Here is a 101,032-nt window from a genome sequence, read left to right as displayed (position 1 = left end):
AGGAGATCCCTCATTGCATTCGGGATGACGATGAAATTTCGTCATCCTGAACGTAGTGAAGGATCTCCCATTACAGGCACTGCACCACGTTCAGGAAATCCCTCATTGCATTAGGGATTACGATTAAATTTCGTCATCCTGAACGTAGTGAAGGATCTCCCAATGCAGGCACCGCACCACGTTCAGGAAATCCCTCATTGCATTCGGGATGACGATTAAATTTCGTCATCCTGAACGTAGTGAAGGATCTCCCATTACAGGCACCGCACCACGTTCAGGAGATCCCTCATTGCATTCGGGATGACGATGAAATTTCGTCATCCTGAACGGAGTGAAGGATCTCCCATTACAGGCACCGCACCAAATTCAGGAGATCCCTCATTGCATTCGGGATGACGATGAAATTTCGTCATCCTGAACGTAGTGAAGGATCTCCCATTACAGGCACCGCACCACGTTCAGGAGAGCCCTCATTGCATTGGGGATGACGATTAAATTTCGTCATCCTGAACGTAGTGAAGGATCTCCCAATGCTGGCACCGCACCACGTTCAGGAAATCCCTCATTGCATTCGGGATTACGATTAAATTTCGTCATCCTGAACGTAGTGAAGGATCTCCCAATGCAGGCACCGCACCAAATTCAGGAGATCCCTTATTGCATTCGGGATGAGGATTAAATTTCGTCATCCTGAACGCAGCAAAGAATCTCCACATGAAAGCACCCCACTGCTTTCAGGAGATCCCTCACCTGGCTCTATCTCTTGGTCTCATCTCTGCCTATGCCCCGCGGATTTTCCACGGGGCGCCAGAGCGCTTATCGGCTCTAGGTTTTAGAAGATGTGTAGAAGATTCAACGACTGGTTCGAGCGAACAACTCCCGAACGTAAAGATTAATTAGAAGACACCTTCACGATGATCATGGCTGTCAAAATGCAACTTGCCATCTTTTACTCTAAGAGTCACATGTCCACCATGCATCAATTTACCAAATAAAAGTTCATCGGCTAAAGGTTTTTTCACATTTTCCTGTATCAAACGAGCCATGGGGCGAGCACCCATCGCTTTATCATAACCGTGCTCAATTAACCATTCACGAGCTGATTTATCTACAGTAAAAGTAACTCCTTTATGACTTAGTTGCTCATCCAGTTCCATTATAAATTTATCAACTACCAAACCTATAGTTTGAGAATCCAATGGAGCAAAATTGATTATCGCATCCAGTCGGTTTCTAAATTCAGGACTAAATTGCTTCTTGATTACTTCCAATCCATCGTTGGTATTATCCTGTCTGGAAAATCCTATTGAGTTACGCACAATCTCACTAGCTCCAGCATTACTCGTCATCACTAGAATAATATGTCTGAAATCAGCTTGTCTTCCGTTAGTATCAGTCAAAGTACCGTGATCCATAATCTGTAATAACAGATTAAAGACATCAGGATGCGCTTTTTCAATTTCATCAAGTAATAAAACAGCATGTGGATTTTTTGTCACAGCTTCAGTCAAAAGCCCACCTTGATCATAACCAACATATCCAGGAGGTGCTCCAATTAAGCGGGACACCGTATGCTTTTCCATATACTCGGACATATCAAATCGCAATAACTCAATTCCCAGAACATTAGCCAATTGTCGTGTGACCTCTGTTTTACCAACCCCGGTAGGACCAGCAAACAGGAAACAGCCAACAGGTTTTTGAGGTTCTCTGAGTCCTGAACGACCTAATTTAATTGCTGATGCAAGCGCAGTGATCGCCTGATCTTGTCCATAAACCAATAATTTCAGATCACGCTCGAGATTACGCAGTGTATCTTTATCACGAGCAGAGACTTTCTTAATGGGTATGCGGGCAATTTTAGCAACAACACTTTCAATTTCTGTCACACTAATAATCTTTTTACGCTTATTAGCAGTTAACAGATTTTGATAGGCACCGGCTTCATCCACCACATCAATCGCTTTATCCGGCAAAAAACGATCATTAATGTATTTCGCTGATAATTCGGCAGCTGCTTTTAATGAAGGGATAGAGAATTTAACACCATGGTGATCTTCCAGACGGCCTTTTAACCCTTTCAGTATTTCAAAGGTTTCATCAACTGTCGGTTCGGAAATGTCTATTTTTTGAAAACGTCTGGCCAAAGCTCTGTCTTTTTCAAAAATACCACGGTATTCCTGATAAGTTGTGGATCCTATGCATTTTAATTCTCCATTGGCCAATAAGGGCTTAATAAGGTTGGAGGCATCCATAACACCACCTGAGGCAGCACCTGCACCGATAATGGTATGAATTTCATCTATAAATAAAACAGCGCCTTCTTGTTGCCCCAATTGTTTTAAAACAGCTTTCAGACGTTTCTCAAAATCACCTCGATATTTGGTTCCGGCTAATAGAGCGCCCAAATCGAGTGAATAAACAACGCAGCCACGAATGGCATCGGGTATCTCGCCATCCACGATTCGACGTGCTAATCCTTCTGCAATGGCGGTTTTACCTACACCTGCTTCACCAACGAGCAATGGATTATTTTTTCGTCGTCTGCATAAGACCTGGATTGTACGTTGTATTTCTTCATGTCGGCCAATTAATGGATCAATTTTACCTTGTTTGGCTCGTCGGTTAAGATTCATACAATAACTGTCCAGAGGCGATTCATTGCCCTCTGGTGACATCATATCCTCATCCATAGAGGAGTTCATATTTTCGTGCATGTCATTATTTTGATATTTTGAAACACCATGAGAAATATAATTAATGACATCAAGCCTGGTAATATTTTCTCTTCTTAGAAAATACACTGCCTGACTTTCCTGTTCACTGAAAATAGCAGCCAGCACATTGGCGCCGGTTACTTCTGTTTTTCCTGCAGACTGCACATGAAAAACGGCGCGTTGTAATACTCGCTGAAAACCTAATGTTGGTTGAGTTTCCCTATCTAATTCATCTTCAGGGATTCTGGGTGTTGTTTCATCAATAAATTCAACTAAATCGCGGCGAAGAGCCTCGATGTTAGCGTCACATGCCTGCAACACATTACCTGCTGCTGGGTTATCAAGCAAGGACAACAGCAAATGTTCAACAGTCATAAATTCATGACGCTTTTCTTTTGCTTCCTTGAAGGCTAGATTCAAGGTGAATTCTAGTTCTTTATTTAACATTGTCGTTGCTCCTTTCCAGCCCACCACCAGTCATTCGGGTTCCATGCTAGATAGCAATGGATGTTGATTCATTCTGGCGTATTCATTTACTAGGGCGACTTTCGTTTCTGCTATATCTCTTGTAAACACGCCACATACGCCCTTCCCTTGTATATGAACCTGTAACATCACCTGAATTGCAATTTCTTCACTTAAATGAAAAAAATGCTTCAGTACCTCTACCACAAAATCCATTGGTGTATAGTCATCATTGAGCAATACAACTTTATACTTTCTAGGCAGCTTAATATCCGTACTTAATTCAGTATCAGCTATCTCATGCCTGACAAATTCCTCTAAATTCTGCCCGCTCATAACTTACAACCTCATACTATTTTTATAGACTCCCTACACACATTTGGCCAGTAAATTTCGCTATTTTTAATGAAATATTTAGCCTTTGAAATAATCAATAGCATATTGATTACTAAGAACTCACTCAATTGTAAATTTATCGTATTAATTTACCATCAGAACTGTTTTAGAAATCATTCCTGATTATTCCTTATTTTGTGAGCTAATACTTCTCTTTAAAAACAGTACTCTTACTTTTATGGAGCCAACGGTTTGAAAGCCCTATCATCATTGCAGTTACTTGAAACAATCGAACTACATCTGACGTTAAGAGTTGGAACATGGCACCAACTCCTAACGTTTGATAGTTTAATAGCATCCATAGATTCAAATATCGGTAAGTACTTAATACTACCTACATATGTTTTATCATTGCATCAGCAAAACCTGAGCTGCTTACTAATGTTGCGCCAGGCATACCGCGTTCGAAATCATAGGTCACCGTTTTAGCTTCAATTGCGCCTTCCATGCCTTTAATAATCAAATCAGCTGCTTCAGTCCAACCCATATGTCTTAACATCATTTCAGCAGATAGGATAATTGAGCCAGGATTCACTTTATTCTGACCGGCATATTTTGGTGCTGTGCCGTGAGTTGCCTCAAACACTGCAACATCATCACTCATATTAGCGCCAGGTGCTATACCGATACCACCAACCTGGGCTGCTAAAGCGTCAGAAATGTAATCGCCATTCAAGTTTAAGGTGGCGATGACACTATAATCTTCTGGTCTTAGCAAGATTTGTTGTAAAAATGCATCAGCAATTACATCATTGATGATAATTTGTTTGCCCGTTTTAGGATTTTTAAATTCCATCCAGGGGCCACCTTGATATTCCTTGGCGCCAAAAGTATCTCGAGCTACCTGATATCCCCAATCCTTAAATGCACCTTCAGTAAATTTCATAATGTTACCTTTATGAACCAAAGTAACAGTCTGACGATCGTTATCAATTGCATATTGAATTGCTGCTTTCACCAAACGGGTAGTACCTTCTTTGGATACAGGTTTGATACCAATACCACAATGCTCAGGGAAGCGAATTTTTTTAACGCCCATATCATTTTTCAAGAATTGAATTACCTTTTTCGCTTCTGGAGAATCAGCCTGCCATTCAATACCAGCATAAATATCTTCCGCATTTTCACGGAATATGACCATATCAGTTTTCCAAGGCTCTCTAACTGGGCTTGGAACACCTTTAAAATAACGAATAGGACGTAAGCAGGTATAAAGATCCATATCCTGACGTATTGCCACGTTTAAAGAGCGAATACCACCGCCAACAGGTGTAGTTAATGGGCCTTTAATTGAAACAACATATTTTTTCAAGGCATCTATAGTTTCTTTTGGTAACCATTGATCACTACCATAAACCTGAGTAGCCTTCTCGCCAGCATACACTTCCATCCAGGCAATTTTTCTCTTGTTGCCATATGCTTTCTCAACAGCTGCATCAACAACACGAATCATTGGAGGCGTCACATCAACCCCAATACCATCACCTTCGATAAAAGGAATAATTGGATTATTAGGTACACGAAGAGAAAGATCAGCAGCCACTGTAATGGCTTCACCTTGTGCAGGTACTTTTATTTTATCGTATGTCATTGACCACTCCGTAAATTTTAGAGAGATAAATCATAGCATGTGATAACACCTAATCCCAAATATGAATTTATATTATTCTTTAATATTATTTAATCTTCAGTTCAATTGTTGAATATCTGTATCTTCAGTATTTTTAAAAGAATGATGGGCTGCTCAAAATTACCTCAACTTCCATAAAATTATAACTGTGTAAAACTATTCTATAATGATTATCAATATGTGCTGCATTACTTAATTAAAACAATGTCACTTTTAATAACATGGAGTATGAGTATCATGTCAGATTTTGAACCCGCATCTCAGAAGCCTGTTCTTACTAAATCGATACCCTACGAAGGAATACCAACTTTTCTAAGATCAGAGTATACACGCGATTTGAAAGGAGTTGATTTCGCAATCTATGGTGTTCCTTTCGATCTAAGTACATTCAATCGCTCAGGAGCCCGTTTTGGACCACGTAGTATTCGAGATCTCTCCTGCTATTTAAGTATTTTGGGTACATGCTGGCCACATAAATATCGAATTGATCATCAATTCAAAATAATAGATTATGGTGATATTGGCTTTTTTCCTGGTCAAATTGACACTATGTTGCAAAACCTGGAATCAACTATAAAAGAACTGAGCTCACATGATGTTCTTACTTTAGGATTAGGTGGTGATCATCTGGTTGCCTATCCTGCTATAAAAGCACTTGCACAGAAACACGGACCTTTATCGTTAATCCATTTTGATGCACATACAGATACAGTTCAAATGCCACACTTGACCCATGGAAGTATGTTTTATTATGCAGTTAAGGAAGGATTAGTCGATCCTGAGAGTTCTATTCAAATTGGAATACGTACCAGTGTACCTGAAACTCCGAAGTTACATGTCATCACAGCCAATCAATGTTTCGAAATGGGAGCAAAACAGGTAGTAGACACAATACGAAACATTGTTGGCACCCGAAAATGCTATATCAGTCTTGATGTAGATTGCATGGATCCAGCTTTTACGCCAGGTACGGGAACGCCCATGCCAGGAGGCCTGACTTCAGCAATGCAACGGGAAATTTTATGGGGACTAGTCGGATTAAATATGATAGGAGGAGATGTTGTAGAAGTATCTCCGCCATATGACGTAGCGCAAACCACTGCTCTCGTAGGTGCCACCGTCGCAATTGACATGTTATACATTCTCGGAGATACAAAACTACGCAAGGTTAAATAAATTTATAAGCTAACCAAAGGCTTGACTCCTCACTTAACGCTCAATTAAATGAAGCTCTTCTGCGAATTGACCAGAGGAGCTTCAATCCATAGAACTATTAGTTTGCATTCTGATGGATGTATTTGATTCGATTTAGATACTGAAATTATCCTCAGACCCTCATCAAACGATACTGAATCAAAACCAATCTCATTGTCTTAAAAAAAGTCCATTTTAAGTATGGTTGAAAATATTGGGTATTTATGTGATGCTTCACCGATTACGACCAGAACGGATGCTAGCTAATTAAGGGTTATTCAAAAAGTGATTCCAGGTAGTAGTCTATGTTCAATTACCAACGACTATCAAATACTACTGTACCCGTTTTTCAGTTCATAAGAACATTCATTTTGAGAATATATAATGATAAGTCTAAGGCTGAATTGAGATTGCTCAACCAATAATGTTCCATATAACGCAGCATCTATTTAACTTAAAAGGAATTATCAATTTACATGAACGTTATAATCAGTTTATTTTTAATCATTTGTTTCACTCAGACGAGTTTTGCACTCACAAAAAGCGAAGAGGAACTACTTACTCAAGTTCAAAAGCAAACTTATCACTATTTTTATGAGTTTGCTCATCCGACTAGCGGTATGGCGCGTGAAAGAAGTAATCAGAATTATCCTGATTATGATCCTGAAGCCATTATAACCACTGGTGGTTCAGGGTTTGGCTTTATGGCAACCATTGTTGCAGTTGAGCGTCAATTTATCAGCAGAGAACAAGGAGTAGATCATCTGCTTAAAGCAGTTCGATTTTTAGATACGCAGGCAGATAAATTTCATGGAATATTTCCTCATTGGATGTATGGTGACACCGGTAAAACATTTGCTCATTGGCAGTATGATGATGGAAGCGATCTGGTTGAAACAGCATTTTTATTTCAAGGCTTGTTAACCGTTCATCAATATTTTGACAGGAATACCCCTAAAGAGGTCGAATTGCGCCACACCATTAACACATTATGGCGTAATGCGAATTGGAACTGGCATACCAATGGAACGAATGACACACTCTATTGGCATTGGTCGCCTAATTACGACTGGCATATGAATCATAAAATTCGAGGTTGGGATGAAACATTAATTACCTATATCTTAGCTGCAAGTTCCCCGACCCATCCCATTTCTAAACAAGTTTATGACCGTTGTTATAAAGACTCTCCGTCGTATCATAATGGTAATGACTACTATGGTGTAAAGTTGCCACTCGGTGTACCTTACGGTGGCCCCTTATTCTGGTCGCATTATTCGTTCCTGGGTCTAGATCCAAATGGATTGACAGATGGCAACATTGACTATTACGAACAGAACGTGGCACACACCAAAATTAATCACGCTTATTGTGCAGATAACCCCAAAGGATATCAAGGATATAGTGACCGTTGTTGGGGGCTAACCGCATCCGATATCGATACAGGTTATGGTGCTCAATCTCCTACTCAGGATGTCGGCGTTTTAACACCAACAGCAGCGCTGTCCTCCTTTCCCTATACACCAGAAGAATCCATGAAGGCGCTAAAATGCTTTATCAATCAACCTAAATTATGGAGTACTCTGGGATTTAAAGATGCATACAATCCAACAACCGGTTGGGTAGCAGATGGTTCATTAGCTATTGATCAAGGCCCAATTATCGTAATGATTGAAAACTACCGTTCTCAATTATTATGGCGGTTATTTATGTCACACCCTGATGTGCAGCAAGGACTAAAAAATCTGGGATTTCACTCACCCAGGATAGATTAATATGATGCGCTTTAACTTGTGTTGCTTGATTCTTTGCTGTCTGGTCTCATTGGCAAATGCAAAAACAGAAAGTCAAAAAGAAGAATTTATTGAGAATTTGCTATCTCGTATGACTGTAGCTGAAAAGATTGGCCAACTGAATTTGCTGACTGTTGGTTTAACCGAAACCGGACCTGCCAGCAACAAGGAGATTGATTCTAAAATCAAAAATGGCCAAGTCGGTGCTCTGATGAATGCCTATTCGCCAAAAGTAGTTAAACGATTGCAAGACTTGGCCATTAAAAACTCACGTTTAAAGATACCCTTATTGTTTGGATTTGATGTGATTCATGGTTATCGTACCATATTCCCTATTCCTCTAGCGCAGTCTGCAAGCTGGAATCCCGACCTGATAAAGAAATTAGCACATGCCTCAGCAAGTGAAGCAACACAGGATGGCCTGCATTGGACCTTTAGCCCCATGGTCGATATTGTAAGAGATCCACGCTGGGGTAGAGTCATGGAATCCGCTGGCGAGGACCCATTATTAGCATCAAAGATAGGGACGGCAATGGTCTCGGGCTATCAAGGAACAGATCTGTCTCAGCCTTCATCCATTATGGCCTGTGTTAAACATTTTGCCCTATATGGAGGAGCTGAAGCAGGGCGTGATTACAACACCGTTGATATGAGCCTGGCGCGGATGCATAACGACTACTTACCGCCCTACGTCGCAGCTATTAATGCCAAAGCAAAAAGTGTGATGACATCATTTAACGAGGTCAATGGTATCCCGGCAACTGGTAATTACTGGTTGATGAAAGAGTTATTGCGGGATACCTACCGATTCGATGGATTGCTTGTCACAGATTATACAGCCATTAATGAAATGATGGCACATGGAGTAGGTGATGCCAAAGAAGTGACTCGTTTAGCCATGAATGCAACCACTGATATGGATATGGTTGGTGAGATGTATGTCAATCAGTTATCAAATCTATTGAAAGAGAAACAAATTAAAATCGAACAAATTAATGATGCGGTAAAAAGAATACTAAGTGTTAAATGGGATTTAGGTTTGTTTGATCAACCCTATCACCACATGGGTCAATTGACCTATGATAAAAAGCAGCACCGAGACTTAGCCCATCAGGCAGCGCTTGAGAGTATTGTTTTATTAAAAAATGCTAACGGTCTTCTGCCCCTGAATCCCAACCAAAAAATTGTGTTTATCGGTCCTTTTGTAAAGGATGCAAATCAACAACTGGGAGAATGGCGCGCCATCGGCCGACCTGAAGAGGCAACGAGCCTGTGGCAAGCATTGAAAGAGAAACAGTACGCGGCTCATATTCGATATGCAAAAGGCTGCAACTTTTCCGATAATAAAGCGTTAGTAACCTATTTGAATCAACATGGCGGCTCTATTAAAAACGATGATCCTCAAAAATTATTAAACGAAGCTTTGTCAATTGCTCAACAAAGCGAGGTCATTGTTGCTGTTTTAGGTGAGCCTTTTGGCATGAGTGGAGAAGCCGCCAGTCGTACCAGGATTGGTTTATTACCTAATCAGTTAAACTTATTAAAAGCACTGAAAAAACTCAACAAGCCTATCGTATTGGTATTGATAAATGGTCGACCATTAACCATTGAATGGCCGCATCAACATGTTGATGCCATTGTTGAAGCTTGGTATGGCGGCAGCGAAGCAGGTACTGCTATTTCAGATGTATTATTTGGCCGTTACAATCCTTCAGGTAAATTAACCATGACTGTTCCACGTCATGTGGGCCAGATCCCGATTTATTATAATGCCAAACCAACTGGACGTCCTTATCAGCAGCATAGTCAACAATTTGCTGAAAAATATAAAAGCAAATACATTGATGAATCAAATTTACCGAGATACCCATTCGGCTATGGCTTGAGTTATAGTCATTTTCGATATCATGATATGAAAATAAATACTTCGACCTTACACAAAAATACAAGAATCACTGCGTCAGTTATTGTGACCAATAATGGAAGGTATAATGGCCACGAGATTGTTCAACTTTATCTGCATGATAAAGTGGCATCAATGACTCAACCAGAAAAACAGCTCAAAGGCTTTAAAAAAATCTTTTTGAACAAAGGCGAGTCCAAACGCATTACATTTACTATTACTGAGCCTATGCTTCGATTTTATAATGCACATTTAGATTATGTTTCAGAGCCTGGAGTGTTTGAGCTTTATATAGGACCCAGCTCACAAACACAGATGAAGAAAGAATTTATCTATGAATAGTATATCCATCGGGCCTTCTGAAAAACCTCAATCTCTTTATTTTTAATTCGGCCATGTAGGGATATGTTGACAACTCCAATATCGACGTCCCGCGCTTTGTTCCAGAGAGTCTGAACTCCCTCACTAAAAATTTCTTTTGCCACGACCTTGAGGCTTTTCGTAAGTCAGGTCTATGGCTAATACTGATTTAATTGGACTTTAAAAAGAGTTAGACCTTACGTTATGCATGTTGCAACATTTTTATCTGCTCATACAACTGATCATAACCGGCTTCTACATTAATGTAATCGCTTTTAGCCAATAATATAGACATTGATCCGTCATCTGTTGCAGAAGGTTTTTGTAAAATGCCATTAAATCCTTCAAGTTTTAAGCGAACATAATCGCTGAATTTTGTTACCAAATAAAAATTTCTGAAATAGTTATCAGGACTCATATGCACGGCTTTCGCATCTTTAGCCAATTCATGTCCTGGTAAATAGTCTTTTAAAGAATAAGAAGAGTTATTATGAACTGCAATAATTTTGCCTTTAGGCAATAATTCTTTAATTTTATTTGCTAATTTTTTTACTTCCCTATGAGCTTCAGGTGAGTAGGAGCTGTATTGAATCAATGTTTTTTTGATTCCATTATCCGTATATATTCTATTCGGATCAAATTCATAACGTTTCTTATTCAAATGAAAAACGATATTTCGACCCCCTGAATGGATCAGGGTAATAAGACTACCGCCGTCTTTACGGATTACTCTTTTAGCTGCTTTCAAGGCTGTCTGTTCATTGTGATGTACATGTACGTAGGTTTTCCCCTTGCCAACGGTTTGCTGAATAACAACGCGTTCATCTCCCACCATCACTTTATGATTAATCGCACAGCCGGTTTGAGCTAAAACCAATAAAGCAAGCAGTATCCATTTCATGTACAAATTTCACCATAAAGAGTAAATTTGCACCATTGTATAGTGATGGAATTTAAAAAACAATCCATTATCTGTCATGAATTGAATTAAATCATAGTATTAGCAGTTGCCTGAAATTGAGAATAAATCTACCATTGAGATCCGATCATTTTTATCCATTAAATATTCCATGCCCCCAATAATTCTTTTCAATAAACCCTTTGGTGTTGTTACACAGTTTACAGGAGAGGTTCATGAACAGACTCTGGCAGCCTACATTAAAATTCCTGATTTTTATGCTGCAGGACGGTTAGATAAAAACAGTGAAGGTTTGTTATTATTGACCAATGATGGCGCACTTCAGCATCGATTGACTCACCCCAGATTTGAAAAAAATAAATACTACTGGGTACAGGTAGAAGGTATTCCTACCGATGCTGACCTAGAGCCATTGAGAAATGGTTTAACCATTAGAGATTGTACCTTTTTACCTGCTCAGGCTCATCAGATTGCCGAGCCTTCACTCTGGCCGCGAAACCCACCAATACGAGAACGAAAAAACATTCCAACCAGCTGGATAGAAATCATATTGAAAGAAGGAAAAAATCACCAAATTCGAAAAATGACCGCCGCTATTGGATTTCCCACATTAAGATTGATTAGGCATCGGATTGGCGAATGGCAGTTAGGAGATTTACAACCAGGTGAATTTACGCTGCTACCATAAATTAAAATTCATGTACTTCTCAATTATCGATAAACCAATCGAGTCAATAATGAACCATCACCTAATAAACGTATCCAGGGCCAGAAAAACATCCCCAGAACCGCACTTATAAAGGGCATGAGCAAACTGTAATGAAAACCTAATAAAGCGTCAATAAAAGAAATAACGGATTGATATAATAAGCAAAAGAATCCAATAAGACAGATTTGCTGTATCATGGAGAAAAATTGGAATCGTCTTGACTTGCTGGAAGCAATCCAGGTTACTAGCAGTAATGCAAATGAATGTTCTCCTATCACTGTAGAAAGCAGCACATCCAATAAAAGACCGGTAATTAATAGCGTAGTTAACCTGAAATTTCCAGGTAAATAATACTCAATGTACAATACCAATAATAAAATCCAGGGCGGTCGAAAAGCAGACAGAATTTCAGGCATTGGCAAAATTGAGAGTACCAGAGCCCCAATAAATCCTATCCATAATCGCAGGCGAAGATTCCTCATCAAGCGGACTCCTCGGCATTCAATCGTTCATTAATTTGAGAAGTTAATTCCTCTTGTTCAAGATCGGGCCAAATTAAAAGAACCAAACGATTACGGTTAAGCAGGGCAACAGGACTTACCATTACTTTTACAAAATCTTCACCAGGAATACTATTAACTCGTTCAACACGACCTACCGGGTACCCTTCTGGGTATCGTCGCCCTAAACCCGATGTCACCAATACATCACCAGGATGAATGGAGGAAGTTTTTGGTAAATTTATTAGAGACAGCTGATCGATACTGTTATTGCCAACCAGTATTGCCCGCTCTCCGGTACGATTATTTCTTACAGGTACTGCACTCTTGGAATCGGATATCAATAGTACAGTACTCGTCATTGGACCTACATCAATCACCTGGCCCATGACGCCTTTCGCATCGAGCACAGGTTGTCCAGAATACACTCCGTCACGTTTTCCCTTATTTAATACAACAATTTGTCGTGAGTTACTGGTATCTACAGCAAGAATTTGGGCAGCCATGGCACGCATATCAGCCTGGGACGAGGTTAGTAATAATTCTTTTAGCTGTGAGTTTTCTTTTTGTATGACTAATAGCTTTTGTAACTCTGCTTCCAGCATGGTTTGCTGATAGCGTAGCTGCATGTTTTCATCGATCAAAGCTTTTTTTGCACTAACCAACGATTGAACCCAGCCAACAACCCGAACTGGATAATCAACAGCATACTGCAAAGGAGAAACAATTAAAGAAAATCCACTTCGGACATTATCCATATAATGGTAATGATAATCAGAAATCATCATAAAAATAGAAAAAACAAGAGCAAACACAAATCCAATAGAACTGTGTCCACCCTTGATAAATAATCTACTGTGCTTATTATTCTGTTGAGAGGAAATCACCGCCACGCAAATCCATGGTTTCTAAAGCTTTACCACCACCACGTGCTACGCAGGTCAATGGATCTTCAGCAATTAATACAGGTAATCCTGTTTCTTCCATCAGTAACGTGTCTATGTTTTTCAACAAAGCACCGCCTCCGGTTAAAACCATACCACGCTCGGCTATATCCGCTGCCAACTCAGGTGGAGCCAACTCTAATGCAGCTCGTACCGCACCTACTATTCCTGATAAAGGTTCTTGTAATGCTTCCAGAATTTCTGCGCTTGTCAAAGTAAAACTACGTGGCACACCTTCAGCAAGGTTTCTTCCACGCACTTCAATTTCAAACAAATCACGGCTTGGAAATGCAGAACCGATTTCGTGTTTAATTCGTTCTGCTGTTGTTTCACCGATCAAAGTACCGTAATTACGACGAACATAAGAGACAATAGCGTCATCAAATTTGTCACCGCCAATTCGTACTGATTGATGATAGACAATACCACTTAAAGAGATAATGGCCACTTCAGTGGTTCCACCACCAATGTCTACTACCATAGAACCGCTGGCTTCTTCAACTGGCATTCCAGAACCCAGAGCAGCAGCCATAGGTTCTTCAATAAGAAATACTTCTCGAGCCCCTGCTCCCATAGCGGATTCGCGAATAGCGCGACGTTCAACCTGAGTAGAACCACAAGGAACACAAACAAGGACTCTTGGGCTAGGTCTGAGAAATTTATTTTCATGGACTTTATGTATGAAATGCTGAAGCATTTTCTCAGTAACAAAAAAATCTGCAATTACGCCGTCTTTCATCGGTCGAATGGCGTTAATGTTACCGGGAGTTCTTCCTAACATGCGTTTCGCTTCAATGCCCACAGCAGCAACTCGCTTTTGGCCTGATTCATTACGCAAAGCAACCACGGACGGCTCGTTAAGGACAATGCCCTTATCCCGAACATAAATCAATGTATTTGCAGTTCCTAAATCGATTGACAAATCGTTAGAAAACACGCCCCTTAATTTTCTGAACATATGCAGTAAGATCCCGTTCTTCTTTTTGGATGCTACTTTATCCTATATTTGAGTAAAAATCGACAGTTGAATTGTAAGAAATTTAAATAATTGCGTAAATTTTGAGGTTAAGACAAATATGGAAAAATCAATTCGAGCCAAGTTTATGAAGGCTTATCCATTTTCCTGGGCATTGATCACTTATTGGGCGTACTAGTTGTTGAAACAGCTATTCCACAATGAGTTTACTTCATCACAACTCTGATAAACGTCATACCGAATGCAATGAGGGATCTCCTGAACATGGCACTGTGCCAAAATTTGGAGATCCTTCGCTGTGCTCAGGATGACGTTATAATTTAAGAAACAATATAACTCTAAAAATCGTCATCCCGAATGCAATGAAAGATCTCCTGAACGTGGCACTGTGCCAGAATTTGGAGATCCTTCGCTGCGCTCAGGATGACGTTATAATTTCTAAACACGATATAACTCTAGAAATCGTCATCCCGAATGCAATGAGGGATCTCCTGAATGTGGCACTGCGCCACAATTTGGAGATCCTTCGCTGTGCTCAGGATGACGTTATAATTTAAGAAAACAGTATAACTCTAAAAATCGTCATCCCGAATGAAATGAGGGATCTCCTGAACGTGGCACTGTGCCAGAATTTGGAGATCCTTCGCTGCGCTCAGGATGACGTTACAATTTCTAAACACGATATAACTCTAGAAATCGTCATCCCGAATGAAATGAAAGATCTCCTGAACGTGGCACTGTGCCAGAATTTGGAGATCCTTCGCTGCGCTCAGGATGACGTTATAATTTCTAAACACGATATAACTCTAGAAATCGTCATCCCGAATGAAATGAGGGATCTCCTGAACATAGTACTGCGCCACAATTCGGAGATCCTTCGCTGCGCTCAGGATGACGTTATCACTTTTAAACACGATATAACTCTAGAAAACGTCATCCCGAATGCAATGAGGGATCTCCTGAATGTGGCACTGCGCCACAATTTGGAGATCCTTCGCTGTGCTCAGGATTACATTATAACTTTTGAACACATTATTACTCAGGGAGCAGTCTATCCAAAGCAATTAAAACTAAAAATACTTCAGTACGACCTCAATGCTTAATTAATGATGAACACTTCTTTCAATTTATCACGATTAGTGTTCATAAAACGTTGTCCAAATCCTTTGACTTCAGCGAGCTCTTCAAGTGACTTAAATCCTTTATGACTCTCTCGGTAAGCAATGATCGCTTCAGCTCGTTTCTTCCCAATACCTTTAAAAGAACCGGTAAGAGTAGATAAATCCGCTTGATTAAGATCTATTTTACTTGAAGAAGGAGCATGTTGCTCTTGTTGTTTTTTAGGTACTGTATCTGCGTGAGCAGGAAGGGTTATAACAAATAATGACAATAACATAGCAATGAATCTTGCTTTCATAATTTTCTCCTAATTGTTGGACTAAGCGGCTCGTTCCGGAGCCGCTGCAAAGTATCCCAATATTTTAATTAACTGTCGAGATAATTTTTAATTATTTTTGTTGAGAAAAACTATAAAGAACATATGAAACACACGATGTTAATTTTTTTACCATATCCAGATGAAGAAATTCATTAGGTCCATGAGCATTAGAATGTGGACCCAATACACCGGTGATCATGAATTGGGCATTTGGAAATTGCTCACCCAACATTCCCATAAAAGGAATAGTCCCGCCTTCGCCCATGTAAGCCGCAGGTTTACCATAATAAGTACGAGATGCTTCATCAGCGGATTGAGCTAACCATCCGGAAAGCAATGGGGCATTCCACCCTTTTGATCCATCATCAACCCGAAAACTGACTTTGGCTTTATACGGCGGATTTACAGTTAAAGTTTCCTGCAACGCGCGTGATGCTTCTTTCGGGTTTACCAGCGGAGGAAGGCGCATGGAAAGTTTAAGTGCTGTTTTAGGGCGCATGACATTCCCTGCATTTGCAATTGCAGGAAATCCATCGGCACCAGTAACCGTCAATGCTGGTCGCCATGTTCGATTCAAAATTAATTCCGGATTTTCCTGTCTGACTGGTTGAACTTCATCATGCCAGGGAAATTCAGTATACACCTGATTACCAAGCGCCAGCGCACAATCTTTTGCCTGATTGATTCGCTCTTCAGGAATATCACAATAAAGCTGAGGTAATTTAATTTCGCCTGTTTTCTCATCTTCAATTCGACTGATTAATTGTCTGGCCACTCTAAAACTGTCAGCGACAATACCGCTGGCATTACCGGAATGTACTCCTTCATTGATCAGTTCAACCGTCAGTTCTCCGACAACATTGCCGCGCAATGAGGTGGTCATCCAAAGTTGCTCGTAATTACCGGCGCCCGAATCGAGGCAGATGACCAAGGCCGGCTTACCGATCCGTTCTTTTAATAGTTCAATATAATAAGGCAAATCGTAACTGCCGCTTTCTTCACAAGCTTCAATTATTAATACACAGCGAGGATAAGGAATATTCTGCGCTTCAAGAGCACGAATTGCGGTTAATGAAGCATAAGCGGAATACCCATCATCGGCCCCACCTCGTCCATACAGGCGGCCATCTTTCAGAACAGGCTTCCAAGGATCCAGGTCTTCATGCCATCCAGACATTTCGGGTTGCTTGTCCAAATGTCCGTAGAGTAAAACGGTTTCATCTATCTGACCTGGGATTTCCATAAAAATTAAAGGCGTCCTGTTTTCTAAACGCATAATTTCCAGTTTCATTCCTTTTGGCGCATGCTCTGTGCACCACTGGGCAATATGGGAAACTGCTTTATCCATATAACCATGTTCTTGCCACATGGAATCAAAATGAGGTGATTTATTAGGGATTTTAATATAGTCACATAAACTGGGCAGTATTTCATCTTGCCATTGCTGACTTACGAAATCATACAGTTCTTGGGGATTGAACATGTGCTTGCTCCTTGATTATTGCTACGATTTTATCCGTAGCAGACTCAATTTTTAATGCTTTGATTTTATTATCGATATCACTCTTGTTGTTTATCACTTCGTGGAGAGCGGCTAATAAAGTTTCTGCATTCAAAGCCTGATCCTGGATCACAACACTGATACCTAACTTCTGAAAATAGCGTGCATTTTGTATTTGATCACCTCGACTCACCATTGCGGATATTGGAACGAGTATATGCGGTTTTCCTAAAGCAAGTATCTCATATAGAGAATTTGCCCCTGCTCGAGAAATGACAACTGAGGCGGCCGCAAACAAATCAGCCAGTTCTTCATTTGCATATTCAAATTGACGATACCCTTCAAGCTGATTTAGTGCAGGATCGATTTTTCCCTTGCCACACAAGTGAATCACTTGGAACTGTTCAATTAATTGACCAAGAGCAGCCCTCACACTCTGATTGATTGAACCCGCTCCCAGACTTCCACCAATAACCAGCAAACACGGTTTTTCGTTATTAAAGCCACACATCTCCAGCCCTTTCGCCCGGGATCCAGCAAATAATTGCTCACGAATTGGTGTGCCAGTAACCTCTATCTTATCCTGACGTTTAAAGTGCTTTTTACCCGCTTCAAAGGTGAGGCAAATTTTATTCACAAACGGAAAGGACAGTCGGTTGGCCAATCCCGGAGTCATATCGGATTCATGAGCTACGACAGGGATTCGATTTAACCAGGCACCGACAACCACCGGGAATGCAACAAATCCGCCTTTAGAAAACACCACATCAGGTTTTAATTTATGAAATAAGAAAAATGATTGAACAATTCCAATCACTATTTTAAAGGGGTCCAACACATTTTTCAGACTAAAATATCGGCGTAATTTTCCACTGCTCACCGCATGAAAAGGAATTCCCATATTCTGAATCATCCCTTTTTCAATACCCTCTTCAGAACCTATATAATTTATATCCCACCCTTCTGATTTAAATTCTTTAATTAATGCCATATTTGGAGTGACATGACCGGCAGTGCCTCCTCCAGTAAATACAATACTCAGGCTCATAACACTTCCCTAACCAATAAACTTAAGTCAATTGCCTTGACAGATTTTGTAATTGCGCCCACAGAAATAAAATCAACTCCGCAGCGGGCAACTTCAGCTATATTGTCACTATTTATCCCGCCTGAAGCTTCCAGTTCACAGTATTTAGGCTGATTCATCTGGACCGCCTGCCTGAGCATATCCAGACTAAAATTATCCAACAGTATCCTGTCGGGGTGGGCTTCAAAAGCCTCACGTAACTCACCCAACGTTTCCACCTCAACCTCAACTAATAAATGTTTGTCAGTACTTCTGGCCAGGTTAATCGCCTTGGCAATCGTTCCACAGGCTTTAATATGATTTTCCTTTATCAAAAAGGCATCATAGAGTCCCATACGATGGTTAACTCCGCCTCCACAACTGACAGCATATTTTTGAGCTAATCTTAGACCAGGTATCGTTTTACGTGTATCCAGTAATCGAGTGTCAGTTCCACGCAGCTTCTCCACATAATGATGAGTTTGAGTAGCTGTGGCTGAAAGTGTTTGCAAAAAATTTAATGCGGTGCGCTCTGCAGTTAATATACTGCTAGCAGTACCGTGAATGATGCACAAAGAAGCGGGTTCGGCTAACCATTCTCCTTCGGAAACAAGCCATTCAATTTCAATTTTACCATCAATCTGAGCAAAAACTTCATTAACCCAAGGTTGCCCGCAGACTAACATCGCTTCTCTGGAAATGATCTCTGCTTCAACGATAAGGTGAGATGGCAACAAAGCCGCAGTCACATCTCCAGTCCCAACATCTTCAAGTAAAGCATGCCGTACATCGGAGGCAATCTGTAACGTATCAATTTTCAAACCTTCAGTTCCTTTTTCTTGTTAGCATAACGCGCTTTTAATAAGGGAGGCGCAATAAAAGTAGTCACTAAAACCATTAGAACTATAGAGGAAAACAGTTCATCAGAAATGACACCCAGTGTACGACCAATCGATGCGAATACCAGACCAACTTCACCACGAGGCAACATACCAATGCCAATCAGCAAACGATCGTCTTTACGATTCGCACCTAACCCACTGACCAATTTTCCAATAATCGCGGCAATAATTAAACCGCTGGACAATACAATCACATTCCAGCTGCAGAATGTTTCTAATTTCACCTGAATACCTATCACCATAAAAAACATGGGTGCCAGTATGGACTCTAAAGGGGAAATTAAATGATGAATGCTTCGATTTTCTGTTTGACGAGATTCCTGTGATTTAAAATAATCATCGTGAATTATCACTCCCGCGGCAAAAGCGCCAATAATTGCTGCCAAATGTACAAACGAAGCCAACCAGGAGAGGGCCATTACAAAAATGAACGAAATAAACAATTTTGATTCCCACGGCTCAAGGAAACGTAAAAAATGAACGGACTTACGTAAAAATACAGGCCCCAAAACCAAGGTACCCGCAAAGAAAAGTAAAGAATAGATAATAATTCGTACTACCATCCCAACATCAACAGCGCCACTGATGACGACGCTACTGACCACAGCCAATAGAATCAATCCTAAAATATCATCTAACATGGCTGCACCGAGAATCGTTCGTGCTTCTCGTGTACGAAGCTTATTCATCTCTTTAAGTACTCGCGCTGTGATACCAATACTGGTAGCGCTTAAAGTTGCAGCGATAAATAAATCCGCTTGAAAGTGAGAGGCGGGTAGTAAAAAATAAGCGGCAAGAAAACCCAGAATCATTGGTGCCAGAACACCAATAAGAGCGACTAAAATAGATTCTTTCCCGGTATGCTTCAGTTCTTCCAGAGAACTTTCCAATCCGACCATAAACAACAGAAAGATAACACCGAGGCGAGAAAATATATCCACTATGTAAGCAATTTTAAGATATTCCGTTCCATCAGAGCCGCTTAACGCCTGAGTGATTTGCTGAGCATAGAATGGATTTGGAATAACTGAACTTACCGCCTGGCCTATTGGAACGCCATTTAAAACTTCCTTCATTACATTAAAAATTGAAGAACCTTCCCGCAAAATAACAATGAGTTGGTTCCCAAAAAAATAACACAGATTGCCAACAATAACGCCCATCAATAATTCCCCGAGCACCCCGGGTTGATTCAAACGTCGAGCGATATATCTGCCGATAATGGCAAAGAAAAAAATGGACGTCACACCAAGCAGAACCGAGGCAACAGGATCAGCATGATCATCAGTGCCAGCAGCAAACGCAATCATCGGGCAGATGCTTACTACAAGAAACCACCATTTAGAACTGCGCATAACTCCCGCCCCCTTTTTAATGTAATTAATGATATCCCTATGTAACTAAAAGGTCTTAAAATTCCTCATATTTTAAAATCACGCAGTGATTAGGCTCTGTTGACAATTCACTTGTTCAATTACCCAAAACTGCTTATGCTCCGTGGCTTGTTCCTAGATGAACCTCCTGTTTATACATCATACTCGCGAAAGCGGCTATCCTTTAAGCAACCACAATCAGGTGTTCATGTGCTGCATGGATTCCCGCCTTCGCGGGAATGACGTACATTTTACTCAGAGGGGTTTCCAATTAACCAATTGAGTATTTAAATGTCAGGATACCTCAGCGCCTACGTAGAGATGACATAAATATTGTCTCTACTGCTTTGCCAAAAATAAGCATGTTTCCAACACAGAATCAGGATTCAGAGAGACACTATCGATTCCTTCTTTCATTAACCATTGAGCAAAATCCTGATGATCTGATGGTCCCTGTCCACAAATCCCTATATATTTACCCGCATTTTTACAGGCAACAATCGCCATATGCAATAATGCTTTAACCGCATCATTTCGTTCATCAAACTGAGCAGCCACCAAACCAGAGTCTCTATCCAATCCTAAGGTTAATTGCGTCAGATCATTGGAGCCAATTGAAAAGCCATCAAAATGCTCCAGGAATTCGCTCGCCAATAAAGCATTAGAAGGTAATTCACACATCATAATAACGCGCAATCCGTGTTTGCCGCGTTCAAGTCCATGTTGCTTTAAAACGTGAATGACATCACTGGCTTCAGAAACAGTTCTTACGAAAGGAATCATTACTTCGACATTGGTTAAGCCCATATCTTCCCTGACTCGCCTGACTGCTTTACATTCCAGGGCAAAACACTCAGAAAAACTTGCAGACACATAGCGCGATGCGCCTCTAAAACCCAGCATTGGATTTTCTTCATGAGGTTCATATAACTTACCGCCAACAAGATTTGCATACTCATTAGATTTAAAATCAGATAAACGTACTATCACTGGTTTGGGATAAAACGCTGCGGCGATAGTTGCTATCCCCTCTTTTAATCGCTCAATGTAATATTCCACAGGTGACGAATAGGCTACTGTTTTATCTGCAATAAATTTCTTAAGTTCTTTATCCTGCAAAGTATCAAAATCAAGTAAAGCTTTAGGGTGAATTCCAATGGTATTGGAAATCAAAAACTCCAACCGTGCCAAACCTACCCCTGAATTAGGAATTGATTGAAAGGCAAATGCTCTTTCAGGATTACCCACATTCAACATCACTTTCATGGGTAATTCTGGCATGGTTTCTACATCGAGACGAACTTGCTCAAAGGGCAAAATACCGGAATACACAAAGCCCGTATCTCCTTCAGCACAACTCACCGTGACGTCATCACCATCTGTAATAGTTTTCGTAGCATCACCACACCCCACTACAGCAGGAATTCCCAGTTCACGCGCAATAATTGCTGCATGACAGGTTCTTCCTCCGCGATTGGTAACAATAGCTGATGCACGCTTCATAACCGGTTCCCAATCAGGATCGGTCATATCTGAAACAAGAACATCACCAGGTTGCACCTTGTGCATTTCACTAATGTCTTTAATGATCTTTGCCTTACCCTGCCCTATACGTTGTCCTATGCTACGGCCTTCGCTTAATACCTCGCCTTTTTTCAGTAACGTATATCGCTCCAATACCTGCTTGTTATCCCTGCTTTTTACCGTTTCAGGACGCGCCTGCAAAATATACAATTTGCCATTGTTCCCATCTTTAGCCCATTCAATATCCATGGGTCGGCCGTAATGCTTTTCTATAATTAAAGCTTGTTGCGCTAATTGTTCTACTTCTTCGGAATTCAAAGAAAACACTAATTGCTCTGCCGGATCCACGTCTACTGTTTTAACTCGTCGTTCCAAAGACGGATCGTCACAATAAATCATTTTTAGTGCTTTACTACCCAAATTTCTGCGAATTACGGCGGGTTTTCCCGCAATTATTCCTGGTTTGTGAACATAAAACTCATCCGGGTTTACCGCTCCTTGAACTACCATTTCACCTAAGCCATAAGATGAAGTGATAAAGACAACCTGATCAAAGCCTGATTCAGTATCCATAGTGAACATAACACCACTGACTGCCAAATCACTGCGTATCATCTGTTGAATTCCAGCGGATAATGCCACATCACTATGAGCAAAATCGTGGTGGACACGGTAGGCTATAGCTCTGTCATTAAACAAAGACGCAAAAACATGTTTAATTGAATGTAAAACTGCATCTATTCCCTTAACATTTAAAAATGTTTCCTGTTGGCCGGCAAAGGAAGCATCCGGTAAATCCTCTGCTGTCGCAGATGACCGGACAGCAACGCTAAAATCATCATGACCGATTCGATCAGCCAACTCTTTATAAGATAAACGAACAGCCTGTTCAAATTCAGGGGTAAAGGGAGTATTAACTATCAGTTCTCGGATGTGTTTACCCACTACAGCTAGTTGACACACATCGTCAGTATCCAGTGAGGATAATTGTTCATAGATTTTCTTATCGAGGCCGTCACGAGATAAAAATTCCCGAAATGAATCTGCAGTAGTTGCAAATCCACCGGGTACAGAAACACCAGCTGAGGATAAATGACTGATCATTTCACCTAGAGAAGAATTTTTACCACCTACCTGCTCCAGGTCTCGCATTCCAAGTTGCGCTAAATCGATAGTATGTATTTTAACCGTCATATCAACCCCAAATTCATAAAATGATAGCCATTCTACTTAAATTGTCAGTCTATTGGAATTAGAACCTTCAAGTCTTTGACAGTTGCCTCAATTGAAATTCTATAAACGCTTATTTAGAGGGATATTTTTTTTCAATAGTAACAAAATATGACAAAGTTGATCATTATGAGTTAAGATGAATTGCTGTAACATTTAAGGACGAACAGGCTCACTTGAACCTGTTCAACAGTTCAATAATCACAAGGACGTTACAATGTTTAAACGTATAGCACTCATGTCTGTTGCCTTATCTTTAAATACGATTTCCTTTTCCAGCGTAGCCTGTTCTGCCTTGGTCTTTAACAAAAACAAGCCCGCTACTGTTGCAGTCAATTTAGACTGGAAATACAGAGAAGGGACAGTAGTTATTCATCCACGCGATACACTGATGGTTTCCAATGTTAACAGTCATGAATATCATCCCCTAATTTGGAAAAGCCGTTACGGAAGTGTCGTTTTTCATGGTGGAAATCGCTTTAAACCAGGACCTGCTGCCGATGGGATGAATGAAAAGGGCCTTACAGCGTCAGCTCTTATTCTGAGCTCCTCACGTTATTCAGTCAGTGGCGATAAACCTACTTTAAGCACGTCCGAATGGGTACAATATATTTTAGATAATTTCCAAACTGTGCAGGAAGTACTTGATGACAGTTCCAACTATCAGTTACTTCCCAATACCTACCGCAATGTGGCTATGAATCTTCATCTGATTATAAATGATGCGGAAGGTAAATCAGCTGTTCTTGAATATTTAAATGGCGAATTGGTCATTCATAATCAGGACAATTTAATACCTCCCGTGGTAACCAACATCGACTATGCTTCAGCACTAGCCTCTCTTGATGAGTATGGTGACTTCGGTGGCGATAAACCGCTTCCCGGAGGATATGATTCAAAATCACGCTTTGTACGAGCCGCACATTACCTCAAAAAGTTACCCGGCTATATAGCGAATGAAGAACATATTGCTTACGCGTTCAACGGTTTGGGGCAAGTCGCACAGGCGCCAGGAACTTCCTCGCCTACTCAATTGAGCATGGTTTTTGATATAGGTACAAGAACCATTTATTTCCGTAGTGTCAATGAGGCCAATCTTAGAGTGATTCCCTTGGAGGGCATAAATTTTAGTGAACTTCATGAAGCTTTATCTTTAAATTCCTATCAGCATGTCTCTGGGAATATAATCAATCAATTCAAATCGATGGATGGTTAAACAACAAGGGCGCAAAGCGCCCTTGTTCATTCGAGTTATTGTATTACAGTTCCTAGGTACCCACCTCTACCTCAGAAATTTTACCCGAAACATCATATTTATCCTGATTCCTAGAATTGGGTAAATTCACATGGCATGCAGCAAGAGCTTTGGAGAAATCTTTAAAGAAATTATGTTCCCCAATCATTTTGAGGACACCAATTTTACGTAATTTTTCTTCAACAGAATCATTTGCACCAGTTAAAATAACTCGTACTCCACGTTGCTGTAAGCCTGCGATCACTTCCTCAAGAGTTTGCAAACCGGTAACGTCCATGAAGGGTACCCATCGCATTCTAATAATTAAAATTCGTGGATCAGTATGGGTGAATGCCAATGCGCGTTGAAATATTTCTACAGCGCCAAAGAAAAATGGTCCGTCTATCGCATAAACCAATACTCCAGGAGGTAACTCGGCAATATTCTGCTGTACCAATTCTTGAGACAACTCAGCCTGAGACATTTGCTGTACTTCCACACCCAAGGCCATTTGGCGCATAAAGAGCAGAATAGCAATGATAACTCCAATATTCACCGCAACAACTAAATCGACAAACACAGTTAAAATAAAGGTTACAAGTAATATCACGACGTCCGTTCTTGGTGCCAATTTGATGATTTTAACGAAATGATGGACTTCACTCATATTCCAGGCAACTACGAATAAAATAGCCGCAAGCGCAGCGAGGGGCACATTTACGGCCAATGGCGCTAAAAACAATATAATTAATATCAAAGTCACCGCATGAATTATTCCTGATAAAGGACTGTTTCCACCATTGCGAATATTGGTAGCTGTACGCGCGATGGCTCCAGTTGCTGCAAATCCACCAAACAAAGGCGTCAGGATATTTGCTAATCCTTGTCCAACCAACTCTCGATTGGAGTTATGTTGTGTTCCAGACATACCATCAGCAACAACAGCTGACAACAATGATTCAATCGCGCCAAGCATGGCAATGGTAAAAGCTGGACCTACCAGTTCTATAATTCGATCCAGATTAATTGAAGGCAATTCAAAAGTAGGTAAACCCTGAGGAATCCCACCAAACATGCTTCCTATAGTGGCAACACTTTCAAAATGAAATATAGATTGCAGAACCGTTGCGATTACCAAAGCAATCAATGGACCTGGAACACGTTTTAATCCGGGAATCCTGTTGGAAAAAATAACCATGCATAAAGAACATAATCCCAATACTGCTGTAGGTATGTTTAATTGCGGAAACGATTGGATCAGGTGCCACAATTTTTCATGAAAATGTGCGCCAGTTGTTGTAGGTAATCCAAAAAAATATTGCCACTGTCCTACCCAAATGACTACAGCAATCCCCGAGGTAAATCCAATAATTACGGGACTGGGTATGAATTTAATTATTCCACCCAGTCGTGCAAGACCAAAGAACAACAACATAAAACCAGCCATCAATGTGGCAATTTGCAATCCTGAGATTCCATATTTGGAAGTAATCCCGGCAAGCACTACAATAAATGCACCAGTAGGACCGGCAATCTGCAACCGACTGCCCCCCATGATCGAGACAACCAGACCCGCGACGATAGCGGTATACAAACCCTGTTCTGGCTTTGCTCCAGAAGCTATGGCAAAAGCCATTGCAAGGGGCAAAGCAACCACACCAACGATTAATCCAGAAACAATATTTTGTAACCAATATTTTTTTTGAAATAACCCAGCCTGGTAGGATTCAATGATAGTTTTCATAAAAATTGAGCCAACTTATTAGAATTTGTGACTATTATACGCACATGGAACAAAAATGTGTTAATTTTGATATAAAATTTCTCACTTTAATTCACATCTTGCCCCGCATCTAATATTATATATGCTTTCTTAATTGGGTAGGCTACCTATGACACTTTCAGCTTTAAACGCAATCTCCCCCATAGATGGTCGTTATATAAATAAAACAAGATCATTAAGTCCTTATTTTAGTGAATTTGCGTTAACTTATTACCGGTTGATGGTTGAAATTCGCTGGCTTGAATCTTTGGCAGCAAACGAGGCCATTCCCGAAGTACCCTCATTAAACGCGAACTCAAAAGCGTTTTTATCCGCTCTTATTGAAAATTTCAATGAATCAGAAGCTGGAAAAATTAAAGAATTTGAAAGACAGACGAATCATGATGTAAAAGCCATTGAGTATTATTTAAAAGACAAGTTCCAGAATCAGGAGCAGCTTAAATCGATCATTGGATTCATTCATTTTGCCTGTACCTCTGAAGACATCAATAATTTAGCCTATGCTCTAATGGTGAAACAAGCAATTGCCCAGGTAATTCAACCTACTCTGGCTGAAATTATGGGAAGTATCACTCTGCTTGGCAAACAGCACTGTGATGCTGCGATGTTATCCAGAACACATGGCCAACCCGCAACGCCAACTACTATGGGTAAAGAGCTGGTAAATTTCGTAGCCAGGCTTAAACGACCTCAGCAACAATTAGCAGAAGTTCTGATCCCTGGAAAGTTCAATGGCGCAGTAGGTAACTACAATGCTCATCTTATTGCATACCCGGATGTTGACTGGCGCAAACATTGTGCTAATTTCGTCACTTCATTCGGCTTGTCGTTCAATCCCTACACGACCCAGATTGAACCCCATGACGGCATCGCTGAAGTATCGCAAATCATGGTGCGAATTAATAATATACTACTCGATTTCACCCAAGACATCTGGAGTTATATTTCCCTGGGTTATTTTAAACAGAAAACGATTGCCGCCGAAGTAGGCTCTTCGACAATGCCTCATAAAGTGAATCCTATTGATTTTGAAAATGCAGAGGGAAATCTTGGTCTTGCCAACGCCCTGTTCATCCATTTCGCCAATAAACTGACCCAATCACGTTTACAAAGAGACTTGTCTGACTCTACCGTATTACGTAATTTAGGCGTGGCTTTTTCTTACAGCTTAATTGCCTATTATTCCATCACTAAAGGCAACGATAAATTACAAATTAATAAAACTGCCCTTGAAGAAGATTTAAATTCGAATTGGGAAGTTCTGGCAGAAGCAGTGCAAACCGTAATGCGTCGTTATAATGTTCCTGATGCTTACGAACAATTAAAAACACTGACTCGTGGTCAAGGTATTGATGCGGAAAGTCTGAAACATTTTATCAATAATCTGTCCATTCCCAAGGAGGCGAAGGCGCAACTCTCCTGCCTGACCCCAGAAACTTATACAGGTCTGGCTACACAGTTAGTTAAGGCATTTTCATGAGCGATACCCTATCACAACAAGGGCAAACCTTTAAATACGATGTTCTTGTTATAGGAACCGGACTCGCTGGATTGCATTATTGCCTGCAAATATTGGCAATCCAGCCTCAATTAAAGATCGCGTTAATCAGTAAAGCGGAATCAATTGAATGCAATAGCCGTTATGCACAAGGAGGAATAGCTGCTGCTTTTTCCCCAGAGGATTCACTTGAATCACATATTTCTGATACCCTCCTTGCTGGTGATGGTTTATGTTATCAGCCAGCTGTAGAATTTATTATTCGCCAGGGACCAGACATAATTAAGCAATTGGGTCACTATGCGGTTAAATTCAAACAGGACAAAAATGGTGAATTTAATCTGGCGAAAGAAGGCGGACATTCGCACAGACGCATTTTCAATTGCGGAGATCAAACCGGTTTAACCGTTACTCAAACCTTGAATCAATTAGCACGACACCACAATCAAATTGATTTTTTTGAGCATCATGTAGCTGTCAATTTAATTACTCAATACCTTCCACACCGAACGGACAATCAAGGTGAGGTTTTAGGCGCTTATATTTTGGATTGTCATCACAATCGTATCCATACCTTTTTGGCTAATTGCGTGATTTTGGCTACTGGAGGCGCAGGTAAAACATACCGTTATACAACCAACCCCATGGTTGCCACAGGTGATGGTGTGGCCATGGCTTATAGAGCGGGAGCACGAGTAGGCAATATGGAGTTCTATCAATTTCATCCTACCCTTCTCCATCATCACTCTTTGAATAATTTTTTAATCTCTGAAGCGGTACGCGGTGAAGGAGCTTTACTCAAAAATCCTGAAACAGGCGAACGTTTCATGAAGAAGTATGCACCTGAACAAATGGAACTGGCTACCAGGGACGTTGTTGCCAGAGCAATTTTTAGTGAAATTGAACAAAGCCAGGCAGGATATGTGTATCTGGACATTACTCACCAGAGCAAATCCTTCCTGCAAAAACGATTTCCCCAGATCTACACGACTTTATTGTCTATAGGCATAGAAATGAGTCAGGATATGATCCCTGTAGTACCTGCGGCACATTACCAATGCGGAGGAGTATTAACAGACGTTGATGGACGTACGGACCTGAAACGTTTATATGCTATAGGCGAAGTGGCTTTTACCGGGCTTCATGGTGCCAATCGTCTGGCAAGCAATTCCCTGCTAGAAGCTCTGGTCATGGGCTCCAATGCGGCACGATGCACTCTAAAAGACATCGCATCTCCAATTAAATCAATTGATAGTGTACCGAACTGGAGCTCACCTGGTGAAGTTAACGCCAGACGCGCAAGTCAGATTAATGCTCAATGGAGAGGGTTACGGGGTGAAATGACTTCCTATGCAGGAATAGTGCGTACTGAAGCAGGACTTCAAGATCTACTACAATTAATAATGAAGCGTAAGAAAATTATTGAAGAATATTACTGGAAACATTGTATTACCCGAGACTTCATCGAATTAAGAAATATAATACTTAATGCAGAGTTAATTGTCAGAGCAGCTTTAGCACGAAGGGAATCCCGTGGAGGCCATTATCGAGAAGATTTCCCAGGCAAAAATTTAAAAGCCCAGGAAAGTATTGCCAAACTGGGACCAGTAGATAATGCATTAGGCTAGAGTGTGTTAACGGTTTTGACGTCTCACAACGTGTTCCTGAGGGATCCTCGCAAAAGTTGGTAACTTCTCAATAGCCTCAGGAGACGTCATCCCGAATGCAATGAGGATACCCCTGAACATGGTTCTGTGCCTGCATTTTGAGACCCTTCACTGCGTTCAGGATGACGAAATTCCCGGATTTAATGATGTGTGTACCCAATAATTTTAGAGGTAGATTTAATGTTTAAAAATTCGACTATTTACCAACCAGAAACGACCTTGATGCACATACGCAATGATATGAGCATTTGCCAAAATGATTACCCAATAGACTGGTACCAGGAAGATTTTATACCCTATGCCGAAGAATATCAGGCGCTGCCAGATCGAAAGCTGACCACTGTCTTGGAGTGGATGAAACCCTATCTTAAGAAAGCACAGGATCATTTCGGCGATAAAATGCTCCTTCTCGCTCATTATTACATGGGTGGAGATATTGTTCGTTTAATCGAACAATTCGGCGGCAAAATTGGCGATTCCTATCAGTTAGCGCTTATGGCAGCCAATCATCCTGAAAAATCAGTCATCATTGAATCCGCAGTACATTTTATGGCTGAATCCATCAGTATTCTGGCCAACAAATCACAGCATGTTTACATTACCAATCCCAAATCAGGATGCACCATGGAAATGCTTGCCAAAGATTTTATGGTAGAACCTGCCTTTATCGATTTAAATGAACGTTATGGTGCGGAGAATATTATCCCGGTTTGTTACATGAACACTTCAGGCCGCGTAAAAGCCATGACTGGAGCACAAGGCGGAGCAGTTTGTACCAGTTCTAATGTTAAAAAAATATTCCAATGGGCACAAAAGCAAAACAAAAAAATCCTGTTTATACCCGATCAACATATGGGTGAAAATGTAGCCTACTGGTTAGGAATTAAAAATCTTGCTTATTGGCCTGGTGGAACAGCAGGTGCTCGCTACTCGCTGCCGGATCAAGACAAAAAGACTCTGGATCAATTTGATAAAGCGGAATTAATTTTATTTGCCAGCGAATGTGCGGTACATACACATTATCAACCAGAAATGTGTGGCTACTGGCAGGAAAATGGCTACACCACCATAGTGCATCCAGAATGCCGTAATTCGGTCATACGAGTAGCCCAATATTCCGGTTCTACGGCATTTATATGGGATCAAGTAGTAAATGACAGAGCAGGAACCAAACGTTATGCCATAGGCACAGAAAATCATATGGTAGCCAACCTAAAACAATATTGTAAAGGACTGGGAATTGAAGTAGTTAATCTGGCAGAGGCTCCTAAAAAAGATGAGGAAAAGGGCATAGGCTGTGGTTGCGCCACCATGTCACGTAATGATCCCCCTCATTTGGTTGCCCTCGTTGATCTACTGCGCCAAGGTAAAAACATGGCTTATAACGAAGTTAAAGCCGGTGATGTTGTCAACGAATTTACGGGAACCAGAAACAGACTCCCGGTCAATGATCAGCAATGGGTAATAGATAATGCAAAGAAGGCTCTGGAAATGATGATTAACATTACAGAAGACCGGATTTAGTTTGAAAAAAATCTGTTCCATTCTAAAATTAAGCAATGGTGTATGCGATAATAATGCGTGTATGCCCTGCTTACTTACTGCTTTAAAATAAGTTAAATGTTGATTCATCATGTCACATGTAATGATCCCAACATCTCTTTAACTTCATCAATTGTTGGAACAGCCAGTGGATACTTGTCTTCCAGTTCCAAAATAAACTTCATTACATCGTTTGGCGCTCTAAAGTCATCTTTAACCTTAAATATCAAGGCGTAAATAAAGTTTGCTCTTTGAATATGTGGGTTTCGTTCGGGGCGATCCTTGTCATATAACTGAGGTTGTATCTCTTTATCTCTTATATCAACAAGCTTACGCAGAACCAGTGCTTTAAACGCTTCATCTTTGGAAGAAAGCTCGTCCATACGATGTTTCGCAGAATCTGACTTGTCCAATTCACCAGGTTTCAAATTGCTTCCATCATCTATATCATCCACAACTTATTCCCTCATTTAGATTCCAACAGGATTATATCCAAATTAAGTATAGTCACAGGCTAAAGTGATTACAAATCACCCCCTATGGATTAATTTTCGGAAGTATCTGCAACATAAAACTGACATTCAGTTAAACCTTGAGTACAGACATAACCACCCAAGGTATCTATCCAGCTATTGTCAGAGCGGGCTGGAATTTTTGTCAATACCTGCCACCAGATAGAATAATCACCTGCAGAGTTTCTATAAGTACAGGTTACGCCCTGTCCATATCGTGCAACAAGAATATTTGCTTTTACAAATCGCGTATTTTCCTCACCTTGTGGTTTGTTCGGTGAAAAAGGGTTTTCTACCCAGGGAGAAGGTGGAACTCCCCACTTTAAAGAGGTTGTATTTGGATCAGGGCAATGGGTACTATAACCTGCAACACTAAAAGTGAACAAAGCAATTCCTAAAACAAAAGAGCCGTACTTATTCATACATACCTCATTCAACACGCTGAAATTCAACTATAACTCATATTTTAGGCCATTATTTAATTAAGTGATTCAAAATGTCAAATTGGATTAAGAAACCTGAATCAGAAAATGCGTATACACAATGCTCAAAATCAATTATTTTTTCTACAAATTATCAAAAAATAAACCAGATACAGACAAAAAATATGAAGAGTTCAAATTCCAGTTAAATAATTTTCTGAAATCCATTGTTAGTCTCGCTATCTTTGTTATAATGACCGCGCGTGCCGGGGTGGCGGAATTGGTAGACGCGCCGGATTCAAAATCCGGTGATGGTGACATCGTGTCGGTTCGAGTCCGACCCTCGGTACCAATGATTCTTTTTACAACAGCTCTCATTGGTTCACAACAGCTCGCAATTTATTTCTTATTCTAGCTTTAACCCTTTTAGTGTATTCGAAAATAATACATCTTAATCAAAATACCTAAATCTATTTCAAGACACTCAAGCTTCATTTCATGTGCTTAACGTACATCATGCGTCAATTCAGACGCCCTCTCCTGCTTAAACAATTTGAATTTCAGGCGTAGCCTGGGAGTAGGCCCAAAGGGCCGTATCCCAGGTTTACATTTTTTCATTACCTTTTACGAAGTCATCAGATCAAGCCGTAATATATAAAAATTTATTCAAGGAAAGCGTAAAAATGACATAACATCAATTTGGAGAATGATGGTGACTAGAATGTAAACCTGGGATACGGCCCTTTGGGCCTACTCCCAGGCTACATCGGATATTCAAGTTACTTGCACGGGAGAAGGGCTGATCGTAGTACGCTGAACATTAGGCGCAAAGATTAAGTATCTATATACAAAAAACCGGATCTATACTTTGTAAGAATTATTCCCTTACAGCCTTCAATCCCTCTTCTTTATCCAATAGCACCGGTTGTGGTTGATTACCATTTGTCTGATCTTTGATTAATATAAGGAAAGGTATAAACGCCAATGCGAATATAATGGATAATTGATATAAACCAACCCAGCCTATATTCAGTTGAATACTTGCTGCTATAGGACCTGAAATGATCCTTGGTAAGGTCGACAAAGCAACCAGAATGGAAAATTGAGTGCCAGTAAATTGTTTATTCACTAAACGCATGAATAATGCAACCAAAGCTGTGGATCCCATACCTGCTGCAAAATTATCTGACACCACAGCGACCGCTAATAAAACAGTATTTTTTCCAATCATGGCCAATGCCACAAAAAATACATTGGTAATCGCTTGCAGCAATCCAAAAAATAACAAAGAACGATAAAGAGAACTGTGCAGTAAAATGTATCCCGCTGTTAATCCTCCAAGCAATATGGAACCAATTCCCAGCATCTTATTAATATAACCAATAGTATCCAGAGAAAACCCCAAACCCTGAATTAAAAATGGCATTACAATACCACTGGTTGTAGTGGTAAAGGCTTCACCTAATTTATAACAAAAGACAAACATCAAAAGATATATTATTTTAGGGCGACCAAACAACTCCTTAATTGGAGCAATAAAAGAAAGCGCAAAATTGGTTTTTTCTTGAATTTCAGCGGAAGGCTCTTGACTGAACAGAGTAGCAGCCATGCCTATTATCATAACGAAGCCCATAAATCGGTAGGTAAATGCCCAACCAAAATGTCCTGCCATGATCAAGGCTAAACCACCGGACAGTAATAAGGCCACTCGGTATCCAAAAACAGCCAGGGAAGCACCTAGGGCGTGTTCCGATACAGGGAGATATTCAGCCCTGTGTGCATCAATCGCAACATCCTGAGTCGCAGAAAAACACGCTAGTATCAAAGCCAGAAAAGCTAAAACTTTAGGATACTGTTCTGGAGTAAACCAGGCCATAAGATTAAATCCCACCAACAATAAAAATTGCATGGTCAGGATCCAGCTACGCCTTTTTCCCAGATCAAATAATGAATAACGATCTAAAATTGGTCCCCAGAAGATTCGATAGGCATAAGGAAGGCTCACCAGGCTTAAAGAACCTGTTACCAGTACCGACATCCCACTATAAGCATACCAGGCTTGTAAAGTACTGCTGATTAAAGCCATGGGAAGACCTGAGGAAAAACCTAAAATGAAAACGATAAAGAGACGTTTGTTCATTATTTAGATATCTCGAAGCGAAGTAAATGAGGAACAGAGTTCACCCTGAACATAAGAATTCAGGGTGAATAAACTATTAATTAAGACGCGGATTTTTTAACTGAAATCAAATGAATTTTAAAAATTAAAGTTTCATTTGGTCCAATAGGTCCACCAACACTACGTGGGCCATAAGCCAGAGATGCAGGAACATAAATTTCCCAGGTAGATCCAGCAGGCATTAATTGTAATGCTTCAGTCCATCCAGGAATTACTTGTGATACCTGGAATGTTGCTGGTTTTCCTGTTTTTTCAGTACTGTCAAATACAGTGCCATCAATCAATCGACCAGTATATTCTACAGTTACAGTATCTGATTTACCGGGTTTAGCACCTGTACCAGCATCTATAATTTTATATTGCAAACCGCTTGGCAATACTACAACACCGGTTTTACTTTTATTTTCAGTTAAAAACGCTTCGCCTTTTGATTTGTTTTCTTCTGCTTTCTTGTTAAATTCCGATGTACGTTTAGCCATTAAATCTTTTTGGAATTTATTAAGAACATCTTTCATTTGCTGTTCGGTCAAGATCAATTGAGCTCCACTCATACCATCTTGCATACCTTTAGCTAATGCCTCTGGGTTTACATCAATACCCTGATTTTTGAAATTCTTTCCTAAATCAGCACCAATACTGTATGACAATTTATCTTTGTCTGTAGGTAAGGATGTGGCATCGGTTGCCATTGCAGTAGACATTGCCAGCCCCAAGACGGCCGCAGTGACCAATTTCATCTTCATAAACAATCCCCTTTTAGTCTTTCTTAAGTACATATCTTCCCTAATTGAATTAGAAAGATATAGAACATTGTAAAATAGCCCATTCATTCTGCCTAAATTCGCGTAAAATTACCAGTCATTACCAATGATTTAATTACAAATAGACAAACAGATAATATCCTTCTACACTTGGCACTAATTAGAACAAGAGATATAAATAGTATGAACATCAGTGTATTCGATTTGTTTTCGATTGGAATTGGTCCTTCAAGTTCACATACTGTCGGTCCCATGTCTGCAGCCAATGCTTTTTTGTTATTATTGGAAGAACGCAACCTTTTTGAAAAAACTCAGAGAATCAAGGTTGAATTATATGGATCATTGGCTCTAACAGGTAAAGGTCATGGTACAGATAAAGCCATTCTGAACGGACTTGAAAATAAAGCACCCGAAACTGTTAAACCGGAATCCATGATACCTCGCATGCATGAGATTCTAAATTCCCATACCCTTAATTTGGGCGGAAAGAAAAATATTTCATTTAACGAAGCAACTGACTTTTTATTTTTACAAAAAGAATTACTGCCCAAGCATACTAACGGAATGCGATTTTCAGCTTTTGATGATCAGGGAAATCTACTAATCAATCAAGTTTATTACTCAATTGGTGGTGGATTTATCACTACTGAAGAAGAGTTTAACAAACCCGGCGAAGATACCGATCCACCCCCCTACCCATTCTCTACAGCAGAGCAGTTACTCAATTTATGTCAGTCCAACAACCTGACCATAGCTGAATTAATGATGGCTAATGAAAAAACCTGGAGAAGTACTGAAGAAATTCAACAAGGAATTTTAGCTATTGCCAAAGTGATGGATGATTGCATCGCAAGCGGTTGCAAACATGATGGAATCTTACCCGGTGGACTTAATTTAAAAAGACGTGCTCCGGATCTCTATAAAAAACTCATGGATCAAAAGGGTGTCAAAAGCATATTCGAACAATCAGACATTATGAACCACTTAAATCTCTACGCCATGGCAGTTAATGAAGAAAATGCCGCCGGAGGCCGCATAGTGACTGCGCCAACAAATGGTGCGGCAGGCATCATTCCAGCAGTCTTAAAATATTGTCAGCAGGCTCATGATAGAATGAGTAATGAAGATGTATACATTTATTTTCTTACAGCAGCAGCAATAGGCATACTTTATAAAATTGGTGCGTCAATCTCTGGAGCAGAAGTAGGATGTCAGGGTGAGGTAGGTGTGGCTTCCTCAATGGCAGCTGCAGGCCTGACCGCAGTTTTGGGTGGTACTGTAGCCCAGGTTGAAAACGCTGCGGAAATTGCTATGGAACATCATTTGGGCATGACCTGCGATCCAGTACTGGGTCTGGTTCAAATACCCTGTATTGAACGTAATGCAATGGGTTCAGTTAAAGCAGTTAATGCAACACGAATGGCTTTGATAGGTGATGGTCAGCATCAGATTTCTTTAGATAAAGTGATTAAAACCATGAAACAGACTGGCATGGACATGCAAAGCATTTATAAAGAAACGTCTATGGGCGGTTTAGCAGTTAATCTGCCTGAATGCTAAATTGGCAGTGTATCAAAGTTTAATCATCTTACACTGAAAACACAGACTGGACTATAAAGTCTGTGTTTTCGTTACAAACACAATCATTCTACGACTAGCCCTATCAACACGATTCAACTCTTTTATTCAGACTGATTCGAATAGATAATAAAAAAAGCACTATCATCCATAATCCACCTAATACACTAATAAAACCAATCAAAGGGTTATAACTGACCAATCCTGAACAAATTACTGAAACTGTAGCCGTCACCATATTCAGAAAACTCATCATGGCTGCTCCACTGGCTTTATCAATAACCGAGTTTGATGCAATCAATGAACCGCCCGCAAATAATAATCCACTGAATAAATACAAGGTTAACGTGCTGGAGAAAAACCAGGCAACTGAAGGATTTTGGACACAGCTAATCAAAAATAACGGAACCAAACCTAGAGCAGTACCTATCATACCAATCAGAACTACTGTTCCAGCAGCCCACCTTTGTAACATCGGACGTACAATCAATCCACCAGCAAGCATACCGGCCATATTTAAAAGATTCCAGTAGCCATACTCAGCAGGTGTTAATTGAAATAAATCAATCGCAATCTGCGGACCCAAGGCAGAAAAGCAATATCCTATGGCAGAACAAAGACCAACTACTAATGAATAGATGACTAATGTAGTTGATGATAAGGCCTCTTTATAACCATTCAGTATCACGTTCCAATTTAATTTTTGCGGGATTTTCAGGGTCTCACTGAATATTTTGGTTCCATAGAACATCATTAACCCATGGCAGAGCAGCAGATAAAAACAATACTCCCAATGACTGAACTCTGTGATGATGCCTCCCAGAATAACCGCTACTCCTATGCCTAAAGTAAAAGATAATATGGTATAGGCCGTTGCTGTTTTTCTTTGATCTGGTGGAAGCCATTCATTAATTAACATAAAAGTACAAGCCAATCCGCTTGCCGCCCCTAAAGCACTAATCCATCGGCCGATGAGTAACACTATAAATGAATGATGATTTAAACCAAGAAGACACAGGATAATGCCCAGGATATTGATCGCCAGCCCCGTACGTAATGCTAAAATACGCCCAAAACGATTAGCCAATGGGCCATAAATTAATTGGCCGATCACATACCCCACCAGAAAAGCAGATACCATCCACTCCACCTGACCTTGGAGCAAACCAAACTGACGTTGAATATCAGGTAATGCCGGAGTAATAATTGTCGCAGAAAAAGAAGCTATTGAAATATAGCTTAGTAACCAGATCATATGAAAGTAAACCATTGCACCTCTCCAGAAAGACTTAGGTGGCCATCACTTTGAGCAATGCGGAAGAGCTATCGAAAACACTGGACACACTCTTTACCACAATTCACTATTGGAAGAGGACGTAACAGTTTTTCTCTCTAATTGTGCTCAATACATTAGTAATGACCTATATGGAGAGTTTAATAATTAAATTTTAATTAATAAATATAGGTAATAGTTAATATATATTAACTTTAAGTTAATAATTACGAATGCAGAGAATAATAGTTTTTTTCCAAACCCACATGTTTTTTCTCAATTGAACTTATCATACCTGGACCCTCCGCCTTCGCGGAGGGTGACGGTACTTATAATAAGGCACGATACTTACAATGGTGCACAATGCTTACAATGAAGCACAATATTTACAATGAAGCACAATGCTTGCAATGAAGCACAATGCTTACAATGAAGCACAATGCTTGCAATGAAGCACGACGCTTGTAATGAAGCACGATGCTTGCAATGACGCACAATGCTTGCAATGAAGCACAATGCTTGCAATGAAGCACGACGCTTGTAATGAAGCACGATGCTTGCAATGACGCACAATGCTTGCAATGACGCACAATGCTTGCAATGAAGCACGACGCTTGTAATGAAGCACGATGCTTGCAATGACGCACAATGCTTGCATTGACGCACGATGTTTGTATTGACGCACGATGTTTGTATTGACGAACCATGCTTACAGGGGATTGCTATTTTTCTGAAACGAATAATCACATCAGTCACCCTCCGTAACTCCGTCACCCTCCGCGAATGCGGGGGGTCCAGTTTATGACTTTCATCAGAACTATCATTGTTCAAATCAATCCATTTTGGATTAATAGGTTCAATGCATGCGGTTTTCCATGCTTTTTATCTATTGGACTTGCCATACCTGGACCCTCCGCCTTCGCGGAGGGTGACGGTACTTATAATAAGGCACGATACTTACGTATGGTGCACGATACTTACAATGGTGCACGATACTTGTGATGAAGCACAATACTTGCAATGAAGCATCCGGCTTAAGGAGATTGCAATTTTTCTGAGACGAATAATCACATCAGTAATTTTCGTTATCCAGATAAAGAATTCATACTTTCCAAACAGTGATCATATCGTTTTTTATATAGCCACATCCAAAACATCCGTCTTGGTATTAGCCACATCCATAATGAGCATTAACGCATCACGGATTTGTTTTAAATCAGGGCGTTTCAACGCATCGTTTTGAATTGTTTGTCCTATTAATAAATTTAATTCTGATTGTTGTGGGGACAAATGTGATTTAAAGAAATTCAAATCCGAATAACTAACATCTTGATTTAAGTTAAACCAATCTTCCATTGTTCTGCCCAAGGCATATACTTCTGTCTTATCCGTATAAGTATATGTACCGTCGCTACCAAATATCTCTACAGCTACCTGACCAAAAGTTCCACGGAAGGTATCTGTTCTGGCGGTTTTCTGATCATTCATTCTTAACGCCACATCGAAATCAATGAGAGTTACGGTATTCATTACGTCATCATAGATAATATTGGACAATTTAATATCACAATGAAGTATCCCTTTTTTATGCAACTCACTGAGTGCTGCAGCGACATAAACAAAGATCTCAATTTTTTTATTCAAATCAAGATCGAGCCATTGAGTAAGATCTTTCCCATAAATATAAGGTTTGATTATATGTACAGTCTGGCTGTTCTCATCAACAGAAACAGTAAACTGATTCACTGTTTTTAACATATCAATTTCAGCATCAATTTCGGCAACAGATTTTTTATCACAAATAGTGTAGGATTTGATTATATGCCAGGCACCGGAATCCATATCTTGCCCAAGCCTCATTACCAAATTCTCTTTTGTATGCATTACAGCAGGATAAATTACGAAATATCGCTCAGCAGAAACTAAAATTTTATAATTAGTCAGAGAGATGTTTTGATCAATACTGACCATAGTGACGCCAAGTTTTTTTACCATTTCAATGACAGCAGAAACTCTGGTTTTGATCATCTCAATATTATCTTTTTCAATCAAACGTTCAGAAGTAAATTTAGAGTGTAGAAATTCGGGAACTCGAATTTGCGAGTGTTGTAACTCAATTGCGTTTAGTGCATTAGTACACCTATCGTCAAATTCTGTTTTGTACTTTTTAACTGGTGAAAACTGCGGATTTCTCTTTCTTTTTTTTTCAATTTGTCCATTGGTTTGCTCACTATTGTCCTGTTGTGAGTTTGAGATATCAGTTAGTATTGATGGGTCGAATTTAGATTCCAATTTGTAATTTCCTGACTTAAAGCATAAATGCATTTCATTATACATAAAGAGTATAATTTAATCAATGTGAACCGTTTGTCACTATTTCCAACAAGAGTATTGATGTCTGCTGTATAAGTACTTCGTTGTAATTTATCTATGAACGATACAATACTATTTAAAACTTGCCAGCACGTGAATTCAAAGCCATCTACAGGCATCATTTTGGAGCGTTATTACACGTCTTTAGATAGGACACTAAACTACTTGTTTTTAAAGCTGAACATTGATTAAACTCAAACTGTTTATATAGATATCTAAGTCTGTCAAAATACCTTTAAATTTTCGACACACCCTAATAATCCATCTACTAAATTAAGGATATGACCTGATGTTGGTTCCTGAAATATCATTACTTGATCATCTCCCTGGCTATATTGGTTGGAAAGATTTAAATCGTCATTATCTAGGCGCAAACAAAGCCTTGCTGGAGCTTAAAGGGTTTAGTGATGCAGAAGAATTTTTCGGTAAAACAGATGAGGAACTCTCACCTTGGTCAATTGAGGAAAATAAACTGTTCCAACAGCAAGATTTGTCTGTATTAAATGGCAAAAAAGTATCTACTGTGCATATGGATTCAAAGACTGGTGAAGTATTCCTGTTAGAAAAAAATCCATTAACAGACCCAAACAATAACGTAGCGGGATTGATTTATTATTGTCGTCCATGTCCTAAGGATGAAATTTTTCGTATATTAAGACAGTACGATGAAACTCTGCAAATAAACAGTCATCATTACACACTAAATGACAATGAAAATAAATATGCATTAACAAACCGCGAGTATGAATGTGTTTTTTTATTAATACGAGGTAAAACCGCAAAAGAAATAGGCACTTTGCTTTCTCTATCAAAACGTACAATAGAGTCTTATATAGAAAACATTAAAAATAAGATGAATTGCAAAAATAAGGCTGAAATACTGGTAAAAGCAGTGTTAAATGGATATCACCATCACATCCCTGCACGATTAAACCAGGCAACTATTATAAAATCGCTTTAATACTATTTTCTGCCGATTTTTTACCGTATAAATACGGTGATTGGAGTAAGTCTGGATAGTGTAGTATTTCAAAAACTTACTCAAATCAATTAAAGGATCTAAGCATGCGTCATTTTTTTATAACCCTTTGTATATTTGTGATGTCCAACGCAGCCTATTGCTCACCCGTCTTCGAAATCGTCCCTCTTGGAGTCTATGGTGGTCTGAAAGATGGAAATTTATCAGCGTATTTACTAAAAGAAATCGGGAGTGAAAATTATACAGCTCTTGATGGGGGGACTTTAGTGAACGGGCTAGAAGCTGCGGTCGAGAAACAATCAGTACACAATAAGAATATTAAAGATTTGCTGCAAAACCATATTCCAGCATACCTCATTTCTCACGCACATCTTGATCATCTTATCGGTCTTGTTATGGCACAACCTGAATTGCGAGAACAGCAGACGATTATGGCTCGCGAAGAGACAATGGAAGCATTGCAAAAACATATCTTTAATTGGTCTGTTTGGGGAAATTTTGGAGATCGAGGAGAAATTCCTCACTTAAATTATCAGCATTACCAATCTATGCCATTACAGCAATGGCTGGCTATTCCAAATACCGATCTGCGCGTAAAAACGTTCCCTTTAAGTCATAGTGGAATGCCATCAAGCGCTTTTTTAATAGCTTATAAAACTGATTATATTTTATATTTTGGTGATACTGGCCCTGATAGCATTGAAAAATCGACAAACATAGAGAATATTTGGAAAGAAATTGCACCACTCATTAGAAAAAAACAGCTTCATGCCATCATGCTGGAGTGTTCCTTTGTAAACTCACAGCCAGACGACAAATTATTTGGCCATTTAAAACCAAGCTTATTTATGTCTGAATTGCGCCGCTTAGCGACGATGGTTAATCCTTTAGACTTAAGAAACTCACTAAGAGGATTACCAGTTGTTGTTACTCACATCAAACCCGGATTAGGTGACTTTGCAGGTTCGAAAGAAGATACAGTAATTCAGATTATGAATGAATTGTCGCAGGACAATGATATTGGCGTAGAATTAATTAAACCGGAACAAGGTATGTTGTTACATTTATAACAGACACTATGCATGATAGCCCGAAGTGTGCAGAGCCGGTCATTATCAATCATGTATGGCATTGCTCATTAAGGGCTGTTATAAACAATTCTGAATTAATGTGTTCCACAATAATTGCCAGAACCATGCAATCAAACAAGAGCCAGCTTAACTGAATTCCGCAAACAGATATAACATCCACACCCGATTAAAATACAAAATAAATAAAGGGTTTTGCTGGAGAAAACATAAAGATCATCAAGCCGAATACCCAAACAGAATAAAGCCATTTTTTAATCCAGAGCGGTTGAATATTTGCCAATATATTGGTTTCTAAAGATTTTACTGCAGGTCCTATAAAACATAAAGCAAGCATTGCAGCTAATGTTATAAATGAGTCACTGTATGCAGATCCTTGTTTATTATTGATAATCTCATGAACAAACCCGGGAATATCGTACATCTTGTTTAAAATAGTAAGAGCCTGATCAACAGAGGTAGATCTAAAAATAACCCAGCCAATGACTACTAAAGTGAATGTACCTATTATTGAAATAACAGGTACCATTCTATTTTCTGTATGAGGAGTTTTATTATTAAATAAATACGTTTTGGTTAGATGATAGAGCGCCAGAAGGCATCCATGATATAAACCCCAGATCGCATAATTCCATGATGCCCCATGCCATAACCCAGCGATAAACATGGTAATAATTAAATTGTTCACCGTTTGATATAATGCTCCTCTGTTACCGCCTAATGGAATATATAAATAATCCCGAATCCATAAGGAAAGAGTAATATGCCAGCGCTTCCAAAAATCACTAATATTGCATGCATTGTAAGGATGATTAAAATTAATCGGTAATTTAATGTTAAACAACAAGGAAACACCTCGAGCTATATGGGTATAACCTAAAAAGTCAAAATAAATTTGAATAGTAAAAGCAATACTGGCCAGCCAGGATTCAAGATGATTTATAGATTGATAATTATTAAAAAGAGGATCCGAAATTGAGGCCACACTATCCGCGATAATTAACTTAAAAATAAAGCCATATAATAATAATTGAAATCCTTCTCTTAATCGTGATGCATCCGCCAACTCAATTTTATGCTCAAATTGGCTATACAGCTCCTTATATCTTACGATAGGCCCGGATATAAGATGAGGGAAATACATGATGTAAAAATTATAATTCAGCCAACTGCTCGCTGGTTTTTCACCACGATAAATATCAACAATATAACTGATCGCTTCAAAAGTATAAAACGACACACCTAAAGGTAAAATAATATTAAGCGGATGGAATAATGGATGTGTGTAACCTAATACTGATCCAAGCTCGTGAACACTGGAAAGCAAGAAATTAGTATATTTAAAATAGATTAAAATGCCGCAATTAATCAGTATGGAAAGAGTCAACAATAATTTTTTGTGTATTTTTGAATCGGTTGAATGTATTTTTTTACCCAGATAATAATCAACAGAGGTTGAAAATAAAATAACCCCTATCAGGGGGACACTCCAGGTGCCGTAAAAAAAGTAACTGCAGAATAATATAAAATATTTTCTATAATTTTTATTAATTAATAGAAAAATAAACAGCGTAGTCATTAAGAAAATAACAAACTGAAAAGTAACGAAATTCATGTTGTTCTCACCGTGCTGCCTTTCAAGTATTGAAAAATTTCCGTATTTAAATATCCATTTGAAGCAGTATATTGCTTGTTTATAATTCTATTTGCCAATGTTGAAGTGAATTTAATTGCGCCATATATATTCAGGTGAACAGGATCCTGAAAATAAATGGGATTTTGATATGCCTCAAACAGATTCACAAATGCAATATTTTTTCTTAAAGCGTATTGGGACAGCGTACTCTCTAAAACATCATTCGATGGCAGGCCATATTCATCATAAATTTTTCGCATTAAGGGCTGATACATTGGGGCCAGTACCAATACAACCTTTATGGAATGTGCATTCAATTCATCAATTATAATGTCCAGACCATCCGTACCTAATTTGAAATTGGCAAAGGCTCTGGTGTATTGCCCCACCATGGCATCATGCATTAAAGGGGCATTAGCCGATTCTTCAGATAAAGTACCAAAAGTGGGAGAAAATCCTTTATCAGAAATCGCTGGATAACCGCTAAACAAATTATTAACCCGCCACTTATTTGTATGTAAAATCGCTTGGGCGCCAGTATTAATTTGCTGGTGATAAAAATGAACTAATCGAAAGAAATAAGAAAACCGGGCTGCCTTGCAATACATTTTTGCAGCCATTGTAGGCTTATCCAACACAAAACAACGCGTGTAGTAATCCAATGAATTATTATCAACATAATTGGAATGGGCAACATGATTTGCATCAAAACTAAAGTTCTCTAAATTCAGATTATGAATGGATACATTCATAATGACCCAATCCGGTTTGACCTGTTTTTTAAGGATGTAACGTAAATAAGCACGATGCTGCTCTATACCTGTTCCATCAACGCCGATATTATAAACCTCATAATGTTTCGACAGTTTTTCAGCGAGCAAGGAAGAAAAAAGCTCAGGATAAAAACCACGCGCAATAATGGAATCACCAATCGCGACGACACCGCCTTTAATTGAATCACTAACCATCATTTTCTGATCGTTTCGGATACTCTCTCCAAAAGGCGCCGTACTGGTTACAGCGATCCATCTTGAGAACAATTCTAAAAAGAGAAAAACGGCAAGCAGAATAAAAACACCAATTAATCCTTGCTTAAAAAGTCCTCGACGATATGTTTTTTCGCAATGGATATCAGACATAATAAGTAAACAATAGTAATTTTAAAATTTAAAAGCCTGTGCAGGATAAACATTTTTAGTGTTGATGTATAGGGTCTGTTGAGATTTCACTGAGTCAAATCCCTGGTAAGATCCCCATTTAGTTTTGCCTGGCTTAATTGAGCCATGTGCGTAAGCAAGCGGAATCTTGTTTCAATTTCAGCTCCCTGACGGTCACTGCTCGGCTCAGTCAGTCAACATTTAATAAAAACTGCACTAGTGCCACCCGTTTTAAAGCACTAATTCATCGATAATGACCAAGCCTCTGATGAATTATTCGTAAAATATAAATCACTTACCGCATAGCCAATCACAGCGGCAAGCTGTCCATTGATATAAACGAGAGGAATATTCTGTCTTAACCAGGGAGGAATCCCCCAATCCTGGAATAGCTTTTTCAATTGTTTCGTCTGACCATGCCAGCAAAACGACTCTCCGCCCTGCCTGAATTGAATATGGATTTTTGCATCATTGGAAATTCTTATACCTTCCAGAGCTTTTTGTGCTAACAGACATGAACCTGTATCACCAAACTTTAAAGGTTGCGGAAAATCAGTCCACTCAATACATGCAGGCAGATTAATTTCTTTGGCAGGTACAATATAAAGTGAGTCTTTATAACGACGGATTTGTACTGCATCCCAACTGACTAAGGGCATTGCATCTTCACTTGCAAACACAACTTCATGGATCAAACGATCAAAAGTCGCAGCAGCAGGCAATTGCAAATGATTCTTTTTTAACCAAACGCGTACTACATTGGAAAGACGCTCAACACTTAGCGATTTTAAGGTTTCAATACGCAACAGGGTCGATGGTGTTAATAATTGCGAGCAATCCATTATAGCAAGCTCATCCAGATTCAAACGTGCCTGTTGGCAATGGCTGGCAGCTCTGGCTATATTGCCCACTACTCCAGGCCATTTGGCAGCTAATGAAGGTATTATCTGTTGTCTTATAAAATTACGGGAATACTGTTCATCCTGATTGCTTTCATCTTCTATCCAGGTTAATTCATAAAAAGCCGCATACTGCTCCAGTTGTTTACGAAAACAAGTTAACAATGGTCTAGCCAATGCACCGGAGCCGAAACTGCCTGATTCCATCATTGCCGCCAGTCCATCTACCCCAGCACCTCGAAACAACTGTAAGAGTACAGTCTCGGCTTGATCATCCATATGGTGACCTAAAAGCAAACAATCCAGATTGCTTAACAAGGAGGTAAATACTTCATAGCGGGCATTTCTCGCTCTTTCTTCTAAATTGGCAGAGCGATCGAAATCAACTGTTTCAGATATAAATGGAATACCAGCATTAATGCAAAAGGTCTCACAATGATTTTGCCAGGATAATGCATTGGGACTAATGCCATGATTAATGTGCACTGCCAGTAATTTATTGCGTAATGATGATTGAGAATAAAGCGCATGCAGTAATACTGTAGAGTCCAGCCCACCACTAAACCCTACAATTAATTTCTTAAACTGCTCCAGATGGGAAACCCACCTCGAATTGAATAACTGCTTAGTCACATGCCCCCATAGCCATAAACTTTTGATATCTTAATTCAATTAATTTATCCAAAGGAATGCTCTTCAAAGTCTGGAGTTCATTGATGAGAACCTTTTTTAGTCTTTTAGTCATATCATCAACATTGCGGTGAGCGCCACCTAAAGGTTCTGGTATCACCATATCAACCAATTTATTTTCATAAATTCGGTCTGCAGTAATCCCCATAGCACGAGCGGCCTCGCTTGCCTTGGCAGCATCTTTCCATAAAATGGATGCGCAACCCTCAGGAGAAATTACAGAATAAATACCAAATTGAAGCATTAATATTTTATCTCCCACACCGATTGCCAAAGCGCCACCGGATCCGGCTTCACCAGTTACAGTACAGATAATGGGAGTTTTCAGACGGGACATGGCAAACAGATTACGTGCGATTGCTTCGGATTGATTCCGTTCCTCAGCACCAATACCGGGATACGCTCCAGCTGTATCTATAAAAGTAAAAATTGGCATTTTAAATTTTTCAGCCATCTTCATCAGACGCAATGCTTTTCTATATTCCTCTGGTCGTGCCATACCAAAATTTCGATATACTTTTTCTTTGGTTCGCTTCCCTTTTTGATGGCCTAACACCATTACAGGTTCATCATTCAATCGAGCTACACCGCCAATAATAGCTGGAGCAGAAGAATAACTGCGGTCACCGTGCAGTTCCTGAAAATCCGTAAATATATGTTCAATATAATCTGTAGTCTGAGGTCTCAGTGGATGTCGCGCCATTTGTGCAACTTGCCAAGGCTCCAGATTGGAAAAAACATTAGCCGTTAACTCAGAGCATTTCGCTTCAAGACGGGCAATTTCTTCACTTAAATTAACTTCATTATCACTACCAACCATGCGGAGTGCTTCAATTTTTTGATTCAACTCTTCAATTGGTTGCTCAAAATCCAAAAATTGTCGGCTCATTGATTACTCTTTGTTGAATTAAATATCATGGTATATGATACTCTTAACCGTTAATTGACGCTAGATTCAAAACACTTCATATGATAATTACAGGATTTACCCCATTAAATACTCAAAATTGCATTTTAAATGAGTCACGTATCGACCTTTGGCAGTTCTCATTAGAGCATGAACTCCATATCGCCGATCAATTATTAAATGCAGATGAGCGAGCCAGAGCCGACCGTTTTTACTTTAGTCGACACAAAAGACGTTTTTCTACTGCCCGCGCCACTTTGAGAATCATTCTTTCTCGTTATCTCAATACAGCTCCAGAACGGCTCGAATTTGATTATGGCCCACATGGCAAACCAAACGTTATTAATTCCCAAAAGCTTCAGTTCAATATCAGTCATACAGGTGATCTGGCCCTGCTTGCAGTGGGTAAAGGTTATCCTATGGGTGTGGATATTGAAAAATATTCAGCACGCCCTTATGAAGGCATAGCTAAAAATTTATTTTCTGAACAGGAGTATATGGAATTTCAAAAGGCTCCATTATCAATGAAACCCGCATTGTTTTTTCATGTCTGGGCTCAAAAGGAGGCGTTTATAAAAGCCAGCGGCCTGGGACTTTCTTACCCTACGAAAGAATTTCATGTCCCTACTACCATGCCAACTAAGCAATTGGTGGATGATCCGCTGCATAACATGACCTGGCATTTACGTACTTTTATGCCTGAAGTAGCCTGCAGTGGCGCTATATGCCATCATCCGACCATCAGGGAAATTCGACATGGTTTTATTCAGCTTCATCAAAACGTCAGTTTAAAATTTTAAATATATGATCCAGTTTAATCAATCACAGCGCACCCTGATCCGGATACTTGGTGATGGTCAATGTCACAGTGGCAATGAATTAGGTAATGCTCTGGGCATTACTCGCTCGGCTATCTGGAAACAGATCAATCAGCTTATCGATTTGGGAATCCCGATTTCCCGGATACCACAACAAGGGTATCAATTAGCAACTCCAATCAGATTATTAGACGAAACGGAACTTTCCAATCACCTTAAAATCAAAGAATTTACTCACCCATTCAAATTGCATTTGTTTACATCAATTGATTCCACTAATCGCTTTCTGAAAGAAATTCCAACTGGTACAGTTCTGGATATTTGTTGTGCTGAAATACAAACTCAGGGGAGAGGTCGGTTTGGCAGAGCATGGCACTCTCCATTTGGAGAAAATATTTATTGTTCCAGCCGTTGGAACCTGAGTTGTGATCTCAGCCGTCTTTCCGGGTTGAGTCTGGTGACCAGTTTAGCAGTAATGAACTCATTAAAAGAGTTTATTTCAACTGAAGAAATTAAAATCAAGTGGCCAAATGACATCCTATGGGGTAATAAAAAAATATGCGGGATTTTGATTGAAATTATTGCTGAATCGAATGGAAATGCCCTGGTCATTATTGGTATTGGATTGAATGTCAATACCGATACTCTCAAGCACCCTCTTCCGGATAAACCCTGGGGGTCTTTATATGAACTATCCCATCAGCAATTTGACCGCAATGCTGTTATTGCCAGCCTGTTATATCATCTGCAAAATAATATAAATAAATTTTTAAACAGCGATCTCGATAGTTTTATGGATGAATGGAACCAATACGACTATCTCGTGGGGAAGCACATTACTGTAACTCAATCCCTTGCTTCTTTCTCTGGAGTCGCCTGTGGTATCGATAAAACAGGTCAATTAATTTTAGAAGACGATCAAGGAAACAAACATCTCCTTTCATCTGGGGATACATCATTACATAGTAACTGCTCAATAAATCCGGGAATTTCGTCATCCTGAACACAGTGAAGGATCTCCCAATTCAGGCACCGCACCACGCTCAGGTGATCTTTCGTTGCATATTGCAATTATGCCTTAAGTATTTCTTAAAAAAATGCTAAATCAATAATTTAGATTAATTGGAGGCTTTGCATTCGGGATGACGGTTCCCATGAGTTATTGAGAAGCTGCATTACGTACAGATTATTTAGATACCGATAATTAATTGAAATAATTGGGAACTTAAGAAATTACTAAAAAAGGATTAGTACGAGTACCGAAGGTTCGTCCCGAGCCGTTTTAATTGCTCGGAACTGGATGAACTGCGAGGAAATCGATTTATACTGCTTGTTCAGAATCATCAGATTCTTTTTCTTGTTGTATACGTAAATAAATTTCTTCACGATGAACTGAAACATCTTTTGGTGCATTAATACCTAAACGAACCTGGTTACCTTTTACACCTAACACAGTAATATTTACATCATCACCGATGATTAATGTTTCACCTATACGCCGAGTCAAAATTAACATGACTAAATCTCCCTAATGAGGCAGCCACCTACTTCTCCATAGAACGCATCCATGGTGTTCTTGGCAGCCACATGCTGACTAAAAATTAAACAACTTTTCTTACTCGGATTATATTGTACACTCTGATTATTAACGGAGTATTAAGGCCAAGATAAAATTTGTAATTAATTTCCACAATAAAACGAGCAGATCACGTATCAATAAGGGATATCAATACGCACGGCTTCGTTCCTCTTTTCATTTCATTTGAACTGAAATGATTTAAAATAACCTGCATTGCCACTCGAATTTGCATCGGTAGTATCAATATCATGTTATTAAAAAGGAACCGTAATTTACCTGTAAATTACCTCTAATTCCAGAGTTAAACAAAGAAAAATGAAATTTTTTACTGATTAAAACACGTTATCAAGCCGGAGGTTTACTCAAACCGTTAATTAAATTTGCCGGTACGGCAAAATGCATATTTTTAGGCGGCGCCAAATTTAGGTTATCCATTATTGCGATATATTCCTCCCTGGTTTTTGCCTGCAAACGGGGATTATGTGTTTTTTCATACTCAATAGTGCTAAATTTTTTTTCATTATAATCATGTCCAGGATATACTTTCGTTGTGCCGGGTAACTTTAATAATTTATGAAACAGGCTATCATATTGCATACTCGCACTTCCTCCCTGAAAGTCAGTACGACCTGTAGCGTTAATTAATAAAGTATCACCCGTAAAAACACTGTCATTCCAGACAAAAGAATAGGAATCAGGAGTATGTCCAGGGGTATGTAAGGCCTGAATGACCAAATCGCCAAATTTTAAAACCTCGTTGTCATGAAATTTATATTTTAGGAATTGCACATTCGTTTCAATACCCATCATGGTTTTACACTCAGTTAAACAGCCTAAGTCACCAGAACCGGTAATGTGATCTGCGTGCGTATGAGTATCTATAGAAGCAACTAAATCCAGACCCAATTGCTTAATCAGATGAATGTATTCATCAACATGGGATTTTACCGGATCAATGATGATTCCATGCTTACTGTCAGGCGACCCTATAAGGTAGGTGTAAGTTGATGAATCATGATCAAAAAGTTGGTGAAAAATCATTCATGACTCCATAGTCGCTTTCAGGACAAAATAAAACCGTTTAGAACAAAATCAAAACTTATAAATCATATTTAATTCAATATGTTATCTTGTATTATACTCAAAAAAAACTGTTGTTGAACACACTATTTCAACTTATACTCAATTCTATTTTTTTATAAAAACACCCCATGCTTTTTAATTCATATTTGTTCCTCTTTACCTATCTACCTATTGCGTTATTCGGCACCTACTTCTTTATCTATTTTTATAAACCCGCCGTGGTTCCTTGGTTATTAACTTTTTCACTTATATTCTATGGCTGGTGGAATCCCAATTATCTCATTTTATTATTAGCGTCCATTGGTTTTAATTTTGTTATTGGTAAATTGATTATTAATAGTAAACTTAAATTGTACAAGAAAAGTTATTTAATTCTGGGTATAGCCGGAAACTTGAGCGCACTATTTTACTTTAAATACATGAACTTCTTTATCGAGAATATCAATTCAATCGCTCATACCGACTTTAATTTTTACAACATCATACTGCCGCTGGGAATATCCTTTTTTACCTTTACTCAAATTGCTTTTTTAGTTGATGCTTATTATGAGAAAGTCAAACAATTTGGTATTTTCAATTACTCACTGTTTGTTACTTATTTTCCTCATTTAATTGCCGGTCCCATCATTCACCATAAAGACGTTATGCCCCAATTTAATAAAATACTGGACGCCAAAGAATTCCCGCTGATGCGTTACTTTATGATAGGATTAACGATTTTTATTATCGGCTTGTTTAAAAAGGTTTGCCTGGCCGATACCCTGGCTCCCAAAGTCAACTACATTTTTGATTTGCCCGGCAAAGGATATGAACTCTCATTTGCCGATTCTTGGATGGGGGCTATTGGTTATACCTTACAATTATATTTTGATTTTTCCGGTTATTCTGAAATGGCGATTGGGCTCAGTTTTATGATAGGAATCAAGCTGCCCATTAATTTCTTCTCCCCTTATAAAGCGGTGAATATTATTGATTTCTGGCGACGGTGGCATATGAGCCTATCTCGTTTCTTCAGAGATTATTTATATATCCCCCTTGGTGGTAGCCGAAAAGGACCTTTTCGTAAATACCTCAATTTATTTATTGTAATGGTTATTGTAGGATTCTGGCATGGCGCAGGATGGACCTTTATTTTATGGGGTACCTATCATGGAATTTTGCTTATTTTGAACCATAGCTGGCATGCGTTAAAAGAGCAGCTTTCAGCTCGATTTAATCTCAAAATAACATCAAGGTGGGTAAATCTTTTAATTAAATTCATATCCATTGCTGTGACATTCTTTTGTGTCGTTATCGGTTGGGTTCTGTTCCGATCTAATGACTTTGCCACTGCACAGAATTTTTATCAGGGAATGTTCCACTACGGCCATACCTATTACTACGGTTCTATCGCACTGCTTACCCTATTAAACTATGTTTTCTTTGGCTTCTTTCTTTTGGCTTGTTTAATAATTTGTACTGTTTTGCCCAGTACAATTGAAATGATGAAAACCACAAATGCACTACTTGATTCGCAATTAGTGAGTTCACTTAACGCTGATAAAACAACTAGACTTCTTTGGAATTGGAAACCAAGTATTACGTATGGATTAATCATAGGCGCAGCACTATATTTTGTATTAACAACTATTTCGGAAACTCCCAGTACATTTTTATATTTCAATTTTTAAAAAGAGACTGTAAGACAATGAAAGAAAAAAAATTTTATTTGTATTTCATAGCGATTTTTACTGGTGTTCTGTCCACGCATGTTATTTTTAGTTACCTCATGGGATTAGCGACAAATAATTTTTATAAAAATACTCTAATTAATGTACGAAATTATGATGGCTCAGAAGTGAAACCATTATCAAGATCTTATCTGACAAATTTCTTAAAATACTCTAAAAAACCTGTAATGCTCATTATGGGTTCTTCATTCTCTTATGGAACCTCACTATCAGCTCTAGATACATACTCTAATTATATGATAAAAAAATTTCCCAATTATTTTGTCATGAATGCTTCAGTAATCGGAGAAAGCGGGCAATCCTACCTGGATAACATCAGTTACCTTAAAGTTAAAAAAATATCTATTGACACCCTTATAATTGAAATAAACCTATTTAATTTTATTTCTACAAATTCATATTTTACTAATGATGAAGAATTTGCCCCTAAAGACCTTGCCTACAACTCCTATTTTGATTTTTATTTCCTTCATCCCCATGGCATTCACTCTATTATGAACCTTGATCTGAATCGCTTATATGTACTCAATAAAAAAGGAGATTTTACATATCATCAAATAGCTCTTCCTGATGCATATTCTGAATCATATGACAAGTTCCAAAGCAAACTACCTAATTACACTAAGTTTCTGAATTCATTATTTACATCATCATCATTAATAGCCAATAATGTTTATTTCTTTGTATCTCCCATTTATAAAAATGGAATTAAACAAACTCAATTTAAAATAAGTGATATTCAGAACGAATTAAATGATATTTATAAAATCTGTAACAATTTTCCCAAGGTTCATTGTTTAAATACTGGACTCAATTACCCTGAAAGTGACTTTATGAATGTTTCTCATTTTAATGAACTAGGTCACCGTAAATTAGCAAAATGGCTGGCAGGACAAATAAAGAAAAACGAAGATCATGAACTGGCTCGGGTAGATTTAAATGGGCCGGTCAGCTAAAATGCTCGACAAACTAACTACCCCTATTAAAAATCATGAAAAAAATACTAATAATTGGTGCAGGACAATTAGGCAGCAGACATCTGCAATCTCTCAATCTGGTCAATCAAGAGCTGGATATTACAGTAGTAGACCCCAGTACGGCTTCTCTTGAAACAGCAAAATCACGTTTTGAAGCAACTATTGCTCAGGTAAAGCACACAATCAACTACACACAGAAATTAACTGATTCTCAGCCTATAGACATAGCAATCATTGCCAGCACTGCTCAAAGCCGTAGAGCCATCATCGAAGATCTTTTAAATCAGACAACGGTGAAACACCTTGTTCTGGAAAAAATCCTATTTACCCAAGAAAAAGATTATTATGATGTAGAACAGTTATTATCTCGACATCAGACTAAAACCTGGGTTAATTGCACCATGCGCATGATGCCTTATTACCAAAATTTAAATGCGTTATTTAATAATCAAGCGGTTCAATATCATGTATCAGGCAGTCAATACGGCTTAATTACTAATGCCATTCATTATCTGGATCATTTGGCCTACATCACTGGCGTCAATGAATTTGAACTGGAAACTCATCTGCTTGATAAACAGGTGATTGAAAGCAAAAGAGCAGGTTATTATGAATTAACCGGAACTCTGGTCGCTCGTTTCGCCAATGGCAGTCTGGCCTTTATTAATTGTGATAAGCAAGGTATAGCGCCTATTCAAATTGAAATTTATAATCACAAACATCGAATTATATCCAGAGAATGGGAACAAAAGGCCTGGCAAACCAGCATGGAACAAGATTGGAAATGGGAAGAAGTCAATGCACCAATCCCCTTCCAAAGCACTTTAACTGCCGAGCTGGTTAACTCTTTATTGGCAACTGACCGTTGCACATTGACTGACTACTCCACATCCATGCAAATTCATCTGCAATTACTGAAGCCACTAAAATCATTTGTAGCTGAAAACAGATTAACGAGCCATATGGATTATCCATTCACCTAAATCAGTCTAGGAATTAATAATGATCAATGTTGTAATTTTAGGTTCAGGGCCAATGGCATGCGAATACAGCAAAGTACTGCAAGCCATGCAAATACCCTTTACAGTGATTGGCAGAAGTGAACAATCCACCAATACTTTTCATAACACCACGGGGATTAAAGCAATCTCCGGTGGTTACGAACAGTATTTCGCGACAAATAAACACTCTTTTTCACATGCCATCATTGCAGTAGGTGAAAAACGATTGGGTGAAGCTGCCCGGGCGACAATGAATGCAGGTATAACTACCATCCTGGTTGAAAAGCCTGGAGGCATTGATGCTGAAGACATTCGAAACGTCGCGCAATCCGCCAAGCTCAATAATGCACAGGTTCTGGTGGGCTATAATCGTAGATTTTACGCTTCCGTAGAAAAAGCCAAGTCAATTATTGCCGAGGATGGAGGATTATTGTCGTTTAATTTTGAATTCACTGAATGGGGACATGTTATCGCCAATATCGAAAAAGAAGAAGGCGTTAAAGAAAACTGGTTTTTAGCCAACTCATCACATGTCATTGATCTGGCATTTCATCTTGGTGGAGCCCCTCGAGTATTAAATGCACATACAGCTGGTGCTCTCAGCTGGCATCCCAGAGCGGCTATTTATGCCGGTTCAGGGATTTCAGAACAAGGCGCGCTTTTTTCCTATCAGGCCAATTGGCAAGCTCCTGGTCGTTGGGCTTTGGAGTTTTTAACCCGCCAACACCGACTTTACTTTAAACCAGTGGAAAAGCTGCAAATCCAAAAATTAGGCAGTGTTGCCCTGGAGGAAGTTATTCTGGACGATGCTCTGGACTTTGATTTTAAACCAGGACTTTATAAACAAACACAAGCGTTTATTAATAATCCAAGTCTTTTACCCAGTATTGAAGAGCAAGTCAGCATGCTTGACTGGTATGAACAAATCAACACCCCGAGTACTCTGTGAACAACGTTTCTTTGATCAGCATAGACCACATCAATCAATTGATTCCGGCCTATGCTGCTTTAAAATATGCCCGAATTCATAAGAAGTTCGCTGAGAAACCGCTGGTAATTTTAACTAAACCGCATATTCCATTTAACACATTAAAATGCGCTCATATTCAATCTCTGATGAGCAATGAAACCAATGTCATACTGATTAATGGTTATTCCTTGTTCAAATATCCAAAATTGATGACGTACTTACCCGTGCGGCTTAGATCCCGGTTTTTATTCAGCAAATTAAAAAAATACACGATTGATGAATTCTTTTTTTCTCACGACATCAGTAGTGATTTTTGGAACCAGACTCTGATGCATGCATTTCCTTATGCCAAAAGAATTTGTTATGGAGACGCGCTCGGTTTGGTCTACACACAAAATTACTTTACTCAACTGATGTACCGCATCAAAAACAAGAATAAAATAATAGTGCATAATATTTTCGCAAGGATTAAAAGAAAATTTTTATACCCCGCTAAAACAAATCAATTAATGCCACAGGAAGCTATTTTAGCCATACCTTGTGATCCTGGAAAAGATTTCTTAACCCAATGTAAACTTTCTATTATCAATCAGAAGGATTTAAAACATTGTGTGGAAGAGCTCGCGGCAACCATTCCTCAGTTTAAAACCCACATGCACGATGTTATTAGCAACAGCGATAAACCCTGTTATTTATTAATGTTCAGCAATTTTACAGAATCTAAACTAACCACTTTGGAACATGAAATCGCCCTTTATCAAGAGATACTTAAAACACATGCTCAAAAAGACAGTGTCATTATCATTAAACCCCATCCAGCTCATAATCCTGAATTGTTCAAACAAATCATTGCGGCATTGAATGAACATTATTCGATTCAAATAATTGATAAAGACTTTTATCATTTACCAATTGAACTGGCTGAAAGTCTAGTACAGGGTTGTGAAGTACTTTCCGTATCGTACTCATCCATATCTCTACCCTATATTTATGATAAAAAAGTAACTCACGTTCTAACCCAGGAACTTATTAACACGTATTTCTCAATTGAAAAAATGAGCTGGTTTATCGAGAGCAATAATTTATACCTGAAGATGATTGATGCCTTACAACATTGGACCCAGGAACATGAATTACCCATCTGATAAAAAAATTGAGGCGCCAATTATCATCGGTGTCATTATAGTGAATTTCAATTCATCATCCTATCTTTTGAAGGCGCTTCATGCTTTAGCCATTCAATTATATAAACCTCACCAAGTCATTGTTTTTGATAATGCCAGCACTGAAGAAATACCCGAAGAAATTCATCAATTGAGCCTGCCTTTAAAGCTCATAAAAAGTCCAACCAATCTTGGTTTTGCTGCCGGAAATAATAAGGCAGCTGAATATCTTGATCCAGAAGTGAATTGGATTGCCCTGTTAAACCCAGATGCCTATCCTTATAAAGAATGGTTAGCAGAGATGGTAACAACCATAGAAGAATGCCCACAATATGCCTTCCTGGGTTCCAAACTCATCTGCGAACGAGAACCACACTTACTTGATGGTACCGGTGACATCTATCATATCAGTGGCAAAGCATGGAGGAATCATCATAGAAAACCTCTAAATCGAGCTTCTCAAAATGTAGAAGACATTTTCTCTCCCTGTGCGGCAGCCGCACTATACAGACGGGATGCGTTTATAAAGGTTCAAGGCTTTGATGAACATTATTTTTGCTACTATGAAGACATTGATCTAGCCTTTAGATTATGGCTGGCTGGTTATAAAGGGGGGTATGTTCCTACCTCCATCGCAGAGCATACCGGCTCTGCAACCACCAAAAGACACAGCGATTTCTATACCTATCACGGTCATCGGAATCTGGTATGGACTTACTTTAAGAACATGCCAACAGGCTTGCTTGTTCTCTTTTTTCCCCTACATCTGTTATTAAATATTGCCACGGTTTTACTGTTTATAAAAAGAGGACAAACCACTACCATATTGAAATCCAAATTTGATGCATTAAAAGGTCTACAACGTATTTGGAAACAACGCAAAATAGTGCAGAAAACACGAGTTATTACTGCCTTCCAAATTTTTAAAATCCTCCATAAAGGGTTACCATGGTAAACTATTCAGTCACTGTAGTCATCGTAAACTATAACTCAGGCGAAATGCTGGTAAACTGCATCAATCAGGTACTTGCCAGCACAGTTCCAACACGAATTATAATATCGGATAACGCATCCACCGATAACAGTCTGCATTTGGTCGAAACCGCCTTCAAATCCAATGCAGATGTTACTATTCATAGAAACAACGCCAATCGCGGTTTTTCAGCAGGAAATAATGCAGTTTATGCGGATATAACCACCCCATATATTCTTTATCTAAACCCGGATTGTTTTATTGAAACAAACACTATAGAACAGTTGATTAATACAATGAATGAATTTCCAGATGCTGGCATGGTTGGCTGTCTGGTTACCAATACAGATGGAACAGAGCAAGCTGGATGCCGTGGATTAACCCCCACCCCATCCCGAGTATTTAATCAAATGTTCAAATTAGCAAAACTGTTCCCGGACAACCCTAAATGTTCAGGCTATCTTTTATCCGATAAACAACTTCCCAATCAACCTATTGAAGTGGAATTAATTTCTGGTTCCTGCATGTTCGTACGCAAAGAAGCAATCGAACAAGTCGGGCTATTGGATGATAATTATTTTCTTTATTGCGAGGATTATGATTGGTTCTATAGATTCCTGGCTGGAAACTGGAAAATTATATTTAATCCCAGGATCATCGTGATGCATATTAAAAGTTTCAGTACTCGTCAGATTCCGCTAAAAGTACTTGGATATAAAGCCAGAGGCATGTGGCGATATCATAATAAATTTTTTAAAAGGAATTCATCTCGTGTAACAACCCTGGTAGTCAGAACAGGAATAATCAGTCGTTTGCTACTCTTGGGTAGCATTGTGCTTGTTAAGAAATCCTGGAAAAAAATTTTCGGGATTTTAAATCGGGTAAGTTGAGAATTCATTATTCTCCGGACTGTCTCAGATGATAACGGTTCGAATTCAGGAATGGTATGTGTGCAGTGAGGTCACATGTCAACTACTCTCTAAAATCATGGAACAATTAATATTTTAAGATCAATCACTAATTGCAAAATCGCCATAATGAGTGCTTCATCTAACCCCCTATTATTTAAAGTTCTTATTATTGCTTTATATAACCTCCAGCATTATAATTCGGCGAAATAGCTTTTAATTAATGAATTGATAATGATAAAAAATAAACGGATTTTTGCCTTTATACCCCTTCGTGGTGGAAGCAAATCAATTATTAATAAAAACCTTGCCCTCTTAGGTGAAAAACCGTTGCTTGCATGGCCAATCGAAGCCGCTTCTCAAGTTCCAGAAATCGATCAGATCATTGTTTCAACTGATAATCAGGATATTGCCAAATCAGCACGATCTTATGGAGCTACCATACAAAACAGACCCGACTATCTGGCAACAGATACAGCAATTGTGGCTGATGCGATCAGATACTGCCGCACCGTACTGGCTGCTGAAAATAATCTTCCAGATTATCTGGTTTTGTTGGAAGCAACATCTCCTTTCAGAACAGCCGAGATCATTCAGAAATGCCTGTACAGGCTTGTTAATGAAAATCTTGATTCAATCGCTACATTTAATGAAGCTGAAATTAATCCTCATCGAACCTGGTCAATTGAAGAAGGTCAACCCGAGCCCTTTATAAAAGGAGCAATCCCCTGGTTACCCAGACAAAAACTACCCCGAGCATATCAATTAAATGGAGTGGTTTATGCTTTTAATCTGAAAACTTTCCCCGAAGAAGGACCAAACGTGCTTTTTGGAAAAATGGGCGCAGAAATTCTAGATGGAAGTTCTGTAATTGATATTGATACTAAAAAAGATTTGGTGGTTGCAAATGTCTTATTCGAAACCAGAAACAGCGCCGAGGTTATCTGAGCTTTTCTCCTTAAAAAATAAAACCGCCCTGGTGATAGGTGGAGCAGGTTTGTTAGGGAGTGAATTATCTTATGCATTAGCTGAACTTGGAGCAAATCTTATCATTGCGAGTCGAGACATTAATAAATGTCAAAGCTTTGTTGATACCATAAAGCACCAATTTCCAGACAACAACTTCACTGCTTTAGCGATAGATATTTCCAATCCTGAATCTATAGATTTATGTTTACATTCTGTTACTGAAGTGGCACCACAAGGTCTCGACATATTGGTCAACTGCGGATGGTCTGGTCGCAAAAACACATTTGAATCCATATCAGATGAAGATTGGAATAAGGATATTGAAGTCTGTTTAAATGGTGTTTTCAGAACGATTAAACGATTTCATCCCTTATTGAAGAAACGTAAAGGAACAATTCTTAATATTGCTTCTATGTACGGTCATGTTGCACCCGATTATCGCCTATACGACAATGAACGATTTGCAAATCCTCCAAGTTATGGAGCAGCTAAGGCTGGTTTAATCCAGTTAACAAAGTATCTGGCAAGCTTTTTATCGCAAGATGGTATTCGCGTAAATGCCATTAGTCCAGGACCATTCCCGTTTGAAAGTACTCAAAAGGAAAATCCGGATTTTATTCAACGCTTATGCGGAAAAAACCCATTAAATCGAATCGGAACACCTCATGAATTAAAAGGAGCAGCCGCATTGTTATGTTCTGATGCCGGAGCCTATATTACAGGTCAAAATATCTGTGTTGATGGCGGATGGGGAGTCTGGTAATGAAGGCTGGAATACTGGGTTACAGCGAAGGAAATGGCCATCCATTCTCATTTTCAGCCATTATTAATGGTTACGAACCAGAAGAGTTTGTGAATGCAGGCTGGAAGGTCATTCTTGACTATCTTGAAAAACAACCGCGCGATGCCTTTGATTTTCATGATGTTGAAGTAAGCCATGCCTGGACTCAGGACATCAATCTGACTAACCGTTTATGCGCAGCAAGTAAAATACCTAACGCTGTAGAACAGTACACCGATATGTTGGGCAAGGTTGATCTCGTATTTATTGCAAGAGACGATTACCACAGTCATTTTCCAATGGCCAAACCGTTCCTGGAACACGGAACGCCTGTCTTTGTTGATAAGCCATTAACACTGGATGAAGATGAGTTAAAATACTTTGAAAAATATCTGAATAATGGTCTTTTGATGAGTACATCTGGAATGCGTTATGCCAAGGAACTGGATTCAATAAGAAATAACAGTTCGGAGATAGGTGAGCTTAAATTAATTGAGGGTGTTATTTTAAATAGTCTCGAAAAGTATGGCATTCACCTGCTGGATGCTATCAATGGTCTGGGCTTCAAAAAGGTTAAATCGATAATCCGTCTCCCCTCTTCGTTTGAAGCCTATAGCATTGAGATAGAAAACGATATTCGATTTAATCTGTCCTGTTTAGGTTCAGTCAGCAAAACGCTGCATCTTTCGTTTTACGGCACTAAAAATCATTTTCATTATGATTTATATGATAATTTTTCTGCATTTAAAAGAACAATAGGCGAGATGATTAATATGGTTAAAAACAAATCGCCCGTTATTTCACCTGATGAAACTATTAATAACATGAATTTAATTAGAAGGGCAAAATTGCTTAATCCAATGGAGACAATTACTTTTAATTAATTTAAGGAGTGCTCTGTGTTTAGTCTCAGTAATAAAACCGCAATTGTAACTGGTGGTGCGGGGATTCTTGGTCAAGGTTTCTGCAGAGCATTATCATTGAGCGGAGCTCGCGTTGCTGTAGTTGATGTATCCTACGATAAAGCAGAACAAGCATGCTTTGCCATATTAGAAGATAACCCTGCCGCTGAATTGCTTCCTTTACGCTGCGATGTAACGGACAAAACCAATATCGAGCATATGGTTCAAACAGTTAAAAATAAATTTGGTTCTATTGATGTACTTTTAAATAATGCGGCCACCAAAACCAATGACTTAAAAAAGTTTTTTACTTCATTTGAAGAATATGAGCTGGAAACATGGCGTCAAGTCATGTCCGTTAACCTGGATGGAATGTTTTTAGTTGCTCAGGCTGTTGGTAAGGAAATGATTCAACAAAATACAGGTGGCAGCATCATACAAACAAGTTCCATCTACGGAGTTGTAGCACCCGATCAAAGTATCTATGCCGGCTCAGAATTCCTGGGAGTAGAAATTAATACCCCTGCCGTTTATTCCGCATCTAAAGGCGCGGTTCTCAGTTTAACCAAGTATCTTGCCACCTACTGGGCAAAACATAATATCAGAGTCAATACACTGACCCCTGGCGGAATAGAAAGCGGACAAAACAACACTTTTGTGAATAATTATTCTCGCAAAGTTCCTTTAGGACGTATGGGTAAGTTTGATGAATTATTGGGTGCACTTCTATTTTTAGCATCTGATGCTTCAACCTATGTCACTGGCCAAAACATCATAGTGGATGGTGGGTTTACCTGCTGGTAAATTTTTATCTCTCAATAAGCCTTTATATTCTATCTTATAGAGTCTTATTGAGAAGTGATTCAATGATCTACATTTTTATAATTAAAAACTTTTATAATATAAAAACCTGTTGATAATTATCTTCAAACGCTTATGTGAAGCGAAATGCCTCCAGTTAGTTACACACACTCTTTAATCTTGAAAATTTTATATGAATTCCAAGAAGTTGATTAACTCACTTTCAATTAAAAAGAAACAACAGCACCCTGTTCAGCTGACAACTGATTAATTAATCCATATATTCGCTCGATATTTGATCCATCTAGAATTCCCCAATCGGAGGCGATTTTTTTCTGATTCAAACAAGTCTCTTCATAAAATTGGTTATCTTCAACCAATCGACTTACTAATTTTTCAAAATCATTTTGAGCTGTAACATTTAATACAGAGGGTACATCCTTATATTCATTAATACCAAATTTATAAAAATCATAATTTACAACAGGTTTACCAAGAGCAATAGCCCAACGTATCGTGCTGGAAAAACAACTGATATAAATGTCATGTTGAGTGATTTCATCAAGAACATAGGATTCACTGATATTCAGGTTAAAACCTGCTACAAACTCTTTAAATTCTGGTTGAACTGCAGGATGTAGGCTTAAAGTAACTTTTACATTTTTAAGTTGAGCCAGAAAATTTAAAACACTTGCTGTCAAATCTTGATAATTATCAAACTCACATAATTGTGCTCTCTCAGAATGATAGCTAGGTGGCCAACATACAAGAATAGATCGTTGCTTATCCTTTACTACAAGGGTATTAGCAGAATGATTCTGAATACTTTTGTTACTATTAATAGACGCTCTAATGTAATCACAATAAGGTGTTCCAGTAAGTACAATTTTCTCAGAGGGGATCCCTTCTCTCAGATAATGAGCATACATAGCCTTACTTTCAGCCGCGAGCCTGGATGCTGAGCCACCGTGTACTGTCCAGGGATTATGTACCGAGATCCCCAGTTCTTCACGTGCTAATATAAAATAGGGATTTAATAAAATAGCTCCTTCAAATGTTCCTTTCTTTATCCATTGAGGAAAAAACTCTTTGACAGCCAACCCAGCGCCACTTTTTGAATTATATAATTCTTCATTTTGATTTTTTTGTGCCAAAGCATTTTCCAAATCAAGATAACTCCCATAACCATAGGGTATATCCAATACGGGTATACTTTCAGAAAGTACTGTTTTTATTAAAGGAGTATTTGCTGATATACCGTCTTCGGCAACAATTAATAATTTAGGCTTATGGAGTTTTAGGATTTTTTTGGCGCGCGCAATTTCCTGAAGTTGAATAAGATATAATGCTCTTAGAGTATTAAGATCCAAATCATATTTACTGTATTTATTTTCAATTTTTTTAAACTGAACTTCATCTATTTTAATTTCTGTATCCTGATCATTATCACTGTTCAAATATATAAACTGAACATCAACATTTTTAATAAATGATTTAATTCTTGCTTTTAAATTCTCATTATTATCCAATAAAACAAAAATGATAAATTCATTTTTACTCATTAATTGATTCGCAGTAATTGCCAACAATGGTGCCTCTGTAAATGTAGCTACATGAACAAAAATAGGTCTTGTTGTTTTAGAATCAGATTCGGAGTTAAATAGTCTATTTACTATTTTGGAAATAATATTCATGGATTTCCTTAAATGCGATATTAGTAAATTGAAACAGCCAGATTGAATAGCGTATTTAAAGCTTTAGCAGCTGCTCGATCAGGATTCTCAAGTTTTTTACTTGCTAGCCAGTGCTCTTGTTTTCCAAGATCTGAAAATAAATACTCTAATTGTTTCAATTCAGGCTTCTTGAAATCGAACATACAAGCAATATTTTTTTCTTTATAAGGTGAAGCATTAATCATATTAAAGTTATTCAAATGTTTTAGTATATCTTCTTTATAACAAAATGCTATTGGTGTAATAAATGGGGTGGATGAAAAGAAATTTAAGTAACTGGCATCATATAGACAATTAGACAATATGCTACAGACTGCATCGCACATGATTAACGAATGTTCTACCTTTTTATGATTCACTAAACTGAATGAGACTTCTGATCTCTCTAATAGATTTCTGGTAATCAAAGCATTATCTTCACTCTCACGTGGATGCTGTCTATATACAATTTTTGCCGCAGGTTGTACTTCAGATACAAGAGTTAATAATTCAGCAAGAGTTTCTTTATAGCCAGGTATGTGGTGAAGAGACTGACCAAACAGTCCGATGACCAGATCATGTGCCATTAACCCAGCTTCTTCCCTTAATTCATTTCTAAGCTGATTAAGATTCAGTGTTTTGTACCAGGAATGGCGAGGAGATCCAATGACTATTCCCTCACAGCGATTTCGTTCCTCTGTTAATCGCTTCGCTTCTTGATCCAGACAAAAATAATAATCTGCACAGACTCCAAAAAAATCATTTACCTCACCCCAGAAATCCTGCATCACTACAGTGGGTATTTTATTTTTTGCAACAGTGATCAAAGCCTCATCAATACCAGCATCACCTGGGGTGGATAATCCGCATAAGATAACATCTGGATTAATTTTATCTAGAATGTCTCTGGCATAATGTAACAATACTTGTCCCTTCTCATATTCCGATTGCTTTACAATGATATGTGGGACTAACTCAAAAGAAAGATTATTCGATTGAAAGTAGGTTGATGCAGGAGGTTGTATGTACAAAAATAATTCGAAATTTGTGTCATGTTGTGCCAGTTTAACAATTTCAATAATATTTATCGCTGCACCCACATCTCTAGACGATACCAGAATTTTTTTCCTTGACATATTGTTTAAACCTGTAATATTGCCCTTAAAATAGATTGAGTACTAAAAGCCAGATCTGATAAATTTCGAAATTTATTCCATTCTTCCGCATGTATTGGATTCCCCTCAATTTCACATAAAGTCAGTACGCAAAGGGAACGTAGTGCCAAAGTTGATTGAGCATAGACATCCGTCTCATGGAATTGATAGAGACCACCATTGGATCGATAGGATTTTATAAAATCCTGTCCCAATTTCTTAATTTCATCTGCTGAATCATGCCGTACAAATATCAAACGTTCCATGACTAAAGCAAGCTCATAAACCACTGGCAAATAGCTGTGCAGTGTGTCTTCAAAATCAAAAAAATAAATGGTGTCGTCGACTTGCATCATATTCCCAGGATGTAAATCGCCATGCAAAACCTGAGTATGTGCACCTTGGGTAAAATCCAAAGTCTCATTCTGTGCGAGAGTTCTGACGTAGTTAGGAAAGGGGCCGATTTTCAGCTTTCCATTTGCGATCCCTTCACGAATCTCATTAAGTAAATTGATTCGATAGTCAGTCCTGTCCTGTATTTGCATTTGATACGGATATGCTCTTAGTGCTTCGTGCATTTTAGCAAGTGAGCTGGCCAAATTTATTAAGGTATTGCTTACAGAAGGTAATCGATAACCATCAAGAAAAGGGTAAATAAAGCACCCATCGGTTTGTTTATTTAAGGCTGCATTTGCCATTACGTTTTGGTTTTGTAGCCATAGCGCTATTTGTTCTGCCTGATGATAATGTTCTGAGTGTTCTGCATCAAAACACTTTATGAAATAGTTCATTTGGTTTTGTTCCGCTTTGATTAAATAAAAGCTGGAAGGTTGACCATCAAAACTGGCTTGATAAACTCGCCCAAAGATATTGGCTTTAGATTGCAAAGCCATTGCTTTAACTGAATCAATCGGAATAAAAGCTGGCAGACCAGGATTTAGAGTCTGCCAGGTTGGGTTTTTAAGAATCATTTTTTTTAATATCACACCACTGAACAGGAGTATTGGCTTTTATTGGAGTCGTAAATGAACTGCCGATTGCAAGATCCCAATGCTGCACAGGGATACCTAAACAGGGAAAAGCAAACCGTACATTATCCAGAGAAAGAATCTCTCCAAGTTGAATGTCTCTTTTGGCAACGACGCATTGGCGCTGCGAGCTTCCAATAACACCCTTAATCTGATTACGTGGATTTCGTTCAGTACTTCCTAAAGACTCCCAAGCATCGTACACTTTTTGCAATACTTCAGGTAAATCCTCCAGATTCATTGAGTGAGAAATGTCCTGATCCAATTCATCAGGATAAACATGAACCCCCTTTTCCAAAATAGACGCACCTAAAGCAACAGAAATATAAAGCATTTCCAAACCATTGTGATGATCAGATAAACCTACAGGCAGATTAAATGCCTTGGAATAAGTTTGTAACAACCGCAGATTATGTGCTTCAGGTAATGCAGGATGACCGTCCGGACTGTGTTGAATAATAATGTCTTCACATCCCGCCACTCGAGCTGTATTTACAGCATTGAATACTTCAGCAATAGTGGATCTGCCGGTATCGATGATCATGGGAAGACCTTTAGACGCTGCATAACGAATTAATGGGATATGTACTATATTCGCTGAGGCGATTTTTAAAGCACAAGCTCCATGTTCTGTTGCAAAATCCACTGCGGTAAAATCATAAACGGATACAATAAACGGCATTGAAGCGTTCCTGATTATCTCAAATAACTGCGCGTATTTGTCCAGTGACATTGATTTACGTTCAATGAGTTCCCTATAATTTTCCTTTTTTATTTGCCCGCTTTTACAGGTATAGGTTTCCTGTAATGAGCTTGGAAGACAAATTTCAGGATCATTAAGAATCTCTGTTTTCAGGACAACTGGTTGATTAGGTACTAAAGAACTGGCTTTAATAATCGACTCAACCATATTTTTGGCAAGTTGATAATCCCCATTGAAATAACTTCCTACCTCAGCTAAAAAAATTGGTGGCTTTTCGGTACTGACATCAAAAGGACCGAGTTTAAATTGTCTTTCCACGATACTATCCTTACGTAATTATAGTGATATTTTTAGTAAATAATGATCTACTAATAATTTCAGACCATTAGTCAGTTGTCTGACATTATTTTCAGTATTTATAGTCCAGGTTCGGACTGGATCTTCTTTAGGCTTTAAATCAAAACCAATTCTAAAAGGATGAAAACTCCAATGATCGCATTTGTTTTCTATGAGTTCTGCTATGGTTTCTTTGCTGAATACATTCCATCCTTTTTCCCAATTTCCTTTCACACCTTGAATACGTTTTCTATGTTTAATCTCACAATCCACACCAAACTCATTAAAGGGAGACAGAATATATATGGAAGCTCCGGGACGACACGCTTTGAACAGATTATTAAAAAACAAAGATAACTCTGACTCATCAAATATGGACATGACGCCAACTACTGTAATGACATCAAACTGGCCGTTCAATTGTTCTGGCATGTCCAGTATTGAAGCTTTTATAAATTCTTTTTCAGGTTGTAAATTTTTGCATTGAATTATTAAATCATCAAAAACATCTATTCCTGTATAACGATATTCAGGATAACGACCGGATAAATAATAAAGAAACTCGCCTGTTGCACATCCTACATCCAATAATGAACTTGTTGAGCTTCGTTGTTCCTGAGCCAGATGAAAATCTAAGAATTTAAAAATTTCCTTAGGGTTTTTAGACCATCCTTCAGTGATGTAGTGCTGAAAATTTTCGTAGTTAGCTGACATGTTCATTAACCCTGGTTATATTATTAATAGAAAGTAAAAATTCACAAAACTGCAAATCCAGGTTGGAATCCACATCAATACTGTCATCTGCCTTCATAACATAAGGAAAACAAGGTGACTGGTAAAATTTTAATTCATTAAGAAAATCAGACGTTTTCAGCGCATATATAGCGCCGTTTTGTCTGTAAACTTCTTCCAAATCCTGAGTTCTTTTCTCTACATCTTCCAAACTGGTATAGGGTTCGGCTCGGCTCTGATTGATGCGAATAAATTTTCCAGGATGATGCTCTACTTTACACACGCTCATCACGCTTTTCATACCTGAATTTATAAATTGCCGCAGGCATTGTTCTAAATGATGGGCTGTTCTTAACGGTGAAGTAGGTTGCAATAAAACTACATACTCAGGGAAGTAGTTATCCGTGCTGAATACATCAATCGCATGTTTGATTACGTGTTCATTGGAAATTGTATCGCCAGCTAGCTCCGCAGGGCGCTTAATAATCAAAGCTCCGGTTTTTGAAGCGATGCTACAAATTTCGGGATCTTCGCTAGTGACAACAACATCGCTAATCAAATCGCAATCAAGCGCAGCTCTAATGGAATACACCACTAAAGGGATATTCCGTAAATTCAGAATATTTTTGCGTGGCAGTCTTTTGGAACCGCCACGCGCAGGGATGACAGCAAGTATGCTGTTCTTTTTCATTTCTCTAGATGTATGGTTCAACTCACATCCTTTCAGCTTTTAAACCACTTTATGTCTTAATACCCATTGACCTTGATCAAAAGCCCAGAGATGGGGAGACCTGAAATGATTTGTTAATCGTTCAAAATACTCTCTATCCATTTTGGTGCATTCAAACTGTTTCGCAGCCAGAGGTAATTTCACTTCATCGATGCTTAAATACTCAAAGTTTTCTTTTTCAAAACGATCAGGATATTCACCATCAAAGCGTCTTACCAGAGCAACCCCCTCTTCTCGAACCAGTTCACCATTACGAATTTCCTGAGAACTGTCATAAGTAGCGCGGCCAATACCAAATTTGATGAACGTAGTGTAATAATGCAGATCATCAATTTTATCATCAATTCCACTGTACTTGCTGTACGTTCCGGCAGTACGCTCTGGAGAGGGAATGAAACCACCATTGTTTACCGCAAAATAATAACAATCCTGCGGATGCCAGGGTAAATAATAGCCTAGATATTGAACTTCAATATTCTTTTCAGCCAGTTTATTTGGATTCGGCGGAATATAAGGCTGAAGCTCTACTTCAGTTAAACCAAAATCTTCTTTCAACTCCAGCGCTGAAATACCTGATAGATAGATCTGGGAACTGTCAGAGGCGGTGAAATACGATAAATCCTTGGTTGCTTTATCGTCTTCCTTTGCATTATTGCCATATTCAGCAGGGTTCTCCCCATAAAACACTAGTGGAATGTTTAAATCCATGGCAATTTTTGGAGGAAAATACATTTGCCCAAGAATGAACGGTTGAAATGGATGATACAGTTTTTCAAGGGCTAATCGAGTCAACAACCGATGAACCTGACCATTAGGCGTAAATAAGTAATTATCAAATCCCGCATTAATCCAGGCTTGAAAATTTTTCCAACCCCATGGAGTATAAATATGCGGTGCCCATGTTACTGTTAATGGATTCATGCCATATTCATATTTTAAAATATAAGCCGTATAAAAACTGTCCTTTCCGCCAGAACCTGGAATCAAACAATCGTAACGACCATCCTTACTGCGGTATTTATCACATAGTTCTTTAAGCTGTTTTTTTCGTTGATCCCAATCGATTGTTTTTTTCTTCTCAGCAACTTTACAAGCAGAACAAACGCCCTGTTCATCAAAGTTTATTGTGGGTTTCTTGGCATTAATGGTATGTTTGTATTCTTTCTCAGAATTTGGTTTTTGATTGCTGTATGTGCATTTGCTACAAAATGATACTTCCGTTGGCAAACCATAAAATGCTTCTTTAGGTTGAGCATCCAATTTGTACTTATCAAAATTAATTTCGCCTGGGTAGGTAATCATTACATTGACTCTCCAAAAAATTCTATATCCACTGTATGTCGATGCGTTTTACAAATCGCATCATTTATGTATTTGAACACTATATTTTAAAAATGATATTCCAGCTTAATCTTAATAATTCAACTATTACTGGACTCCGTGAACAAGGCTCTGAACGCCGAATTTTATTCACTGAAAATGTCCTGCTATAAACCTGTATATCAGCACAAAATTACTTTGATGAAGTATATTTCATATTTTTATCAAAATCATTAGGGTATGTTGACAATTCATCAAATTATTCCCAACGTCCTGTAACTTGTTCGCGGGATCCAGAGATTCAGTATCATTAACAAACATAATGTTTTCATCAGGATCGAACTGGATCCCGCGAACAAGTCGCGGGACGTCGAAATCGAAATTGTCAAAAAGCCCTACTAAAACTTATGTAAAAATATTTAGCGATGAATTGAAACCAGGTTTCATTATTATTCAATTCGCTGCGGTATATTCGAATCAAAAATAATGATCTGCTCAATAAAACTCCCAAAATTACTAACGGTCTTTTTGGTTGACTGTAAGATCCAGCACAATAAGCTGTTCTTACTTCAATTAAACTCCATACATCTGATGGATTAATTCCATAGTCTTTAAACTGTCCTGCAAAGTGATAGCTTGATTGGGTAAACCTCGGACTCCGTTACATACTTCTAAGGCTTGTTTATAAAAACCGGCTTTATACTGTTGATCCGTATCATCCAAAGCAACTTCATGTACGACTCGTTCGTTAGCATTTTGATATCTTGCTTTTTCAAGTGGTTGCATGGTCCAGCGTTTATGTGGCGTACTGACAGCGCAAGCCCATGGCCCGGGGCCTTTCCAAATACATTCATATAATGCTTTATCCCCGCTATCAAACTCAACATAACTAATAAAAATCTGAGTATCTTCTTTTTTCCAGGGAAGTACGGGCACCACTTTAGTGACTTCACCACGAGCAAAATAACGAATTAAATCAATAGTATGAATTGAATTAGCATACATGAATTTCTGTACTACTTGCTCTGGGTGATTGCATGCGCGTGCCTCGGCATAACTTTGTTGATCTTGTATATGGATGTATCTTCCATCATCCTTTCGAGAATTCAAATCATCAAGAATGGTCATTGCGCTTGCGTAAAATCGTCGGTTAAATCCAACATATACTGGCTTACTTGTTGTTAATGCGGCTTCAGCAATATCGTGAGCGTCTCTCAGATCATAACCAGCAGGTTTTTCCAGCAAAACGGCCCAATTATACTGAAAGCACTTTTTAGAAACCTGGTTTGCTTCAAGCTCAGGAACAGCAACGACTACCAAATCAGCCTTTGTTTTTTGGTACAGTTCATCAATAGATTCAGCAACACAAGAAATATTGAATTCTTTAGCCAAAGCTTCCGCTTTTTCAAATGTTCTGCTTAATAATCCTGTAACCTTAACTCCTGGAATTGCCTGAAATGCTTTAATGTGCTCTCGCCCCATTTTTCCAGCGCCAATAACTGCTATGTTTAAATCGTGCATAATTAACCTTATTAAAATACTCAAGAAGCCTTGCGACGAACTTTTTTAAGTTGAACCAATTCTTTGACCAACCCATTAATACGATGAATAGATTGGCCATCCAGATTACCCCATTGCATTTTTTCTACTTCCAAATGATTTTTTAGATTCAGATATTCGTCAGGATCACTCATACGTTGAATCGCTGTTTTAAATTCATCTTGGGTGCAAGCGTTTAGCACCCCATTAACATGCTTGTAATCAGAGAAATCATAATAAAACATATCATAATTAATTGTTGGCACTCCACAAGAAATTGCCCAGCGTATGGTCGCGGAAGCAAAAGCCAGATATACATCAGACACAGCGACTAACCGTGCTGTGTCTATGTCCGTAACCAGGATATTCTTTTTGGCAAACAATTTGGAAAGTTCTAAATAATTAGGATGTGGTCGGAACACCAGCTCATAATCATTTTTAAATCTATCAACACATTCAGTAATGAAATTCACTGCGTCTTCAGCGTCTTTAAAATCAAACCCAGGAGGATTTCCAACAATTTGATTTGGAAAACCACCGATTAAAAACAATGGCTTGTCGCTGTGAATATCAAGTTGTTTGTATAATTTGGCTCGCTGATTTTCCTTATCCAGATAATAGCCCGCCAAATTGTCATCATAACATGCCCCGGTAATTTTCATTTTAGAAGCAGGAATTCCACTCTTTCGATAATATTGAAACATTTGTTCATTTTCGATTGCAATGACATTTGCATAGCCACTGTTCATCATCCATGGATCTGGCGGTGAACTTCGTATGAAAAGATGACCAAGAACATGAGGGGCAGGAAGTCGAAGCACTGCATGTTGTTCATCTTTCATGACCCAGGATTTAAAGAGGATACCCAGAACCTTATTAATCAACTTACTGTTTATACTCAATTCATCACGTTCTTTTAAGGCCTGGAAGGCTTCGGATTGATTACAGATGGTATAAGGTAAAACCATACTTGGAATTTTATTGTTATGGCCTGCTTTTATAAGTACCGGAGTTATTTTTCCTACAATATCTTCAGGTAAAATAATTAAATTAATCTGATGCTTTGTCAGAAGTTCACAAAACCGTTTATAGTTCACTTTATAACTGAGTGGTATTACATAGTAGGGTGAAAAAAATAATTGATTCAGAAAAGAAACCGATCTGATTATCCACGCCTTGGTTTTTATTTTTATTTTTGCTTTGTAATGATTCGCAATTCTGTAGGCCGATTTCAGAGACCTGAACTTATATTTAACAATTCTATAATTTCTCTGATAATTTCTATGAAAAAATTGAACGATCTTTAGTTTTTTATACCATCTCAACGGCTCACTTTCAGGTTGCTTTTCCTGGATTTCTGTGTTTAATTCGTTGATGAGCTCTGTTGGTATTTCAGGTAGCGCTTTTGGTTCAAGTTCCACTCTATTAAAATTGAAAAAACGCACTATTTTCTGAGCTAATGTATTGAAATTAATAGAAACTTCGTTATAAATTATTTTATTATCAAACTCACCGGCACTAATGCTATTGTCTATTTCCTGAATCACAATGTTATCGTGAACTTGAGATCCAACACCACAAAAAAGCATGATGCATCTATAACCGTACTTTTTTAAACCAACCGCTGCCCTGCGCATTTCGACAAAATCAGATAACCGTTGAGATACAAATAATATATTTGTAGTAGAATCCTTTTCTAAATTATTCATAAGTCTTTTGCATTTATTAATCCAAAAATCTTTTGGCATCATTTCATGAATTCAAAATATTGTAAAGACAGGTCCATCAATTTGGCACAACATCTATTTTTTCTCTAGTTCAGGTGAGTCAAATCAAGTTGTATCCCTATTACCTAATTCATCATTACAAAAAGTGAACAGACTTTCGATGCTCATACAATAGATAAATTAGTCTATTAAACTTCGTCATAAAGAGCGCAGAGAAGCAATTGAAGTAGGACTCTTGATTGCTGCGCTCGCAAAGACGAGGATGGATCTGTTATTAGGCATGCTATGCGCTAAATTGCCTGTTCAAATTTTGTGGGGATACCTTAGCCTTTTACCTCGGTCATTTGTAACACCATATATGGATTATCAAGGTTAATTTTGTGTTGAAAGTACAACGCTGTATAATCCGCTCTATCAGGCACCATAATAATAGTTGATTTAAAATAATGCTCTTTAATTCCTACTCATTTTTACTTATTTTTCTGCCGATTACCTTTACCCTGTTTCTTGTTTTGCAAACCTTATTCAAAGGCACCCACTCAATTTTCTATCTGTTTGTCGCTTCAATAATTTTTTATGGGTATTGGAATCCTTTGTATCTGCCATTATTACTTGGTTCAATTGGATTTAATTTCTGCATCAGTTTGCTTATGATGCGAAACAATAAAATATTTTATTTATTAGGTGTTTTCGGAGATCTGTCTCTGCTTATCTATTTTAAATACAGTCAATTTTTAATATCCAATTTGTATTTTATATTCAACCAGCCAATGGAGTTATTGAATGGGGATTTACCATTGGGTATTTCCTTTTTTACCTTTACCCAAATCGCCTATCTAACTGATTGCTATCGAAAACAGATCCAACCTCCCAAATTGGGAAACTATGGTTTGTTTGTAACTTTTTTCCCTCATTTGATGGCTGGTCCAATACTGCATCATCGAGAAATAATGCCGCAATTTGATCAGAAAAAAATGCTCAGTTGGGAAAACATATCAATAGGCCTGACTCTGTTTTCCATCGGTTTATTTAAAAAAACCATGATCGCGGATTCATTAGCTCCTTATGCCAATACTCTGTTTGATGCTGCGTCAAAAGGTCCCGTGACCTTTGTAGAAGGATGGTGCGGAACTTTTTCTTATTCCTTTCAACTTTATTTTGACTTCTCTGGCTATTCTGATATGGCTATTGGACTGGCGCGCATCTTTGGAATTATATTTCCATTGAATTTTAATTCGCCCTATAAGGCCAATAATATCATTAGTTTTTGGCGCCGCTGGCATATGACTCTGTCCCGATTTTTAAGAGATTATATTTATATTCCATTAGGCGGTAATCGCAAGGGCAGTATCAGCCGATACACCAACCTGATGATTACTATGATCATTGGAGGAATCTGGCACGGAGCAGCATGGACTTTTGTTATCTGGGGTATGCTGCATGGCTTCTATTTGATAATAAACCATTTATGGCTGTCTTTAAAAAAATACTATTCCGGATCTTTATTTACCCTTAATACTTTTATCAATACGTTAATAGCGCGTATCATAACATTTCTGGCAGTCGCACTTGCCTGGGTATTTTTTCGAGCAGAATCATTCAATACAAGTCACCAAATTTTAAAGTCTCTGGTGAGTACTGATTTTTCATTAACGAGTCAACTTTATACACCTGCATCATTAAATCATTTATTTGTTCTATTAGGCATTACCAGTTTCATTGTGTTTATAGCCCCAAACTCGCAACAATTACTGCATCAATACAAACCAGCTTTGGAAACATATCCTGGAGAAATTGAACCTTATTCGTATCGTTTTTTACAATGGAGTCCCAATGCTTTTAATGCGGCTCTTTGTGCCATCATGACCCTGTTATCCTTATTGGCCTTTGGCCATATAAGTGAATTTTTATACTATAAATTCTAGGATGAACCGAATTGAATTATTTTAAAAAATTCTCAATTTATTACCTTTCATTTCTTGTTGCACTCTGTTCAATCATTATTTTATTGAACTGGCTGGTCAATCCTTACAATATTTATAAATCACTTCCTATTCAACGGTTCAGCCAAAAACCTGTAGTGACTTCTCATCTTCGGCTGGCAAAAGCCATGGCAGTAGAATGGAACAAACCCGATGTACTAATCCTCGGTTCATCTACAGCAGAAACCGGTTTAAATCCACAATTCCCTGCCTGGAATAATTCCCGAGTTTATAATCTGGGTTTGAGTGGCGCGAATATCTATGAAGTAATGCGTTATCTACAACATGCGGAATCCATAAAACCTGTAAAAAAAGTGGTTCTGGCAGTCAATTTTTTTATGTTTAATGCCTACATCAACAATAGAGATGACTTTGATGAATCCATTTTAAGAGTGGATGTACAAGGGAAAAACAACCCACTCGCACTCAATAATGTTTTCACCACCTTACTTTCTTATGATGCCATCAAGGCAAGTTTGGAAACTATAAGCAGCCAAAACAAAAAAAATGCATTCCAAAGTAATGGACAATTGGTTCTTAACTATCGAGAAGATCAGGTCAATCAATTAAAAGGCTATAAAAACAATTTCCTTTATACAGAGCGTTTTAACAAATCCTCTTTATTACCTCCCCCACACGAATTATTTGGATTCACAAATAAAGAACAGCAGATTAACACGCTGCAGTACATGCAAAACATCATCGCTATTTGTGAAAAAAATAATACTCAGTTAATTCTGGTCATTGCACCAGAGCACATACGGCTACTGGAAACCTATAAACAATTGGGTTTATGGAATTTGTATGAGCAATGGCAAAAAGAATTGGTTGATATGATAGACCTGCACAATAAAAATCATCCCAATGTTCCATTTGAATTGTGGGGTTTTAATAAAGTTAATGCAATTACGACAGAACAACTTCCCGAAAAAGAAGATACACATACTGCCATGCACTGGTTTTGGGATCCGTACCACTTTAAAAATGAACTGGGAAATCTGATTTTGTCATCCATCCTGAACAATAAAGATGAATCGCAAACAAATAATTTCTCAACTCGTTTGACCCCCATTAATATTTATTCGGAATTGCAGTTCAACAGAACAGCCTTATCTCGCTGGGAAAATGAACATCTAAGTGAAGTAAGCGAACTAAAAGAAAATTTAAGTGCATCTTCCAAAGACGGTTGACAGATCGAAGCACACTTAAATTGCTGTGCTTGAGCTAATCCTGGCGCATATTCTAAAACACAAGGGAACAGCTCCTAGTTCATGGGATATATCTTTTCAACCGCACAATAAACAACAATTAATAAACACAATACTAATGATGTCGCTAACACCGCATTGATGCTGTTATTTAGTACGCACAAAACCAAATACCCTATGATGCCATTTATTATCATCTGTCCTAATAATATTATACGAGTATCCAAACCCAATTGCTTTAATCGCTGATAAGCATGTTTCCTATGTGGGGCAAACCAGCGTTCCTTATTGGCTATCCTTCGTACTAAAGTAATCGTCGAATCAAAAAGGAACAACCCATTCAATAAAAACCAATATAATAGAGGAATCTGAAACCTTTGCTGTCCAATCAATGCTAAAGAAAAAATAATGAGTCCTAATGAAGCACTACCAATATCACCCATAAATAACTTGGCAGGAGGAAAGTTAAATACTAAAAATGCAAATAAGCAGGTTATCAGAATAAAACAAAAATCTTGATATACAGCAGCCTGATAAAAGTTAAATAAAATAAAATAAGAACCTAATAAAAAGATTGCTTGCAAGGCACAAAAGCCATCCAGTCCATCCATAAAATTAAAATGATTGATAGCCCAGATCACCGTAAAGAAAATTAAAATAAAAACAACATATTGATTGCTCAAAGAGAAAAATATGAATTCGAGTTTTTCAGGCCTTAAAAATATTGAAATAATTAAAGCCACAATACATTGCACTGCAAACCGAATCGTTACAGATAAATGATTCAGATCGTCTAAAAAGCTAATTGCAGCTAAAAGAATCACTCCAATCAGCAAACCAGTCCAATCCCCAAGGGATACAGCATTTAAATAACATAAATAGGGTAGAGAAATTACGGCCAATCCAATGAAGACCAAACCACCTCCACGAATCGTAGGCTTTAAATGTAAGGTTCTGTCATTAGGTCTGTCGATCAGTTTTGAATTTTGCGCAAACTTACAAAATAATTTGGTACAGGCATAAGAGAGCAATAAAACAATGCTACTAAGAATTATGATCATATCGATACCATGCTGCAGTTATCTTCAACCCTTCTTGTGATGTAACCGGAGGCATCCATCCCAATTGAGACTTAATCTTATGATTGCTTACTTCCAGAGAGCCAAACAAACGCGAGTTTAAACTTTTTAACCCAATCAATTTAAACATAAAAGCAAGAAAATTAACTGGAATATGGAACAGTTTTAAATTAACGTTCATCTCATCAGATAGAATAGTTAATAATTCAGCCAATGACCATGCATCATTATCAGAAACGAGATACAACTGATTGGCTGCATCAGGATGCTCCATTACAGAAACTATCGCTGAAATCAAATTATCGATGTATATGAAACTTCTTTTATTAGACACATTGGCAAAAGGTAATGGCCACCCTCTTTGAACCATGTGTAACATTTTTAAAAAATTAGCTTTGACACCAGGGCCATAAACTAGCGGCGGTCTTAGAATGACAATTTGCATTCCAGTCTGTTTACTAATGTCCTGCAAATAGTGCTCTGCATATAATTTGCTTTTAGCATAAGGATCATCGGGCTGTACTTTACTCTCTTCACTAAAGGGTGAATGAGCATCTGTAGATTCGCCATTAACTTTAATGGAACTTAAAAAAACAAAGCGTTTTACATGATGCCTGGCTGCCTGCTCTGCAAAATTTTTAGTAGCGATACTGTTCACTTTGCAATATTCATCCAGTGACGATTGGGCGTTTTCCTTCATGATGTGTACTCTGGCAGCCAGATGAACCACAATATCTATGCCTTCCAGTGCTTCAGACCAATCAATTTGTTCTTCCAGTTTATTTATTACTACTTGTTCCGCGTTCAGACCATCCACTTTTTGCCAAACAGCACACCGAACATCATGGCCCGCCGAAACAAGGGCTGGAACCAGACTTCGCCCTATAAATCCTGTAGCACCTGTAATTAAAATTTTGGACACTATCTAACCTAATTCAATTAATAACGATTGTGATTTAACAAGCCTGAGAGATATTGTCCATAACTGCTTTTATTCAATTCCTTCGCTCTCTGTAACAGTTCTTCATCACTTATAAAGTTCATTCGCCAGGCTATTTCTTCCGGGCAGCCAATTTTTAATCCCTGCCGCTGTTCTATCATATGTATATAATTACTTGCTGATAATAGAGTTTCTGGTGTTCCCATATCCAGCCAAACAAACCCCCTTCCGAGAACTTGAACATCAAGTTTATTTTCGTATAAATAAAATTGATTAATGTCCGTTATTTCGAGCTCACCTCTTCCAGAAGGTTTTAAACTCTTCGCAACGTCTATCACCTGATTATCATAAAAATACAGACCGGTGACGGCATAATTGGATTTAGGTTCCAAAGGTTTTTCTACTATGGAAATAGCCTGTTGCTTGTCATTAAATTCAACAACTCCATAAGCCTGCGGTTTGTCGACGTAGTATGCAAATACAGTAGCTCCATTCAAATTATTTTTCGCATTTTTTAATAATTCCGACAAGCCCCGGCCTTGATGGATGTTATCGCCTAAAACAAGACAAACCGGATCAGTTCCAATAAACGTCTCACCTAAAATAAATGCTTCAGCTATACCTTTAGGTTCATTTTGTATCACATAGGAAAATGAAACGCCCCACTGAGATCCATCACCCAATAGTAATTGATACAATGGAAGATGCTCTTCAGTAGAAATAATGAGTATTTCCCTGATATCTGCCAACATCAAGGTAGAAATGGCGTAATAAATCATTGGTTTATCATAAACCGGAATAATATGCTTGCTAATGGCTTTTGTAAGGGGATGAAGTCTCGTTCCAGAGCCACCCGCCAGGATAATACCTTTCATTAGATTAAATTCTCTCAGCGTTCACCTGGATCTGTTGACAATTGACTTACACCCACGTACCGTGGCTTGTCCACGGTATCCAAAGATCTTCTGGATGGCGTGGACAAGCCACGCCACCTAGAGGTTATAGAGCAATTGTCAACAAGTCCTGGTACATATTAAATTAGGTAGAGATCTTACCAACTTTATTCATCTATTACATTAAATTAGTGCATGTTCAATGAGTAATTTATACTTATGTGACGTTAATTTAATACAGAATAAACATCACCGACAGATTTAGCGCTTTCTACACCGGGCTGATCAAATGGATTAATGTTCCAAATAACGCTTTGCACAAATACTTTATGTTCGTATAAAGCGACTAAAGCACCAAGAGAATATGGAGAACAATCCGATAAACTAATATGACTCAACGGCATTTTACCCGGTATATAACCATTTGGATTTTCAATAGACTCAATACCTTCGCTCAACACTTTCATTTTGTAATCACACATTGAATTGAGAATATGATTATCAGGAGTCTGCAACGTGATAAAATCTGCGGCGCAATTATGTGTTCCCTGACATAATAACTGTAAATAACTGTGTTGAGCCTGATTGCCCAATCCACCCCAAACTATAGGCCCGGTAGCATAATTAACTACACGCCCATTAACGTCTATGGATTTACCATTACTTTCCATATCAAGCTGCTGCGCATAGGGAATAAAATATTCCAATCTTTTTGAGTAGGCCAAGATCAGTACATTATGAATATTCAGAAAATTATTATTCCAAATGCCTAGCAAGCCCATAAGCACGGGAACATTTTCTTTAAAATCAGTGTACTGTAAGTGTTTATCGATACCATTTGCGCCAGCAAGTAACTCAGCAAATTGTTCATAGCCTATAGCAATAGCTGTTATTAAATTCACAGCGGAACAAAATGAATATCGACCACCAACCCATTCCCAAATAGGTAGCACTGTTTTTATACCCATCTGATAAGCTCGGGGAGGATGAGCTGTTATGGCTATAAAATGTTGATCAATAGATTGCCCTGTGGCATACAATTTTATAGCTTTTGATGCATTTAACAAAGTTTCTTTTGTTGTAAAGGACTTGGATGAAATAATAAATAAGGTGGTCTGAGGATTAATTCGTGCAATCACTTGATTGAAACTGTCCGGGTCAACATCTGAAATAAAATGAAAATTCAATGAGTCAATACTGTAGGTTGTCAGTGCATTAATACATAAACGAGGACCTAAATCCGACCCTCCCATACCAATATTTACAATATCAGTAACAGGCTTACCGGAATATCCAAGCCATTGTCTGTTTCTTACCAAATCAGAGATTAACTTTATTTTTTCTCTGGTATCAATCACTTCATTCATAATATTCAATCCATCAACATAGACTGGATTATTCGTTAAATCCCGAAGTGCGGTGTGAAGAGCAGCTTTATTCTCACTAACATTCACTTTTGAACCATTCATTAAACAATCAATTTTTTCAGCCAAGCCAACTTCATTAGCCAATTGAATAAGCAAATCAATAATTGTTTCATTCACCCGTTGCCGGGAAAAATCAAAAGTTACGCTGCCAATGTGTTTTTTGTACTGACTTCCATGAGCATGGGTCAACTGCTGCAAACCCGTCCCTGTTAACAAACGGATATTAGATGCCTGCTTTTGAAGTTCATTCCAGAGTGTACTTTCAGTAAGTTGCTTCATATGTGTAATTTTTATTAAGATCGGAATAAGGTATCATTATTGCTGCATTTTTCCTATTTTTTTAATTAATCACTACCGAACCATTAAGATACAAATCTCGATCTACGTCATGGAACTGATTACTGATAACCACCCCTTTAGTTGGGGATGAATAGACAATGCCATAATAAAAGTTTTTGATACTGTTATTATTAATCACCACATCTGTAAGATATTCGGGATTTCCACCAACCCAAATCCCGAAACTATGCCCTGAGGTACCTCGATGGCGAGCTCTTTTTTCAAACAAACCGTAATGATTAAAAATTTGATTCTCCAAAGCCACAGACTTGCTGCAGTTATTGGAAAATGAAATGGCAATGCTTTCGCCAATACCCATAGCATGAGTATCTATAATGCTATTGTGTTCAATTCGAGCCTTGGGGCCTATAATCTCTATGCCCATAGCAAACGAATTGTTATAAACAGAACTGCCGCCAGTGTGTACAATTTTATTATTTCTAACAGTCTGATTAACTCCTTCAACCCGGATGCCTCGAAATAAGTTATTCGTCAAAATCAAATGTTCTATAAGATAATTTCCTGATGTACTGTCCCTGCTTGTGTTAGAACCTTTCGGATCGGCAAGATACACTCCATACATAAATCCACTTACCGTTCCATTTTTTATTATAAGATCATGTGCATTAAAAGAATAAATACCATAGATACGATTTGAGGGGTTCCTGGGAGTTAACTCAATTTTATGCTGATTAAGATCCAGAGTTACATGCGAGGAATTAATTGTAATTGCATGAGTATCACCAGAGTAATAATAATTCTGCGCCAGACAATAATGGCCAGGTTGATTGATTACTATCGGAAGGCTCAAAATGGGGATGCATCGTTGACCTGCGTTCACAATCGAAAAAGAGCTTAAAACCAGAACAAATCCTGAGACTAAAGTAGAAGTATATTTAAGCATTACATTCCTTATCCAGATCATGCATCCCTGCATCGATCTCTCATTGTGCATAAAACTGAATTGTACTCATCAATTTTTGAATAAAATTACCTTGCGGAGTCCATCCTAAATGAGTTTGAATTTTGTTGTTATCTATAGCATATCGTTTATCATGACCTTTTCTATCTTCCACAAATACAATTAAAGACTCATAGGAATCAGACATAGGTTTTATATCATCCATTAGATGACATATAGTCCGGATTAGACTCAAATTATCCAGCTCATTCTTTCCGCCAATGTTATAGACCTCTCCTACAGCTCCCTTCTGGATAATTACATTGATGGCCTCACAATGATCTTCTACATACAACCAATCACGTATATTCGTTCCATTTCCATATACGGTTATCGGTTGTTGATTCAGACAGGCATGAATCACTTTGGGAATTAATTTCTCTCTATGTTGATTAGGCCCATAATTATTAGAACAATTGGATGTAGTAACAGGTAAACCGTAAGTATGAAAATAAGCCCTGACAATATGATCAGAACCAGCCTTGGATGCGGAATAAGGCGAGTTAGGTTGATACATATGATGTTCTGTAAATGCAGGATCATGCTCTTCTAATGAACCATAAACTTCATCCGTAGATACATGATGAAATCTGCAATGGCTTTTATCCCATTTGTTTTCATCTAACCAAAAACTTCGTGCTGCTTCAAGCAGTGTAAAAGTTCCAATAATATTGGTCTCAAGAAACAGTTGAGGATTGTTAATCGAATTATCGACATGAGACTCTGCTGCAAAATGCGCTATAGTGTCTATGCGATACTGTCTTAATAAACTTAAAACAAGTTCTTTATCGGTAATATCGCCTTGAACAAAAATATGGTTTTTTTCCTTGTCTACAGCGGATAAATTATCCAGGTTTCCCGCATAAGTTAATTTATCCAGACTTATTATTTTAATTTCGGGATAAAGCGCAAACATATAGCGTACAAAATTAGACCCGATAAAGCCTGCGGCTCCAGTGACTAATAAATTTCTAACGTGATAGCTCATGGGTTTCTTCTTTAGTAATGATGCTGTCTATAACTTCAGGTAAGTATTTTTTCCATTCATGACACTCGATTCCTAATGTCCGCTCTATCCGAGTTGTATTCAGTATAGAGTTTTTGGGTCTTTTGGCTTTCGTTGGATACTGTTCCGTAGTAATAGGATTCAAACGAGCCAAATTCAAGTTGGTATTGCTGTCTTTTACCATATCAATAAATACTCTTGCAAATTCATACCAGGTAGTATCACCCTGTCCGGCATAATGATAAATTCCCCATTGGTTAAAAGACGGGCAATCAATTTTCCCTACTATCTCAACGATTACTCTGGCAATATCTCGAGCTGCTGTTGGTCTGCCTTTTTGATCAGCTACTATATTTAACTCTTCACGTGATGAAGCCAGTTTTACTATGGTTTTTACGAAATTAGAACCCGATACACCAAATACCCAACTTACTCGTAAAATAATATATTCTGTTAACATTGATGTTATAAACTGTTCACCACACAATTTTGATTTTGCATAAGCACCTTGTGGGTTTGTACTATCCTGCTCGCTATAAGAATCGTGTTTTAATCCATCAAAGACGTAATCTGTAGACAGATGTATTAAAGGAATATTCCAGTGTAGGCAATATGCAGCTAATTCATTTACAAAATCTGCGTTTACAGTTTCCGCCAAACAGGCCTCATCTTCTGCTTTATCAACCGCGGTATATGCAGCCGCATTGATGATTAAATCAGGTCGGTTAGCAGTTAAAAAAGTACTCACATCATCAATATTGGTGCAATCCAGTTCCTGTCTTGTAGAGGCAATAATTTCATGGTTAGTGCTAGCAAATGCCTTTATCAGCTCTGATCCAACCTGACCATTTGCACCGGTAATTAGTAATTTCATCTAATCTCTATATTTTGGTAAAAGTTGAGTATCAATCATGTTTAAAGGTTTCGCTGCGCTATCTTTTGCAGAAAGCTGTATCTCGCCATTCAAGGGCCAATCAATTGCCAGTTCAGGATCTAGATAACTGATAGAAAGCTCACTTTCAGGATGATAATAATCTGTGCATTTATAAGCAAAATCCGCCATAGGACTTAGAACATAAAATCCATGCGCAAATCCTTTGGGAACCCAGAACTGCCTCCTGTTTTCAGCAGAGAGAATAACCCCAACCCACGTACCATAAGTGGGAGACCCCAGACGAATATCCACAGCAACATCAAAAACTTCTCCGGCTAAAACGGAAACCAGCTTACCTTGAGTTTGTTGGCTTTGATAATGAAGTCCTCGTAAAACACCTTTTTGCGATCTTGAATAATTATCCTGGACAAAAGCATCCTGTATACCGAGTAATTCCTCATACCGTTTGACCTGAAAAGTTTCATAAAAAAAACCACGTTCATCACCAAAAATACGCGGTTCTATTATTTTGATTTCAGGAATATGTGTATCGATTATCTTCATTCATATACTCACTATCTGCTGCAACTTAAAAGCGCTCTAAACAAATAACAAATCAATTTCACTGAGTAAGTTGATTCCGGCTTTACCATCCAGAGTGCCCCATTTGTTACTGTCTTTGATCTGAGCCAATTGAAGTTGTTTATAAAACATTTTTTCAACAATCAATTTCTGTAATTGAACTGAAAATTCATCACGATCAAACAGGGTGAGTACACCCTCCAATTGATTGTAATCATCATAACGATAACGATATAGATCGTAATTTATAACTGGAATCCCACAGCTTACTGCCATCCTGATTGTTGCTGAGCAGGTAGCAACATAAATTGCGCTTAACGGTATTACTTCAGCAATATCTCCATTAAAAATAGTTACTGGATAATCATTGATAAATTGAACCGTCTCAGGATTAATACGAGGATGCAAATTAATTATAATATTATAATCATCCGCATATTTAGATAGTTCAGACATGACAAATCGTACTAATTCCTCATAATCTGAAAACTCCAGTTCATCCTTGCGTCCCTCACATTGATTTGGAGGTAAGGCGCATAAAAGTAATGGCTTGCCCGGCTGCATATTCAATGATTGATATAACTTGTCTCTGTTTGCATCCGCGTTCTGTAATTTAAAATAAAGTTCATCATTATACAAAGCCCCTGTAGCCCGTAAATGCTTCTCTTCTATACCTGCGGATATATAATAGTCTTTCATTGCGTTACTTTCCAAAGCCAGGAAATCGATATCACCGCTATTTAATAACCAGGGATTTTTAGGAGTGATTTGTAGCATTTCATGAAAAAGAACTAACTCTACAGGCAACAGCAATTGTCTTTCTTTATAAGTGAGAATCCAATGCGGAAATGCCACAGCGCATACTTTATTATACAGATTGGATAAGGATCGTGATTTTTCCTTATAGAATGCTTCTGCCCACTCCATAGTATTGGCAATCGTAAATGGAACGATAATAGAAGATATTCCTTGTTTTTTTCCTAAATAGACGAATAACTGAGTAAAATAAAATAAATTATGCTCGGGAAAAACCATCAGCTTTATATCATATTGTTTTAATATTCCAGGAATGTATCGACAATATCTATAGGCTAACCGGGAAATTGCAGGGAGAAGAAAGGGAACATTATTCCAAACAAAGGTATAACCAGACAGCAATAATTTGGGAAGATGTTTATTGGTCTTCAGGCGCTTATATCCCGATTCCTTTTTAAATAATTTACTATAAACCCCATAAAGAGTTTTAATTATTAAAGCAAAGGGAAGCAGGAGGTATTTTATAATTTCAAGAAACTGCAATAAAATGATAAATAATCTTCGTACAATCCGAAACCACAATTTAATCTTTACGGTATTATTGGTGTCAAAGTAACAGATGTATTGAATGCCTTCCGCTTCGCATAAGGCAATATGATGTTCTACCCCTTCATATTTTGCATCAAAAAAAATAAACGGTTGATACACTTTATTGTTTTTCATGACCCGCGCGACGCGGATTATTTCTTTAAAATGTGTAGAAATATGCACGTATAACAATGTATTTCTTTGTGTATTATTAGTGTTCATTTTCTAAAAGCGTTCCTACAACTGTCTGACTCAGGATAATAAATACAGATAAAGTAAGGCCTGAACTGTATTGAATATGAAGTTACACTGTAACTTCTCAAAACCTCGAAAATTTCGGTATCTTGAACGCGGTGAGTTCCTTAAAGTGGCAGCTGAGTCGCGTTCCTGCCTCATTCAGGGGATCCCTCGTTTCACTAGGGATGACATGTTCCGTGGTTATAACGTCATCCTGAACTCAGTGAAGGATCTCCAAATGCAGGCATTTCAGGAGATCTCTCACCCCGTTCGAGATGACGTTTCCCGAACTTATTGATAAACCACGTAACAACAAATTAACTTTCTTCAATTACAGATTTAATTTCTGTTTCAATTTGAAACTCTTTACTTTTAGTGTGTTCAATATTCCAGACTAACTTAGGTCTTAATAAACCTTCTGGCCAGGTACCAGTCCAATTGGAACGAACACCGACAGGTAATTGATCATCAATAATTTTCATGGATAAACACTCCATGCATTTAATTTCATTTTGATCATTATCCTGCTCATTGAGTAACACAGAAATCGTGAATTGACCCTCATTTAAAAATTCTTTCGGAATCATAACGGTTTCTGTATACAATCCTTCTTCCCGCATTGGATGTTGCGCCAGGGCAGCATGATCCATAATAGAAAATAGTTTTGCTCCCTCAAATGAAGATAAATCAACCCTTACATTGATTCTGGCATTATTCTTCAATACATTAAATTTAATTTCCAAATGTACGTTTTCATTAACTGTAAATTTCTCCTGGATTTCACCATCATCATTCAGCAATTTTAATGAATGCAGTTTCGTGGTGTCCTGTATCTGAGGAGCATTAGCTAAATCATTCTCCCAGTTTTGTTCTGAGCAAAGTGCAAACTTTCTAACAGGATCTACCGGAGCAATTACAGGTTCAGGTGGTATCACCAATTCCGGAGCTGCTGGAACTACCAATTCAGGAGCAGGGGGTATTTCAATGATATTCTCTACTGCCGCTGGTTCAGCGTTCGGTATAATGTTTCGTGTGTCAATTATTCTACCATGAGACACTTCAATTACTTTTTTACAAATTGACTCAATAGCAGTCATGTCGTGACTAACAAAAATGACTGAACGGCCGTCATTTGCTACTTCCAGCATTTTTTCTTTACATTTCTTTTGGAAGTCTTTATCACCAACAGCCAATACTTCGTCTATAAGTAATATTTCTGATTCAAGAAAAGCGGCTACAGAAAAAGCGAGTCTCATATACATACCCGAAGAATAACGCTTTACTGGGGTATCAATCTGACCGCCTAACTCTGAAAACTCTACAATATTCTTAAATATAGAATTGATCTGTTGTCGTGTTAAGCCATTAATTGCGGCATTTAAATAAATATTTTCCCGTCCAGATAATTCAGGGTGAAAACCTGTTCCAACTTCCAGTAAGCTGATTAAATGTCCTCTGTAACGGAACTCGCCATGACTGGGAGCCGTAATTCTAGACAGAATTTTTAATAAGGTACTTTTACCGGAACCATTTTGTCCAATCAGGCCGATTCGTTCTCCGGGACTTATCTGAAAATTAATATCTTTTAATGCCCAGAAATAACCATGCGGAAGACCTTCGGTTTGTTCGTTAGAAACAACAACCTTAGCAGACGCCTTTTGTAAGTCGTCAATATCATCAACAGGAGACTTATTCTTCCCGAATAATTTTTTCTTCACCTTTCTCGATAATTGTTCATATAGAGTGCCATGTTCCGTTGCTCCAGCACCCAACCTATATACTTTGCTTAAGTTATCTACTCTTAATATCCAGTTCATAATGCGTCTACTAAAGATTGTTCATGTTTCCTAAAGGTAGTGAAACCTACCACGAATACAATAATTGCTGCAGAAAATCCGAATACAAATTGCTCGGGATTTGGCCAACTACCCTTTAACGCATCACGGAATCCACAAATAACCATACTCATAGGGTTAAATTCATACCATAGACGTAACCACCGAGGTGAAGCAGATATTGGATATAAAATTGGGTTTGCAAAATAATAGAACTGCAATGCTAATGGTACAAATAATTTTAAATCCCTGTATCGCGTACTAAATGGTGCCAAAAACAAACCCAATCCCATGGCAAACATTGCCTGAATTAAAAACAGCAAGGGAAAGAGCACAAACAAATGATAGTCAAGTCGATGATAAATACTGGCACAAATTATAATAAGCCCAAAACCAACAACATAATCCACACCAGCTGACAAAGTATAAGTTCCTCCTAATAAAAGCCGGGGGAAATATATTTTATTAACCAAACCGGCATTCCCTTCTACGGAACCCATGGTCAGGTTAATCATCGCCATAAAAGCATACCAGGGTATGATCGCTACAAGATAAAATAAAAGATAGGGCAATCCATCCGTCGGGATTTTAATCATAAATCCAAAAACGAAGGTGAATACACCCACTGTAATCAATGGTGACAACACAATCCAACCAAAACCCAGTACTGTTTGAGAGTAGCGTACCTTAATGTCCCTTGCAGTAAATACCCAAAGCAACATTCTGTATCGCCATAAATCCAATAAATAGGTTTTTAACGGTTGAATGTCACCAGCTTTAATCACTGTTTCCTTCAATGGTTTTTTCTCATTCATGATACCTAAACTACCTCAGCTTTGTTTTGGTTGCATTTGAAAATATCATTCAAACAATGTATGACTCTGTCTATGTCCCGGGAGCTTAAATTAGATCCGGAAGGAAGGCAAATACCTTGATCAAATAAATAATCAGATACACTAAAATTCTCATCATGAGGATAATAAGCAGTACCAGCAAACAAGGGTTGTCTGTGCATCGGTTTCCAGGTTCTTCTTGCTTCGATGTTGTATGGTTTTAGTTGTTCTATAACTGATTCCGGTCTAATAGTGGAACAGTCCGGTTTCATAATCATGGTAGATAACCAACGGGTAGTAAAACCATTTTTAATCTCTGGCATCATTTCAATAAAAGGAAGCGATGAAAATGCCTCTTTATATTGATTAAAGACCGCTCTTCTTGAATTAACCCGTTTTTCCAAGACTTTTAATTGGCCTCTTCCAATTCCAGCAAGAACATTACTCATACGATAATTGTAACCTACAACACTGTGCTCATAATGGGACGCAGGATCACGCGCCTGAGTTGCTAAAAATCGAGCGCGTTCAATTAACTGTTCATCATCTGAAACCAACATTCCGCCACCAGAGGTGGTTATGATTTTATTTCCATTAAATGAGAACACGCCTAACTTACCGAAGGTTCCACTATGCTTACCGTTGTAAGTCGCCCCTAGAGATTCAGCGGCATCTTCCACTATAGGAACGTTATATTCATCACAGATCTTGCACAGAGCGTCATAGTTCGCGCTTTGGCCGTATAAATTAACAATAACAACTGCCTTGGGTAATTTATTTTTTTCTTTACTTTCCTTTAATGCCCTGGACAGCGCAACTGGGGACATATTCCAACTGTCCAGATCAGAATCGATAAATACGGGAATTGCGCCCTGATAAAGTATGGGATTGACCGTTGCGACGAATGTGAAACTCGACGCAAAAACTGTATCTCCCGGTCCGACACCCAATAAAACCAGAGCCAGATGAATCGCCGCTGTTCCTGAACTCAGGGCAACAGCTGATTTTACATTAATATAACTGGCGACTTCTTTCTCAAATGAATCAACGTTAGGTCCCAATGGCGCAACCCAGTTGGTCGCAAATGCCTCCTGAACGTATTGTTGTTCATGTTCTCCAATATGCGGAGAGGACAGTAATATATTGGAAGACAACTCTCTACGATGAATTAATCGCACAGGTCTGTTGTGCTCATCCAACACAGGAATATGATCCAGTGCGAATTCTGTCATCAAGTGATAAGCATCTTGAATGGTTGCGGACGCGGGAAGAGATTTGGACGAATGATCGGATAACTGATCAAGAGTAGACTCCAGAGTACAATCCTTTAATAACAGTCTCCTGATATCACCATCAGTTATTGTTCTGATAAATCCATCGTCACCATCTACTAAAAACAATACCCCCTGACCCGTTTCATCCAGTTTGCTCAGAGCCATTTTCAAGCTAAACTGTTTATTTACATATAAGTCTTTGATAGTAATCATTTTATTCCTTTTATACCGCAGGGACACCCTTTACAATAGAGTTTGGTTTTACATCTTTAACTACTACTGATCCAGCACCTATTACTGCTCCATCACCTATAGAAACACCGGGCAAAACTACTGCTCCGGCACCTATTAAAACTCGACTTCCTATCTTTACCTTACCACCCAATGTACTATTAGGCGCAATATGTGAACATGAACCAATCCTCACCTCATGATCCACAACCGCGCTATGATTAATAATGGATCCCTCGCCTATAAAACTGTCTGGTCCCAAAATAGCTTGTGCAGCAATAAAAGTTCCTGATTCAATTTGTGATGATTTAGCAATAATTGCTGCTGGATGAATAATGGTGAACAATGAAGCCTTTCGAGAAATTGATTGAATAATATCAAACCTGACCTGATTATTGCCAATTGCAACATGTGCTAATCCAGTATAATCAATCAAATCGTCCATAGTAGAATCAATCAAATGTCCACTCAGCTCCTTGCCTAATAAATCCTTATTACTATCACAAAGAGATAGTTCAAACGGCTTTGCGCTGAACGATAAAGCATCTAAAACTACTTTACTGTGTCCGCCACAACCTATTATTTTTAATTTAGTATGCATTGCTTTTATTTAATATTTGAGGATCTAATGCCATAGTTTTTAAAAGCTGATAACAGCGTTCGCTCGTATTCCCATCACCATAACAGTTAACAATATTATCTCTGAATTGATTCAACGCACTGTTTAATCCAGACAATATCGCGTCAAAATCAGTGTTAACATCAATAATATTATTACTTCGTTCTCGTAAATTTTGCCTTGTACCTACATTGACAACGGCGAGTTTAAATGAAGCCGCTTCGATAATTCCACTGCTGGAATTACCTACCATCACATCCGAATTAGCAAGACAATCAATAAATTCAGATCGATGCAAATGTTTGATGATCCTGATTTCAGGATGATGTAGATACTCCTGGATTGCTTCTCTTATCAACTGACCACCTGCATCAGAATTTGGTTCAAGACAAATGATCTGTAAGCCTTTACTTAGAGTTGCTTGAATCACGTTGTGAAATTGATTTTTAATATCTTGATATTCTTGAACTACAGGATGATAAATTAATAAAGCAATCTTCTTTTCCGGTATAAATCCATAACGCGAGGAAAATGTGGCTCTGCTCGAAGTGTTGTATTGTTTTATTTCATCCAGACCTGGTGCTCCGACTACAAAAATGGAGTTTTCTTTCTCTCCCATTTTTATCAATCGTTCTCTGGACGATTCAGTAGCGACAAAATGAACATGCGATAATTTGGAAATAGCATGACGAATCATCTCATCTACAGTTCCTGACCGTTCGCCACCATGCAAATGCACGATTGGAATATTTAAATGCACTGCCGCAATTGCCGCAGCCAGCATTTCGCCTCTATCGCCTAGCAGTAAAACAATATCCGGTTGCTCTCGTTCAAATACTTCGGTGAAACCGATCAGTTCATAACCTATTGATTTGGCCATAGTGCTATGATTTGTCTGCTCTACATCAACAGGAATGGTGCCACAGATTCGAAAACCATCGTTTTCAATTTCAGTTACTGTATTTCCATAAAGACTTGAAAGATGCATTCCGGTCACACAGACAGATAAATCCATGTCTTCAGCGGAATCCAGTTTTTTTAGCACCTCACGCATTAGGCCATAATCAGCTCGAGTGCCAGTAATATAAATAATCTTTCTACCCATCACGCGTCAATATGTTCCCATAACAAAGTACTACCAGCAGGTAGATTTACACTCAAGCGAGCACCTACAACATTTGGCAATTCCGAGGGACTAATCCCAGTACCTGGTCTTAATAAAATTAAATCCTCGCTATTAATTTGATCGCCTTTTAGCAAGTCGTGTTTTAAGGTAACGCTTCTTCTGACCAATGCTCTAATTGGGATTTCATTTTCAGAAGGTTTTTTCACACCGTTTCCTAACGCAGATTCCGCATCTCGAATAGAACTGACCAGGGTTTTCAATTCATCAGGGCTCATTGATGCAAGATGATCCGGCCCCGACAGTGACTTATCCATTGTAAAGTGCTTTTCAATAACGCAAGCGCCCATTCCAATGGCCAAAGTAGGAACAAGAATACCTAAAGTATGATCGGAATAGCCAACCGGTAAATTAAATTCTTCAGCCAGAGTCTGCATGGCTTTTAAGTTAACATCTGAAAAAGCAGCAGGATAATTGGAAGTACAATGCAACAATACGAGACTTTGAGCAAAATCCTTACCAAAGTATGGTTTTACTGTTTCAATCGCTGCGCGCACTTCATCCAAATCGCACATGCCAGTAGAGATAATTAAAGGGAGTTTTTTGCTGGCACAGTGGTGCAAATAGGGTATATTGGTTATTTCGCCAGAGGGGATTTTAAGTCGGCGTACCCCTAAAGATACCAGGAAATCTATAGTCTGATGATCGAAACCAGTTGACATAAATTCTATGCCAATTGATTGAGACAGTTCACTCAGGAGATAATGATCGTCTTCACTAAGTTCCAATGCCTTTAACATTTCATATTGAGTACTTGAATCCGGAGCGTTATTTTTTTGATATTCTGCTTTTCCAACAGTTTTGTTGACCAGAGTATCTGCTTTAAACGTTTGAAATTTTACTGCATCGGCTCCTGCTTCTTTTGCGGCATAAACCAGATCCTTCGCCAGTTGAATATCACCATTATGGTTTACACCGGCCTCAGCAATTATAAAACAACTCATAAAAGAACCTCATCCTTCAATTCTAATAATTTTTCTACTAAAGCCCAGTCCAGAGAAGTATCTATATCTATAGACTCACTAGGGCTGTCGATTAGTAAAGCCTTTGTAGGTTCACTATAAAAAGTCTTATGGGTAATGATTTGCTCTGTACTGGCAATATAGATTGAGCCATTAAGCCTATATATTGGAGAGTCTTCTTCAGTAGCATCATTATTGATGAACACATTTACCTTGGTCAGGTTACCTTCTTTGTCTATGGCTCGATACCATGACGGTTTAAAAGATACTTTATTAATCGATACGACACTATCGCCAGTCTCCCTATGCATTTCTATAGCGTTTCTGATAGTCTCGGCTTTTCTAAACGGGGAAGTAGGCTGCAGTAATAAAACACTATCAAAAAACCGATTTATTTGAGCATAGCGTTCGAGGACATCTATCACTGCACATATTACATCAGAGGAATCATTCGCTAAATAATCAGGTCTTAGCCAGGGAACAGAGGCTCCATAGGCCATGGAAATATCAGCGATTTCCTGACTGTCAGTCGAAACAACGATTTCGTCGCAACAAGATGATTGAAATGCGGCATTTATGGTATGAGCAATTAAAGGTTTACCAGCAAGTAATCGTGTATTTTTTCCAGGCAATCTTTTGGAACCGGCTCTAGCTGGTATTATTGCTAAGACTTTCACTTATTTCATCCTAAATTTGTAAGAATTGGTGGATAACTTTCAATCCTACCTCACCACTTTTCTCTGGGTGAAATTGACATCCATATACATTTTCATTTTTTATTACCGCACTAATTGCCTGACCATTATATAGTGCATCGGCCAGTCGATGTTTCGGACTCGCAGGAACGGCCATAAATGAGTGAACAAAATAAACTGATGATTTATCTGGAATATTCTTTAATATAGTATTTGACCAATCCTCACTCTGAGGCAAGGCAATCAGTTCATTCCAGCCGATATGGGGTATTTTATGAGGCGTACCATCAATGCCTTCGAGAGGAATAGAAACAACGTCACCGCTTATCAGGTCCAACCCTTGATGTGTGCCAAATTCACAGCTCCTGGATAACATCATCTGCATTCCAAGACATATACCGAGAAAAGGTTTGCCACTTGCAGCAAATTGTTTAACAGGTTCAACAAAATTTAAATCAGTTAATCCCTTCATACCATCTGCAAATGCCCCCACACCGGGTAACACCAATCGTTCGGCTTTCATAATATCTTCTGGTGTACTTACTATATTGACAGTAGTATCAAAATATTGAAAAGCACGTGCAACACTTAATAAATTACCTACGCCATAATCAATAATGGACACTGAGCTCATAGGGTTCTCACATGAATATCGTTATCTAACGCATAATTTCTAATTTCGGACAAACTTAATCTTTTATAATGCAATACATCAGCCATAGCTACTGCGTCAGCTTTGCCTTCACGAATCACATCAGTTAAATCTTCCAATCGTCCCATACCACCACTGGCTATTACCGGAATTGAAACTGCTTCTGACACCTGTTTTACTAATTCCAGATCAAAACCTTTTCGAGTGCCTTCCTGATCTATAGACGTTAATAAAATTTCACCGGCTCCAAATTCTTCACCATTTCTAGCCCAGTCAACAACATCCATAGAAGTGTGTTCACGTCCATTATCAGTCAACACTTCCCATCTGCCGTTTACAGTACGTTTTGCTTCGATTGACAAAACCACGCACTGAGAACCAAAACGCCTCGCTATATCGGATAATAGAGAAGGATTTTTAGTAGCCGCAGTATTAATTGCTACTTTATCAGCGCCACAACGCAGCAGTTGCTTTACATCATCAACACTTCGAATACCACCACCTACTGTGATTGGTATAAATACATTTTCTGCTGTTGTTTTTACAATATCAGAGAGATTATTGCGACCATATAAGGAGGCAACTGTATCCATATAAATTAACTCATCCGCGCCTTGGGCATAATACTGCATAGCAAATTCATTCGGATTGCCAACAACTCTCAAACCTTCGAGATGAATTCCTTTAATAAGATTAGGACCTTTAATATCCAATCGCGCAATCAGTCGGACATTACTCATCAAACTGTCTCCAGATATTCCGCTGTAGTTTTTTCAAGGTTACTTACCTGATGTCTTAATAACCACTGCCCGTCTTCTTTTTTCCATAAATGTGGGGATCTGAATGTATCAGCCAAGGCCATGAAATAAGCTCTATCCATGATGGGCTGTTCAAACATTTGAGACGCAATTGGAAAATCTTTAGGATTGATACTCAAATATTTAAATATTTCTTCCGCAAATCGCTCGGGGAATTCCTGATCAAAACGTTTTACTAAAGCCACGCCCTCTTCTCGTGTAATATCACCAGAACGTATCTCCTGAGAAGCATCATAGGTTGCTCTGCCGATACCAAATTTGGTTAAGGTAGTAAAGTAATGAAAATCATCAATTTTGTCATCGATACTATTGTATTTACTGTAAGTTCCCGGCGTTCTTTCAGGAGAAGCCTCAAAACCACCATGTTCTACTGAATAGTAATAGCAACTTTGTGGATGCCATTTCAAATAATAGCCCAGATAATGAACTTCAATTTGTTTTTCTTCTATTTGCTGAGGATCTGCAGGCAAATAGGCGTCCAAATCGCAATTGACCAAACCATAATTATCTTTTAACTCTTGAACTGATGTTCCACCTAAAAAGACTTTGCTCTTATCTTCAGCGGTAAAATATTTCCAATCACGCTTGGCAGACTCAGTATCACCTATAGGATTACCGTATTCTGCTTCATTTTCTCCATACACAACTAATTTTATATTATGCAGTAAAGCCATTTTAGGAGCATATGCTTTTTGGCCTATCATAAATGGCTGGAAAGGATGAAATAAATTTTCGACAGCTAATCGTGTAACCAATCGATGAACTCGACCATTCGGTGTGAATAAATGATTATCAAAACCGGCATGGAGCCAGGATTGGAAGTTTCTCCAGCCCCAGGGAGTATACATATGAGGTGCCCAGGTAACAGTCAGTGGGTTCATACCGTATTTATACTTTAATATATGAGCGGCATAAAAACTGTCCTTGCCACCTGAACCGGGTACTACACAATCATAAGAACCGTCTTTGCTTCTAAATCGATCACAAAGCTCTCTTAACTCAGCGTCCCGCTCTTCCCAATTAATACCTGCCTTTTTCCGTTCAGCAACACGACAGGCGTCACAAACTCCGTGCTCATCAAAATGGATGGTGAGTTTTTTTGATTCCTTTTTATGTTCATATTCTACTGCGGAATTAGGCCTTTGATTTGAAATAACACAAATTCTGCAAAATTCTACATTTTGAGGTAACCCATATTTCGTTTGGAGCTGCTCTGCAGGAAGCTGAAAACTCGATAAATCTATAGACTTTGGTGCAGAAATTTTACTCATAACAATTCCTTTCTGGCTTTTACACTTTTTATAATTTCGGCAGTATACAATAAAAATCTTGGCTATTAAACAAATCCTGTTATCAAATCAATGAAGTTTGTAAAGATGAAATATTTTCCTCAAACACCTGTCGCCAATTGCCCCATTTTAAGGATATACTTGAAAAATAGTGTTAAACAGGAATTCTGCATGTCCTTGAAGGCCATGTATAACCAAATCGCTGAGAATTATGCTACCGCTAATCGCTTTGGAGCAATTAGTGAGAGTCATCATGTTGCTATTGAACAGATGAAGAAATTTCATTTGGGCTTAAAACCCAATTTTAAAGTTCTTGATCTGGGTGTTGGCGACGGCGCTTTTCTGCGCAAGCTTCAACGTATCATGCCAGCTGCAGAATTTACCGGTATCGACGTTTCTTCTGAAATGTTAAAGCGTGCCAGTGAAACCTTGAGTTTAAAAACCATAGAAACCAGTGCTGCTGATGCGAGCAAATTCTTACCTCCCCATAGTCAGGATTTGGTACTGGCGCATTTTATTAATGCCTACATCCCTATCAATATCTTATTCGATGAAGCAAAATTGTTAACACGGGCTACTGGGCATTATTCAATGATCACGACGACCTATGATTCATTCCCTGTCGCGCAACAACAATTAGCTGAATTTATAGCCCAGGATTCTTTATTAAGCAGTGTCGTTGGTCATTACTATAAATCCATAGTAAAAAATACAACGGTTGCCGCAAATCTCGAAGAGCTGATGCTCGCCTTTAAACAACATCAGTTTGAAATCATTGATCATAAGCGCCTGGAAATACCGATTACGCTCAATAACATTGACGAATTAGCTCTTTTTGGCATTGAAGGTACCTGGTTTCTCAATACCCTATCGATTCGCATGTTACCTAAATATTTTTTGATTCAACGGTTAAAACGTCTGTTCAGTAAAATTTTCACGTTCCCCTATCATGATACTCATATAATAGATGTAGTCCTTGCAAAGAAGTGATAACCTAATTTATAGAACATTTTAGGTGTATATTTTCATGGACGAGGTGAACAATTGATATCTGAAACTATTAAAAATTATTTACCCGAATTAAATCTACGACAAAAACAAACCAATAATATTATCTTCATTACATTCTGGAGCCAGTTTTCAGTTTATGCTCTTAATACTGTTTTGATTTTATTTCTAACTCGCCCTCTACTCTCGCAAGGATTGGGTTACAGCCAGGCTAAAGCCTATGCATTTATCGGAGTGACTCAAGCAACCGGATATTTGATGCCCGTACTCGGTGGATACATGGCTGATACTATTGTGGGAATCAGGCGATCCATACTTCTTGGCAGCATCATGCTGGCATGCGCGTATTTACTGGTGATGCTTAGTGGATACACTATAAGCTCTTTGGGAGATCAACTTTTTATTGCGGCATTTGCATTCATTCCCGCTACCAATTCGTTATTAATGGGTACGGCATCCAGTATGGTTTCTCATATTTATTCGGATGATGCGATAAAAGCAAAATCTGCAATGACTTATTATTACATGGCCATTAATGTAGGCGCACTTCTGGCGACTTTGATCGCGCCTGCATTACTAGACAGCAGGTATGGACCATTGTCTGTTCTGACCCTGACGTTTGTAGGTAAATCCATCGCTGCATTAAATTTTGCCAAACGGTATACCATTTATGAATCGGTCATCTGGGGCAAAGATAAATCTCGGCTTTCTAAACAAGGCATCTTTCGTTTAACAGGTTATATTGCCGTCATTTATTCACTTACTTTATATGCCTATACCCATGTTTATCTGGCCAGCACAATAATTGCCTTAGGGTGTGGTGTAGGAATACTCTGGTTTATAGTCAAAACGGCTCTGCTTACAGGAGAAACGCGCAGTAAACAAATGATAGCGGTACTACTGATAATAGAGGCGGTTGTGTTTTTTATCATTTACAACCAAATGAACAGTACTCTGGTTTTATTCGCCAATAATAATTCCGATCACAATTTATTAGGTTTAAGCATCTCAGCAGCACAATATCAAATGCTCAATCCTTTATTAATATTAATTATAGGCAGCCAGCTTCCGCGCTTTTACCGGTTGTTTTCTCGTTTCACTATCCCCTATCAATTTGCAGCAGGAACCATGCTCTCAGGTTTGGCACTACTGGCCATGGCTTTTGCTGCCACCAGAGCAACTGATGGCATAGTCAACGGCAATTATATTGCGTTAACGTATGTTTTAATTTCAATCGCTGAATTATGGGTCAGTGCCATAGGTTTAAGTATGATTGGATTGTATTGTGATGGGCGCGCTATAGCATTTGCGATGGGAGTCTGGTACTTGGCCAGCTCCATGTCCAACGCAATTTCAGGAAGGGTTGCAGGCTGGGTTGCTATACCGGAACACGTTCAAAACGCGGTGGAGAGTTTGCCGTATTATAAAAACTATTATTTAATCATGGGCATTTGTGCTTTAAGTATTGGAATAATAATGCTTTTTATGGCCTATTTTTTACAAAAGAATATGAGAAAAAAAGGAATCGAGTTAGCATGACCGTTTTATTTTGTCTTATATAGAAGATAAAATTAAGGTTTTAACTTCATATTCTATTAAGATGTGTTGAAAATTCACCAAAGGATTCCCAAAATCTCAGGACTTGCTCCTGAGAGATATGATCCAGCTCTATACTCCGAATTTCCGCGGCATCCAGGACAGCAACGTTAAAACAATGGAGCCCGCGGTCAAAACCACGGGTATTCGGAGAGTAGAGCTGGACTGGTTTTTTAAAGAGATGCTGAAGATTGAATTGCTTTGTATTTATAAAAACCGAACCAGTCATGTGACGTCGAAGTCGGAACTGTCAAAACACTCTAGGAGCTGCTCCTGCATCGTTTACCTCTTTATGAATTGGGATGGCTGTTCCAAGCTTATTTTCATTAAAAAAAGAAAGTCTGTCTTGAACTTTCAACTCAGATACAACCGGGTTATCTTCACCTGATGTTAATCTCGTTGGAGCAATATTGCCTGCTCTTTGGGACTGACTGAATGGAGAAAGATAAAATTGTAATAGTTCAATTTTACGATCAATCCAATTGTTATATTGTTTTGAATTACTTAACTGCATAAAATTATTATGTAAAGCCATCAATTCACTACCAATCACACTGTTTACCAGGCTTTTGAGCGAAAATATAGTACAACTACCTCCTTCCTGATAAAAGTGTCTTCGATTACAGACCGTACGTCGATAACATATCGATGGATTTAAGGGATCCTGGCTATAATATGCAAGAGGAAACTGATAAGGCAGCCCGCTAAGCAGCTGTCTAATACCGTTAAGACGAATCCATTCATTTGCTTCATCGCTTCCCGGAGAGGAAGATAATGTATCGGTATAAGTAAAAGATGGCTTTCTATACAGTTTTAATTGACGCTCCACCCTTATTAATTCTTTCAGAGTAAACTCCATCGCTTTTTGATATTCTGCAGGTTGTGTGCGTGGATCTAGATTTAATTTGCTATATACACCATTCTCTAGGGTAAATGGCTCTAATTGAGTTACATAGGTTCCAGTACACGTTTTCTCAAATGGGTTGACTTCGTAAGGGCCATCTCCCAAATTATCCTCAATTTTAAAATATTCATAAAAGAATGACTTTTCATTATATCCAGCTCTAACACCATCAGCCAAATAACCGACCTTGATTATTCTAAAAACAGCTGAATGCCCTCTCATTCCTCCCCCCTGAAAGATAAGCTCATCAGTATCCGATTGCATTTCCCTGCCAGGGAAAAATCGAGGCATAGAGATACATGAATCAGAACCTACAGAGAAAAAGGGACAACCATATAGCATTGCATTTAAATTGTGCTCTATTAATGATGAAATGAAGATTTGTACTTGCACAGGTAACGTTCTGAGTACAGGAAATTCCATCAAAAAATGATTCGAGATGAAATTCATCAACTGCTGATCCAGATATTTGACAAATTTTGTATCAGTTTTCAAACTTTGTTGTAATTTCCCTTCTGGTGTGTAAGCAGCCAAAAGAGATGCTGCATAATTTAATACCTCATACTGAAATAAAGCTAAATTATCTCGATTCACTTCTGCATAGATCTTTAATGAAAGAGAATAAGCACTCGCTGCATGCGTAGTTTCAAGACTAACTCCATTTTTAATATGATTGGAAAAATCCCTGGCTAGCATCATCGAATAATCCAATCGAGTCTGTAAATTATGGTCTTCGATCAACTGCTTTAATTGTTGCAAACGATCTAACTGATTCTGCATTACAGAAGCATCTTGTATATTTCTTATCTCAGCCCTGGGAGACTTATAATATACCCTTAATAAATGCCAGATCGCTGTGGCAGATACCTGGAGGGATTGAGTTTGTAATATAGGATTATAGCTCAGT

The 101,032-nt window shown here is 38.4% G+C and carries 84 protein-coding genes and 1 tRNA gene (1 of these 85 running past the window's edge); 30 read left to right on the top strand and 55 right to left on the bottom strand.

From position 1 onward, the window contains the following. Positions 1-896: 896 nt before the first annotated feature. From clpA to icd, 3 genes are all read right to left on the bottom strand, one after another. On the bottom strand, positions 897-3,164 hold the full coding sequence (gene clpA, locus Lqua_RS10415) for an ATP-dependent Clp protease ATP-binding subunit ClpA (protein WP_058474214.1): 2,268 nt from the start codon (positions 3,162-3,164) through the stop codon (positions 897-899). 30 nt (positions 3,165-3,194) lie between these two features. Next, entirely contained in the window at positions 3,195-3,518 is a 324-nt protein-coding gene (gene clpS, locus Lqua_RS10410) for an ATP-dependent Clp protease adapter ClpS (RefSeq protein ID WP_058474213.1), read from the bottom strand. A 394-nt stretch (positions 3,519-3,912) separates the two neighbouring features. After that, the gene (icd, locus tag Lqua_RS10405; RefSeq protein WP_058474212.1) at positions 3,913-5,169 is read right to left on the bottom strand and encodes an NADP-dependent isocitrate dehydrogenase; all 1,257 of its coding nucleotides are present in this window, start codon (positions 5,167-5,169) and stop codon (positions 3,913-3,915) included. A gap of 276 nt (positions 5,170-5,445) precedes the next feature. Between icd and speB the strand changes: the two genes are divergently transcribed. The 3 genes from speB (at position 5,446) to bglX (ending at position 10,440) form a co-directional block, all read left to right on the top strand. Further along, positions 5,446-6,384 carry an agmatinase gene (gene speB, locus Lqua_RS10400; protein ID WP_058474211.1) on the top strand — a complete coding sequence of 313 codons (939 nt, stop codon included), beginning with the start codon at positions 5,446-5,448 and terminating at the stop codon, positions 6,382-6,384. A 494-nt stretch (positions 6,385-6,878) separates the two neighbouring features. Further along, complete coding sequence (locus tag Lqua_RS10395; protein WP_058474210.1) at positions 6,879-8,177, top strand: glucoamylase family protein; 1,299 nt, start codon at positions 6,879-6,881, stop codon at positions 8,175-8,177. Position 8,178: 1 nt separating this feature from the next. Then, on the top strand, positions 8,179-10,440 hold the full coding sequence (gene bglX / locus Lqua_RS10390; RefSeq protein WP_058474209.1) for a beta-glucosidase BglX: 2,262 nt from the start codon (positions 8,179-8,181) through the stop codon (positions 10,438-10,440). A gap of 220 nt (positions 10,441-10,660) precedes the next feature. Here bglX and Lqua_RS10385 read toward each other — a convergent pair whose 3' ends face one another. Next, entirely contained in the window at positions 10,661-11,359 is a 699-nt protein-coding gene (locus Lqua_RS10385; RefSeq protein WP_115148762.1) for a protein tyrosine phosphatase, read from the bottom strand. A 169-nt stretch (positions 11,360-11,528) separates the two neighbouring features. Here Lqua_RS10385 and Lqua_RS10380 point away from each other — a divergent pair, with 169 nt between their 5' ends. Further along, the gene (locus tag Lqua_RS10380) at positions 11,529-12,065 is read left to right on the top strand and encodes a pseudouridine synthase (protein WP_058474399.1); all 537 of its coding nucleotides are present in this window, start codon (positions 11,529-11,531) and stop codon (positions 12,063-12,065) included. 23 nt (positions 12,066-12,088) lie between these two features. On the opposite strand, the gene mreD is transcribed toward Lqua_RS10380, so the two are convergent. Genes mreD through Lqua_RS10365 form a run of 3 tightly spaced genes read right to left on the bottom strand, consistent with a single transcriptional unit; the run spans position 12,089 to position 14,488 of the window. Continuing rightward, positions 12,089-12,568 carry a rod shape-determining protein MreD gene (gene mreD, locus Lqua_RS10375; RefSeq protein ID WP_058474208.1) on the bottom strand — a complete coding sequence of 160 codons (480 nt, stop codon included), beginning with the start codon at positions 12,566-12,568 and terminating at the stop codon, positions 12,089-12,091. Beyond that, on the bottom strand, positions 12,568-13,473 hold the full coding sequence (mreC, locus tag Lqua_RS10370; protein WP_058474207.1) for a rod shape-determining protein MreC: 906 nt from the start codon (positions 13,471-13,473) through the stop codon (positions 12,568-12,570). Before mreC ends, mreD begins: the two co-directional genes overlap by 1 nt. Further along, on the bottom strand, positions 13,451-14,488 hold the full coding sequence (locus Lqua_RS10365) for a rod shape-determining protein (protein WP_018577556.1): 1,038 nt from the start codon (positions 14,486-14,488) through the stop codon (positions 13,451-13,453). The genes mreC and Lqua_RS10365 overlap by 23 nt, the downstream gene beginning before the upstream one ends. Before the next feature lie 632 nt (positions 14,489-15,120). Between Lqua_RS10365 and Lqua_RS10360 the strand changes: the two genes are divergently transcribed. Next, the gene (locus tag Lqua_RS10360; protein ID WP_058474206.1) at positions 15,121-15,609 is read left to right on the top strand and encodes a hypothetical protein; all 489 of its coding nucleotides are present in this window, start codon (positions 15,121-15,123) and stop codon (positions 15,607-15,609) included. Here Lqua_RS10360 and Lqua_RS10355 read toward each other — a convergent pair. The 6 genes from Lqua_RS10355 to ppsA all read right to left on the bottom strand — a co-directional run bounded on the left by Lqua_RS10355 (position 15,606) and on the right by ppsA (position 23,504). Then, the gene (locus Lqua_RS10355) at positions 15,606-15,923 is read right to left on the bottom strand and encodes a ComEA family DNA-binding protein (RefSeq protein ID WP_058474205.1); all 318 of its coding nucleotides are present in this window, start codon (positions 15,921-15,923) and stop codon (positions 15,606-15,608) included. The genes Lqua_RS10360 and Lqua_RS10355 overlap by 4 nt on opposite strands. A 91-nt stretch (positions 15,924-16,014) precedes the next feature. Then, positions 16,015-17,427: a M20 family metallopeptidase gene (locus Lqua_RS10350; protein ID WP_058474204.1), complete on the bottom strand. Its 1,413-nt coding sequence runs from the start codon at positions 17,425-17,427 to the stop codon at positions 16,015-16,017. Continuing rightward, the gene (locus Lqua_RS10345; RefSeq protein ID WP_058474203.1) at positions 17,402-18,493 is read right to left on the bottom strand and encodes an undecaprenyldiphospho-muramoylpentapeptide beta-N-acetylglucosaminyltransferase; all 1,092 of its coding nucleotides are present in this window, start codon (positions 18,491-18,493) and stop codon (positions 17,402-17,404) included. The genes Lqua_RS10350 and Lqua_RS10345 overlap by 26 nt, the downstream gene beginning before the upstream one ends. Then, positions 18,490-19,332: a carboxylating nicotinate-nucleotide diphosphorylase gene (nadC, locus tag Lqua_RS10340; protein WP_115148763.1), complete on the bottom strand. Its 843-nt coding sequence runs from the start codon at positions 19,330-19,332 to the stop codon at positions 18,490-18,492. Before nadC ends, Lqua_RS10345 begins: the two co-directional genes overlap by 4 nt. Beyond that, entirely contained in the window at positions 19,329-20,768 is a 1,440-nt protein-coding gene (locus Lqua_RS10335) for a cation:proton antiporter (RefSeq protein WP_058474202.1), read from the bottom strand. Before Lqua_RS10335 ends, nadC begins: the two co-directional genes overlap by 4 nt. A gap of 357 nt (positions 20,769-21,125) precedes the next feature. Continuing rightward, positions 21,126-23,504: a phosphoenolpyruvate synthase gene (gene ppsA / locus Lqua_RS10330; protein ID WP_058474201.1), complete on the bottom strand. Its 2,379-nt coding sequence runs from the start codon at positions 23,502-23,504 to the stop codon at positions 21,126-21,128. A gap of 253 nt (positions 23,505-23,757) precedes the next feature. Between ppsA and Lqua_RS10325 the strand changes: the two genes are divergently transcribed. Next, positions 23,758-24,756, top strand: a complete 999-nt coding sequence (locus Lqua_RS10325) for a linear amide C-N hydrolase (protein ID WP_058474200.1) — start codon at positions 23,758-23,760, stop codon at positions 24,754-24,756. 52 nt (positions 24,757-24,808) lie between these two features. Here the strand turns inward: Lqua_RS10325 and Lqua_RS10320 are convergent, their stop codons facing one another. Beyond that, positions 24,809-26,518, bottom strand: coding sequence for a SulP family inorganic anion transporter (locus Lqua_RS10320; protein WP_058474199.1), 1,710 nt, complete (start codon positions 26,516-26,518; stop codon positions 24,809-24,811). 148 nt (positions 26,519-26,666) lie between these two features. Here Lqua_RS10320 and purB point away from each other — a divergent pair, with 148 nt between their 5' ends. The 3 genes from purB to nadA all read left to right on the top strand — a co-directional run bounded on the left by purB (position 26,667) and on the right by nadA (position 31,246). Next, on the top strand, positions 26,667-28,037 hold the full coding sequence (gene purB / locus Lqua_RS10315) for an adenylosuccinate lyase (protein WP_058474198.1): 1,371 nt from the start codon (positions 26,667-26,669) through the stop codon (positions 28,035-28,037). After that, the gene (nadB, locus tag Lqua_RS10310; protein ID WP_058474197.1) at positions 28,034-29,683 is read left to right on the top strand and encodes an L-aspartate oxidase; all 1,650 of its coding nucleotides are present in this window, start codon (positions 28,034-28,036) and stop codon (positions 29,681-29,683) included. The genes purB and nadB overlap by 4 nt, the downstream gene beginning before the upstream one ends. A gap of 219 nt (positions 29,684-29,902) precedes the next feature. Next, positions 29,903-31,246 (top strand): quinolinate synthase NadA, encoded by a 1,344-nt coding sequence (gene nadA, locus Lqua_RS10305; protein WP_058474196.1) that lies wholly within the window; start codon positions 29,903-29,905, stop codon positions 31,244-31,246. Between the two features lie 107 nt (positions 31,247-31,353). Here the strand turns inward: nadA and Lqua_RS10300 are convergent, their stop codons facing one another. Then, positions 31,354-31,719, bottom strand: coding sequence for a hypothetical protein (locus Lqua_RS10300; protein ID WP_058474195.1), 366 nt, complete (start codon positions 31,717-31,719; stop codon positions 31,354-31,356). 89 nt (positions 31,720-31,808) lie between these two features. Then, the gene (locus tag Lqua_RS10295) at positions 31,809-32,198 is read right to left on the bottom strand and encodes a DUF3757 domain-containing protein (protein WP_058474194.1); all 390 of its coding nucleotides are present in this window, start codon (positions 32,196-32,198) and stop codon (positions 31,809-31,811) included. A gap of 265 nt (positions 32,199-32,463) precedes the next feature. On the opposite strand from Lqua_RS10295, the gene Lqua_RS10290 reads away from it, so the two are divergent. Then, positions 32,464-32,550 (top strand) — tRNA-Leu (locus tag Lqua_RS10290). 525 nt (positions 32,551-33,075) lie between these two features. Here the strand turns inward: Lqua_RS10290 and Lqua_RS10285 are convergent. Then, positions 33,076-34,338 (bottom strand): AmpG family muropeptide MFS transporter, encoded by a 1,263-nt coding sequence (locus Lqua_RS10285; protein ID WP_058474193.1) that lies wholly within the window; start codon positions 34,336-34,338, stop codon positions 33,076-33,078. An 80-nt stretch (positions 34,339-34,418) separates the two neighbouring features. Beyond that, positions 34,419-35,120, bottom strand: a complete 702-nt coding sequence (locus tag Lqua_RS10280; RefSeq protein ID WP_058474192.1) for a BamJ family beta-barrel-assembly machinery protein — start codon at positions 35,118-35,120, stop codon at positions 34,419-34,421. Positions 35,121-35,321: 201 nt separating this feature from the next. On the opposite strand from Lqua_RS10280, the gene Lqua_RS10275 reads away from it, so the two are divergent. After that, entirely contained in the window at positions 35,322-36,698 is a 1,377-nt protein-coding gene (locus Lqua_RS10275) for an L-serine ammonia-lyase (protein ID WP_058474191.1), read from the top strand. A gap of 103 nt (positions 36,699-36,801) precedes the next feature. Here the strand turns inward: Lqua_RS10275 and Lqua_RS10270 are convergent, their stop codons facing one another. Next, positions 36,802-37,986 carry an MFS transporter gene (locus tag Lqua_RS10270; RefSeq protein ID WP_058474190.1) on the bottom strand — a complete coding sequence of 395 codons (1,185 nt, stop codon included), beginning with the start codon at positions 37,984-37,986 and terminating at the stop codon, positions 36,802-36,804. Positions 37,987-39,123: 1,137 nt separating this feature from the next. Next, positions 39,124-40,281, bottom strand: a complete 1,158-nt coding sequence (locus tag Lqua_RS10265; protein WP_162264400.1) for a protein kinase domain-containing protein — start codon at positions 40,279-40,281, stop codon at positions 39,124-39,126. A gap of 370 nt (positions 40,282-40,651) precedes the next feature. Between Lqua_RS10265 and Lqua_RS10260 the strand changes: the two genes are divergently transcribed. Both Lqua_RS10260 and Lqua_RS10255 read left to right on the top strand, forming a co-directional pair. Next, positions 40,652-41,323: a helix-turn-helix transcriptional regulator gene (locus Lqua_RS10260; RefSeq protein ID WP_058474188.1), complete on the top strand. Its 672-nt coding sequence runs from the start codon at positions 40,652-40,654 to the stop codon at positions 41,321-41,323. A 104-nt stretch (positions 41,324-41,427) separates the two neighbouring features. Beyond that, positions 41,428-42,411 (top strand): MBL fold metallo-hydrolase, encoded by a 984-nt coding sequence (locus Lqua_RS10255; RefSeq protein WP_058474187.1) that lies wholly within the window; start codon positions 41,428-41,430, stop codon positions 42,409-42,411. 187 nt (positions 42,412-42,598) lie between these two features. Here the strand turns inward: Lqua_RS10255 and Lqua_RS10250 are convergent, their stop codons facing one another. The 4 genes from Lqua_RS10250 to Lqua_RS10235 all read right to left on the bottom strand — a co-directional run bounded on the left by Lqua_RS10250 (position 42,599) and on the right by Lqua_RS10235 (position 47,700). Beyond that, positions 42,599-44,044 carry an MBOAT family O-acyltransferase gene (locus Lqua_RS10250; protein ID WP_058474186.1) on the bottom strand — a complete coding sequence of 482 codons (1,446 nt, stop codon included), beginning with the start codon at positions 44,042-44,044 and terminating at the stop codon, positions 42,599-42,601. After that, positions 44,041-45,204, bottom strand: coding sequence for a DUF1574 family protein (locus Lqua_RS10245; RefSeq protein WP_058474185.1), 1,164 nt, complete (start codon positions 45,202-45,204; stop codon positions 44,041-44,043). The genes Lqua_RS10250 and Lqua_RS10245 overlap by 4 nt, the downstream gene beginning before the upstream one ends. 257 nt (positions 45,205-45,461) lie before the next feature. Beyond that, positions 45,462-46,754: a tRNA lysidine(34) synthetase TilS gene (tilS, locus tag Lqua_RS10240; RefSeq protein ID WP_058474184.1), complete on the bottom strand. Its 1,293-nt coding sequence runs from the start codon at positions 46,752-46,754 to the stop codon at positions 45,462-45,464. Then, positions 46,747-47,700 carry an acetyl-CoA carboxylase carboxyltransferase subunit alpha gene (locus tag Lqua_RS10235; RefSeq protein WP_058474183.1) on the bottom strand — a complete coding sequence of 318 codons (954 nt, stop codon included), beginning with the start codon at positions 47,698-47,700 and terminating at the stop codon, positions 46,747-46,749. The genes tilS and Lqua_RS10235 overlap by 8 nt, the downstream gene beginning before the upstream one ends. Positions 47,701-47,780: 80 nt before the next feature. Between Lqua_RS10235 and Lqua_RS10230 the strand changes: the two genes are divergently transcribed. Both Lqua_RS10230 and Lqua_RS10225 read left to right on the top strand, forming a co-directional pair. After that, positions 47,781-48,518, top strand: coding sequence for a 4'-phosphopantetheinyl transferase family protein (locus Lqua_RS10230; protein WP_058474182.1), 738 nt, complete (start codon positions 47,781-47,783; stop codon positions 48,516-48,518). 4 nt (positions 48,519-48,522) lie between these two features. Next, positions 48,523-49,539 (top strand): biotin--[acetyl-CoA-carboxylase] ligase, encoded by a 1,017-nt coding sequence (locus Lqua_RS10225; RefSeq protein ID WP_115148764.1) that lies wholly within the window; start codon positions 48,523-48,525, stop codon positions 49,537-49,539. Between the two features lie 318 nt (positions 49,540-49,857). On the opposite strand, the gene csrA is transcribed toward Lqua_RS10225, so the two are convergent. After that, positions 49,858-50,052 (bottom strand): carbon storage regulator CsrA, encoded by a 195-nt coding sequence (gene csrA / locus Lqua_RS10220; RefSeq protein WP_011213314.1) that lies wholly within the window; start codon positions 50,050-50,052, stop codon positions 49,858-49,860. A 408-nt stretch (positions 50,053-50,460) separates the two neighbouring features. Continuing rightward, positions 50,461-51,156, bottom strand: coding sequence for an MBL fold metallo-hydrolase (locus Lqua_RS10215; RefSeq protein WP_058474181.1), 696 nt, complete (start codon positions 51,154-51,156; stop codon positions 50,461-50,463). A 170-nt stretch (positions 51,157-51,326) separates the two neighbouring features. On the opposite strand from Lqua_RS10215, the gene Lqua_RS10210 reads away from it, so the two are divergent. The 11 genes from Lqua_RS10210 (at position 51,327) to Lqua_RS10160 (ending at position 62,376) form a co-directional block, all read left to right on the top strand. Further along, the gene (locus Lqua_RS10210) at positions 51,327-52,868 is read left to right on the top strand and encodes an MBOAT family O-acyltransferase (protein ID WP_058474180.1); all 1,542 of its coding nucleotides are present in this window, start codon (positions 51,327-51,329) and stop codon (positions 52,866-52,868) included. Between the two features lie 17 nt (positions 52,869-52,885). Next, a complete protein-coding gene (locus tag Lqua_RS10205; RefSeq protein ID WP_058474179.1) occupies positions 52,886-53,884 on the top strand; it encodes a hypothetical protein in 999 nt (332 codons plus the stop codon). A gap of 35 nt (positions 53,885-53,919) precedes the next feature. Continuing rightward, the gene (locus Lqua_RS10200) at positions 53,920-54,888 is read left to right on the top strand and encodes a Gfo/Idh/MocA family oxidoreductase (protein ID WP_058474178.1); all 969 of its coding nucleotides are present in this window, start codon (positions 53,920-53,922) and stop codon (positions 54,886-54,888) included. 19 nt (positions 54,889-54,907) lie between these two features. Continuing rightward, positions 54,908-55,855 carry a Gfo/Idh/MocA family oxidoreductase gene (locus Lqua_RS10195; RefSeq protein WP_058474177.1) on the top strand — a complete coding sequence of 316 codons (948 nt, stop codon included), beginning with the start codon at positions 54,908-54,910 and terminating at the stop codon, positions 55,853-55,855. Continuing rightward, the gene (locus Lqua_RS10190) at positions 55,852-57,021 is read left to right on the top strand and encodes a polysialyltransferase family glycosyltransferase (protein WP_058474176.1); all 1,170 of its coding nucleotides are present in this window, start codon (positions 55,852-55,854) and stop codon (positions 57,019-57,021) included. Before Lqua_RS10195 ends, Lqua_RS10190 begins: the two co-directional genes overlap by 4 nt. Then, complete coding sequence (locus Lqua_RS10185; RefSeq protein WP_058474175.1) at positions 57,005-57,994, top strand: glycosyltransferase family 2 protein; 990 nt, start codon at positions 57,005-57,007, stop codon at positions 57,992-57,994. The genes Lqua_RS10190 and Lqua_RS10185 overlap by 17 nt, the downstream gene beginning before the upstream one ends. Then, on the top strand, positions 57,988-58,902 hold the full coding sequence (locus Lqua_RS10180) for a glycosyltransferase family 2 protein (RefSeq protein ID WP_058474174.1): 915 nt from the start codon (positions 57,988-57,990) through the stop codon (positions 58,900-58,902). Before Lqua_RS10185 ends, Lqua_RS10180 begins: the two co-directional genes overlap by 7 nt. 252 nt (positions 58,903-59,154) lie before the next feature. After that, the gene (locus Lqua_RS10175) at positions 59,155-59,868 is read left to right on the top strand and encodes an acylneuraminate cytidylyltransferase family protein (RefSeq protein ID WP_058474173.1); all 714 of its coding nucleotides are present in this window, start codon (positions 59,155-59,157) and stop codon (positions 59,866-59,868) included. Beyond that, positions 59,828-60,652: an SDR family oxidoreductase gene (locus tag Lqua_RS10170; RefSeq protein WP_058474172.1), complete on the top strand. Its 825-nt coding sequence runs from the start codon at positions 59,828-59,830 to the stop codon at positions 60,650-60,652. The genes Lqua_RS10175 and Lqua_RS10170 overlap by 41 nt, the downstream gene beginning before the upstream one ends. Continuing rightward, positions 60,652-61,554: a Gfo/Idh/MocA family oxidoreductase gene (locus Lqua_RS10165; RefSeq protein WP_058474171.1), complete on the top strand. Its 903-nt coding sequence runs from the start codon at positions 60,652-60,654 to the stop codon at positions 61,552-61,554. Before Lqua_RS10170 ends, Lqua_RS10165 begins: the two co-directional genes overlap by 1 nt. A 15-nt stretch (positions 61,555-61,569) precedes the next feature. Next, on the top strand, positions 61,570-62,376 hold the full coding sequence (locus Lqua_RS10160) for an SDR family oxidoreductase (protein ID WP_058474170.1): 807 nt from the start codon (positions 61,570-61,572) through the stop codon (positions 62,374-62,376). Positions 62,377-62,600: 224 nt separating this feature from the next. Here the strand turns inward: Lqua_RS10160 and Lqua_RS10155 are convergent, their stop codons facing one another. The 9 genes from Lqua_RS10155 to Lqua_RS10115 all read right to left on the bottom strand — a co-directional run bounded on the left by Lqua_RS10155 (position 62,601) and on the right by Lqua_RS10115 (position 73,336). Beyond that, on the bottom strand, positions 62,601-64,067 hold the full coding sequence (locus Lqua_RS10155) for a glycosyltransferase family protein (RefSeq protein WP_058474169.1): 1,467 nt from the start codon (positions 64,065-64,067) through the stop codon (positions 62,601-62,603). A 20-nt stretch (positions 64,068-64,087) separates the two neighbouring features. Next, positions 64,088-65,221: a hypothetical protein gene (locus Lqua_RS10150; protein ID WP_058474168.1), complete on the bottom strand. Its 1,134-nt coding sequence runs from the start codon at positions 65,219-65,221 to the stop codon at positions 64,088-64,090. 5 nt (positions 65,222-65,226) lie between these two features. Then, on the bottom strand, positions 65,227-66,210 hold the full coding sequence (locus tag Lqua_RS10145) for a phosphotransferase (protein WP_058474167.1): 984 nt from the start codon (positions 66,208-66,210) through the stop codon (positions 65,227-65,229). Further along, complete coding sequence (locus tag Lqua_RS10140; RefSeq protein ID WP_058474166.1) at positions 66,200-67,288, bottom strand: N-acetylneuraminate synthase family protein; 1,089 nt, start codon at positions 67,286-67,288, stop codon at positions 66,200-66,202. Before Lqua_RS10140 ends, Lqua_RS10145 begins: the two co-directional genes overlap by 11 nt. Positions 67,289-67,306: 18 nt before the next feature. After that, on the bottom strand, positions 67,307-68,020 hold the full coding sequence (locus Lqua_RS10135; RefSeq protein ID WP_238585563.1) for a class I SAM-dependent methyltransferase: 714 nt from the start codon (positions 68,018-68,020) through the stop codon (positions 67,307-67,309). Further along, entirely contained in the window at positions 68,010-68,750 is a 741-nt protein-coding gene (locus Lqua_RS10130; RefSeq protein ID WP_133141025.1) for an acylneuraminate cytidylyltransferase family protein, read from the bottom strand. Before Lqua_RS10130 ends, Lqua_RS10135 begins: the two co-directional genes overlap by 11 nt. An 18-nt stretch (positions 68,751-68,768) precedes the next feature. Beyond that, positions 68,769-70,070: an N-acetyl sugar amidotransferase gene (locus Lqua_RS10125; RefSeq protein ID WP_058474163.1), complete on the bottom strand. Its 1,302-nt coding sequence runs from the start codon at positions 70,068-70,070 to the stop codon at positions 68,769-68,771. 591 nt (positions 70,071-70,661) lie between these two features. Next, complete coding sequence (locus Lqua_RS10120) at positions 70,662-71,609, bottom strand: Gfo/Idh/MocA family protein (RefSeq protein ID WP_202972752.1); 948 nt, start codon at positions 71,607-71,609, stop codon at positions 70,662-70,664. A gap of 20 nt (positions 71,610-71,629) precedes the next feature. Continuing rightward, positions 71,630-73,336 carry a hypothetical protein gene (locus Lqua_RS10115; protein WP_133141026.1) on the bottom strand — a complete coding sequence of 569 codons (1,707 nt, stop codon included), beginning with the start codon at positions 73,334-73,336 and terminating at the stop codon, positions 71,630-71,632. Positions 73,337-73,800: 464 nt separating this feature from the next. Here Lqua_RS10115 and Lqua_RS10110 point away from each other — a divergent pair, with 464 nt between their 5' ends. After that, complete coding sequence (locus tag Lqua_RS10110; RefSeq protein ID WP_058474161.1) at positions 73,801-75,279, top strand: MBOAT family O-acyltransferase; 1,479 nt, start codon at positions 73,801-73,803, stop codon at positions 75,277-75,279. 11 nt (positions 75,280-75,290) lie between these two features. Continuing rightward, positions 75,291-76,526: a hypothetical protein gene (locus tag Lqua_RS10105; RefSeq protein WP_058474160.1), complete on the top strand. Its 1,236-nt coding sequence runs from the start codon at positions 75,291-75,293 to the stop codon at positions 76,524-76,526. A 74-nt stretch (positions 76,527-76,600) separates the two neighbouring features. Here the strand turns inward: Lqua_RS10105 and Lqua_RS10100 are convergent, their stop codons facing one another. The 19 genes from Lqua_RS10100 to Lqua_RS10010 form a co-directional block, all read right to left on the bottom strand. Beyond that, a complete protein-coding gene (locus tag Lqua_RS10100) occupies positions 76,601-77,605 on the bottom strand; it encodes an MraY family glycosyltransferase (protein WP_115148766.1) in 1,005 nt (334 codons plus the stop codon). Next, positions 77,589-78,545 carry a UDP-glucose 4-epimerase family protein gene (locus tag Lqua_RS10095; protein WP_058474159.1) on the bottom strand — a complete coding sequence of 319 codons (957 nt, stop codon included), beginning with the start codon at positions 78,543-78,545 and terminating at the stop codon, positions 77,589-77,591. Before Lqua_RS10095 ends, Lqua_RS10100 begins: the two co-directional genes overlap by 17 nt. A 17-nt stretch (positions 78,546-78,562) precedes the next feature. After that, positions 78,563-79,438: a glucose-1-phosphate thymidylyltransferase RfbA gene (gene rfbA, locus Lqua_RS10090; protein WP_058474158.1), complete on the bottom strand. Its 876-nt coding sequence runs from the start codon at positions 79,436-79,438 to the stop codon at positions 78,563-78,565. 245 nt (positions 79,439-79,683) lie between these two features. Continuing rightward, positions 79,684-81,162 (bottom strand): glucose-6-phosphate isomerase, encoded by a 1,479-nt coding sequence (pgi, locus tag Lqua_RS10085; RefSeq protein WP_058474157.1) that lies wholly within the window; start codon positions 81,160-81,162, stop codon positions 79,684-79,686. 61 nt (positions 81,163-81,223) lie between these two features. After that, positions 81,224-82,126 carry a right-handed parallel beta-helix repeat-containing protein gene (locus Lqua_RS10080; protein ID WP_083501305.1) on the bottom strand — a complete coding sequence of 301 codons (903 nt, stop codon included), beginning with the start codon at positions 82,124-82,126 and terminating at the stop codon, positions 81,224-81,226. Between the two features lie 40 nt (positions 82,127-82,166). Then, positions 82,167-83,171, bottom strand: coding sequence for a dTDP-glucose 4,6-dehydratase (gene rfbB, locus Lqua_RS10075; RefSeq protein WP_058474155.1), 1,005 nt, complete (start codon positions 83,169-83,171; stop codon positions 82,167-82,169). Further along, positions 83,155-84,063 carry a dTDP-4-dehydrorhamnose reductase gene (gene rfbD / locus Lqua_RS10070; RefSeq protein ID WP_058474154.1) on the bottom strand — a complete coding sequence of 303 codons (909 nt, stop codon included), beginning with the start codon at positions 84,061-84,063 and terminating at the stop codon, positions 83,155-83,157. The genes rfbB and rfbD overlap by 17 nt, the downstream gene beginning before the upstream one ends. Further along, a complete protein-coding gene (gene rfbC, locus Lqua_RS10065) occupies positions 84,064-84,627 on the bottom strand; it encodes a dTDP-4-dehydrorhamnose 3,5-epimerase (RefSeq protein WP_058474153.1) in 564 nt (187 codons plus the stop codon). It abuts the gene before it with no gap. 36 nt (positions 84,628-84,663) lie between these two features. After that, entirely contained in the window at positions 84,664-86,211 is a 1,548-nt protein-coding gene (locus Lqua_RS10060; protein ID WP_058474152.1) for a hypothetical protein, read from the bottom strand. A gap of 332 nt (positions 86,212-86,543) precedes the next feature. Next, positions 86,544-88,043: an ABC transporter ATP-binding protein gene (locus tag Lqua_RS10055; protein ID WP_058474151.1), complete on the bottom strand. Its 1,500-nt coding sequence runs from the start codon at positions 88,041-88,043 to the stop codon at positions 86,544-86,546. After that, on the bottom strand, positions 88,040-88,876 hold the full coding sequence (locus Lqua_RS10050) for an ABC transporter permease (protein ID WP_058474150.1): 837 nt from the start codon (positions 88,874-88,876) through the stop codon (positions 88,040-88,042). Before Lqua_RS10050 ends, Lqua_RS10055 begins: the two co-directional genes overlap by 4 nt. Before the next feature lie 5 nt (positions 88,877-88,881). After that, entirely contained in the window at positions 88,882-90,381 is a 1,500-nt protein-coding gene (locus tag Lqua_RS10045) for an aminotransferase class I/II-fold pyridoxal phosphate-dependent enzyme (protein ID WP_058474149.1), read from the bottom strand. Between the two features lie 10 nt (positions 90,382-90,391). Next, positions 90,392-91,000 (bottom strand): acetyltransferase, encoded by a 609-nt coding sequence (locus Lqua_RS10040; protein WP_058474148.1) that lies wholly within the window; start codon positions 90,998-91,000, stop codon positions 90,392-90,394. Then, complete coding sequence (gene neuC / locus Lqua_RS10035) at positions 90,990-92,123, bottom strand: UDP-N-acetylglucosamine 2-epimerase (protein ID WP_058474147.1); 1,134 nt, start codon at positions 92,121-92,123, stop codon at positions 90,990-90,992. The genes Lqua_RS10040 and neuC overlap by 11 nt, the downstream gene beginning before the upstream one ends. Continuing rightward, positions 92,123-93,145, bottom strand: coding sequence for an N-acetylneuraminate synthase (gene neuB / locus Lqua_RS10030; RefSeq protein WP_058474146.1), 1,023 nt, complete (start codon positions 93,143-93,145; stop codon positions 92,123-92,125). The genes neuC and neuB overlap by 1 nt, the downstream gene beginning before the upstream one ends. Beyond that, positions 93,142-93,840 carry an acylneuraminate cytidylyltransferase family protein gene (locus Lqua_RS10025; RefSeq protein ID WP_058474145.1) on the bottom strand — a complete coding sequence of 233 codons (699 nt, stop codon included), beginning with the start codon at positions 93,838-93,840 and terminating at the stop codon, positions 93,142-93,144. The genes neuB and Lqua_RS10025 overlap by 4 nt, the downstream gene beginning before the upstream one ends. A 10-nt stretch (positions 93,841-93,850) precedes the next feature. Next, the gene (hisH, locus tag Lqua_RS10020) at positions 93,851-94,492 is read right to left on the bottom strand and encodes an imidazole glycerol phosphate synthase subunit HisH (protein WP_058474144.1); all 642 of its coding nucleotides are present in this window, start codon (positions 94,490-94,492) and stop codon (positions 93,851-93,853) included. Continuing rightward, on the bottom strand, positions 94,489-95,250 hold the full coding sequence (gene wbuZ / locus Lqua_RS10015) for a glycosyl amidation-associated protein WbuZ (RefSeq protein ID WP_058474143.1): 762 nt from the start codon (positions 95,248-95,250) through the stop codon (positions 94,489-94,491). The genes hisH and wbuZ overlap by 4 nt, the downstream gene beginning before the upstream one ends. Next, a complete protein-coding gene (locus tag Lqua_RS10010) occupies positions 95,250-96,599 on the bottom strand; it encodes an N-acetyl sugar amidotransferase (RefSeq protein WP_058474142.1) in 1,350 nt (449 codons plus the stop codon). The genes wbuZ and Lqua_RS10010 overlap by 1 nt, the downstream gene beginning before the upstream one ends. Positions 96,600-96,788: 189 nt before the next feature. Between Lqua_RS10010 and Lqua_RS10005 the strand changes: the two genes are divergently transcribed. Then, the gene (locus Lqua_RS10005; RefSeq protein WP_058474141.1) at positions 96,789-97,607 is read left to right on the top strand and encodes a class I SAM-dependent methyltransferase; all 819 of its coding nucleotides are present in this window, start codon (positions 96,789-96,791) and stop codon (positions 97,605-97,607) included. 54 nt (positions 97,608-97,661) lie between these two features. Then, complete coding sequence (locus Lqua_RS10000; RefSeq protein WP_058474140.1) at positions 97,662-99,164, top strand: peptide MFS transporter; 1,503 nt, start codon at positions 97,662-97,664, stop codon at positions 99,162-99,164. Positions 99,165-99,471: 307 nt separating this feature from the next. Here Lqua_RS10000 and Lqua_RS09990 read toward each other — a convergent pair whose 3' ends face one another. Further along, positions 99,472-101,032: the 3' portion of a hypothetical protein gene (locus Lqua_RS09990; RefSeq protein ID WP_058474138.1), read on the bottom strand. 404 nt of this gene lie beyond the right edge of the window; the window shows 1,561 of its 1,965 coding nt (coding positions 405-1,965); its start codon lies off the right edge, out of view; its stop codon occupies positions 99,472-99,474.

Source organism: Legionella quateirensis, assembly GCF_001467955.1.
Lineage (GTDB): Bacteria > Pseudomonadota > Gammaproteobacteria > Legionellales > Legionellaceae > Legionella > Legionella quateirensis.
The sequence above is the reverse complement of the archived record's forward strand: the minus strand, read 5'-3'. Positions and strand labels throughout refer to the sequence as shown.

Excerpts from the sequence above, each read along its gene's own strand:
- Lqua_RS10165 (WP_058474171.1), top strand. The coding sequence starts at position 60,652 with ATGAAGGCTGGAATACTGGGTTACAGCGAAGGAAATGGCCATCCATTC.
- Lqua_RS10170 (WP_058474172.1), top strand. The coding sequence starts at position 59,828 with ATGTCTTATTCGAAACCAGAAACAGCGCCGAGGTTATCTGAGCTTTTC.
- Lqua_RS10150 (WP_058474168.1), bottom strand. The coding sequence starts at position 65,221 with ATGTCAAGGAAAAAAATTCTGGTATCGTCTAGAGATGTGGGTGCAGCG.
- Lqua_RS10185 (WP_058474175.1), top strand. The coding sequence starts at position 57,005 with ATGAATTACCCATCTGATAAAAAAATTGAGGCGCCAATTATCATCGGT.
- hisH (WP_058474144.1), bottom strand. The coding sequence starts at position 94,492 with ATGAGCTCAGTGTCCATTATTGATTATGGCGTAGGTAATTTATTAAGT.
- Lqua_RS10120 (WP_202972752.1), bottom strand. The coding sequence starts at position 71,609 with ATGCACGATTTAAACATAGCAGTTATTGGCGCTGGAAAAATGGGGCGA.
- Lqua_RS10355 (WP_058474205.1), bottom strand. The coding sequence starts at position 15,923 with ATGAAAGCAAGATTCATTGCTATGTTATTGTCATTATTTGTTATAACC.
- icd (WP_058474212.1), bottom strand. The coding sequence starts at position 5,169 with ATGACATACGATAAAATAAAAGTACCTGCACAAGGTGAAGCCATTACA.
- Lqua_RS10010 (WP_058474142.1), bottom strand. The coding sequence starts at position 96,599 with ATGAGTAAAATTTCTGCACCAAAGTCTATAGATTTATCGAGTTTTCAG.
- Lqua_RS10060 (WP_058474152.1), bottom strand. The coding sequence starts at position 86,211 with ATGAACACTAATAATACACAAAGAAATACATTGTTATACGTGCATATT.
- Lqua_RS10055 (WP_058474151.1), bottom strand. The coding sequence starts at position 88,043 with ATGAACTGGATATTAAGAGTAGATAACTTAAGCAAAGTATATAGGTTG.
- ppsA (WP_058474201.1), bottom strand. The coding sequence starts at position 23,504 with ATGACGGTTAAAATACATACTATCGATTTAGCGCAACTTGGAATGCGA.
- clpA (WP_058474214.1), bottom strand. The coding sequence starts at position 3,164 with ATGTTAAATAAAGAACTAGAATTCACCTTGAATCTAGCCTTCAAGGAA.
- Lqua_RS10280 (WP_058474192.1), bottom strand. The coding sequence starts at position 35,120 with ATGAAGATGAAATTGGTCACTGCGGCCGTCTTGGGGCTGGCAATGTCT.
- Lqua_RS10100 (WP_115148766.1), bottom strand. The coding sequence starts at position 77,605 with ATGATCATAATTCTTAGTAGCATTGTTTTATTGCTCTCTTATGCCTGT.
- Lqua_RS10395 (WP_058474210.1), top strand. The coding sequence starts at position 6,879 with ATGAACGTTATAATCAGTTTATTTTTAATCATTTGTTTCACTCAGACG.
- neuC (WP_058474147.1), bottom strand. The coding sequence starts at position 92,123 with ATGGGTAGAAAGATTATTTATATTACTGGCACTCGAGCTGATTATGGC.
- Lqua_RS10275 (WP_058474191.1), top strand. The coding sequence starts at position 35,322 with ATGAACATCAGTGTATTCGATTTGTTTTCGATTGGAATTGGTCCTTCA.
- Lqua_RS10250 (WP_058474186.1), bottom strand. The coding sequence starts at position 44,044 with ATGAATTTCGTTACTTTTCAGTTTGTTATTTTCTTAATGACTACGCTG.
- Lqua_RS10235 (WP_058474183.1), bottom strand. The coding sequence starts at position 47,700 with ATGAGCCGACAATTTTTGGATTTTGAGCAACCAATTGAAGAGTTGAAT.
- Lqua_RS10245 (WP_058474185.1), bottom strand. The coding sequence starts at position 45,204 with ATGTCTGATATCCATTGCGAAAAAACATATCGTCGAGGACTTTTTAAG.
- rfbB (WP_058474155.1), bottom strand. The coding sequence starts at position 83,171 with ATGAGCTATCACGTTAGAAATTTATTAGTCACTGGAGCCGCAGGCTTT.
- Lqua_RS10045 (WP_058474149.1), bottom strand. The coding sequence starts at position 90,381 with ATGATTACTATCAAAGACTTATATGTAAATAAACAGTTTAGCTTGAAA.
- Lqua_RS10320 (WP_058474199.1), bottom strand. The coding sequence starts at position 26,518 with ATGAAAACTATCATTGAATCCTACCAGGCTGGGTTATTTCAAAAAAAA.
- rfbC (WP_058474153.1), bottom strand. The coding sequence starts at position 84,627 with ATGAAGATAATCGATACACATATTCCTGAAATCAAAATAATAGAACCG.
- Lqua_RS10205 (WP_058474179.1), top strand. The coding sequence starts at position 52,886 with ATGAAAGAAAAAAAATTTTATTTGTATTTCATAGCGATTTTTACTGGT.
- rfbA (WP_058474158.1), bottom strand. The coding sequence starts at position 79,438 with ATGAAAGGTATTATCCTGGCGGGTGGCTCTGGAACGAGACTTCATCCC.
- Lqua_RS10345 (WP_058474203.1), bottom strand. The coding sequence starts at position 18,493 with ATGAGCCTGAGTATTGTATTTACTGGAGGAGGCACTGCCGGTCATGTC.
- nadB (WP_058474197.1), top strand. The coding sequence starts at position 28,034 with ATGAGCGATACCCTATCACAACAAGGGCAAACCTTTAAATACGATGTT.
- Lqua_RS10385 (WP_115148762.1), bottom strand. The coding sequence starts at position 11,359 with ATGAAATGGATACTGCTTGCTTTATTGGTTTTAGCTCAAACCGGCTGT.
- purB (WP_058474198.1), top strand. The coding sequence starts at position 26,667 with ATGACACTTTCAGCTTTAAACGCAATCTCCCCCATAGATGGTCGTTAT.
- Lqua_RS10050 (WP_058474150.1), bottom strand. The coding sequence starts at position 88,876 with ATGAATGAGAAAAAACCATTGAAGGAAACAGTGATTAAAGCTGGTGAC.
- Lqua_RS10380 (WP_058474399.1), top strand. The coding sequence starts at position 11,529 with ATGCCCCCAATAATTCTTTTCAATAAACCCTTTGGTGTTGTTACACAG.
- Lqua_RS10125 (WP_058474163.1), bottom strand. The coding sequence starts at position 70,070 with ATGATTACCTACCCAGGCGAAATTAATTTTGATAAGTACAAATTGGAT.
- nadA (WP_058474196.1), top strand. The coding sequence starts at position 29,903 with ATGTTTAAAAATTCGACTATTTACCAACCAGAAACGACCTTGATGCAC.
- Lqua_RS10270 (WP_058474190.1), bottom strand. The coding sequence starts at position 37,986 with ATGGTTTACTTTCATATGATCTGGTTACTAAGCTATATTTCAATAGCT.
- bglX (WP_058474209.1), top strand. The coding sequence starts at position 8,179 with ATGATGCGCTTTAACTTGTGTTGCTTGATTCTTTGCTGTCTGGTCTCA.
- neuB (WP_058474146.1), bottom strand. The coding sequence starts at position 93,145 with ATGAGTTGTTTTATAATTGCTGAGGCCGGTGTAAACCATAATGGTGAT.
- Lqua_RS10175 (WP_058474173.1), top strand. The coding sequence starts at position 59,155 with ATGATAAAAAATAAACGGATTTTTGCCTTTATACCCCTTCGTGGTGGA.
- Lqua_RS10295 (WP_058474194.1), bottom strand. The coding sequence starts at position 32,198 with ATGAATAAGTACGGCTCTTTTGTTTTAGGAATTGCTTTGTTCACTTTT.
- Lqua_RS10195 (WP_058474177.1), top strand. The coding sequence starts at position 54,908 with ATGATCAATGTTGTAATTTTAGGTTCAGGGCCAATGGCATGCGAATAC.
- wbuZ (WP_058474143.1), bottom strand. The coding sequence starts at position 95,250 with ATGAGTAATGTCCGACTGATTGCGCGATTGGATATTAAAGGTCCTAAT.
- Lqua_RS10215 (WP_058474181.1), bottom strand. The coding sequence starts at position 51,156 with ATGATTTTTCACCAACTTTTTGATCATGATTCATCAACTTACACCTAC.
- Lqua_RS10230 (WP_058474182.1), top strand. The coding sequence starts at position 47,781 with ATGATAATTACAGGATTTACCCCATTAAATACTCAAAATTGCATTTTA.
- Lqua_RS10145 (WP_058474167.1), bottom strand. The coding sequence starts at position 66,210 with ATGATTCTTAAAAACCCAACCTGGCAGACTCTAAATCCTGGTCTGCCA.
- Lqua_RS10350 (WP_058474204.1), bottom strand. The coding sequence starts at position 17,427 with ATGTTCAATCCCCAAGAACTGTATGATTTCGTAAGTCAGCAATGGCAA.
- Lqua_RS10365 (WP_018577556.1), bottom strand. The coding sequence starts at position 14,488 with ATGTTCAGAAAATTAAGGGGCGTGTTTTCTAACGATTTGTCAATCGAT.
- mreD (WP_058474208.1), bottom strand. The coding sequence starts at position 12,568 with ATGAGGAATCTTCGCCTGCGATTATGGATAGGATTTATTGGGGCTCTG.
- Lqua_RS10335 (WP_058474202.1), bottom strand. The coding sequence starts at position 20,768 with ATGCGCAGTTCTAAATGGTGGTTTCTTGTAGTAAGCATCTGCCCGATG.
- speB (WP_058474211.1), top strand. The coding sequence starts at position 5,446 with ATGTCAGATTTTGAACCCGCATCTCAGAAGCCTGTTCTTACTAAATCG.
- Lqua_RS10080 (WP_083501305.1), bottom strand. The coding sequence starts at position 82,126 with ATGCTTAAATATACTTCTACTTTAGTCTCAGGATTTGTTCTGGTTTTA.
- Lqua_RS10200 (WP_058474178.1), top strand. The coding sequence starts at position 53,920 with ATGAAAAAAATACTAATAATTGGTGCAGGACAATTAGGCAGCAGACAT.
- csrA (WP_011213314.1), bottom strand. The coding sequence starts at position 50,052 with ATGTTAATTTTGACTCGGCGTATAGGTGAAACATTAATCATCGGTGAT.
- Lqua_RS10135 (WP_238585563.1), bottom strand. The coding sequence starts at position 68,020 with ATGTCAGCTAACTACGAAAATTTTCAGCACTACATCACTGAAGGATGG.
- Lqua_RS10110 (WP_058474161.1), top strand. The coding sequence starts at position 73,801 with ATGCTCTTTAATTCCTACTCATTTTTACTTATTTTTCTGCCGATTACC.
- rfbD (WP_058474154.1), bottom strand. The coding sequence starts at position 84,063 with ATGAAATTACTAATTACCGGTGCAAATGGTCAGGTTGGATCAGAGCTG.
- pgi (WP_058474157.1), bottom strand. The coding sequence starts at position 81,162 with ATGAAGCAACTTACTGAAAGTACACTCTGGAATGAACTTCAAAAGCAG.
- Lqua_RS10180 (WP_058474174.1), top strand. The coding sequence starts at position 57,988 with ATGGTAAACTATTCAGTCACTGTAGTCATCGTAAACTATAACTCAGGC.
- Lqua_RS10005 (WP_058474141.1), top strand. The coding sequence starts at position 96,789 with ATGTCCTTGAAGGCCATGTATAACCAAATCGCTGAGAATTATGCTACC.
- clpS (WP_058474213.1), bottom strand. The coding sequence starts at position 3,518 with ATGAGCGGGCAGAATTTAGAGGAATTTGTCAGGCATGAGATAGCTGAT.
- Lqua_RS10115 (WP_133141026.1), bottom strand. The coding sequence starts at position 73,336 with ATGAATAATTTAGAAAAGGATTCTACTACAAATATATTATTTGTATCT.
- Lqua_RS10040 (WP_058474148.1), bottom strand. The coding sequence starts at position 91,000 with ATGCATACTAAATTAAAAATAATAGGTTGTGGCGGACACAGTAAAGTA.
- Lqua_RS10325 (WP_058474200.1), top strand. The coding sequence starts at position 23,758 with ATGTTTAAACGTATAGCACTCATGTCTGTTGCCTTATCTTTAAATACG.
- Lqua_RS10285 (WP_058474193.1), bottom strand. The coding sequence starts at position 34,338 with ATGAACAAACGTCTCTTTATCGTTTTCATTTTAGGTTTTTCCTCAGGT.
- Lqua_RS10155 (WP_058474169.1), bottom strand. The coding sequence starts at position 64,067 with ATGAATATTATTTCCAAAATAGTAAATAGACTATTTAACTCCGAATCT.
- Lqua_RS10255 (WP_058474187.1), top strand. The coding sequence starts at position 41,428 with ATGCGTCATTTTTTTATAACCCTTTGTATATTTGTGATGTCCAACGCA.
- Lqua_RS10225 (WP_115148764.1), top strand. The coding sequence starts at position 48,523 with ATGATCCAGTTTAATCAATCACAGCGCACCCTGATCCGGATACTTGGT.
- Lqua_RS10260 (WP_058474188.1), top strand. The coding sequence starts at position 40,652 with ATGTTGGTTCCTGAAATATCATTACTTGATCATCTCCCTGGCTATATT.
- Lqua_RS10210 (WP_058474180.1), top strand. The coding sequence starts at position 51,327 with ATGCTTTTTAATTCATATTTGTTCCTCTTTACCTATCTACCTATTGCG.